Source organism: Priestia sp. YIM B13486 (assembly GCF_042787865.1).
GTDB classification, from domain to species: domain Bacteria; phylum Bacillota; class Bacilli; order Bacillales; family Bacillaceae_H; genus Priestia; species Priestia megaterium.
The window spans coordinates 1-115,343 of sequence record NZ_JBHZOZ010000004.1 but is presented as its reverse complement, the minus strand read 5'-3'; the positions used below and the strand labels follow the sequence as shown (position 1 = coordinate 115,343).

Genomic DNA, 115,343 nt, shown 5'->3' with positions numbered 1-115,343 from the left:
CTAAAGCGTTTAGGTCCGCTCATAAGGACATAAATAATTAATCCATTCCATCTTTTTCCTATTATATCGAATGTTTTCCACACTTTTGGACATAAATCATCAAAATCATTCATTGATGTCACCTGCTTTATTGTATATAGGATATTAAAAGTAACCACTGTAATGTTATTATATACTAACATTTGGATAATGAAAAGGCTATCTTTTTTTATTTTCAAAACTTTCAGTAGCTTGGAAACGCTGTATTGTAAAGTATTCAAAAAAAGTCACAAAATCGACATATTATTGTTGACGTATCAAGAAAAAAGGTCTAAGATTGGTTACATAAAGTTACCTAGTTAAATAAAAGGTACTTTAAATTTACAATTACATCAAGAGTTTGAGAAAGAAGGTTAGTATCAAATGGATATCCTTTTGGCTATTCTTCCTGCGATTTTCTGGGGAAGTATTGTCCTGTTCAACGTTAAATTGGGCGGAGGTCCTTACAGTCAAACGCTTGGGACTACAATTGGTGCGCTGATCTTTTCAGCCGTTATTTACTTCGTAGTTCATCCCGTATTGACGCCGCTTATTTTTATTGTCGGAATCGTTTCAGGATTATTTTGGGCAGTTGGGCAAAGTAATCAGTTGAAAACGATTGATTATATTGGTGTTTCAAAAACCATGCCAATTTCAACTGGTATGCAGCTTGTGACGACATCATTGTTTGGTGTTATCGTATTTCACGAGTGGTCAACAACAACAACCGTTATTTTAGGCGTGTTAGCTCTTATTTTCATTGTTATTGGTATCGTGCTAACATCACTAGAAAGCGAAAAAAACCCAGAGCAATCTGGACAATTCAAAAAAGGGATTATTACCCTTATTATTTCAACAATTGGATACTTAGTGTATGTAGTTGTCGCTCGTTTATTTAATGTAGACGGATGGTCGGCGCTATTCCCACAAGCTATTGGTATGTTAATTGGTGGACTTATACTTACTTATAAACACAAACCGTTTAATAAATACGCAATTCGCAACATTATTCCAGGGCTGATTTGGGCAGCTGGTAACATGTTCTTATTTATTTCTCAACCTAAAGTAGGGGTTGCAACAAGCTTCTCATTATCACAAATGGGAATTGTTATTTCAACGCTTGGCGGTATCTTCTTACTTGGAGAAAAGAAAACAAAGCGTCAGCTTATTTCAATTACGATTGGTATTGTGCTCATCATTTTAGGTGGCGTATTCCTCGGAATGGCTAAAAGTTAACGTTTACGTAAAAGTTAATGATAGTATGTATGAATAAATGAAAACACTAGGAGGATTTTATTATGTATACAGATTTAAAAGATAAAGTAGTTGTAATTACAGGTGGATCAACAGGTTTAGGACGCGCAATGGCTGTTCGTTTCGGTCAAGAAGAAGCAAAAGTTGTTATTAACTATTACAACAATGAAGAAGAAGCTTTAGACGCGAAAAAAGAAGTAGAAGAAGCAGGCGGACAAGCAATCATCGTTCAAGGCGACGTAACAAAAGAAGAAGACGTTATAAATCTTGTTCAAACAGCTATTAAAGAATTTGGTACATTAGACGTTATGATTAATAATGCTGGTGTTGAAAACCCAGTTCCTTCTCATGAGCTATCTCTAGATAACTGGAACAAAGTTATTGATACAAACTTAACAGGTGCATTCTTAGGAAGCCGTGAAGCAATTAAATATTTCGTTGAAAACGACATTAAAGGAAATGTTATCAACATGTCTAGCGTTCACGAAATGATTCCTTGGCCATTATTTGTTCACTATGCAGCAAGTAAAGGCGGTATGAAACTAATGACGGAAACATTGGCTCTTGAATATGCGCCAAAAGGTATCCGCGTAAATAACATTGGACCAGGTGCGATGAACACACCAATTAACGCAGAGAAATTTGCAGATCCAGAACAACGTGCAGACGTAGAAAGCATGATTCCAATGGGTTACATCGGTAAACCAGAAGAAGTAGCAGCAGTTGCAGCATTCTTAGCATCATCACAAGCAAGCTATGTAACAGGTATTACATTATTTGCTGATGGTGGTATGACGAAATACCCTTCTTTCCAAGCAGGAAGAGGCTAATAGTTTTAGAAAAAAGAGACATGGCAAAAGCGCCATGTCTCTTTTTCTATACCTAAGTGAATGCCACCCCGCTTTCGGCGTTGGTGGCATTCGCCTAGGTAAAAACTTTTTGGGAAGAGTTAAGGTAGCTTTTTGTACTTCCCTTATAATTTTATTGTATTATCCAGCCATTTTTTTGTTAGAAGAGGGCTGGTTTTTGTCTTTTAGTTTGCTAAAGATAAAGGCAAGAACTGAGCCTGAGATGTTGTGCCAGACGCTGAAGATGGCGCTTGGGACAGCGGCTAGCGGCGAAAAGTGAGTGGAAGCAATGGTGACGCCGAGTCCTGAGTTTTGCATGCCAACTTCCATTGCCACTGCTTTTTGTTTGGCTAGATCCATTCCGCATAAGCGGGCAAAGAAGAAGCCGATTGTGAAACCAAGAATATTGTGAAGAACAACTACGGTAAAAATGATACCGCCTGTTTTAGCAAGCTGGGCTTGGCTTCCTGCCACAACGGCAGATACAATCAAGACAATCGCGACTACTGAAACAAGGGGAAGAGCTTTGGAACTTGCTTCTGCAGCTTTTCCAAAAAACTTTTTGATTGTAAATCCAAGAGCAAGCGGAATGATGACAACTTGTATAATGGAAATAATAAGAGACATGATATCAATATCGACCCACTTGCTTGCAAATAATAAAATGAGAAGCGGTGTAACAATCGGTGCTAAAATGGTTGAAACAGAAGCGATAGCAACTGCGAGCGCAACGTTTCCTCGAGCCAAAAAGACCATTACGTTTGATGATGTGCCGCTTGGACAGCAGCCTACTAAAATAACGCCCACTGCTATTTCTTTTGGTAAATCTAAACCAATCGCCAAACCGAATGCGAGAAGCGGCATAATGATAAAATGTCCCACCACGCCTAGTGCTACTTCTTTCGGTCTTCGAAACACTTCACTGAAATCAGACGCTGACAGCGTTAATCCCATTCCAAACATGACAATTCCTAAGAGCGGAACGATGTACTTTCCAATCCATACAAAATGCTCTGGGAATGAGTAGGCAATAACGGAAATTAGAATAACCCAAAGCGTAAATGTTTTTCCTGCAAATGTACTGATTTTCTCTATTGTTTTCATCTGTACGATACCTCCTGCGAACTATAAGAAGAAATTATACTATTTATTCAGAAAAATGAAAACAGTATTTTTGTAAAATAGTACAGAATATTTTATCTTTTGGAGATTATTTCAGTTTAAATGCAAGCATTCCTTCATTGAATACACGGAATATGTGGTAATATAAAGAAGTTAGTTTTAGAAAGTCGGAGGAGTTTAGTCATGAAATTTATCTATATTTTGTCTGTACTTCCGTTCGTAGGCATATTAGGTTTTCTCCCTTTTGTTAATCGAGTTACTCCGTTTGTTCTCGGTATGCCGTTCAATATGTTTTGGATGGTGATATGGGTGGTGCTTACGTCCATTATTTTAGGGGTTATGTACAAGCTTGATCCCAGAAATCGGGAAGGGGAAGAAGAATGAATAGTGCACTTATTATTATTTTACTATTTTTAGTGGCAGCTATTTTTCTTGGCATACGATCAACCAAAGGCAAGGATATGAACTTGGAGCAGTGGACGGTAGGCGGACGCGGTTTCGGGGCTGTTTTAGTGTTTGTGCTGATGGCCGGAGAAATCTACACAACGTTTTCGTTTCTAGGCGGAAGCGGATGGGCTTATGGAAAAGGAGCTCCTGCATTTTATGTGTTAATTTATATTAGCTTATCATATGTCTTATCATACTGGCTTCTTCCTGTTATTTGGAAGTATGCAAGAGATCATAAGCTCGTCTCGCAGCCTGATTTTTTTGTAAGCAAATATAAAAGCCCTTACCTTGGTGTGCTTGTAGCTGCTGTAGGAGTGATTGCTGTCATTCCTGTTATTGTTGTGCAGTTAAAAGGATTGGGGATTATTGTATCACAAGCATCATACGGTGCCATTTCAATGCCGGCAGCCATTTGGATGGGAGCTATCAGTTTAACGCTGTATGTTATGATATCCGGTATCCACGGTTCTGCATGGACGGCCGTTATTAAAGACATTATGATGCTTGCTGTGATTGGATTTTTAGGCATTTATTTACCTTTTCATTATTACGGAGGATACGGTCCGATGTTTGAAGCGGTGAATACAGCGAAGCCAGGGTTTTTAAAGTTTCCTGAGCAAGGATTAAGCGTCTCGTGGTTTATTTCGACCGTTATTTTACTAGTACTTGGTTTTTATATGTGGCCGCAGGTTTTTAGTTCAAGCTATACAGCGAAAAATGCAAAGGTATTTCGTAAAAATGCAATCATTAGTCCTCTTTATACGCTGATGCTGCTCTTTGTATTTTTTGTTGGATTTGCAGCTATTTTAAAAGTTCCTGGTTTAAGCGGAGGAGACGTGGATCTTGCGCTATTACGGATCTCAATTCAAACCTTTGATCCTTGGTTTATTGGAATTATAGGAGGAGCGGGGTTGCTGACAGCGCTTGTGCCGGGATCGATGCTGTTAATGAGTGCGTCAACGCTGCTGGCGAAAAACATATACAAACCGTTTGCGCCTCAGGCAAGCGAAGCGCGTATTGCTCGTTTAGCGAAAAGCTTTGTACCGGTTGTGGCTCTCATTTCCGTTTACTTTACCCTAAACGGAGGAACGACGCTGTCAACAATTATTTTAATGGGCTATAGTCTAATGACACAGCTGTTTCCATCTCTGCTTTTCAGCTTGAAGAAAAATAACTTTGTAACGAAACAAGGAGCAGCGTGGGGGATTGTTGCTGGAATTATTGTAGTAGCCTATATTACAATCAGCGGATCTACTATTGGTACGTTATTTCCATCACTGCCTCAGCAAATGAAGGATATCAATGTCGGATTTATTGCGCTGCTTGTCAACTTTATCGTAATGTGGGCAGTCAGTATGTTCACAAAGCACAACGAGGCTGGGACAAAAGTATGTTAGACGAAGTGAAAAACGAACCATTGATCAACACGTTTGATTAGTGGTTCGTTTTTTTTTGTTAGGGTCAACGTTAGACCCTTCTAGCAGTTGATTGGAGGGCAAGACGAAGACTCCTGCGGGAAAAGCGGAACAGGTGAGACCCCGACCCCACAGGAGCGCAAGCGACGAGGAGGCTCAGCGGCCGCCCCCGGAAAGCGAAGTCTTGCGCGGAAATCAACTGCGGTGTCACAAGCGGTTCAGCTCATGTCATTATGTCTCAGCCTCGTTTTTTCTAATCAAACAGTAAAGAGCCAAAGGAATAGGACCATCCTTTGGCTCTTTACGTGGCTTTTAACCGGTAATTTGTAAAATTTCCTACATCAACTGATTTACGCTAAAGCGGGAACTCGGTCGTTATAGTAAATAACTTCCGATAGGATCTTACACCCTTTAATCTCCTGAAACGTCTTTTTCGCCTCTACCTCTGATTCAAATTCAAACATAGTCGGACTTTGGTTTTTCGAGTAAACGGTAATGATCCACATTGTAAAATAAGCTCCCCCTATAAAATAATAGTTTTCCTTTTTAGTGTAGCTATCAGGTGATGTAATAATAATTGAATAGTTGTGATACAGCCTCACATTTTAAAAGGTACTTCTACTATACAACAAAAATTACAAAATAAAACAAGAAAATCTAAAAAACTACAGAGAATAATGAAAGAGAATAAATAACTGTTTATATATGGGCTATATTTATAAATGGAAGTAGGAATGTAAAAAAATATAGAGAAGAGCGATTGTCTTTTAGATTGCTAAACTATATACTTATGTTCAAAAAGTGCAGGAAGTGAACGATGAAAGTTGATACGGTAGTAAAAAAAGATGTTTTACTCATTCTGGTGATGATAGTCGTTGTGCCGCTAGCAGGAGAGCTTAAATATTATCCTTTTCATGATACGTATAGAGTTAGCTTTGCTGTGCCCATTTTTTTCTTTTCACTGCTGCTTTTAAGAAAGGTATCTCCTGTAATACCAGGTATTTTAGTTGCGAGTGCTATAGTGGGCTTTCGGATGTACCTTGACTGGTATAACTACGAATCATTTGATTTTCTGCATTCTTTGCAGATCAGGTGTTCAGCGGGGATTTATTATCTCATTTATGCCATTTCTTTTTCGTGGTTTAAAATTAACGATTTTCATTCAAAGCCTTGGATTATTGGCATATGGAGCATCATCATCGAAACGGTTTCAGGCGGGATGGAATTGCTTTGTATGTATGTAATGGTTCATCATCATATTGTGTTTCCGGAGTTCATGCAGATTTTTATTGTAGGCGTCTTTCGAAGTTTCTTTGTTTTATGCCTATTTAGCATGATCAAACTTTACGAGGGGCAGCTGAGAGAACGACAAATCTCTCAAAAAAATGATCAGCTGCTTGTTGTGCTTTCAAATTTATATGAGGAATCCATTCATTTGAAAAAAACGCTGCAGGACGCTGAGAGAATTACGAAAAAGTCGTATGATTTGTATGAAGAATTACACGAAGCGGATATCCACCAGCTTACTTCACTGCACGATTTTAGCCAAAAAGCATTACAAATTGCAGGGGAAGTACATGATATTAAAAAAGACAACCAGCGGATATCAGCAGGATTGTCCAAGGTCATTACAAAAGAAGAATTTTCTGAGTATATGGAAATCCAAAGTCTGCTTCAAATCGTGATGCGCAGCAACGAAAAATATGCGGCGATGTTAGCAAAAGATATTCATTTTTCATATTCGATTTTAGGAGAGCATCCTCGCTATCACGTGTACTTGTTTTTATCATTAATTAATAACCTAGTAACGAATGCGGTCGAAGCGATTGAAAAAGAAGGCACGATTATTATCGATGTATGTCGAGAAGAAGACCGCATTTTATTGTATGTAAGAGACAGCGGTCCCGGAGTGAAAAAAAGGCATGAACGTCTCATTTTTAAAGCGGGATTTACATCCAAATATGCAAAGGACGGAACGCCTTCTACGGGTCTTGGGCTTGTCTACGTTAAGCAAATGACCGAGCAGCTGGGAGGGAATATTCAATTTGTTAATCTGTCTCCAAGCCCCGGTGTTCAATTTGCTATAGATTTACCTATTTCTACGTTAATGGGGGATAAGGACTAATATGCGATTTTATATCATAGATGATGACGAAGTCTTTCGTTCAATGTTAGCCGAAATTATTGAAGATAACGATCTAGGGGAGGTTATAGGACAAGGAGAAGACGGGATCGTGTTAAACGATCAAGTTTCTTTATTGCAGCAGATCGATATTTTATTTATTGATTTATTAATGCCGGTTCAAGATGGAATCGAAACCGTGCGCAAAATAAAGGATAGTTTTAAAGGGAAAATTATTATGATGTCACAGGTAGAAACGAAAGATTTGATTGGAAAAGCCTACTCGCTTGGCATTGAATACTATATCACGAAGCCGCTTAATCGTATGGAAGTACTCATGGTCATTCAAAAAGTAATTGAACGAATTCATGTTCAACAATCAATGGAGAAAATTCAAGAATCGTTAAATACCGTACTTAATGTAGGAAATCAGCAAAAAACGCCTTCTTTTGGTAAAAAAGAAAGCGATCCGGTAGAAGCGTGCAGGTTTCTTTTAAGAGAACTTGGGATTTTAGGAGAAAGCGGAAGTAAAGATTTGATTGAAATCATCAATTACTTGCATCAAACGGAAAAAAGCACGATGTATGAACAGCATTTTCCTTCTCTCAAAGAAATTTTTGAGAAAATTACCGTGAGAAAGCTTGGTTCATCTTTTTCAGAAGACGTGCTGCAAAAAGAAATGAAAGCAGCCGAGCAGCGAGTAAGAAGAGCTATTTATCAGTCTTTAAATCATTTGACCTCTCTTGGTATGGTTGACTTCTTTAATCCTAAATTTGAAAATTATGCTTCTAAGTTTTTCGATTTTTCAATGGTGCATCAGCGCATGAGAGATATAGAAAAAGGCACGGGAAAAAGCAGCACTCCGAGTCGTATAAACGTAAAAAAATTTATTCAAATGCTCTATTATGAAGTCAAACAAACGCTGTAGTAAAAAAACTACAGCGTTTTCATTTTGTAATTTTCTAAAAACTTTTTGTTAGTTTCAGTAGGTTTTTGTTAGATTTTGTGATGCCTATGATAATGTAATCTTATGAATAAAAGAACTACTTAATAAACAGTTCTTAATTGAATTGTATCTGTTGAATACATTAAGTGCAAATAAACAGCTTTGAGCTGTTAGAAAAAAGAAGGAAGGTGCAAAGATATGTTCAAAAAGCTTGGATTAGCAGGACAAATTCTAATTGGTTTGATTGCAGGTATTATTGTAGGGGCTATTTTTTACGGAAATCCTAAAGCAGTTGAAGTGCTGCAGCCAATTGGAGACGTATTCATTCATTTAATTAAAATGATCGTGGTGCCGATTGTTATATCTAGTATCATTGTGGGCGTTGCGGGTGTTGGTGATATTAAGAAGCTTGGTAAATTAGGCGGAAAAACAATTCTTTACTTTGAAATCATTACAACGGTTGCGATTGTTGTAGGCTTATTAGCAGCTAACTTGCTTCACCCTGGTACTGGTGTGGACCGCAGCGGTCTTGAAAAATCAGATATCAGCAGCTACACATCAACGGCAGAAGCTACAGAGCAAAAAGGATTTGTAGAAACATTTGTTCACATCGTTCCAACGAATGTATTTGAGTCAATTGCTGCAGGCGACATGCTGCCAATTATTTTCTTCTCGGTCCTATTTGGACTTGGAATTGCATCAATCGGTGAAAAAGGCAAGCCGGTTTTAAGATTCTTTGAAGGTACGGCAGAAGCGATGTTTTGGGTAACGAATTTAGTTATGAAGTTTGCACCGTTTGGCGTATTTGCATTAATCGGTGTAACCGTATCAAAATTTGGACTAGCGTCTCTGATTCCGCTTAGTAAGCTTGTAATTGTTGCTTACGGCACAATGATTTTCTTTGTGTTAGTTGTGCTAGGACTTGTAGCTAAATGGGCTGGCGTTAACATCTTCCACTTATTAAAAGTGCTAAAAGATGAATTGCTATTAGCATTTTCAACTGCAAGTTCAGAAACAGTATTGCCGCGTATTATTGCGAAAATGGAAAAGTTCGGATGTCCTAAAGCAATTACATCTTTTGTTATTCCGACGGGATATTCGTTTAACTTAGACGGATCTACTCTTTATCAAGCGCTTGCTGCGATTTTTATCGCGCAAATGTACGGTATTGATATGAGCATCACACAGCAAATTTCACTGATATTAATTTTAATGGTTACATCTAAAGGAATTGCAGGAGTTCCGGGCGTATCGTTTGTTGTACTGCTTGCAACGCTTGGATCTGTAGGACTTCCGGTAGAAGGGCTTGCATTTATCGCTGGAATCGATCGTTTGTTAGATATGGGACGTACAGCGGTAAACGTAATTGGAAACTCACTTGGTGCGATTGTCATTTCGAAGTGGGAAGGGCAATTTAACGATAAAGACAAGGAAGCTTATATTAACGAAGTAACAAAAAAAGTATCGTAACAACAAAGAGTCTGGTACAAAAGCATTGTAGTTGAAGAAAGATCCGAACGATTATTCGTTCGGATCTTTTTTATATTGATGTAGATTTTATCTGTGCAGTTGCTTCTAGTTGTTGATTGGAGAACAAGGCGAAGAGCTCCCGCGGAAAGCGAAATTTGGTATGGAAATCAACGGCCGTGCAACAAGTGATCCATACCAGCTCATTTATCCAATTTATCCGGCTTTAGATGGGATTTATTTAGTTATGTCTCAATCTTTTTTCGGTTGAATTTGCTTTGGGAAATTGGGAATAGTAACTAAAAAAGATGAAAAACAAATGATTGATACAAGGAGGTCTCAACATGGGAAGAGCAAATAATCACAAATCATCACATAACAACAAAGGGTCACTGCCTCAAACACCAAAAGAGTTAAAAATTGCTCCGGATCAAGCAAATGAAGAATTTTCACGTGAATTAGCGCAGCATCACGATGCTAAAGCGAAACAGGACCTAATTTTGAAACAGCAAAAAGAAAAGTAAAAGAGGTTGGACAAAAGTGTTTTAATTGAAGGGAAATCCGAACGATGAATGGAGATTCTTGATGGAGAATCCAACTCGTTCGGATTTTTTTGTGATGATGATAAACGTAGGTTTCGGGTATGTAGTTGCTTCTAGCGGTTGACTGGAGGGCAATACGAAGACTCCCGCGGATAGCGAATTCTTGTACGGGAATCAGCCGCGGTGTAACAAGTAATTTATACCCGATCATTTATCTCATTTGTTCGTTTTTAGTTGAGTTGGTTTCGGTATGTCTCAATTTTTTCTATATATACCAGAAGATAAAAATACCTCAGTAACCATTTTGTAACATTATTTAATCATAGCGTAATAGTTTTTGAGGCTTTTTTCATTATAATTAAACCGAACATATTAAAAATAAGTTCTATAGAAACGTAACGTTCGGTTACATAATGGAGGAGAAAAATGAAAAAAGCCATCATTGGGTCTATAACGGCAGCGGCAGTCTTATTTAGCGGAGCCAGTCCGTTTATTGCACCTGCTCAAACAGTAGAAGCAGCGTCATATTCATACAAGGACACGGCTATTGCTACTGGTAAAAAATTAATGGGTGTTCCTTACAAATGGGGAGGCACAACAACAAAAGGTTTTGACTGCTCGGGATTTATTCAATACATTTTCAAAAAGGCTGGAAAAACACTTCCGCGCACAACGGAACAAATGTATCGAGTAGGGACAAGCGTTTCAAAAGCAAAGCTTCAAAAAGGAGATTTAGTTTTCTTTCAAACGTATAAAAAAGGTCCTTCACATGTAGGCGTGTACTTAGGAAATAATCAGTTTCTTCAAGCTTCTACGTCTAAAGGCGTGACGATTACATCTCTTAGCAACAGCTACTGGAAAGCACGTTATATTGGTGCAAAACGGATTTAACCATCCGTCATTTTTTTGGAAAACAACACTACATTATGTAGTGTTGTTTTTTGTTTGCATATACATAACATATTGCCAATATTATTTTTAACGTTTTATACAAAAAAATCCATATTCTATGAGATAATAACGCTAACACATTTTGTACTTTAACATAAGGAATATCCCACTCTATTCGAAAGTTTGGTGAGCGAAGATGAAGCGCTTAGTATGGAGTTATGGAATAGGTATTGTTGCAATAGTAGCAGTACTCTCATTTTTCTTTATGATGAAAGGTCAAACAGAGAAAGCCGTCGTTAGCGGAAATGTACCAAAAGCTCATGCGCAGGGAGAAAGAGTGAAGCAGCCCATCTCACAGTTCCAAGCAGTACAGCCTCATGAAGCAGGTAATGAAGTGAAAAATGTAAAAAACAACATGCCTGAAAAAGCGGATCCTCCTTCTTTTTTAGTCTACATTGACCCTGGTCATCAATCTCAGGCTAACCTGGAGAAAGAGCCAATCGGACCGGGATCAGCAGAAACAAAAATAAAGGTTTCCGGAGGCACATCAGGCGTAGTGACCAAGAAGCCGGAATACAAGCTGACGTTGGAAGCTTCTATGATATTAAAACAGCTGCTCGAAGAAAAAGGCATAACCGTAAAGCTTACTCGGAGTTCTGATAATGTAGATATCAGCAACCGGGAACGAGCGGAGCTTGCGAATAATTCAAAAGCTGATCTGCACGTACGTATACATGCAGATGGTTCTGAAAATGCTTCTGTAAAAGGATTTTCTGTGCTTACTCCTGCAGAAGATAATTCCTATACAAAGTCTATTTATCAAAGCAGCCTGCAGGCATCTCAAGCTATTCTGACAGAGGTGAAAAAAGATCAGTTTGTCGAAGCAGACGGCATTCGCTATCGCAGTGATCTTTCAGGATTTAACTGGTCGACTGTACCTGTAACGCTAGTTGAACTGGGATATATGACGAATCCAGAAGAAGACCGGAACCTGTCTGATCAGGCTTACCTTATAAAGCTGATGAATCATATTGCAGATGGTATAGCGGCATATGAAGAAATGAAAAAATAAAAGGTGAAAAGACCTATAAAAGCGTGTGACTAAATCAATTGATTTATGTCACACGCTTTTTTTGTCATTCATATGATATAAAGAAGCGTTTTTTCGACAAAAAAATGGACGAGCAGAAAAGAAAACTAGGTAAAATGCTTTAATTTTTATAAAACTGTGTCGATATAACGAGTGATATGAAAATGCGTTAGACAGTACATGAAAATGGGGGAACAAGATGAGAAAGTTAACGGCATTTGCTTTAGTACTAAGCGTACTGCTGTTTCAATTCACGCCGCTTGCTAGCGTGAAAGCTGAAACGGTAGAACCAGTTGTGTCTGTAAAATTAGTAAACTATTTAGGAGATCATCATGCAATTACAATTAAGCCGTCTTATTTATACACTATTAAAAACTCGGATTTGGTCTTAAAGGCAAATACAGAGTATACGGTAACAGCAACAACTCAAGGTGTCACTCTAAAACAAGGAAGCACTGTATTAGGTGATTTTACAAGCTTTGAAATTACACCGTCTCTTTATAAAAATCCCATATCTATTAACGGCAGACAGTACTTAGGGGACGTTGCGTTTACAAATGAAAAAGGAACGTACGTCAGACCTGTTAATACGCTTCCGATTGAAGACTATTTAAAAGGCGTTGTGCCAAATGAAGTCTATACATCTTGGAATCTGCAAGCCTTAAAAACTCAGGCAGTAGCAGCGAGAACATACGCAATGAGCTATGCAGGAAAAGTAATCAATGACACGGTAAGCTATCAAGTATACGGTGGCTATACGTGGTACGACAGCACAAACAAAGCAGTAGATGAGACATTTGGACAAGTAGTCACATACAACAATAAATTAATCAACGCCGTTTTCTCATCAAGCAACGGTGGGAGAACCGAATCAAACAGCAATGCTTGGGGAGGAACTCAGCTTTCTTATTTCCCGGTGAAAGAAGATCCATACGATAAGCAGACGCCGTGGACGTTAGCTATTCAAAAAGCGCAAATTGATTTAACAGGAAAAGATTTAGCTAACTATAGCGCTTGGTGGAATACGGTTTCTGAAAAAGATAAAACCGTTACGGATAATTTGAAGTCATGGCTAGTAGCCAATAAGCATCCTGGTAAAACGATTAAAATTACGTCTATTCCAAAGGTGAGTTTTTATGCTCCTTCATCAGGAGGCCGTGTGACTAAAGGTGCGATTACAGTGGACTACCTCGTTAAAGGAGATATAGACAGTTCGCAAAAACTAGTGGTTCATCATTTGGAATTAACGGATTTAACATCGACGAAGCTAAAGTCGATGTTAAACAGCCGTGTGATGCTTAGTCTGCTTGTAACGGAAACAAATGAAACAAGCACATCAACAACTTTTAATGGTAAAGGAAATGGACACGGTGTTGGAATGAGTCAATACGGTGCTCAAAAAATGGCAAGCGTAGGAAAAGACTATCGTGAAATTTTAGATTTTTATTATCCAACAACTACTCTTTTAAGTTTTTATACAACTAAATATCCGCGAAAAGAGCAGGAGCAAGAACCACCGAAAGATACGGTTGCGCCTGATGCACCTTCAGTTAATGCACTAGGAGACAACGAAACATCGCTTACGGGCGTGACAGAACCAAATGCTTCTGTTATTGCAAAAGTGGAAAATGAAGTAATTGGAACGGGTCTTGCTGACGAAGCTGGAAAATTTGCAATTACGATTGCCAAGCAGGCAGCAGATACAAAAGTATCGGTAACGTCTAAAGATGCAGCTGAAAATGAAAGCACGGCCACAGTAGTGACCGTAACGGATCAAACGCCGCCTTCTGTTCCAATTGTAAATGAAGTAAGTGACCAAGATACGACCGTAACAGGCGTAACAGAAGCAAACGCCGCCGTGACGGTAAAAGCAGGCGATGCAACGTTCTCTGCAGTAGCGGATGGGAACGGTACATTTACTGTTTCAATTCCAGTACAAATAGGTGGAACAACAATAGCGGTAAGTGCAAAAGATAAAGCAGGGAACGAAAGTCAAGCTCCTTCTTTTGCGGTTAAATCTACGTTAAAAGCACCGCTTGCACCAAAAGTAAATGCAGTAAGTGATCAAGACACAACGATCAAAGGAACGGCTGAAGCAAATGCGACAGTCATCGTTAAAAACGGAAGTCTTCAGCTTGCAGCAGGCAACGCAGATGCCAAAGGAAATTACAGCATTTCAATTGCGAAACAAAAAGCAGGAAGCACACTGTCTGTAACGGCTCAAAATGCAGGTGGAACAAGTTCAGCCACTGCGGTAACCGTACAGGATAAAACGGCACCAGCTGCGCCAAAAGTAAACGCAGTAAGTGATCAAGATACAAAAGTTACAGGTACAGCAGAAGCAAATGCGACGGTTACTGTAAAAGTGGGAACAACAACTGTGGGAATGGCTAAAGCAGGTGCAAACGGAGCGTTTTCTGTTGCCATTTCTCTGCAAAAAGCGAATACAAAGCTAAGCGTACAAGCAAAAGATGCAGCAGGAAATAACAGCTCTGAATCGACTGTAATCATTACAGCAAAGCAAAAAGCTCCGGTAAAACCGACAGTTAATGAAGTGAGTGATCGAAGTACAGCCGTTACGGGTACAGCAGAAGCAAATGCGACGGTTATCATTAAAAACGGAAGTCTTCAGCTTGCAGCTGGTAAAGCGGATGCTAAAGGAACATACAGCATCTCGATCGCAAAACAAAAAGCAGGAAGCAAACTGTCTGTAACGGCTGGAAACACAGCGGGGGTAAGTCCAGCTGTAACCGTAACCGTGCAGGATAAAACAGCACCCGTTACACCAAAAGTAAACGCTGTAAGCAATCAAGATACAGTCGTAACGGGAAGCACAGAAGCCGGCGCAGAAGTGCATGTGAAAATTGACAAAAAAGTAATTGGCAAAGGAAATGCAAAATCGGATGGAACGTTCAGCATCACCATTCCAAAGCAGCCTGCTTCTACAAAATTAGCTGTTATTGCAAAAGATGCAGCCAATAACTACAGCTCCAACACGTTTGTAACGGTCAGTGCCGCGCAGACAAAACCAGCGCTTCCAACCGTTAATACGCTTACTGAAAAAAGTACAGCGGTAACGGGAACAGGAGAAAAAAATGCGTCTATTTATATTAAAGTAGGCGGAAAAATTATTGCGAGTGGAAAAATTGATGGAAACGGCAAGTTCAGCGTAAAAATTCCTGCTCAAAAAGCAGGAACAGAAGTGACGGCCGTGCTGCAAAATAAAGTAGGATACAGCCCGTATAAAATTGTAAAAGTACAAGACACAACGCCGCCGGCACCTCCGGCGGTGAATGCCGTTACGTCTTTGTCCACCTTTATCTCTGGAAAAACAGAAGCAAATGCCGTAATTACGATTAAAAGCGGTACAAAGCTGATCGCATCGGGTAAAGCAGATAGCAAAGGGCAGTTTAAAGTAACTATTCCAAAACAAAAAGCAGGCGTAAAGCTGGCTGTGACGGCAAAAGATGCCGCTGGAAATACAAGTTCAGCAACGAACGTAAGTGTTAAATAGAAAGAGGCTGGGACAAAAGTATTTTAGTTAAAGTTAAACACGAACTATCTATCGAAAACTGATGGATAGTTCGTGTTTTTTTATGATTATCGTGAATGTAGGCATCATGTAGGTAAGTGCTTCTAGCGGTTGATTGGAGGGCAAGGCGAAGACTCCTGCGGGAAAAGCGGAAGGGATGAGACCCAGCAGGAGCGCAAGCGACGAGGAGGCTCAGCGCCCGCCCGCGGAAAGCGAAGCCTTGGACGGAAATCAACAGCGGTGGAAAAAGCAGTCCAGATTATTTATCCGAGTTGTTTATCGTTAGATTGGATTTATTTCGTGATGTCTCATCTCTTTTAGCGGTTTTTAAGTAAAATAGGAGGTTACTAAAAAGTTACCTTAGAACTTTGAAGTGCCTAACTTACTTTAAAGTGGGTTCTATCTTTTTCTTTTTTTCTGTTTCATAATAACAAATGTAAAGAAATTAGCAGGGGGTTTTTTATAATGAGTAATCATTTGCAAGATACAGTAACACTTCACAACGGAGTCAAAATGCCTTGGCTTGGACTAGGTGTATTTAAAGTAGAAGAAGGGCCTGAATTAGTGAACGCGGTGAAAACAGCTATCGTCAAAGGCTATCGCAGCATTGATACGGCAGCTATTTATGGAAATGAAGAAGGTGTAGGAGAAGGAATTCGCCAAGGTCTGAAAGAAGCAGGTCTTTCACGCGAAGATATTTTTGTTACATCAAAAGTTTGGAACGCAGATTTAGGCTATGAAGAGACGCTGGCTGCTTACGAAACAAGCTTACAAAAGCTTGGCTTAGAATATTTAGATCTATACTTAATTCACTGGCCGGTAGAAGGTAAGTATAAAGCAGCGTGGAAAGCATTAGAAACGCTTTATAAAGAAGAAAAAGTAAGAGCTGTGGGCGTAAGTAATTTTCAAATTCATCATTTAGAAGACTTAATGAAAGATACAGACGTTAAGCCTGTTATTAACCAAGTGGAGTATCATCCTCGTTTGACGCAAAAAGAGCTGCATGCTTTTTGTCAAAAGCACGATATTCAGCTAGAAGCATGGTCTCCGCTTATGCAAGGAGAATTGCTAGATAACGATGTGTTAAAAGGAATTGCTGAAAAACACGGTAAATCAGTTGCTCAAATTATTCTGCGATGGGATCTGCAAAACGGAGTTGTAACGATTCCAAAATCGACAAAAGAACATCGTATTGTTGAAAATTCATCGTTATTTGATTTTGAATTGGATGCTGAAGACGTAAGTAAAATTAATGAATTAAACCAAAATCACCGAGTAGGTCCAGATCCGGACAACTTTGATTTTTAATAGAAGAACTAAGAGGCTGGGAGAAAAGTATTTTAGCCCAAGTGAAAGACGAACCATTGATCAACTAGTTTGATGAGTGGTTCGTTTTTTTGTTATGGTGAATACAGCTTCATCTGTTTTGTCCCTTCTAGCAGTTGATTGAAGGGCAAGGAGAAGACTTTTGCGGGAAAAGTGGTTCAGCTCATGTATCTCATTTGTTCGTCTTTAGGCTGGATTTATTTAGTTATGTCCCGGCCTCTTTTTATGCATTATTACATAAATTTAACATTTTCTTCACAGTAAGCTAAAGGACGGGCCGTATGATAAAGAAAGGTCGTGAAAGCTAGAGAAATCATTTCATTTTTAAGTGTAAAATAGGCGGTGTAACGATGACAAAACAAGCTTACTCTCACATACAATGTAAAAAAACATCAATGATTGATTTATTGCTGGATGCAGGGGTTTATAAAAAAGGAAACAAGCAGCTATATGAGCTTACGCTTCAAGAGCTAGAAACAGAGTACGAAGCTATTTCACAACAGCGCATATCCCCATGAAATTTTGATACATTGCTAGAATTTGTTACAATAGAGGAAAGGATAGGAGTTGATTTATATCGAAAAGCACCCGACAGACTCGCAGCCCATCCGTATGGATATCCTCGATTCTATATTTGCTAAAATGGTATTAAATAAGGCTATCCGAGATTTTAGAAGAGATCAAATTTTACGTGAAGTCGATCAAACATTAGAAGAAAGAAACAAAGAAAAATTTTTTCAATTAATTGAAGAATTAAAATCAATTTCGTAAAGGGCATTCGCGCGATAGAATTTGATTTTATCATTTTAGCATATAAAAACAGGTAAGAAGCGGCATGCTTAGTTACCTGTTTTTTTGTTGTCTTATTGTAAACGAAGGCCCTACATAAGAAATGAACCTTATCACTGAACAGACAAAAAGAGCAAGTCTAATGTACTCACTCTTTTCAGAAAGGTATGGGTGTTACTGAGAAAATGAATGTCACTCTCTAAATGTTGCGTGTGGGGTTTAGAAAGTTCTATGCAACTGCATATTTTCTAATTCATTCGCTCTATGTATTGTTAAAGTAACAATATAACCATATCTTATCACATGAAGGAAATTCGATTCAATATATTTATTGATTTTCTTTTTAAATTGTTCTAAATAATTAGTGAATGTAAAAAAATGTTTTTGTTGGGTGAATGTGTATCTATAAAAAAACAATAAAAAAACGCAGTGAGTTTTTATGAGAGACATTTGTTTATTTCTGACGGACTGTAAGCTTCAAAAGAGTACAATCCGTCCTGTAAATCAGTATTAAGAAAAAATGAGCTGAACCCAGTAGAATAGGAGGAAAAGCGTAACGATGGTGGTAAGCGGGATAACGATAAGTGATACTTTTAAATAATCTTTCCATTTTACCTTGATATGATTTTCTTTTAAAATATGCATCCAAATAAGAGAAGCCAGTGTTCCAATCGGCAATAAAAGCGAGCCCATATCACTTCCAATAATATTAGCAAGGTAAATAGTTTTAAGAGTAATAGGATCGAGCCCCATTTCAGTCAAGGTAATGGTTCCGACCATTAAAGCAGGGTGATTGTTAAACAAGTTAGAGAGAATGGAAACAAGTCCTCCCATGATAAAGCTTGCTTCAAAAAGCCCTCGATTCACAATTGGTTCGCAAATTTTTACAAGTAGATCTGTCAATCCTACGTTATGCAATCCGTAAATAATAACGTACATTGAAAATGCAAAAACGAAAATGTGCCACGGCGTTTTCTTTAAAATATCAATCGGGTTTGTACGTAAGTGATACCATCTCCAAATAAGTAAGATCAGTGAGCCTAGTACAGCAACCAATTCGATTGGTATGCCGAAATAAGAGGCGACAAATAGGAGACAGCGCATAACAAACACAAATAATAAAACTTTCAGCATAAATTGTGTGCGTTTACGTTTTGTTTCAACAGAAATGCTTCCTTTTAAGGGGTGAAACTGTTTCGTAAAGAAACTCTCTTCTATATCTTTTGAAGCATGCGGCAGTTTTTTTGGCAAATGGCGTTTTACGACCGTATACATGAGCCAAGACATAAATAATAAACCAAGTGTCGCCGGTACAAACATCATCGCCGTGTGCATATAAAGCGACATATGAACAATTTTTAAGGCAATCAAATTGACAATATTACTTACACCTATAGGCGCGCTGGAAGCGGTAGCAATAAGCGCTCCACTTAAAAGGTAGGGGATCTGCTGGTGGGGTTTTAGCTGAAGGTTTTTCAAAAGTAGAATTAAAATTGGAGTGGTAATTAAAATACTGCCGTCATTATTAAATAGTAAAGTCATTAAAAAGCAAAGCAGTTGAATGTACCAATATAATCGGTACCCTGAGCCTTTGGATAAACTCACTAGCCGTGCAGCTGCCCAGTGGAAGAATCCGAAACTTTCTAATATGACGGCCATGACAATGGTGGCAATAATGGTGATAGAAGCGCCGCTTATCTTTCCGAAAATATCAACAATGTCTGATTTGGATACAATCCCTGTAAGCAGGATAATGGCTGCTCCTATGGATGCCGGCCATGCTTCATTGATGCCGTTTGGCCTCCAAAAAATGACGAGCATTGTCATTGTAAACACGAAAATGGCAATTCCAATTTCAATATTCATCAGTATGCTCCTTTCTTCTAAAATTTGTAATGAATATACCCTTGCATGTCCCTTACACTCTATTTATATTCATTTATTACTAGAAGGATTGTGCATAAGACCATTTTTGCTAATATGTTTCTTTATCTTGCCAAGGCACGTGTCATATCGGGAGAGACGCCTATGAAAAAGAGGCTGGGACATAACTAAATCTATCCAATCTAAAGAAAAATCAATTGGATAAAGGAGCTGGTAGGCATTGCTTTTTAAAGTGCTGTTGATTTCCATGCCAGCCTTTGCTTTCTGCTTGTCCCGCAGGAGTCTTCGTCTTGTACAGATAGAAGCCGCTATATATATGAAACCTACGCTCACCATATCAATAAAAAAATCCGAACCATTCATCGTTCGGATTTTCCTTCAAATAACATACTTTTGTTCCAGCCTGTTTAAGATTAGCAAGTATAGACTTTTTCGTGTAAAGTTAGCGCTTTTATCTGATCGTGATCAGGTTCGTAGCCGATGCCTGGTGTATCAGGCACGGAAATAATACCGTTGTCGACCGTGATTTCCGGATGAACGATATCACGCGGCCAGTATTTAGAGGATGCGGCCGTATCTCCGGGAAGCGTAAAATTGGCAAGTGTGGTAATGGCAATATTATGTGCTCGTCCAATACCTGATTCCAGCATGCCGCCGCACCATACGGGCACACCGTAAGTTTGACAAAGGTCATGAATTTTTTTTGCTTCTGTCAGTCCGCCTACTCGTCCAATTTTAATGTTAATAATTTGTGTGCTTCCAAGTTTAATAGCTTTTCGAACGTCTTCAGCTGAATGAATGCTTTCATCTAAGCAAATGGGCGTGCGCATGCGGATCTGCAGTTCAGCGTGATCAATTAAATCATCATGAGCCAACGGCTGTTCAATCATCATTAAATCAAACTCATCAAGCTGAGCAAGGTGGTCAGCATCTGCAAGCGTATAAGCAGAGTTCGCATCAACCATCAGCGGAATAGAAGGGAACTCGTTTCGAACCGCGCGCGTCAAGTTAAGATCCCAGCTTGGCTTAATTTTAATTTTGATCCGCTTATATCCTTCATTCAAGCCGGCGTCAATTTTGCGAAGCGTTTCGTCAATCGTAGGCTGAATGCCAACGCTAAGACCAACTTCAATTTGACTTTTACTGCCTCCTAACGCTTTAGATAGAGAGAGGTTTTGCCTGCGCGCATACAAATCCCAAACTGCGCCTTCTAACGCCGCTTTTGCCATATAATTGCCTCGGATATGAGCAAAGCGTTCAGATATTTCGTCAGGATGCTTAATTTCTTTCTGTTGAAGCAAGGGAATTAAAAAATCCTCCATAATGTGCCAGTTTGTTTTGAGCGTTTCTTCTTTATAAAAAGGATCGGCGCACGCTACGGATTCAGCCCAGCCGGATCGTCCGTCTTCGTCTTGAATTTCTACTAAAATAAAGTCTCGATCCACTTCTTTTCCAAGACTTGTGGTAAACGGATGAAGTAAATCCATTTTTAAATGCCGTAAAATGACGTGTTTTATCTTCATTTTTGTACCTCTTTTTTCGTTAAAATATAAAAATGAACGGGTGCGCTGCTTTCTGGATACTTCATGAAGTCTTTTACTTGGAATCCTTTTGCAAAACACGTTTGAAATACGCGTCTTGTACGCATACGCCAGTCTAATGCCAGAGAAGGAGAGACTTCTTTCATTTGCTGAAACGCAGATGGAATAGCTACAGACACGATGTCATGATTCAACCATCTTTCATCAATATCTGTAACAGAAGGAAACCCTTGATCCGTTAACGTCCATTGAATGAGCGATGCGTCCATTATTTGATCTGGCGTATAAAGAGGCTGAGCTCGTTTTGTATCTTCTGTGGATGCCCATTCCACAACGAATCGATCAGAAGGCAAGTCAGCATTTAACGGATCGTTCATGTCTCCGTAGCAGTTTTCAATATAGGTAGAACAAACGGCTCCAAGCTTTCCAATATTTAAATACCCGTTGGCGCTTTCTAGAGGATCATACGTCCAGCTGATATATGAATAACCCTTTTTTTTACTTTCTTGTTTCTGCGCATGCTTAAGCTTGGCACCGATACCCATGCTGCGATAGGCAGGGTCAACTGCTAATATATGAGAACATAAGTAGACGCACGTTCCGTCAAACCCGGGAAAACTATATTGAAAGCCAATCAGCTTTTCATTTAGAAACGCACCGAGAACAAGACCTCCATTTTTAACAGCGGTCAAGGTTTGATGGACAGGCGTGGCTTCTTCTTCTCCCCAGACGCGGCTTTCTAATGCGCGTACCTCTTCTAGTTCAGTGGTTGTTGTAAGTGAACGAATCGTTAAGGCTTCAGTCATTTGTTTACTTCCTTTCTATTATCTATTCTAAAAAGATGCCTTGCTCGGCATAGAGTTTTTCCAAGTGTTCTTGTCGTTTTCCAGCCGTTTTTTCATCTCTTTTTTGCATGCTGCTAATGACAACTTGAGATAGGGCAAGAAGCGATAAAATATGTTCGGTTGTTCCGGCTAAAAGCGTGATATCAGCGATTTGGCCTACCGGAGACAAACGGCGGTCTGTAATGGCAATTACTTTCGCTCCTTGTTTTTTAGCCTGCTGGGCTACTTCGAGCGCTTCTTTTGTATAGCGCGGCAGTGAAAATACAACAACAGCAGATTCACTAGTAAGATTGCATAGCGTTTCAAGCAAAAATCCTGTTGGAAAAGATAAAAGAACATGATTGCGAAGCTGATTCATTTTATAATACAGCCAGTAAGCCGCCGTATGAGATTCACGGAAACCTGCAATATACACTTGATCACTTTTGATAAGCGCATCTACAGCTTGAGATAATTCTTTTTCGTCAACAGGGGAAAGCCATTCACTAAAAGGTTTCTTTTCTTCCGCTGCAGAATCAGCTGCAGGCTTGCTAGCTGATTCTTTTGATTCGGCAGAAGAAAGCCATTCTTTTCGCATTAGCTCCTGCAAATCGGAAAAACCATTTAACCCCAGTGCGTAAGCTAGACGAATAACGGTTGTTTCACTGACACCTGCTTCTTTGCCAATTTGCCCAGCCGTGTACAGCGAGCCTTTTTCCGTAAAATTAACGAGAAACTCAGCTACTTTTTTTTGACCGCGAGAAAGGTCAGGGAATTTATGTTTAATTAATTCTTGAAATGATTGCTTCATATAGCCTCCTAGAAAAGAAGTTATAACTTCATAAAAATATATTAATGCATTTTTAACTTCATTTCAATTGCTGTTTCAAAATAAAAAGAAGTCCTTGTGATATAATAAATTGATTATTCAAAAATAAATGCCGTATTCAAAAACGAATTGTGTTTTATTCAAAAATGAATAGAAAGCAGGGAGCATACATGAATTCAGAATGGAATGAAAATCAGTGGATCCTTCATTCATTAAAAGATGATTTGCTTGTGACGGATGAAAAAGGCATCATTGTCCGAATACATGAAGGAACGGGAAACATTTACGATGTAAAAGCTGAAAAACTGCTGGGAAAGTCTGTTTATGAACTTGAAAAACAAGGGCTTTTTACACCAATCGTCACGCCAATTGTGCTTGAAACAAAGAAGAAAATTACGCTTGTACAAACAACTAAACAAGGCAAGCAAGTGCTCGTTACAGGCATTCCTGTCAAAGATGAAAAAGGAGAGATTAAAAGAATCGTCAGCTATTCTCATGATGTGACGGAGCTTATGGAAATGAAAACATATCTTGATGCGATGGAAGGCGAAATGCAGCGTGTAAAGAGCGAGCTTATGCTGCTAAGAAACCAAAACCTATCAACTGAAGGAATTGTATGCAACAGCGAAAAGATGCAGCAGGTTCTTCGTACGGCTGTTCACGTTTCGAATGTAGACGTAAATATTTTACTTTTAGGGCAGTCAGGAGTAGGAAAAACGCACTTAGCCAAGCTGATACATAACAAAAGTACAAGAAGCAAAGGGCCGTTTATTGAAGTGAACTGCGGGGCGATTCCAGATCATTTATTTGAAGCTGAACTGTTTGGCTACGAAGCGGGTGCTTTCACCGGTGCATCTAAAAATGGAAAAGTGGGACTGGTCGAATTAGCAGATGGAGGTACGCTTTTTTTAGATGAAGTCGGAGAACTGTCACCGGCGCATCAAGTAAAAATCTTAAAGCTCATTCAAGAAAAACAGTTTTATTCCGTTGGAGGAAGAAAGCCTAAAACCGTGGACTTTCGCTTAATTGCAGCGACGAACAAAGATTTGGAAAAAGCCGTTGCTGAAAAAGAGTTTCGAGAAGATTTATACTTTCGTTTAAGCGTCGTACCGATTACCATTCCATCTTTGAACGAGCGCCCCGAAGATATTTTTCCGCTGCTCACACATTTTGCCGAGCAGTTTGAAAAGAAATACAACCGAAAAAGAACGTTTGATAACGCGGTTATTCACGCACTGCTTGCACATGAGTGGAAAGGAAACGTACGAGAGTTAATTAATGTGATTGAACACGCCGTGGTTGTGTCTTCACAAACGCTGATTACAATGGAGCATTTGCCGCATTCTCTGCATAGAAAAAAACGGATTCAGCACGTTGAAGAACATGGGGAAATGAAGCTTAATGACGCATTAAACGAGCTGGAAAAAGAGATATTAGTAAAAGCAAAAAAACAGTACAAAACGACAACAGAAATAGGGGAAGCGCTTGGAATCAGTCAGCCTTCAGTTGTTAGAAAATTAAAAAAACATTCCGTTTTTTAACGTATTTGGCACGCTCTTTGCATGTAAAACAAGTACAAATACATTACTTGATAGATTGCGAGGAGGAAGTCATATGACGCAGGCATCACTTACACAGTTAATGAACAGTCTACCGGATTTACTAGCACCAAGCATGGCGAAAGATCATCCTAATTTACCGGTGGTAAAAGCAGAGGGCTGCTACTACTACGGAGCGGACGGAAAAACGTATTTAGATTTCACGTCAGGTATTGCAACAGCGAATACAGGTCATCGTCACCCTAAAGTTGTACAAGCGATTAAAGAAAGCGTTGATCACCTTATGCACGGCCCGTCAGGTGTGATTATGTACAAATCCATTTTACAGCTGGCGGAAGAATTAAAAACAGTATTGCCAAGAGGCCTGGACTGCTTTTTCTTTGCTAACAGCGGAACTGAAGCAATAGAAGGAGCGTTAAAACTGGCAAAGTACGTTACGCAAAGACCTTATACGGTTTCGTTTATGGGCTGCTTTCACGGCCGTTCTCTCGGAGCGCTCAGCGTGACGACATCAAAAAGCAAATACCGGAAATTTCTTCAGCCATCGGGCTTAACGTATCAAGTACCTTATGCAGATGTGACTCAGTGTCCAAAAGGAGAAGATCCGGAAATCTACTGCGTAGAAAAGCTGGAAAGAGATTTTGCCACTTTGTTTAAGCATCAAGTAACGCCGGAAGAAGTAGCGTGCATGATTGTAGAGCCGGTTCTTGGAGAAGGAGGCTACGTGATTCCTCCGAAAGCGTGGCTCCAAAAAATAAGAGAAGTGTGTGACAGACATGGCATTCTGCTTATTTTTGACGAAGTGCAAACAGGATTCGGACGCACCGGCGAGTGGTTTGCAGCTCAAACGTTTGACGTGACGCCTGATATTATGGCAATCGCAAAAGGCATAGCATCAGGACTTCCGTTAAGTGCTACCGTAGCTTCCAAACAGCTAATGGAAAAGTGGCCGATTGGTACACACGGAACCACTTTTGGAGGCAATCCCATTGCTTGTTCAGCAGCGCTTGCGACGTTGGACGTATTAAAAGAAGAAAAGCTGATTGAAAATTCAAAAGCAATGGGGAAATATGCAGCGGATCAGCTTCAGCATTTAAAAGCGAAGCATGAAGTTATCGGAAGTATTCGTTCAGTAGGACTAATGATTGGAATTGAAATTATTAATCCAAAAACAAAGCAAGGTGACGGAAATCTTCTTCTTGAGATTCTAGACAAATGTTTGGAAAAAGGGGTGCTGTTTTACCTTTGCGGAAATAGCGGAGAAGTGATTCGAATGATTCCTCCTTTAACGATTACAAAAGAAGAAATTGATGCCGGGCTTCGGGTATTAGACGAAGCATTGACAGAAATCACAAGTCTTCACGTGATCTAAAGCTTTAGGAAGCTCTTTGTTTCAATGAAAAATAGATTGACCCATAATAAGGAGGAATCTGTTATGAACGGACTGGATATGACGGTTATGTTTGTCTATTTTGGCGTATTGGTTGTAGCTGGTATTATTGGCTCGTTAAAAGCAAAGTCATCAGAAGATTTTATTTTAGCCGGACGAAACTTAGGGATGTTCATGTATTTAGGGTGTTTGTCAGCCGTTATTTTAGGCGGGGCGTCGACGATTGGAACGGCTCAGCTTGGCTATGAGCACGGGCTGTCTGGCATTTGGTTTGTGACGATGATTGGACTTGGAATCATTACGCTTGGCACGATTTTCATTAAGCGGATTTCGTCGTTGAAAGTGACAACTATCAGTGAACTGCTAGGAAAAAGATATAACGCTCAAGCGCAAATTATCAGCGCCGTTGTTGCCGCTATTTATACACTCATGGTATCAGTCACTCAAGTGATTGGAATGGGAACGATCATTCATGCGCTGCTTGGATGGAACATGACGGCCTCGATGTTAATTGGGGGTTCGATTGTTCTGTTCTATACGATTTTAGGCGGAATGTGGAGCGTAACGGTCACTGATATTATTCAATTTGTTGTGATGACGGTGGCAATTTTTGGATTTATGCTTCCAATGAGCGTATCAGAAGCAGGAGGTTTCAAAGCCCTTGCCGGAGATTTACCATCATCTTATTTTGATTTTTCATCCATTGGATACGGTCAAATCTTTCAGTATTTCCTCTTGTATACGCTTGGTATGGCAGTATCTCAAGATATTTGGCAGCGGGTATTTACGGCGCGAACAGAAAAAATCGCCCGAAACGGCTCCATTTTTGCAGGTGTGTATAGCATTGCCTACGCGATTGCGGGAAGCGTAATTGGAATGTGTGCGTATTTGCTGCTGCCAAACGCAGAAAGCAGTCAAAGCATATTTGCGACGCTTGCAGTTCAAATCCTGCCTCAAGGGTTATTAGGTCTCGTACTAGCGGGAGTTTGTTCGGCGCTGATGTCAACTGCTTCAGGAACGCTGCTTGCGTCTTCTACGCTGATTAGTAATGATATTATTAAAAAAGTGTGGCTTAAAAATATTTCAGAGAAAAATTATTTAATTTTAACACGCGTAAATACGCTTATTGTTGGCGTGCTTGCTATTATTTTTGCTCTTTGGATTCAAGACGTGCTTGTCGCTTTAGACGTTGCGTATGCCATTTTATCAGGAGCAATTTTTGTTCCGTTTGTTGTGTCGCTGTTTTGGAAAGACATTCATCCAAAAGCAGGGGTTTCAGCTATTGTTGTCAGTACACTAGTAGTACTTGGAGGTCTATTGATTGAGGGACTTTCTTCTACCACGCCAATCCTATACGGAATTTCAAGCAGCATTATTATAATGGCTGGATTTGCGGTTATGGCTCGAAACAAAGAACTGTCTGACCAAGAGCCGGTAAGCGAAGATGTAAAATAAGAAAAGAACGGCTTCTCCTTTACGGTGAGAAGCTTTTTATATTCCTGCTTATTATTTTAGCCAGTAATCGTACATACTAATAGATATTCCCAAAGAAAAGAGTGTTACAAATGGAACGAACACTGCTAAAAGGGCTAACTGTGTTGTGTGCAGTTCTTTTTCCTTTTGTTGTAAAAAAACCGAGATTTAAAGAAATGCTGATTGTCTTTTTTGCAAAAGGGATTTTGGCCACGCTTATTGATGCTTATGCTGTAAACACGAATCGAATCAAATATCCTGTTCGGCCGTATCCTCGCATTTTTTCAACTAATATTTTATATGATCTGCTGTTTTTTCCTTTGCTAAGTATGGTTTGGGTTAGACAATCTTATGAAGACAAGCTTCCTGCAATCTTACTAAAAAGCTTGATGTGGAGCGTTCCGATGAGTATCAGCCAGTGGTATTTAGAGAGAAATAGCAATCTGTTTAAATGGAAAAAGTGGACCATCTTTCATACATTTGCAAGTGTTAGTTTTACATTGCTGACAATCAGGGGGTTAGCTGGCCTTGTCAAAAAAGCAGATAAAAAGCTATAGCTCAGCTTTTTATCTGCTTTTTTATGCACAAATCTAGACAACATCTATCAAGCAGGAGTAAACTAAATGCTCAGATTATACAGATAAGGAGATTGTCAAATGAAAAGCAGAACGTCCGTAATGGTTAGTATTGTGCTGGCAATGCTAGTGGCTTCGCTTGATTCAACGATTATGAATACGACGATGCCCGTTATTGCAAAAGAGCTTGGAAGATTTGATTTGTACGCGTGGTCGTTTGCTTCGTACATGATTGCAAGTACGATTTTATCTCCAGTAGCGGGAAGATTATCGGATTTATTTGGCCGCAAAAAAGTATTTGGGTTTGGAATTATTGCTTTTTTAATTGGTTCGATGCTTTGCGGCGTGGCGAATACGATGATTCAGCTTGTTCTTTTCCGTGCGGTTCAAGGAATAGGAGCCGGATTTATGGTGGCGTTTCCCGCTATTATTGCCGGAGACTTATTTCCCGTAGAGAAACGTGGGAAAATTCAAGCGCTGTTTACAACGATGTGGGGATTATCAGCTGTGTTGGCTCCGCTTTTAGGCGCTTTTTTTGTGGACTATTTAACGTGGAGATGGATTTTCTTTATTAATTTACCCGTATGTATTGTCTCATTTCTGACGTTAATGCCATATCAAGAAAGCTATGAGCCGAAAAGAGCGAAAGTCGATTACATCGGTGCCATTTTGTTTGGAGCGGGCGTTACGTCACTGCTGCTCGTTACGGTAGTGGAACAGAACCAAGTTGTGTATACAGTCGCGGGACTTATTTTATTAGTTATTTTTTATTTGCATGAACGAAAACATGCTTCTCCGATTGTCCCGATGTCTATGTTCCAAAACAAAACGCTGTCATGGATTAATATCAATGCGTTTATTGGAACGGTGGCTTTATTCGGTACGTCGAGCTATATTCCGTTATTTTTACAGCGAGTGGCGCATCTGTCACTGTTTATGAGCGGAGTTGCGCTGTTAGGAACAGCGGTCGGATGGATGTCTGTGTCCGTGCCTGCGGGTAAATGGATTTTAAAACACGGCTACAGAAAGCTTTTGTTAATCGGAAATGTGCTGCTGGTTGGATCAGGAACGCTGCTGCTGATGCTAAATGAAAGTCATGGTTTCTTTTATGTGTTTTGCGTCATGATTGTGCAAGGACTATCGTTTGGTCTGCTTTCTACGGTTGGAGTCATTGGTGTGCAGCAATTAGTAGGAGGACATGAAAGAGGTATTTCTACGTCGTTTTTTATGTTTTGCAGAAACATGGGAACAGCAATCGGCGTTACCATTATGGGTGCTTTGCTGACTTCAGGCGGAAGCTTTATGGCAGGCATTCATCACTTGTTTTTATTTGGCTTTGCAGGAAGCATCGTGGCTTTATTAACGTCGTTAAAAATTCAAAACGATACAGAAGCAAAGCACAATCGAGCTGCTAGTTAAGGGGATTTATGCTAAATATGTTTATTTCATAAAAAAACGGGAAGAAACCAAATAAGGTCATAGAATTGCCTGAAAAATCGTAGGAATATTCTTCTTCTTCTTTCACTTACTACATGTGGGACGCCGGGTATCGGCGTCTTTTTTTTGTGCTGTAAAGAGACTGATTATATAACCAAAAGCATATACATAAACGATTTTGTTCAAACAATGGGACTTTTCACAAAAATAAGTCTTTAAATGGTAAGGAACATTAGGTATAATTTAGTAGTTATTTAGCATATTTTAGAAATGTTTGACTGAGTTCGTACGAAAAAGTGAAAGGGGAAATTTCATGTCATGGCTCACCAAATGGTCGTTTAAAAACAAAGCGGCTATCACCATTATGTCTATTTTAATTTTAGCTTTAGGCGTCATTAGTTATTTTACACTTCCGATGGAATTCCTGCCGACCGCTGATCAGCCTCAAGTGTCAGTAGTAGTTATGGGGCAAGGAACGGATGCAGATTCCATGGAAAAACAAGTTACGTCACCAATTGAAGAAGCGGTAGCCGGTATTAAAGGAAAAAGCAACGTGTATTCCACAACAGGAGACGGATATTCTAAAATCGATATTTTATTTGAATCCAAAACGGATATGAAAGAAGCAAAAACAAACGTCCAAGAAGCGCTGTCTTCCGTGCAGCTTCCAGCCAATGTATCAAAACCTAATGTTATTCAATTAAATACCTCTATGATTCCCATCGCAGATATTTCACTTACATTTAAAGAAGGGTTAACAAGAGACAACCTAGACCTTGCAGAGAAAAAACTAATTCCTAAATATAAAGACATCAAAGGCATTGCTAGCGTTCAAACATATGGAACGGCTGATTCCTATGTGTCTATTAAAGTTGATAATAAAAAATTGTCCGAAAAGAACGTGACCATTGATAAAGTCATCAGCGTGTTAGAAGGAAAAAACACGTCGCTTGCAGTTGGAGAAAAAGTCATTAATAACAAGTCGAGCAATATTAACGTAACAGGCAAAATTGACAGCTTGGATAAAGTGAAAAAGCTTCCGGTTGCACCGAATGTAACACTAGGAGACCTTGCAAAAGTAGAGGTGAAAAAGCCTGAAGGCGTCGTGACGCATATTAACGGAAAAGATGCACTTTTACTTATTGTTACAAAAGACAGTCACTCAAACGCCGTTAGCATTACAAAAGAAGTAAAAAAACTGTCTGAACAAATCAGCAAAGATTATAAAAATGTAAATGCTTCTGTATTTTTTGCCACAGGAGACAGCGTGCAAAACTCTGTTCATTCAATGATGAAAGAAGTGTTGCTAGGCGCATTTTTTGCGACCGTTGTAATCATGCTGTTTTTACGTAGTGTACGCTCTACGTTTATCACAATTGTATCCATTCCTTTATCGCTTTGCTTTACGCTTTTCCTATTATCCAAATCAGGTGTCACGCTTAATATTTTAACGCTTGGAGGAGTAGCGGTAGCGATTGGAAGATTGGTAGATGATAGCATCGTTGTTATTGAAAACATCTTTCGAAAAATGCAAAAAGAAGAATTTTCGCTTGGCTTGATTATTGATGCGACAAAAGAAGTAGGCTCTGCTATTACCGCTTCTACGCTAACGACAGTGGCCGTCTTTTTACCAATCGGCCTTGTAAATGGAGGTCTTCAAGACTTTATGCTTCCGTTTGCTCTAACGCTGACGTATTCGCTGCTATCTTCATTAATTGTGGCGCTTACCGTTGTACCGTTAATGAGCGCCGGATTATTAAAAAATGAAAAACTTCGCAAGCACAAACAGCCGGTTCGTTTTACAAAGGTTATTACGTGGTCGCTTAATCATAAATGGGTTGTGCTGCTGCTTTCGCTGCTTTTATTTGTCGGATCTATTGGTGCCTACACGATGATGCCTAAAGGAGCGGTGGATAACTCTTCATCTGACTTTGTAGGCACGACGTTAAGCTATCCAAATAATACGCCAATTAAAACCGTAGAAGAAAAATCACTGCAGCTTGAACGCTATATTTTAGCTCAAAAAGAAGTGAAAGATGTATATATGCAGCTTGGTAATACAGACGAAGGAGCAAAGTGGGGAGACGTTGGGTCGCCTACTGAAGCTACGTATACGATTATAGTAAAAGACAGTGAAAACATTGATTCGCTGATGAAACGAATTGAAAATCAAAAGAAACTCTATGACGGAGGGGATCTTAGCGTAAGTGCTGCTTCACTAATGGGAGCGTCTACTACTTCGATTACCGTTGATGTAATTGGAAATGACATGAACAAGTTAGAAAAGACGGCAAGCAGCATTAAGAAAGAAATTAGCGATATAAAAGGAGTAGACAAAGTTTCTACCAACCAAGATGAAAAGAAAACCATTTACTCTTTAGACGTAGATCCAACAAAAGCGAACACTCAGCAAGTAGCGCAGCAGCTTGGCGTTATGCTGAATAAAACGCCGATTGGAGCGATAGATTTAGAAGGCAAACAAGCGAACGTATTTCTTGAATCTGTCCTAAATCCAACATCACCAAAAGAGTTAAAAGATATTTCTATTATGACAGAGGCAGGACCGTCACCTGTTTCAAAGGTGGCTTCACTAACGCAATCTGAAAAGCCAACAAATCAGTTTCATAAAAATGGAGACCCGTATATTCAAGTGACAGCGGATGTCAATCCAGAAAAGCTTTCAGAGATTAATAAAGAGATTCAAACAACGATTTTTGGAGACGGTAAGAATAAAGGACTATCGATTTCAAAAGATGTTGACGTTGTAATCGGCGGAGCAAGCACGCAGCAAGGAGAAGATTTCTCTGACTTGTTCATTACGATGCTCGTGTCAATTGGTATTGTGTTCTTAATTATGGTGATTACGTTTAAAACGATTCGCACGCCGTTTGCGATTTTATTTTCACTTCCGCTTGCTGCAATCGGTGCCGTGTTAGGTTTATTAATCAGCCGTATTCCAGTAGATATAACGGCTTTACTTGGAGCATTAATGCTGATTGGTATCGTTGTGACCAATGCAATTGTACTTCTAGACCGCGTGAAGCAAAATGAAAAGAAAATGATTATGCGCGATGCCATTGTCGAAGCAGCCGCTACGCGTATGCGTCCAATTGTCATGACGTCCGCTGCTACGATTTGTGCAATGCTGCCGCTTTTATTTAAACAAAGCGAAAGCGGAAGCCTTGTTTCTCAAAGTCTTGCAGTCGTTGTAATCGGAGGATTAGCCGTTGCGACTCTTCTTACGCTTGTAGTCATTCCGGTTGTATATGAACTGCTTCATTTCAGAAAATCAAAAAAGCAAAGAATACAGCAAAAACAGCAGGAAGACGTAACGCCGCTATAATGTTTAAAAGGAGCTAGGACATAAGTATATAAGTTGAAGGAAGATCCGAACGATGAATCGTTCGGATTTTTTCATTGATGATAGGGTGAACGTAGGTTTCATGTCTCTAGTTGCTTCTAGCTGGTGATTGGAGGGCAAGACGAAGACTCCTGCGGGAAAAGCGGAAGGGGTGAGACCCCGCAGGAGCGCAAGCGACGAGGAGGCTCACCGACCGCCCGCGGAAAGCGTAGTCTTGCATGGAAATCACCAGCGGTTCAGCTCATTCCTCCCATTCCTTCCATTTATTCATCTTTAGATGGAATTGATTTGGTTACATTCCAGCTTCTTTTTTATGAAACCTTTTGGCTAGTCAAACGTATAGTTATACAAAGAGATGGAGGGATAATATGTTTGCAATAAAGGAGCAGTGTTCCGTTTGTCAAAAAGAAATTCAGCCGAATGAAGAAGTATGGATGCGAATGAAGTATCCAAGTAAAAGAGGCATGACCGAAATTAAAGCTTTTCTACATCAAGAAGCGCAGTTTGTATGCATGGACTGCTTTGAAAAAACAAAAAAATGAGTCAAATGCAGATGTTCTCTTTTTAAAATATTGACATATTATATCTTGTAATTTAACATTTAGATAATTATCTAAATACTTAAATTTGATGGAGATGAACTTCAATTGAATGAAACGTTTAAAGCTTTAGCGGATCCCACTCGCAGAAAGATTTTAGAGCTGCTGAAAGAGCGGGATTTAACCGCAGGAGAAATTTTCGAGTATTTTAATATGACCAAACCAAGCATCTCAAATCATTTAAAAATCTTGAAGCAAGCGGACCTCGTTCAAGATGAAAAAAGAGGGCAGTTTGTGATTTATTCGTTAAATACAACCGTTTTTCAAGATTTAATCGGCTGGTTTTTCAGCTTTCAGAAAGGAGAGAGTTAAATGAAAAAGCACGTATTTCCTTTAAGTATTACCGTTTTAACACTAGTTGCATGGCTGGTTGCACTGCCGCATCTTCCAGCTGAGATGCCCATTCACTGGGGAGCAAATGGAGAAGCAGATGGATTTGCAACGAAGATAAACGCAATGATCTTAACAGTAGGCATCATGGTACTTATTTATTTTATCATCGCATTTGTTCCGCGAATTGACCCGCGTAAAGAAAATTATAAGTACTTTTCAAAAACGTATAACATCCTGTTAAATGCCGTACTGCTATTATTCTTTTTTGTAAATATGAGCACTATTTTACAGGGGCTTGGCTATAATGTGCCGATGTCGTACATTGCTCCAATTATGGCTGGACTCGTTTTTATCATTATCGGAAACTACTTGCAGCGCGTGCGCTCGAACTATTTTATGGGGATTCGTACACCGTGGACATTGAGCAATGAAACCGTATGGAAAAAGACGCATCGTTTATCTGGAAAAATCTTTTTTATCGGCGGACTGCTAATTCTTATTAGCGCTTTTTTACCTGATGGATACAAGTCAGTTATCATGTGGGGCAGTATCGTTCTGTGCGTGGCGATTCCTTACCTGTATTCGTATTTGGCGTATAAAAAAGAAATGAATATGTAGGCATACCAAAAAATCCGGTGAACATACCGGATTTTTTTATGGATAATATACCAGCCGTAACGCCACCGTTCGTGTCACGCCGGCTGTTGGGAATAAATACAGCATAAAGTATGAAACGCGTTTCAGGTCAAGAGCTGCTATAGAAAAACTTACATTTGCTTACGATCGCTTGCTTCAGGCGGCTTTTCAATCCAACCGTTTTTAATCATTACTTCGCTGCAGCGCCCGGCTACTTTTAAGTCTCGTAAAATACATGCTTCACAGTGCCCGACAATATCAAGCCTCATGCTGGTAGTCATTGCCGTTGCGTAATAGGTAATGGCTACTTTAAACATTGCGCCTGCGTGAAACGTCATCAGCTTTTCTGAAAAAGGCGCGTGCGTAGACGTTGTGATTTCATTATCCAAAAGCGGAGGAGTATGAAGGTTTTCTTCGTGCATAATGGAAGAATAAAGCTCAATATGCTTGTGTGCTACATCAAGCCCTGCCTCCATTACTTTCCGTACATCTTTTCGTTTGCTGACTTGTTTAAACGCAATTAAAAGCGCTTTGGTTGCCATGCTTTTGCGTAAATTAAAATAAATATTTCCAGCTTCATTTGCGTTTAAAAGACGCTGCTTCTCTACAAAATCAAGAGCGTAAGTCAACTCTGTAATCGACTCTTGCTTTTTCGGGGTTAAAAAATAAGGAGCTGGCACATAAAGATTTTGTGCTAAAAGCAGGTCGAGCGATCGATTGTAGATTTCCATGGCATCTAAATTGCACTGATGATAATAATCTCGAAGATCTCGGCGAACTGACACGCTAAATGAAATACCGTACCCTGACAAGCCGTGAATCGTCATGTCGTGAAGATACTTCAGCCAAAAAGAGTCTGTAAAAAGCGGAGGTGCGTGCAAGTCCACATCTTCATCTGTAAATCCTTTCGGCAGCGGAAAATGTTCAGCATGAAAAATGGCAGTAAGCAGCTCAATATGCTTTTTTGATAACTCTAGCGAAAAGGCAAACAGCGACCGAATCTCGGCATCCGTTACCGTTGCAAGGACGTGTTTCGCTACACAGATCGCCAGCGTATCCTGGTGATACTGCGTGCATAGACTCGTTATTTCAGTTGAAGTCAAACGCTTGCTTTCTGCGTTCAATTGGCTTTCCTCCTATCTATAAAAATGGTACGTATCTATGAAAAAACAGATAAGTATAGTGTGGACAAGGGTGTGTTAAATTATTCCATGAGCAAAACGCTTATTAGTGAAGAGTTAACAAAGGTGCTCGCTGATTGTTAAGTAGAATATAAGAAGGAAGTTTGTTCTTGATTAAGATCAATATCCGATTGAACACGACATTTGCACTAATTAGTGGATATTTATCGAAAAATGTTCTTTATTGAGGTTTACTTTTTGGTATTTGTTCTCTATAATAGTCATTACTTGGTGATTATTTAGTAAAAAAGAATTAAAAACAAAGTTTGATTAGATATATATGACAAATGACAGGGTGTAGTGGTTATTATTGTTCTTAATAAAGAACAGAGAAGTCGTGAGAGGAGAAAATATGAGTGCAATAGCTGGAATTTATCATTTTAGTAACAATCCCGTATCTCACGAAGAGGTAGCTAACGTTCTTCAAGCTTTATCCAAATATCCAGCTGATGACATACAGGTATGGAAAAAGGGAAATGTTTCACTTTTGAGTCATACACAGTGGATAACGTCAGAATCTGTTGGAGAAAAATTACCTTATTATGACTATGAGAAGCAATTAGCTATTACCGCAGATGCGATTATTGATAATCGTGAAGAATTGGTAGATCAGTTGCAAATCAAGGATATCTATAAAACGAAAATTACAGATAGTGAATTGATTTTGCTTGCTTATCATAAATGGGGAGAGGAAGCGCCCAAATTTCTGGTGGGAGACTTTGCTTTTGTAATTTGGGATGAGAAAAAGCAAAAGTTATTTGGAGCAAGGGATTTTTCAGGAAACAGAACTCTATATTTTTTCAAAAATGCTACAAGCATGGCTTTTTGCACCGCTATTAATCCGTTATTTTCATTACCTTATATAAAAAAATCTTTAAATGAAGAGTGGCTTGCAGAATTTTTAGCCATTCCAATAACATTTGAGTCAACGGATGCTGCTTCAACTGTTTATAAAGAAATTCAACAAATACCGCCTTCCCATACAATAACCGTTTATCATAATCGGATTGAAGTGAAGAGATATTGTATATTACGCGAAGAAAAGAAGCTGAATCTAAAATCAAACGAAGAATACGAAGAAGCATTTCGCGACGTTTTTCAACAAGCCGTGGATTCTAAGCTAAGAACGCGATTGCAGGTCGGCGCTCACTTAAGCGGAGGGTTGGATTCAGGATCAGTAGCTGGTTTTGCTTCTAAATCTCTTTATAAAGAAAACAAAAAATTACATACATTTAGCTATATCCCAATAAATGAATTTGAAGACTGGTCACCTAAAAGCAGAGTAGCAAATGAAAAGCCTTTTATCAAATCAACTGTTAATTACATAGGTAATATAGAAGATAATTACTTTGATTTTGAAGAAAAAAGTCCTTTTTCCGAAATTGATGAATGGCTTGAAATATTAGAAACACCTTACAAGTTCTTTGAAAACAGCTTTTGGCTTAAAGGTATTTATGAACAAGCCTCTAAAAAAGGGGTAGGAGTTTTACTAAATGGGCAGAGGGGAAATTGGACAATTTCCTGGGGGCCTGCACTAGACTATCAGGCACAGCTTTTAAAGAAGGGAAATCTAGCTAAATTCTTGCGAGAGCTGCGTTTGTACAGCAGGAATTTAGGAGTTGGAAGATCGCGTGTTCTTCCCGTAGTAGCCAAAAAAGCTTTTCCAAGATTGCATTCTCTCATCTCATCAGAGCAAGGAACGCCCTATCCCCCTATTATTAATCCTGATTTTGCCCAGAGATTTGATGTATATGCCAGATTAAAAGAACATGACATAAATACGAACGGACTGCTTACTAAAAGTGCTTATGAAATAAAGAAAACTCAATTTTTACAGCCGTATTATTGGAGTATTAACGGTACATATACAACAAAACTTTCTTTACATCATTCTTTATGGGATCGTGATCCGACAAACGATTTAAGAGTTATTCGCTTTTGCCTGTCGGTTCCTGAAACGCAGTTTGTTCAAAACGGTCAAGATAGATCTCTGATTAGAAGAGCAACTAAGAATGTTCTTCCAGATGATATAAGACTTAATCAAAGAACAAGAGGCTTGCAAGGAGCAGATGGCATTCAACGTATGATACCAGAATGGAATCTGTTTATAAATGAAATGGAAAAGGTAATAAACTCTGATTTTATAGCTGAATATTTTGATATGAACTTAATAAAGGCCGCTTTGGCAAATTTAAGGGACAATCCTAAGCCGGAATCTGTATTCAGCACTGACTTTAAGCTGTTAATGCGAAGCTTAATAGTATATCGATTTATGAATAAGTTTCTTTGAAAGGGGGTGAAACTATGAAAAAAGAGTGGAAGAAGCCAGTACTAGAAGTACTTGATGTAAATATGACTATGGCCGGCCCAGGAACTAGTATTCCTGATGCGGTACAGCCAGATCCAGACGAAACAGTTCACTACAGCTAATTTGAATAAATGATTATAGACAACAATTGCCCTTATACACATTGAGTTGTATGAGGGCTTTTCAAAAAATTAATAACATCTGGAGTGAAATCAATGATTAGTATCAAAAAAAAATATACTTACGATGCTTTTGGGCTAAATATTTTGAGTGAGCTGTCTTTGCCAGAATTAAATAGTCCAGTTTTTCCAGGTGATCATATAGACGTTTCTATTAAACTTTCAGACTTATCAATAGACAAAATTGAATTAGATCAAAAAAACGGTTTTACGGTCCGCAGCCATTACGTAGCGTTTGAAGTTCCTAGTCTAGCCGTTTTTTCTATAAAGAACGGAAAAGAAATTGTAGTAGCACCTCTTAATGACTTTGATGAAGCTAAGGCGAGGCTATATATACTGGGAACTTGTATGGGAGTCATTTTAATGCAGCAGCAAACCTTGCCTCTCCACGGCAGTGCGATAGCTATAAATGGAAGAGCTTATGCTATCGTTGGCAATTCTGGAGCCGGAAAGTCTACCTTGGCGTCAGCTTTTATTCAGAAAGGATATAAGCTCATAAGCGATGATGTAATTCCTGTTACGTTTTCAGATGAGCGTATTCCGATGGTTCAACCAACATATCCTCAGCAGAAGCTATGGGAAGAAAGCTTAAATGAGTTCGGATTGAATGCCAGAAAATATCAGCCTTTATTTGAAAGAGAAACAAAATATTCAGTGCCCGTAAAAGACAGTTTTTATAATCAACCAATTCCTTTAGCGGGAATCTTTGAGCTTGTAAAAGGGAGCGGGGAATCTGTAGAAATTCGCCAAACAAATGGATTAGAAAGCTTTCGGATTTTACTTCACCATACGTTTCGGGGTTCACTTCTGCAGAGGCTGGGATTAAAAGAGTGGCATTTTATTTATTCTTCAGAGATTCTTAAAAGCGTAAATACGTTTCAAGTAACGCGATCTTCTTCGAACTTTACGCCGTATGAGTCGGTATCTAAAATACTAAATATAGTGAAAGAAGGGAATTTAATTGATTAAATCAGACCAAATCCTGCCTAAGCATGTTGTTATACAGAGTGAGGGAAATATCGTAAGTGATATGGGAAATGAGAAAGTTATGCTAAATATTGAAAACGGTAAGTACTACAACCTAGGTGAAATTGGAGGAGACATCTGGGAAAGTATTAGTAAACCCACACAAGTAAACGAATTAGTGAATCATATTCTAAAAAAGTACGATGTTCAAACGGATAAATGTGAAGAAGAAGTTATTTCATTTTTAGATAACATGTATCAAGAAAATTTGATTGAGCTGGTTATGGAAGACTAAATTTTTATGTGTATTTTATATGAACAATATTGGAGTAGCTGTAATGAAATTGATAAAAAAAGCTAAAAATTTTTTATGCTTAGATACTAGTCAAAAGCTTTTGTTAATAGAAGCCTTTTATTATCTTGCTTACGGAAGAATCCTTAAAGCATTGCCATTTTCAAAGGTTACACCTATGTTAGGTGAGCGTATGAAAGAGAGCAGCATGGATGAAGATAGCTATGAAACTAAAACGTTAAGGCATATTTCAAAAGCTATCTATCAAATGAGCAGATATACTTTTTGGGAAAGTCAATGTCTCGTAAAAGCCTTCGCAGGTATGAAGATGCTAGAAAGGCGTCGTATTGAAAGTACGCTGTATTTGGGTACAGGAAAAGATGAAAACGGGAATTTTATTGCACATGCCTGGCTGCGAAGCGGCTCAACATACGTAACAGGATCAGAGGGAATGGAAAGGTTTACAGTCGTAGGGAACTTCTCTAAAACCTTAAATAATAAAGGAAAGCGAAAGGAAAAACGATGATAGACAAACAATCAATAATTGATACAAGTCAGTCCAAAGAGCTTCATTTTTTATTAACGCTGTTAAGAGAAGAGAACACATCTGAAGAAATCATACCTTTAAAAGAGTTTGATTGGAATCATTTTCTTGAGCTAGTAAAACATCATCGAGTTTGTCCTTTAATTTATATAAGGTTAAAAGATACGCCTGATGCTGTTCCATCGCACGTTATAGAAGTGCTGCTTCAAGAATATAAAAAAAATACCTTTAAGATGCTTCAGTTGAGTGGAGAAATGGAAGCACTAGATAAAGTGTTTAATGAAAATAATATTGAAACGTTGTTTTTAAAAGGGCCACCAGTCGCTTACGACCTGTTCAAAAATATTTCTCTTAGAATGTCTAAAGATTTAGATATTCTAGTGAGAGAGGAAGAACTCGAAAAAGTAGAAAGTATTCTTTTCAGTCTAGGCTATGAAAAGGAAGAAATACCAACTGTGTTAAATGAGATAAAATGGCGCCATCACCACATTGCCTATTATCATCCGGAAAAAAAGATTCAAGTTGAAGTCCATTGGCGGCTGCATCCTCGTTCAATGAAAAGAACGAAGTTTGAGGAACTTTGGAATGGAAAAAGAGAAAGTCAATTAACCAAGCACCCTATATCTTTTATGGGTACAGAGGACTTGCTGCTGTATTTAATTTCTCATGGGGCTCGTCACGGCTGGTTTCGTCTGCGTTGGTTAAAAGATATCGATCAAATGGTAAGGAACAAAGATATCAACTATGTACGTTTTAGGGCACTGGCAATCAAACATCAGCAGAAGCACTTAGTAGGGCAGGCGTTTCAATTAGCTACTCTACTTTTTCAAACGCCGGTACATGAAGAGCTTCAGGATATTGTAAATACAAGGAGAGTTCATCGATTAGCGGAAAAAGCAATTCCTTATATAAAGGAAATGGTTCAATTACATGTGCATCCTCAGCCAAAAAATCTAGAAAAGTCCTATAAAAACTATTTATTCTCGATAAAAACTAAACGACAAAAATGTAAATTTTTCATTATTTCATTTTATCCCAACCCTCTAGACGAACGAACCTTTAGGCTGCCGAAAAATTTGTATTTTTTATATTTCTTACTAAGACCATTTTTGTGGTCGTGGAGAAAACTAAAGAAGCCAGTGTTGTTTTAAACTTTTCTTGCCAAATGGTTAGCATATAAGAACTACGCGCGGGTGGGGTTAATAAGCCATAGGTCAAACCGATAGGAGGCAGGAGAACGTATATTGGAACCGTTATTATATTATATAAAGAAATTGCATTCTTCCACAGGGAAAATTATCTATTTTAATGTTTTTGGAATGGCGGTCGTTAGTTTAATGGAGGGATTTGGTATCTTGCTAATTATCCCGTTGTTAAGCATTGGAGGAGTGATAGAGACAAATGCTGCATCTAGCAAGCTCAGTCAGCTGTTCAACTTTCTTACCATATTGCCGCCGTCTCTGTATTTACCATTAATCTTGTGCATTTATGTGGTAATTATTGTTGGACAAAATCTCCTTCAGAGAAGCTTATCTATTCGAGACGTTAAAGTTAGAGAAAAATTCAGCAGGGACTTAAGAATTGAAATTTACAGCTTGCTTCTTCATTCGAAGTGGGCGTTATTTTTAAGAAAACGAAAATCAACGCTTATTAATCTATTAACTGCGGAGCTGGCACGTGTTATAGGCGGGATTAACTTTTTTCTTCAGCTATTGTCTAATACTATTTTTATGATTATACAATTAGCTATTGCACTCTGGTTGTCTGTTAAAATGACTCTTTTCATTGTGCTGTTCGGCTTAATACTAGGGTATCTTTCAAGAAAGTTCGTACAAAGATCTAGAAACTTAGGGAGCAGAACATCGCAATTAGGAGAAGACTATATGGCTGGAATAACAGACCAGCTTAATGGTATTAAAGATATTAAAAGTAATAAATTGGAATATAGCTATATTGATTGGCTGCGTTCTTTAACTTCTAGAATGAATGCAGAACAAATTGAATATGTAAAACTTAAGTCAAGCTCTCAGCTAGTATATAAAATGAGTGCCGCTATTCTAGTTACAGTATTTATATTTATATCCGTAAAAGCTTTTCACGCTCGGGGCGAGCAGCTTTTGTTAATTATTCTTATCTTTTCTCGACTATGGCCAAGGTTTATTACTATTCAGTCAAACTTTGAACAAATAGCAGCGACTCTTCCTGCTTGCCAGGCTGTTACGAAGCTCATAGAGGACTGCTCTAAAGAACAAGAGTTTAAGCATAAGCAAGCAGATGCACTTTCACTAGTTGCAAAGCCGCAAATAGAGTGTAAAGATGTTTATTTTAGCTACAAAAAAGACAGTCATACTTATGTTTTAAAAGATATTAACTTGACTATTCCTCATAATGAAATGACAGCTATTGTAGGTCCTTCTGGAGCCGGGAAAAGTACGCTTATTGACCTATTAATGGGGCTAAACTCTCCTGAAAGGGGCGAGGTGCTTGTAAATGGTCATCCGCTTAAAGATGAACTTCTACTGTCTTTAAGACAATCCATCAGCTATGTACCCCAAGACTCGTTCTTATTTAACACTAGTGTGAGAGAGAATTTACTGACGGTGAATGAACAGGCTAGTGAAAGAGAATTATGGGAAGCATTAGAATTTGCGATGGCAGATCAGTTTGTAAAAAACTTGCCTCAGGGTCTAGATACTGTTATCGGAGATAGAGGAATGAAGATATCCGGCGGGGAACGTCAAAGGCTTGTTTTGGCAAGGGCTATTCTAAAAAAACCAGCTCTTTTAATTTTAGATGAGGCTACAAGCGCCTTAGATACTAACAATGAGAATAAAATCAAAGAGTCAATTGACCGCTTAAAAGGAAAAGTAACGATTGTTGTTGTAGCTCACAGGTTGTCTACTATACAAGCTGCCGATCAGGTTCTTGTGTTAAAAGAAGGAAAAGTGATTCAAAAAGGGAGCTTTGATCAACTGGCTTATGAAGAAGAAGGTGCGTTTCATAAATTATTAGAAGGACAATTTCAAACTGTCCAATAAAGGTAAGCCATCTTCATTCACCAGCATAATCCATATGACTTTTAACTCACAATAAAATAAAGGCGCAATATTATTACAAGTTTCACTTACAACTATTAATGGTGTTCCTTAAGCTAAATCTACATTTTAATAAGGAGAGTGCTTAATAATAATGATTGGTCGTCGTGTGAAAGAAATAAGAATGCAAAAAAAGCTGTCGCTTTCACAGCTTGCAGAACGTGCTGAAATTGCTAAATCTTACTTAAGCAATATCGAACGTGATATTTGTATCAATCCAACAATTGATGTAGTTGAAAAGCTGGCTAAGGCCCTTAAAGTGCACCCCACTGTTCTTTTAAGCTGGGAAATAAAAGAGCTGGGTTCTGGCATGGGCGATTCTTTCAGCTGTATAAAAAGCCATATCAGTACTTTAGACAGCTTACAGCTTAAAGAACTAAGGGATTCCATTGATATCGTCGTCTGGAAAAGAGAAAAAGTCCCTTTAAGTGACTTAGGCAATTTAATATAAATGTGTTGAAAAGAGGATAGTTTCACAGTACCTTCGCATTTTTAAAAAAAGTTAATTTTACGAAAAGACAAATTTTATACATTGATATTTTTGAGAAAACAGATAGAATATTATAAGAATATAAAATTATTCTATCTGTGTAAATAAAAGTTTTTATATTGAATTATTTTACATATTGTTTTTTGAGAGTAACCAACCGATACGGTTGGTTTTTTGCATAAGATGATTATTTTGTGAAAATTAGAATAAATATACCGATATACAAAAGAATTTATTGTATATTTAAAAATATAAGAGCGTTTTGGTACCAATGGGAGGCCAGCACTTGTGTCTATAAAGAAAAAAATATCTCTGTTTTTTACTTTGCTGGTATTGTGTATTTTACTAGCAAATAACACACTGCATTATATTAGGTCTAAAAATAGATTAATAGATTTTAATCAAAAAGAAATTACTCTGGTAACGGAAGAAATTGCATATGAAGTAGAAAATTCTAAAAACAGCGCGTTGTATATGGAAGATAGAATGGCACAAGAGTTAAGAACAGCTTCAATTGCTATACAACGTTCTCTTCCTTCTAAATATCAGGATGTAAGTAACGAGCAGCTTACAGAGCTAGCAAAGCAGCTTAGAGTATCTCATATTACATTATTAGCTCCTAGGGGAGATGACATTATTGGTGTGAGGTCCTCGGATTCAAAAGAAATCAATATATCTACTAAAGAATGGGGATATTGGTACACGTCTTTTCAAGAGCTTCTGGCTAATAGACCGGTCACTACAAAAAAAGGTGTGGTCCTGCCTAACTTTTGGAGCGGTCCAATTGAAGTAGCTTCTAGCAACCCAAAGCATGTTGATAAATGGGGATACTATTATGATGGTTCCACTAATTATATTATTAATCCTTATTTTCGTGATAAGAATGTAATAGATATCGAAAAACAATTTGGCCCTACTAATGTTATGAATCGTTTTACGAAAAGTTTAGATGGTGTTCTTGAATTAACAGTGTTTAATCCTAATAATTTTGGGAAACAAAATCAAAGCGTCTATTTAAATGGAAATAGATATGTGAAAATGAAAGATCAGCCAATTTGGTATGGAACATATACATATCAAAATACGAATCGCGATAAAGCATTCATTAAAAATGCCTTGAAAACGGGGATGTCACAAAGCTATATTTCAGAAATCAACAAGAAAAAAGTACTGAAAACATTTGTACCAATCAAGGAAGAAAAATCTGCTTCCTACGTAATAGGGGTCGTCTATGATTATGATTTGATTGAAACGGAGCTTCATGATGAATTAGTGAAGCATCTGCTTTTGTCTCTGCCTTTTATCATCCTTGTACTGATCATCAGCATTATTTTTTCTACGTCTATTACACGCCCTATTAAAAATTTGGTGGAGCACGTGAATTATATTGCGAAAGGGAATTTCGGTGAAATATCGACTGTAAGAAGAAGGGATGAACTAGGGGGGCTTATCGAAAATATTAATCATTTATCACATTTCTTGAAAACCTATTTAGATGATTTGAAAAGCAGTCAAGAAGAAAGTGAATTTCATGCGTATCACGATTTTTTAACAGGACTGCCTAATAGAAGGTATTTCAAAGAAGAACTCAATAAGCGTTTAATGGAATCTGAGCAAAAATCAATTAAACATGTAGCCGTACTGTTTATGGATATAGACCGGTTTAAAGACATTAATGATACGTTGGGACATTCAAAAGGCGACCAGCTGATACAGCTTGTAGCTAATAGAATTAAAGCCTGCCTGCCTCCATACAATAGCTTTCTGACAAGGCAGGGGGGAGATGAATTTGTAGTTTTATTCAGTGATTTTCCACCTGTAGAGGTTGAAAAGCTTGCTCGGAAAATTATTTTAGATGTTCAGCAGCCTTGCTATATCGAAAGTGATGAAATAGTTGTAAGTATAAGCAGCGGTTTAAGTTTTTATCCGGAGCATTCTACAAATCTGGATACACTCATTACGTATGCTGACATGGCCATGTATGCTTCTAAGAGGCAGGGAGGCAACAAAGTCATGATTTACCATGAGCTATTAAATGAAAAGCAAACTGAAAAAATGCAGATTGAAAAACGTTTGCGCAAAGCTATTCAGAAAGAGGCTATTGAGGTATACTACCAGCCGAAAGTGGATGCTAGACACAATGCTATAATAGGAGTAGAAGCTCTTGTGCGCTGGCATGATGAAGAGCTTGGTTTTGTTTCGCCTGAGGTATTTATTGGTATAGCAGAAGAGGCGGGTTTAATTCATTCGTTATGGGAAAGTGTGATGAATATAGCCTGCTGTCAAATCAGCAAGTGGAATAAAATGTTCAATCAAGAATTAACACTGGCTATGAATTTTTCACCACGCCAATTTCAAGATTCATCTTTATTAGTTCACGAGGTCAAAGCTGCTCTCTCTTCGTATAAACTTAACCCAGAAAGTTTTGAAATGGAGATCACTGAAGGTACACTGCTTATTAATACACAAGAAACAATTAAGGCTTTACATGAACTAAAAGAATATGGTATATCAATTTCTATCGATGATTTTGGTACAGGTTATTCTTCGTTGAGTTATTTGAAAAATTTACCTATAGATTGTTTAAAAATTGATCGATCCTTTATTATGGATATGAACGAAGATGACAGCAACCGTAAAATTATACAAGCAATTATCAGCTTATCTCAAAGCTTAAATTTAAATGTAATTGCAGAAGGCGTCGAGCTAGAATATCAAAAAGATTTTCTGCTTGAAAATGGCTGTGTGCATATGCAAGGATACTTATTTAGTCGACCGCTATGCGCAGCAGGCTTTGAATCGCTTTTTTGTAGTGGCGATGACCAAAGCATCGACTAAGATAAAAAAGTAACTGAAAAGGGAAGAGGAAATAGAAACATGACACTTAGTACACAAAATTTAATTGCTCAAAAATTTTTAGAAACAGTAGGCACGAATTCAACTGAAATAGATAAAAAAATAGGTCAAGCTGACACATTTATGAATGCGGTAAAAGAACTAATCGATTTATGCGGAGATAATCCGGAAAGAGACGGCCTTGAAGAGACGCCGTACCGCGTGTTAAAGGCATTTTTAGAATACACGGAAGGCTACCGAGAAGATCCGAAAGCTCATTTGGAAAAAACATTCGATGTGAATCACAACGAACTGGTGTTGATACGAGATATCGAGTTTCATTCAATGTGTGAACATCACTTTGCGCCGTTCTTTGGCGTTGCTCACGTTGGGTATATACCGGATAAAAAAATTACAGGTCTTTCTAAAATCGCTCGTACGGTAGAAGGATATGCAAAAAGATTTCAAGTTCAAGAACGTTTAACAAATGAAATTGCGGATGCAATCGAAGAAATTTTAGACCCTAAAGGAGTGATGGTGATTATTGAAGCGAAGCATATGTGCATGTGCGGAAGAGGAATTAAAAAATCTTCAGCTTCTACAGCCACTTCATCTGTTCGAGGAACATTTATGGAAAAACCAGAGGTTAGAGGAGAATTTTTATCTCTTTTACAGCGACAAATGTAGTGATAGAAGCTGAGAAGTAGAAGCGAGGTAAGTTGTATGCGACACGTTGATGTACTAATCATTGGTGGAGGACCGGCCGGCATTTCAGCTGCTATATGGTGCAAGAGACTGGGGATTGACTGTTTGCTTCTTGAAGAACAGTCACAATTAGGAGGCCAGCTGTTTAACATCTTTAATGAAATTATTGACTACCCTGGAATGCGTACAAAGAACGGAATAGAAATGCAGCGTGAAATGGTGAAACACTTTGTTGAGATGGACTGCCTATATGAAGTAAATACAAAAGTACTTTTCATTGATGAACGTTCCAAAACTGTGAAAGTTAAGAAGCAAGCTAAAAAACAGGAAATCTGCTATACGTATCTCATTTTAGCCACGGGTTCTAGTCAGCGAAAGCTGGGAGTACCCGGTGAGCAGCAAATGATTGATCGAGGAGAAGTATACTCTGCTTCAGCAGACGGCGAACGGTTAAAGGGTAAAACAGTTGCTATTATCGGCGGAGGAGACCGCGCTTTTGAAGGAGCACATCTTTTATCATCAAAAGCAAGAGAAGTATATCTTATTCACCGTTCTACGCGTTTTAAAGCAAGAGAGCAGTATGTTGAAAGGGTTATTTCTAACCCTTGTATTAAAGTCATGACTGATACCGAGGTGACAGCAATCCATGGGGATCGTCATGTTACATCCATTGATTTAGAGAGTAAGAACAAAGAATATAAGAACTTGTTAGTAGATGCGATTCTAATCAGGCTGGGCGTAGCACCTAACGTTGAGCTCATTAAAGGAAAAGTAGCTACGGCACAAAATGGGCTTATTGTTACTGACGACGTGCATCAAAGCAGTAATCCATTTATTTATGCAATCGGAGATGCGTGTACGACTCCTTTATTTTCAAGTATCAGCTCCTCAGCTGGCCAAGGAACAATCGTAGCCAAGCATATATCAAGTCTATTAACTGAGGCTTAATAAATTAAAAAGCATCTATCAGCTTGATAGATGCTTTTTTACGTACCGTAATAAAAAAAACACAAGAGAACAATATTTATAGGCAAACAAATTATTAGGAAAAAAGGGATGTACTTTTGAGGCACAATACTTATTTTTTTAATTAGAATATACTCGGTGGTGGCATTAAAAAGAAACATGATCGAAGATAGTAACACATAAGGCCCTACGTCTTGCTGAAATGAACGAGTAAAAAGAGGTGAGAAAAGCAGTAAAAAGGTAGCGATTTGAAAAGAACCTCTAGAAAATAGGTAATGTTTTTTAGCAATGTAATTCAAGTTATCCCTCCTTATATGTGTTATTTTACCAAATAAAAAAATAGAAATGAAGCACATAAAGGTATTTGATCATAAAGCTGATAAGGAGGTAAATAAAATCTATTAACTTATTAACCAAGAATATAGACTATAGAAAATTAGCTTATCCGCTACATACACTAGATATAAGCTGATTTTCCAACATTTCTATCATGCCTGAAAGGGTTTCCTAAGCGTCCAAATTTGATAAAGCATGTATAGTGACTGGTAAATAGTCGGATATGTTAGTAATACCCAGCCGTCATATTCATAAGACCTTAGACCCTAAGTTTTTTGTCCCAGCCTTTCACCTGGTTTGTCCTTGTCTTTACAAGGATCAAATTGTTTCTTTTAAAGAACATAAATGCCCGAAAAATAAACTTTATAATGAATGTTATTTTATATTTTACCATATAAATAGGCTTTTTTTACCTAAAAACATACAATGATAATCGCCTGATTTTTTGTTTGACTTGGGTTTTTAAGACTATAAGTGAATTAGTTTTCTTAGGATTGTCTAAATGGAAGAGTAATAGGGATATAAAGATTTTCAATTACTAGTAAATAACATAAATTACATTTAATTCTCTTATTGATAAACTTAGCTAGGTATGATTAACTATAAAAGTTAAGTAAAAAATTTGAAATATAGGGCGAAATTATAATTATTTTTATGGTTGAAGCTTCCTATTAAAACAAAAGCTAGTCGAAATAAGGAGGAAACAATCGAAATGGTGCTTAGTATTATTTTAATCTGTTTGTTTCTAGTCTTTGCTTATGGAGCATGGGAACAGGTTAAACATCAAAAAAATATCGATTCTATTCCGGTAAGAATAAATATTAACGGCATTCGCGGAAAATCAACAGTTACTAGATTAATAACTGGAATCGTAACAGAGGCTGGATACAAAACTATAGGAAAGACTACAGGAACTTCAGCTAGAATGATTTATTGGTTTACAGATGAAGAGAAGCCAATTGTCAGACGACCTGAAGGGCCGAATATAGGAGAGCAAAGACGCGTCGTAAACGAGGCAGCAAAACTCGAGACTGAGGCATTAGTCAGTGAATGTATGGCGGTGAATCCTGATTATCAAATTACTTTTCAAGAAAAAATGCTTCAAGCAAATATTGGAGTTATTGTAAATGTATTAGAAGATCATATGGATGTTATGGGACCAACACTGGACGAAGTGGCAGAAGCTTTTCTACCAACGATTCCTTACAAAGGGCATTTAATTACGATAGATGGTCCGTATCTTGAGTATTTTAAAACAGCAGCTGCAAAAAGAAGAACAAAGGTAATTGTGGCAGATAATTCAAAAGTTACAGATGAGTTCTTAAGAAAATTTGATTATATGGTATTTCCAGATAATGCATCGCTTGCGTTAGCGGTAGCAGAAGCGTTAGATATTCCAGAAGAAGTTGCATTTCGAGGAATGCTGAATGCTCATCCAGATCCTGGTGCAATGAGAATTACCCAGTTTGGAGATCCGAAAGCACCTGCGTTTTTGGTGAACGGATTTGCTGCAAACGATGCTGCTTCAACATTGAGAATTTGGGAAAGAGTAGGAGAAGTTGGATATTCAGTAGATTCGCCGATTGTAATCATGAACTGCCGCCCCGATCGTGTAGATCGTACAGAGCAGTTTGCTCGGGATGTTTTACCATATATTAATACGGACATTTTAGTGCTGATTGGGGAAACAACGAGTCCTATAATGGATGCTTATAATGAAGGAATGATTCCGGCAAAAGAAATTTGGAATCTTGAAGGTCATAGTACAGAAGAGATAGTCGATAAACTAAGACCTGAGTTACATAATCGAATGATTTACGGAGTAGGAAATATTCACGGTGCTGCTGAGCCGTTAATTGAAGCAATGAAGAATTATGAACATATTGAGGAAGTTGTCTAGGAGGAAAGTGCATGTTTGGCTCGGATTTATATGTAGCGTTGGTATTAGGGGTTATTTTAAGTTTAATTTTTACAGAAAAAACAGGTATTATTCCTGCAGGGCTAGTTGTTCCAGGTTATATTGGCTTAATTTTTGATCAGCCGGTTTTTTTAGTTATGGTATTAATTATTAGTCTATTAACCTATGTCATTGTAAAACACGGAATTGGAAGGTTTGTGATTTTGTACGGTCGCCGAAAATTTGCTGCCATGTTAGTAGTGGGAATTTCACTGAAACTAATATTCGATTATTTCTATCCTGTTATGCCTTTTGAAATCTATGAGTTTCGCGGTATAGGGATCATTGTTCCTGGCTTAATTGCAAATACGATTCAAAAGCAAGGGTTGGCAATGACGATGGGAAGCACGCTTTTAATCAGCGGTGCTACATTCAGCTTAATGTTTGTATACAACTTTTTTATTTAGGGTGATTTGATGGATAGGAAATTGGATTTTAAAGAAAAGTTACTAAAATTTATAAAATCAACAAAAAAGAATACAGATAAACATGTATGGATTACACTGGCCATTTTGGTAGTTTTCATGTACGGAGCTATTTGGATCAGTAAGCCAAGTGAAGCAGTAGAAAACAATACCAAAGATGATTCATTAGTAACAGCAACAATGGTTGGAGACATTATGCTCGGACGCAATGTTGAAAAGGTAACAAATCGTCAGGGACAAGACTATCTATTTCGTGATGTAGAATCTTATTTTAAAAACTCAGATTACTCTACGGCAAACTTTGATCATCCAGTAACAGCGAATGACGAATATCCAGCGCAAGATAAACCCATTGTACTACGAACTGATGAGCAGTCTGTAAAGACCTTGAAGAATCTTAATCTTTCCGTCTTGAATGCAGCAAACAGTCATTCTATGGATTACCTTGAGCAAGGATTAAATGATACGGTGAAGGCATTTAACCAGTCTAAAATGGACTTTGTAGGAATGGGGAGAAATCTCGAAGAAGCTAGCAACATTAACTATCAAACGGTTAATGGAATTAAAATAGCTACCCTAGGCTTTACGGATACATATACTGCTTATTCAGCTGCGAATGACAATGATCCGGGAATTCTTCCTGCTAAACCAGAAATCTTTATTCCGCTTATTCAAGAAGCAAAAGAAAAAGCTAATTTAGTTGTCGTGCATGCGCACTGGGGAGAAGAGTACGACACAACGCCTTCTCCTAGACAAAAAGGATTAGCAAAAGCAATGGCAGATGCGGGAGCTGATATTATCATAGGGCACCATCCGCACGTGCTGCAGCCGATTGATACGTACAAAAATACTGTGATTTTTTACAGCTTAGGAAATTTTGTATTTGATCAAGGGTGGTCAGCATCACGAGAAAGTGCGCTCGTGCAGTATAAGTTGAAAAAGGATGGAACAGCTAGATTTGAAGTTACGCCCTTACTCATTAAAGAAGCTACGCCTACGCTTTTAAGTAAGTGGGACGCGTATTACAAAGAAAAAATCTTTAAACGTTTGACTAAAACTTCTTCAAGTGCTCTTGCTATCAAAGAGGAAAACAACAAGTTAGTCTTTACGGTCGACCACTCTAGAGTAGTAAAAAAGGGGTTAGCTGAATAAATGAAGCGAAAATGGATTTACTGGTTGATATTCCTCATAGCTATTGCAGCTGGAGGGTATGCTGTTTTACAGCAATTTAATAGTCAAACAGATAATAAACTATATAAAAAAATTAATAAATTCGAGTCTAGCCAAGCAATTAAGAATGGCTCTGGTGAGTATGGCGTAAGTTCTTCAAATTCAATTGCTGTTGAAGTTGGAACAGACGTTTTAGAAAATGGAGGTAACGCAGTAGATGCTGCTATTGCCGTTTCATATGCTTTAGGTGTTGTAGAGCCTTACGGATCAGGTATTGGAGGAGGAGGAGGGATGCTCATTCTTCCTGGCAATCAATTAGACAAGCCTACCTTCTTTGATTACCGAGAAACAAGTCCAATTTCAACTGAAGGTTCTGAAAAAAAGATAGGTGTCCCTGGATTTGTAAAAGGAATGGAAGCTATTCATGAAAAATACGGAAGCAAAAACATGGACCAATTAATCGCCCCAGCTATTAAGCTAGCTAACGATGGTTTTCCAGTTGGTCAGCAGCTTTCAGAGCGTCTAAAAGGTGCGCAGTACCGCCTATCAGAAGCGGAAATTCCTAATTTCTTCCCTAGAAACAAGCCGATTGAAGAAGGTAAAACGCTCAAGCAGCCTGAACTTGCCGAAACGCTTGAGCTCATTAAAGAAAAAGGTTCAGACGTCTTCTATAATGGCGAACTTGCCGAAGAAATGGCAGAGGACGTGCCAGGAATACAAAAAGAAGATTTAGAAAAGTATTCTGTGAAAGAAAGAGAACCTGTTCACGGAGAATTTGCCGGCTATGATGTTATTTCTGCGCCTCCTCCATTTTCTGGGATTACGCTGATACAATCCTTGCAAATGGCTGAAATGCTAAATATTCAAAAGACAGAACAAGATACGGCGCTTTTTACACATGTTACTTCTGAAATTACAAATAGAGCTAATAGTGATCGTGTCGCCCATATTGGAGACCCAGCTTTTTCTGATATAGATGACGAAGCGCTAACGACAAAAGAATATTCAAGGAAGCTTGCACAAGATCTTTCGTTAAATAAGCTATCCGATAAGTATAAGCTTAAAGGCGATGAACTTGAAGAAGAACATATTAGTACGACGCATTTTGTTGTAACAGATAAAGAAGGAACGGTTGTATCCGTTACAAATACACTCAGCAACTTTTTTGGTTCAGGAGAAAATGTAGAAGGGTTTTTCCTTAACAACAATTTGAATAACTTTAATAACACAAAGACCTCTCTTAATTATTACGAGCCTGATAAGCGTTCACGAACGTTTACGGCACCTACTATTCTTAAAAAAGATGACGAGGTTATCGGGATTGGAACGCCTGGAGGAAGCAGAATACCTATGATGCTTACGGAAGTTTTGGTTCGCCACCTTTTATTTAAGGATTCTTTACAGGATGCAATTGATGCACCAAGGTTTTCAATAGAAAATAACCATCTGTATACCGAATTTCAATATCCTACGAGTGTAAGAGAAGAACTAGAAGGAATGGGATATGACGTGAAGGAGAAGAGCTCTGCTATTTACTACGGCGGTATACAAGCGATTGTTATTAATCAAAAAAACAATCGTATTTACGGAGCAGCAGACCCTAGAAGACAAGGAACTTGGAAAGTTAAATAATTATGTATTCAAAGGAGAGTACCATGACTATTGTAAGAAATCTTATGAAAATATTTGTTCCTATTATTATCGTGGCAGGATTCTTTTTTATTATGTCTAACTTCAAACATACACAAACATTAAGCAGTGCTGAAGAAAAAAGAATTAAAGAATACGCAAGCCTTATGCAGCAGGCTAAAGCTAAAGAAGAAGATAAAACTCAAATTCTATCGCTTAGCAGTGTAGCTGCTCTTGGCAAGGGTTCAGCAGGAGAAGAAGTTAAAACAGTTCAAAAATCTTTAGGTCTTAATCCAGACGGTTACTTTGGTTTAGAAACAGAACAAGCGGTAAAAGAGTTTCAAGTGAAGAACGGTTATACGGCAGATGGAGTAGTAGGACCTCAAACGTGGGATGCGCTAGTAAATACGAGTAAAGATACTGCGGCATCTACTAGTAATAGCTTATAACATTTATATAAAAAAGCGAGCTTTCTTAGGAAAGCTCGCTTTTTTATTAACGTAGTAATTGAAGTACGCCTTGTGGCTGCTGGTTAGCTTGACTTAGCATAGCTTGAGAAGCTTGAGATAGAATTGAATTCTTTGTTTGTTCCATCATTTCTTTCGCCATCGTGCGAACATTTGCTTTCACAAATGACTAGACTATATCTTCACCCTCTAAAAAAGCAGGGGCCGGGCACTTCGGATATTAATATACGGAACGGCATATTGAATACCTACGGATTTCATCGTCATAGCACACATTGCCTTAGACGGTTTATCCTAGTCGTTGAACTGTCTCCAGAGTTTCCTCACAGGAGCTTAGCTGCTGATTGCCCAATCTTTTCTTTTTTAAAACCGTTACGTCTGTCGTTTCCAACTACGCTGTGGTAAGAAAAGCTCTCAGGGGTTTCCAGCAATTCACCCGGTTATACTCACTAGCCGTTACCAGCTAGGACGACTGTGCTTTTTGCTGCTTACGCTGCTAAAGCATAATCTACGTCGCGAATTCTTGATTCAGACGCTGTTAGGTTTTCAGATGATGTACTTAGGTTATTAATAGTATGATCCAAACGGTTTTGAGTGGCACCTAGTCCAGAACGCTGCTCTGACACTTGGTTAATAGCACCATCAATAATAGCTAATTGATCATCAAAAGATGTAGTAGCAAAATCTTTGACGTTAATGCTATTAACAAAAGCATCCGCTGCACCGTCTGAATCAGTATCTGCTCCTAAAGCTCCAGCACTCATATCTCCAATTTTTAAATTTACCTGCTGTCCTGCGTTCGCGCCAACTTGCAGCGTAATATCCAAGCTACCATCCAACAGGTTTCGACCATTAAATTGTGCTCGATCAGAAATTCCTTTGCTGTCAGTTTCTCCACCGATTTCTTCAATTAATGAGCCGATTTCATCTTGAATAGCATCTAGATCTTCAGTTTTGTTTGTACCATTACCTGCTTGAACTACTAATTCACGCATACGCTGAAGAATATCATGTGTTTCATTTAAAGCACCTTCTGCAGTTTGAATTAACGAAACACCATCTTGCGCGTTGCGAGAAGCTTGATCTAGCCCGCGAATTTGTCCACGCATTTTCTCTGAGATAGCTAATCCAGCTGCATCATCAGAAGCACTGTTAATACGCTGACCTGAAGATAACTTCTCCATTGATTTTGCCTGAGCGTTATTCGCATTGTTAAACTGACGGTACGTGTTTAAAGCTGTAATATTGTGATTAATTCTCATTTTCCTTACCTCCGTATAATGGTTTTACTTCTTGGTTTACATCCTTGTATACAAGAAGTGTCCCGTTTTAAAACGGGATAAAAGTAATTGAACATCCTTGGAAAATATGTTCATACTATATATCGACTGAGAGAGAAGGTTGTTTATAGCTTTTATTAATTTATTTAATGAAAAATTTGTATGTATATAAAAAGAAAAACCAGCTCTCTACATGAGCTGGTTTTTTAGTATTAATGAGTAGCGCCGCCTGAAACTAAAATATCATCTTCCGTTACAATTGTAGTTTTGATGATAGAAAGCAGTCCCTTCACAATCGAATCCAGCGCCATACTTGCTTTCCCTGGATGATGCACAGCTTGTTCAGGAAGATAAGGAATATGCACAAACCCGCCTTTAATTGAGCAGTTTTGAATCATGTTCATCAGCCCGTAAAATACGTGGTTACAGACAAACGTTCCAGCAGTTTGAGAAACGCTGCTTGGAATGCCTGCTTGGCGCAGGTTTTCGACAGCGGCTTTGATGGGCAGTGTCGAAAAATATGCTGCAGGTCCATTTACGATAATAGGGCGATCAATGGGCTGCTGGCCGATGTTGTCAGGAATCCGCGCGTCGTCCACATTAATAGCAACGCGTTCGACCGTAATTCCTTCTCGGCCGCCTGCTTGTCCAACGCAAATTACGATAGAAGGGCTGATGTCTTCTATATACGTATGAAGCTTTGCAATTGATTCGCCAAACACAGTAGGAAGAGGCTTAGCGATAATGTGATAGTCTTCGACAGCTACGCCGTCTAAGGCTTTGACAGCTTCTAAAGACGGGTTAATACTTTCACCTTCAAACGGTTCAAAGCCGGTTAGTAATACAGTTGTCATTCTACTAGTCTCCTTTAAAAGTGATATACAAGGTAGTACATTAATAGTGTATTAACAACAAAAACGGATAGCGCAATCGGCACTTGAGCTTTAATTACGGCATTTTTGTCTTTTAATTCAAGCAGCATGGCAGGTACGATATTAAAGTTAGCTGCCATTGGCGTTAACAGCGTGCCGCAGTAGCCAGCAAACATGCCAAGAGCTGCCATAATGGCTGGGTTTCCTCCGTGCATATGTACAATCAGCGGAAGACCAATACCTCCCGTAATAACGGCAAACGCCGCGAAGGCATTTCCCATTACAATTGTAAATAGCAGCATTCCTAGACAATAAGCCAGCACAGCAACAAACGCATAGTTAGTTGGCAAAATATCACTTACAATATCTGAAACGACTGTTCCAACGCCTGACTTTGAAAAGATGCCGCCAAGCGCAGCAAGCATTTGCGGTAAAATAACCGCCCAGCCTACTGCTTGAAGCAAGCGGCTTCCTTCTTTAACAGGTACGTCCATTTTTGCTTTGGTGACGCCCATTGAAGCGATAAACGCAATAACAGCTGCGATTGCTAATGAAATTAACGTGACTTTTTCTGGGTCAATTAATGCCCAGTTTCCAAACTTGATCTTGCCAAAAAGAAGGGTACCGATAATCGTAAAAATAGGAATAAATAAAGCCGGTAAAAAGATTTTGTTTTTTAATCGCTGCGCGTGAGCCGTTCGTTCTTCAGCAGGTGTTTCAGCTTCATTAGACTTAGTTACTCGGTTAAATGAAGCAAGCAGCACCATGATAATGACCAAACATCCTATATAAAAAGGCGGAATCACGTTGCCAAATAAAAACGTAACGGAAAACAGCGCCCAAAATAGGGAAGATCCTAAACGGTTAGGATGGTTGTGGTCGCGTGCAATTCGAATCGCGATAAAAGCGACAATAATACCGAGTAAGTAGTAAATTGTATCGAGCGTCAAGATGCTTTTCATTTAGCTTGCCTCCGTCTTTGAAGATGATGTTGGTTTGTGCTTCGTCATTTTTTTATGAATACGTCGGTCTAGCTGAAGGAAACGAAGGGCACTGATCAGCAGCGCTGCGATGGCTGTTGGAATACCCCAAAGCGCCATATCCCAGACGTCAACGTGAATGCCTACGGAGTCGAAGAATCCTTTCATTAAAAGAATTCCACCCGTAGCGATAAAGATATCTTCGCCGAAAAACCAGCCCGTATTTTCAGCTGCCGCGGCATGAGCGCGAATATCTTCTTTTACTTTAGGCGGAAGCTCTCCGTATTTTGCACGAGCAGCGCCTTCAGACATAGGTGCGACTAACGGACGCACAGACTGAGCATGTCCTCCAATATTTAATCCAACTGCGGCTGAGATTTCACGGATAAAAAGATATATAAGTAAAACATTTCCAGAAGAAGCGTTTTTCGCTTTTTTAATCAGTACTTCCGCTTGTTCTTTTAACCCGTATTTTTCTAACACGCCAAAGATAGGAAGAGTAAGTAAAATAGCCATAGACATATAGCGGTTATCTACAAAAAATTGGCCGAACATTGTAATTACTTCATGAAGTGACAAACCTGACACAAGGCCAGTCACGATGCCTGCAACAGTTACTACAAGCAGCGTGTTTAAACGAAATAAAAATCCCGCTGCCACTAGCAAAACCCCGATTAATTTCAACATGAAAAATCCCCCTTAAGTATGTATAAATCGTGCTGTAAATTCACCTCCAATGCTTTTCTAAAAAAACAAAGACGTCTTGAGTATAAACAATTCTGAAAATTAAAACAAGATACTTGAGGCATAAAATAGTTTGATTAGTGAAATAAGTGTAAAAGAAAAAAGCTTTGGAATTTTATATTCCAAAGCTTTTTTAAACCCAATACCTGGGATACTGCCGGTCTTGAAATAAATTATTATACACGGTAGAAATCAGCACCACCACACAAGCACAAAGTATAATAACCCCTAAAAATCCCCAACCCGCTCCTGTGTTAATCGCTACAATCGCACTAGCCGCCGCGGGAGGATGAACGGTTTTGGTAAGAATCATTAAAATAAGAACAAAAGCCAGCACAATGGCGATAGTGATTAGACTTCGATGAAATAAACTCCAAATAATAAGTGCTGAAACCGTTGCGAGCAAGTGCCCTCCAAGCACGTGACGAGGCTGTGATAAAGGCCCTTTATGAGCACCGAAGACAAGTACGCAGGTTGCGCCAATTGGAGCGAGTGCCATTGGATAACCCAGCGCTAGTGCAATCGCGCTGCTGATGATAATCGCAATTAAGCCTCCAATAGAAGAAACGACCGCGTCTCTATAATTGATTTTCGCTTCTTCTTTTAATTCTCCTTTCATCTTTTTCGTATAAGAGCTTAGGTAAGACAGAAAGGGGCTTTTTGTTTGTGAAAAACTTTTTTCAAATTCCATTTCTTATTTCCTTTCCCTTGTGTAAGTAAAAGTTGTTTGTCAAGTTGTATGTCAGAACCTCTGCTATATTAAGTTAGTTTATAAGAAAAGAAGGATTACTGGAAGAGGAAAAATATCTTTTTTTATTGGAAATACTTTTTATGAACGAAAAAAGGCGGGATAAGGGGGAAAAGGGTATCTATGTGCAGTAAGTGCAGGAGAGATGTATAATAAACCTAGAGGTGACTAATTATGTATCTAGTAGACTACCATCATCACACAAATAATTCATTTGACTCACAGGCAGTTATGAAAGAAGTGTGCGAGCAGGCTGTAAAAAACGGCATAAACGAAATTTGTTTTACCGAACACTTTTCATTAAATCCATTAGCACCAACATACGGTCATATGGATTTTGATAAATATGAACGAGAACTAGCGGAATGCAGAGATCAGTTTCAAGATCAGCTAGTGATTAAAAAAGGAATTGAAGTTTGTGAGCCGCACTATTTAAAAGAAAAATATCAAAAAACAATGAAGCAGGAGAACTTTGATTTTATTTTAGGATCAGTTCATAACATTAATAACATCAAGCTACGTAAACATTTGGAGCTGAACGATAAAGAAGCAATTTACCGCGCTTATTTTAACGAAATGTATAAGCTAGTAAGCGAAGCGGATATTGATGTCTTGGCTCATTTAGATTTAATGAAGCGCTATGCGTTTGAGCAATACGGGATATATGACTTTGATCAATTTAAAGATATTCTTACGGATATTTTGAAAAAAGCAATTGATCGCAATATCGGAATTGAAATTAACACTTCAGGCATAAGAGGGAAGCTGGGAGAAGCGCTGCCTGCTCTTGAAGTCGTTGGACTGTACCGCGATTTAGGAGGAGAAATCTTAACGGTTGGATCTGATTCACACTTTGCCGAAACTGTCGGAGCGCATATGAAAGATGCAATTGAGATGGCGAAACAGTGCGGATTTACGGAGATTTATACGTTTGACCAGCGTCAGCCAAAAGGAATAAAAATATAAGTGATAGTAAAAGCACGCTTCAATATAAAAGAAGCGTGCTTTTACTATTGGTTGTTCTTATTCGTTAATAAGAATTCTCGGACGTCTTCTATTTTTAATCCGAGTTCATGAGCGGCTTTTATTAGATCAATCCATTCCTGATCTACTGCTAATTTTTTATCTGTGTTCATCACTATTCATCCACCCTTGTCAGGGAACCCAGCCATCTTAGCATGTTGTAAACATTACCTTAGACCTGAAGCTTTGCGTCACTGCTTTTCAGCAGCTTTGCCTTTATCTGAATAAATTTTTTTAATAACTATTATTATTTTAGTGGAAAACTAGCAGAAATGGTGTCGAAATAGGTCGAGGTTTTAAAAAAACATTTTACATCCATCTTTATATCCTAAAACGGGTGGATAGTAAAATGATTGAACTAGAAAACGAATGTTTTTGTTGATTCACAAGTTGTTATTCATACGCAGTGTTCAAAATAAAAGAAAGAAACACAATAAGGAGAGATGAACATGAACTAGGTAAATACCTACAAGGCGTGGAGAGGCTTGGGAGACCTACAGCCACAATTAAAAGCAAAGCTGCAGCAGAAGGTATTTAAACGAATAGAGATCCATAAAACCATAAAAAAATGAACCCTTTCTATCGGGGTTCATTTTTTTATGGAAGAACTATACTTGTTTCTTTCGGCTCTTCTGTGCTTTGTTTTACTTTTATATAGAAGAAATAAAAACAAAGCCCCTCCAAATGAGTCAATAAGTACATCTACAATTCGGCCGTCTCGGCCAATAATAAAAGCTTGGTGAACCTCGTCCAAAAAAGCAAAGCACGCAAGCAAAAGTCCTGCTTTTACATAGCGCCCAGGCTTTTCTTTTAAGTTCCAATAAATTAAAACAGCTAATATACCAAAAAAGGAAATATGAGCAATTTTACGAAGGATAAACTCTAGATTAAATCCGTAGCTGTAGGAAGTATAAAACTCACTGCCCGGTTTTAAAATAGACCAAAGCGTAGCGTTATGGTCCCAAACAGAAGAATTACTCCAGCTGCTTGGATCTGTGACCTGTAAATGAGGTGTGTGGGAAAAATGAGCGATGCTAAGCATCATTAAGATAACAGCGATTTTTTTTATCATGATGACATTTCCTTTATTTTACTTGATTGTATTAGCTTAAGGAAAAAAAGAGAAAAAAGCAAGAAATTTAAGTATTGATAACAAAATTTTTAAACGGCCCAGCATAAAAGAAGCAAAATTCAGTTAATTTTGTTTACTTTCTTGAACAAACTTCTTTATCTCCTCAATGGACAAGCCCATTTCATAGGCTTGTTTCATGAGTAAAATCCACTCTTTCTCTAAATCTACTTTTTCTTTTAATTTGTCAGTCATGATTATTCCTCCCCGGACCTTAAGGAGTAAAGCTGTCGTGGTTGAAAAAGCTCTCGATACTAGCCTTACTTACTTTTATTAACAATTATACAAACAATCGATTTTACTTTGCAAATATTATACAGAATATAGTTATAAAGGATTATTTATAAATGAGTAGAAATAGGCAAAAAGAAGTTAATCTGAGTAGTGTAGCGCAGTGTTTTTTACTTAATGCCCAGAATCCTTAACCGCCTGCAGATTTTTTTTGAAGGACAGGTACTGATAGAATTCGATAAAATCCTCCTTGGTCATGCCTTGACCTATAGCTTTATTTAACAGCTCCATCCATTCTTCTGTAACATAAGGAGTAGCTTCTACATGTTCATTTGTTTCATCAATTAAATAATCAACGCTTGTGCCCAAAGAAGCAGCAATTTTATGAAGCATCTGCAGGGAAGGGTTTGAATTTGAACCCTTTTCAATTTGTGAAAGGTAGGATTTTGATATTTGTGCTTTCTCCGCCAGTCTAGTAATAGAATAACGTTTTTGCAGTCTCATTTCTTTAATGCGATCACCGATCACGTGAAAACCTCTCCTTTATATGTAGCATCTGTTGTTCATTATAAAGGATTTTTTTATGTTTTCAATATAAAAATGTTAAAAAAAAACGTTAAAATCACCTTTTCGTTCTTTTTTAAGAACAAAAAGGTGTTTGTCTCTAATTTTTATGTCTAGTCATTATCTTCTTTACTGGAATTTTTAAGTGCTTATTTATATAGAGAAAACATATGATAAATCGGTTTTATTTTGTTCTTGTAAGGAACTTTAATTGGCACAATAGGAAGAAATATATTCCAATAGAAGGTTGTCTATAGAAAAGGAGAGATCCATAAAAAAATTTAACTCCATTAAAGCTTTAAATACTTTGTATACGAAAATTAAATTAGTGAAAATAGAAAAATTGCTACCCAATAAAGAAGGTCAAAAGGAAGAAGCACGCACAGTTTTAAATAAAGTGACTTCGTTTTTTCTATTTCCCCGATAAATGTAATGTTCAACTTAAAATCCATTGTAGCTTGAAACCTCATCCGAAAAGCAAAATTTGAATGATTATAAAAAGCAAGCTTAAGTGTGCATCTACTAAGTAATTTGTACTTTTTCTAAGAAGAGAAGTACAAATTTATGTTTTATAGCTCATCAAATTTTTTATAGATAGTTTTAATTATAATGTTTATAGAAGTAGCTTTTGCGAAAGTGGTGTATACTTTTATATATTAATAAGTGTAGAAAAAAACTTTTATAAATATAACTAAAAAGTGGTGCTAAAAGTAATATTTAACTAGAAGTAACCCTCCAGGTCTATCATTACGTAACATCAGTCTACAGTATTATTGCTTCATTCTAATTCTTTTTTATAACCCAGTATAGGAGTCTAATAGCTGAAAATTTAATAGTATATTAATTAAATTCTCTTTCTACCAAAAACAGATTGATAATAAAGGTCATTTGATATAAATTATTTAGTAATGAAGTAAATTACTGGATTCTAGGAAGGCGGATTTATAATATGAACAAAAAACGTAGTAAGGAATTTTTCTTATTATATTTCATTTTAGCAAGCTATATGGTTTCATTTGATGTGTTTATGGTTGTGAAATTAGGAGGATTTTCATTTAGATTTTCTCAAATATTGTTGGCAATTCCCATTCTTTTTTTTGTAATCAATCTATTAATACGAGGCAAATTTAAACCTTTCTTAGGTTATGTACCACTACTGTTATGGTTCTTTTTTATAGCTTTATTTATTCCTAATACAACCTATCTAGTTAGGAATATAAATTATGCTGTTTGGATGTTGTTTAATATTATGTTGATATTCTCCTTTGTTCATTACGTCAATTCGAAAGAAAGGGTTATTAAATTAATTAAAATTTATTTATACTCTTTTCTATTTGTAGGAAGCTGGGGTATTATGCAATTTCTATTATCACTTGCTGGAATAAAGCCCTTTCTAGCAACTCAATGGTGGCCAAATGGAATTGTTCGTGTAAATGGATTCTCTTATGAACCATCTTATTTTGCAACATATATGTTAATAGGTTGGTCTTTAGTTCTCTATCTACAGATAAAAAAATCTACTTTGTTATCTAAAAGAATGCTGAATTTAATAGTTTGTGTCACGACACTTTCTATTGTGTTAAGTTCCTCACGTATGGGAATAGTAATATGTCTTTTATGGATGATGGGATATTTAGTTATATTTACAAGGTATCTATTAAAAAGTCAAGTACATTTGGGTTACTTAAAACCTGTTCTTATTTTTGGAATAGGTATTTCTTTAGCAGCTTCACTAGTATTATTGGACAATAGCGGGAAATTTGATTTTCTACTAGCGGGAACTGGGCTACATGGAACCGCTAGTCACTCTTTAGACGATAGAAGTACAGGCTTTGAAGATACTATCAGCGTATTTGAAGAAAACCCTTTGGTCGGTCGCAGCTTAGGGGGGATTGCTCCTGCGATTGGAGGTCTTCATAATGTTTTAGTAACGAATCAAGAACAAGCAAAGCCATTTGAAGGCTTATCAACTTTTGCAGAAGTATTAGCAGCTAGTGGTATAATAGGTTTTTTACCATTCATCCTGTACATCATAATACTAATTATTTCACCGTTGAAGCTCTCGAGAAAAGTTAGAGATAAGGAAACAAGCAAAATTTTGATAGGAATGACAGTTTCGTTAATTGCAGAATTAATAATATTACAGTTTAATCAAAATATATCAAGACTATATCTTTGGTACCATATAGGACTATTATCAGCAACATATAATGTATACCAGAAGGAGTATATTATATTTAAAAAGCAAACCTATGTTAAACCTGAATCGAATGACCAGTTGGCGATGTGAGTTTGAGTATATTATTGAGGTGAGAATAATTAAGAAGAAATATTTAATCTTTATAGTCTTTCCTTGTTTAATTAGTTTGTTTTTATTAGTGCAGTGTAATAAAAAGACAGATGTCCCAAATAATAAAAAAAATGAATCTCTAGAACTAACGAGTAATTTAGGAATTAATGTGCATGGATCAATAACGGAAAATGATATCAAAATGATAAAGGAAGCTGGATTTCATTGGGTAAGGCTAGATTTAACTTGGGCCAATATTGAAACTGAAAAAGGTGTCTATGACTTCGAAAAGGGTGGTTATGATAAAATACACGATATATTAATAAAAAATGGTATCCATCCTTATTATATTCTTGATTACTCCAATCCCATTTATGAACAGGAAAAGTCTATCGTAACCGAAACCGGAAGAGAAGCATTTAAAAACTTTGTGAAAGCAACTATTCACAGGTACAAAGACAATGGAGCTGTATGGGAAATTTGGAATGAACCAAATAGTTCGGACTTTTGGAGGCCACAACCTAGTTACGAAGAATATTTTCTTTTAGTTGAAGAAGTAGCCCCTGTAATTAAGAAAGAGGACAAATCAAGTATTGTAGTAGCTCCTGCTCTTAACGGAATTAATGAAGATTCTCTACATTGGTTAGAAGCAACTTTTAAAAGAGGTATATTAAGGCATATTGATGCTGTTTCTGTTCACCCGTATCGCCAACACCATCCCGAAACCGTAGTGAATGATTATGCAAAAGTGGAGCAACTTATAAAAGAGTATTCTCCAAGGGACATTCCTGTAATCTCAGGAGAATGGGGTTATTCTATGGAGCATACAGAAAACAGACGTGAGGGTGAATTAAAACAGGCTAGTTATGCTACAAGAGTAATGTTAATTAATTCTTGGAGAAATATACCTGTTAGTATATGGTATAATTTTAGGAATGACGGAAATAATCTAAATAATAGTAGTAACAACTTTGGAACTTTATGGAGTGACAATGAACCTAAATTAACTTATAGGGCGATTAAAAATCTCTCCTCAATATTAAAAGGTTATCATTATACTAAAAAAATAGAGAATGGTCAGCCAAATGATTATATTTTTAAATTATCTAACAAAAAAGGGAAAGAAATTTTGGTTTTTTGGACATCAGATACAGACCATTATGTAAATATAAATATGACTTCGGGGAAAGGACAGTTAATATCTATGTTAGGAGAAAGACAAGATATTCAATGGAATCAAAAGCAGATTTCTTTAAAACTTACTTCTAGCCCTCATTATCTTATAATAAATAAATAAATAAATAAAACACCTGTTTAAAAACAGGTGTTTTATTTATTTATTATATAAGCTTGGCACAAACCTATCGTATAAGGAATACAATAATTATATAAGTTAACTAGTGGGTTTATATCACTAAATAAACTAATGGAGTGTGGTGATGAAATATGTTAAAAGCTTTTTATTATAAATGTCTAAAAACTCTAGAAAGTAAAATTAATAAGCTATCAGGCAGATACTTCTTTGAAGGTAAAAGAGATGATTCACAAATTAAAGTAAATACGTCTAAAATAATGGAGAACGAAATTACACAAACGTTACAGTTAGATACGTTGATTGACCCTCGTATGGCTGGGGAAAAAGATGATACTGGTAGAATAAAGAGAGCTATATGGAAGGCTACTAGTTTAAAGACTGAATTTAAATTACCAGTAGGAAAATATATTGTGTCTGATACTTTATTTTCAAATAATGATGAAATTAAGGAAATGAAATTTACTGGTGCTGCAGAAGAAGGGGTAATAATTAAAACAAGACTTACGGGCACCACGCCCTTGTTCTCCTTTAGGAATAATCAAGGAATATTTAATGGTATAACATTAGAAAACGTAACAATTGAACCAGATCAAGGATATGAATATGGTGGCACAGCCCTTTATTTAGATGGACAATGCTATGGACAGTTTAGAAATATCAACATTACAAAGTTAAACTACGGAATCTGGTTGCATAATAATACTACAGGTTCCTTTACAGAAAGTAATAAATTTGATCAAATTAACATTAGAAATTGTACCGAATCCATTCGTATTGAACAGGGAAATGGAAATGATAGCTTCCATGGAAATGATTTTGAGGGAGTACATTTAAATATTTACAATGGACAAATAGGGATAAATCATGTTTCGGGATATTTGTATAATGCAAGACTGAACTTCTTCATGTGGGGACATGGACGAGATAGCATCTATATAAATGCCGATGGAAATGCTGAACGTAATGTAGGAAATATAACGTATGAATCTTTTTTTGAGCCTGCTCAAATTAAAGGTTTCGGGAAGTTTTGGTACAGTGGTTTTCTACAAGGGATTGGAGGGCTAGTCAACAACACTGTTAATAGGGATGATGGGCAAGAAGTTTTTGCTTGTAATAACTATTGGAAAATAAGAAAGTATGGAGAGACAGATTTCAATACTGCAGCATTACAAGAAAAAAATCAGAAATATAATGGTTCAGATGGTTTTTTTTACCGATTTTATAAAAATAATGTTGAATCTGTGGTGTTAAACACGTATAGTGGATCAAATGAAAATGGATTTTATTTGGGGAGTACAGATTATAAGAAAAGTGTTGAAAGTGGTAGCGTAGGCTTGTTCCTATCAAGCTTAGGTCATACTATAAAATCCTTTTTTCAAAATGGTTTATCCATTAAGACTGCAGACAACCAAATAGCTATTACTTTCAAAGATGGAAGGTTTACAGGAAATCCTGGAAAAAGTCAAATTATTCCAGTTGCGGCTAAAGAAGATGAAAAACAGACTTTTACATTCATAGGATACAGCAACAGAGACATTTTTTATCTAGCGAGTTTGAGAATATCAGGATCGAATTTCGAACTTAGAAAAACATATATAGTAAATCATGATGGATTCGGAAAACAGGGAAGTTTGACGCCACTGAGCTCACACCTAAATCTACCAGCACAGGGGGTAAGTGTAGACTCTGTTATTGTGGATGTAAACGGTAATGTAGTAGTAACTTTAACAACTAATAGAAATTTAACTATTGATTTTAAAGCAATGGGAATAGGAGCATTTTAATAGATATATATGATGAGTAATTCCTATAGTCATAAGTTCTTCTTATAGGTTTTTAAAACCACATATATGATGAGCATCAGAACAATGAGACTAAAATATTTGTTGATTGATGAACCTATTAATTTTATAATTTATAAATATTGGATAAAATTATAGAATTAATGGGGGATAATATTGAGGCATAATAAAAAAGACATATTTAAGTTAGATTTTTGGATGTTCTTTGTAAAACATTCACTTAACCTTTATGCAGAAAGTGCAAACACAAAAGCCAAACAAAAACTTTTGGGTGCACATAAGGGGGGAGGGGAAATATATACTTCTGCGTCTATCCGTCAACATAGTCAAATTTTTGTAGGGAAAGAGGTTCTAGTTGGTCCAGGATGCACACTATGGCCTGGAACTGGTAAAATTATTCTAAAAGATAATATTTTACTCGGTCCAGGAGTTCAAATTTTTGGGTCTAATCATCAAGTCAAGAAAGGTGAAATTATCAGGACTCAAGCATATACTGCAGGTGATGTTATAATAGAGTCTGATTGTTGGGTGGGTGCTAATAGTACTATTAATGCAGGGGTGACTTTAGGGGAAGGGACAGTTGTTGCATCAGGTTCAGTAGTAACTAAAGATACAGAACCTTATTCAATTGTGGCAGGAGTTCCAGCTAAATTAATATCTAGACGATAACTGTACTGATTAATAACAAAATTGGGAAAATATTAATCTAAAATAATACATTTAAAAGTGTGTTAGAAATTATCTTTAAAAAGATATTGTTAATTGTTTGATTATTTTCATTAATTAAACATATAGATAACCTTAGTTCTCAGTAAAATGAATATGTAAATAAAAGGAAGAGGGCTGATGGCTATTCTCTTCCTTTTGTTTTAAAAAGGCATATACATATAAAGACATAAAAATTTAATATTCATTATAGAAATGAATAGAAATGAATTGAAAAAGATAGTTTTTTGCATATCAGATTAAATAGTGGGATTACTTATAGTAAAATAAATTTAGTTCAAATTTCATAAATGATTAAGAAATTTAAAATGCAATAAGTAATTAGTTTTATAGATATCTTATGAGTAAAGAAATTAAATAGATCTAATATTATTAAATTGTATACTTACAAGTAACACAATAAAAAACTATTTTAAAAAACATTTAGATTTAATATTATTCGGAAAAACTAAAGTTAGCAAAAAAGGTAATTACAACGTGTTTAATGATAATGAATAAAAATGTAAACGCTTTTCTTCTATTATAATGTAAACGGATTCTTAATAAGAATTTAACAAAATTTTGAAGAAATTTTCTGTGCGTAAGTATTTGAAAATGATTGCTTAGGTTTTTTGTGATAAAACAATTAGTGACAAAAAAACTACTTTTTAGAGAAATAATGCGGCATTTCAGGAATAAATTTATAATTAATGCAAAATTCTTCAAAAATATATATAATTCTTCTTTTTTTTATGCTAATATTATTCTTGCATTTGGAAACAGCTTTATAGGTATAATGTATTGTATATATTATACTGTTTTTTATACTTAATTATTACTTAAGTTACAACATATAGTTAAAATTTGATTGTCAATATCTATACTTTTTACTTACACGGTAATATCTCCTCAACCGTTATCAAGGGAGGTACTCGGCTGCACTGTGGGTAGAAATACCTTAGACGCACTAGTTGTCAAAAGTGTGGTGTGAGGGTGGGTTAGATGCCCAATTTAATTAATGTAAATACTTAGGAAAGGGCTATTCTTGTAGAAATAGCTCTTTCCTAAGTATTTATGAAATATTAAGTTAACTAAGGGGGAATAGATTAGATGACGAAAGTAAGAAGAGCTATTATTCCGGTTGCTAGGTTGGATACAAGGTTTGTTCCAGTGACTAAGGCATTGCCAAAAGAAATGCTTCCAATTGTTGATAACCTAACGAGTCAATACATAGTAAATGAAGTTATTCTATCTAGTGTTGCAGATATCATTATTGAAACGAAAGAAGATAACGATGCAATTGAAGCCGCCCCTAAATTAGAACGCAACTTATTTGAAGGAATAAAATTCCGAATATTCAATAAAGAATATTTGTCGCAAGTTGAAGTACATTACAGTTACCAAAAAGAGCCTAAAAGACTACGACATACGATAGGGTGTACATGTAAATTTATTGTGAATGATTTTTATGCTGAGTTATTAGAAGCCGATACTCTACAAGCAGAAACTCCAAAAATTCGTCAATTGCTAAGCGGTTATGAAGCAACATTATCATCAGTCAGTATGGATCGAGCAGTTAATCATCATAGAGTGCGACACTATGGAATTGCAAATTCAAGTTCAACAAGTGGTTACGGTTGTAAGGTTGATACGTTTATTAAAAAACTTGTTTCGAGTAAAAATCTTTCTAATCTAGTAACTATGAGCTGTCATATGCTTAAAATGAAAATTATGAATTTTACAGGAGGTAAAGAAGTAGAAACAGGTGGAGAAATTCAATTCACACTTGCAATGCAAAAACTAAATGAAGCCCAGCATATATTTGCTTATGATTCTAAAGGCGAACACTATGACACAGGTGAAAAGCTAGGGTGTATTAAAACTATTTTTGAATTTAAATTTAAAAATAACGAATTGAGACAGCTGATAGTAGATTGTTTAACACAAATATTAAATAAAGAAAGTGCATGGGCGAAATAATATGAGAAAAAATAATTCTAAAAGTAAAACATCGTATGATCAAAAAAAGATTAGTTTGACTTATGCTAAAAAAGTTAACGAAACGTATGTATCTTTTTATTTATTTACTAAAAGAGTGATTGATATTTTAGGAGCATTTATTGGACTAATGTTAACATTACCTATTTTTGTATTGATTAGTGTTCTATACTTATTTGGGGAGAACAAAGGGCCTGTCTTTTTTGGTCAGAGTCGAATAGGACGAGATGGTAAGGTATTTAAAATGTATAAATTTCGTTCTATGATTGTAAATGCCGAAATGGTTTTGAAGAATGATAAAGAACTGTATAAAAAATATTTAGAAAATAGCTATAAATTAGAACCAGAAGAAGATCCTAGAATCACTAAGATAGGCAGCTTTTTACGTAAAACTAGTTTAGATGAGCTTCCTCAATTAATAAACGTTTTAAAAGGTGATATGAGTTTAGTGGGTCCAAGACCAGTAATTCAAGAAGAGTTGAAAGAATATAATAATAGACTTGAAGAATTTCTTAATGTGAAGCCTGGAGTTACTGGATATTGGCAAATATGTGGCCGAAGCGATGTTGGTTACCCAGAACGTGCAGATTTAGAATTTTATTATATTGAACATAGAGGGGCTAAATTAGATTTTACAATAATAATTAAAACGGTTGTTTTAGTTTTGAATAGAAAAGGAGCTTATTAAGCTATTTTTTATTTTAAAGTTAGATGAGAAGAACATAATTCTTTAAGCTAATGTTTAAGAATTATGTTCTTTTTTATGTGTTAGTAAATTAATGGAAGTAGTTGGTGGATGCGCATGAAAAAAATTCTTTTTGTTAGTCATACTTTTATGGGGGGACCTTTTGTAGTTGGATCTCATCACCTTGCTCGTGCTTTTTCAGAATTAGGTCATAAGGTTATTCACTTAAGTACGCCTGTAACTCCGATTCATCATTTGAAAAAAGATTATATTACTAAGATGAAGATAGCTCGATCAAATGAGATAAATCAAATAAATGAAAACTTAATAGATTATATTCCTTTTTCTATAGGACTTCCGTGGTCTATGATGAGGCCTATTTATAATAATTTAAATATTAATTTTTCAGTGCTATTTTTAAAGAGTAATATACAAAAAGTAATTAAAAGCTTTTTTGATACTTTAGAAATAGATTATCTAATTATTGATCAGCCAACAATGGTAGGTATAGAAAATCTGGTCACTGCAAAGAAAGTAATTTATCGTGCTACAGATTTATATGCAGAAATGATGAATGATACTAGTATTTTAAACGCTGAAAAAAATATAATTAAAAAAGTTGATGGTTTAATTGGTACTTCCAAGCCGGTATTAAATCATATAACAGCTATGAATGAAGAGCTACCCTCGCTTTTAGTCGAAAATGGGGTGAATTTTAAACATTTCTCTGAAGAGCGAGAAATGCCACACTTATATCAGAACTTTATAGGTAAACGAGCAATTTACGCAGGAGCGATAGATGAACGGTTAGATTTGAATGCTATTATAGATTTAGCTAAAAGTAATCCAGATGTTCATACAATTGTAATTGGCCCTCTAAATGACGAGACTATTAAAGAGCAATATAAAAATATAAAAAATTTACATTTTTTAGGTTCTGTAGATTATAATGACCTACCAGCATATTTACAGCATGCGGATGTTGCACTTTTACCTCTATCAAACCATAAAGCTAATAATGGAAGAAGCCCAATGAAATTGTATGAGTACTTAGCTGCAGGACTTCCGGTAGTAACTAAAAAAACAGATGAATTAGTTAATAGAGATGAAAAAAATATTTATTTCTATGATGATATTAATAAAACCGTTCGCGAAGTTATATCCTTAAATTTACAAAAGGATGATGTGAAAGAGAATATAGGTAAATATGGGTGGGAGCACAAAGCAAAGCTAGTCTATGAATTTGCTGAAAACTTATAATGAAAATTCCAAAAGTAAAAGTTAGTCTTAAATATATTTAGGGCGCGCAGTGCACATTATTCTTAACAGTACTAACTAATAAATAAAAATTCGTTAGGGGTTTATTTTGAAAATAAAATTAAGGAAGAATTTATTATGAAGAAATTAATAGTTGACGCGAGAATGATAGACAGTTCAGGTATAGGTACATATATAGAGAATGTATTATCGAGAATAATAAACAACAAATTGAGTTTTAAGATTATATTATTGGGAGAGAAAGAAAAACTAGCTCATAAGTTTCCAGAAGTAGAAATAATAGAATGTAGTAGTTCTATTTATGGAGTAAAAGAACAGTTAGATTTTATAAAAAAAACACCTAAAGAGTATGATTTGTTTTGGTCACCACACTATAACATTCCATTTTTTTCTAGAAAAAAGTTACTAGTTACTATACATGACTTTTTTCATCTAGATATGCCTGAATTTGTGCAAGGTTTTGAGAAAAAGTTATATGCACGTTTAATGTTCAACAGGGTTTCTAAACGAGCAAGCGAAATTATAACAGTATCTAACTTTAGTAAAAAGCAGTCAGCAGTACATCTAGGGAAAAATAATAATGTCAATGTTATATACAATGGTGTAGATCAAAAATGGTTTGAATTAGAAAAAGATAAGAATAAAGAAAAAAGTTATATTTTATTTGTAGGAAATGTTAAGCCACATAAAAACCTAAAAAATCTAATTAAAGCGTATGAACTTGTAAAAAACGATATAGTTGAAGATTTAGTAATTGTAGGAAAAAAAGAAGGGTTTATAACAGGTGATTCTTACATATCTAGCTTAAATAGCGATTTACTAAAGAGAATTACTTTTACTGGTTATGTAAGCGATGTGGAACTAAAAGATTGGGTATGTAATGCAAAAGCTCTTGTATTTCCTTCTATATATGAGGGTTTTGGACTGCCACCCTTAGAGGCCATGGCTTGTGGAACTCCTGTTATTACTTCTGATGCTGCATCTCTTCCTGAAGTGTGTAAAGATGCATCTGTATATTTCGACCCATATAACATCGAAGACATTGCAGAAAAGCTTAGAAGTACATTGAATAATGAAGAGTTATTAACGCTCTTGTCTACAAAAGGAAAAAAGCAGGCAACTAAGTTCACATGGGAAGACAGCGTAAATAAACATGTAGAAGTTATTGAGCGACTATTAAAATAAAAGAGCAAACTTAGATGAAGAAGGAAGAAAAATCAATGAATATATGTATTGTTAATGCTGGTTTTGGTCTAGGCGGTGTTGAAAGGGTTGCAATAGAGCTAGCTAATTCATTTCAGCGACAAGGAAACAATGTTTCGTTGGTCGATTTCTCTGGGAAAAATACTTTTTTCTACGAAACAGACACAAATATAAACACGCCTCATGTAATTAACAGTAGGAAACTACACAGAAAAATAATAAAAAGAGCATTGTACTTTAAATATCGTTTAGATAAGAAAACTATTAAGCTAATGGATATCTATAAAGAACAAGCAAAAGACTTAATTAAATATTTGAAAGAGCATACTCCAGACGTGCTTGTAATGTGTCAAGATGTATTGACAGGTTTAATACCTCTGTTAAAAAAGGAAGTAGAAGGCTTAAAAGTTGTTGCATGGCAACACAATAGTTATGAAGTTTACATCAATAGATATTGCAAAGAGTTCTTATCTGATTACATGTTAGGAGTTAAAGCAGCAGATTTAGTTGTATGTTTAACAGCAGATGATTTAGAAAAATTCAAAAAAATAAATGTGAATTCTTGTTATATTTATAATCCATTAACTATTTCAGGGGCTAAAATTAGTAATTTAACTAATAAGAGTATTGTTTTTGTAGGACGTCTAGCGATGCAGCAAAAAGGTTTGGATTACTTAATACCTATTGCTAAGAATATTCCTCCTGACTGGAAAATACTTGTGGGTGGAGAAGGCACTGATAAAGATAAATTTAAAAATTTAATCGATATTAATAACTTACAAGATAAAATTATATTAAGAGGATCTTTAAAAGCAGAAGAATTAATTAATTTTTACTCTGAGGGTTCAATATTTATTTCTACTTCAAGGTGGGAAGGTTTTGGGTTAGTGGTAACAGAGGCTATGGCATGTGGTTTACCTGTAATAAGCTTTGATAATTTAGGGCCAAAAGAAATTTTAGAGAATGGTGAGTATGGAATACTAGTCGAAGACTATGACATAAATAAAATTATATTAAATATAAACGATCTAATTAAGGATAAGGAAAAGAGAGAGAAATTTCAAAATAAAAGTATAAAAAGAGCTAAAGATTTTAGTATAGAGGTTATTCTAGAAGAATGGAATGAAAAATTAAGTTCACTATAGCTTGTAGAGAAAAATAAAAAATATTAGCAACTGAGGTGACTAATAGAAACTATTCTATTAATACAATGAACAATTTCATAAAAAAACTTTTAGGTTTTTCAGTAGGGCCTGTAGCGGGTGCTTTTATTACATTTATTACAATTCCTTTAACGACATACTTTATAGATCCAAACGAATATGGAAAAGCAAGTATGTTTTCTTTATTCCAAATGATTTTTGGTACTCTTTTTTATTTCGGTCTTGATCAAGCATATACAAGAGAATATCATTCTTCTTCTAAAAAATTAAACTTATTTCAAAATGCTCTTCTCATTCCATTGGCAATGGCGTTTATGTTATTAATCATTATAATGATTTTTCCTTCCATAACATCAAAGGTACTGTTTAATAGCTCTGAACTAAAAATTACGTCGATTCTATTTGGAGTAATGGTTGTTTCTATGGTAATCGAGAGATTTATATTGATTTCGCTTCGAATGGAAGAGAAAGCTCTTGAATATTCTTTGGTTAGTATCTTTACGAAATTAGCTATTTTATTACTTACCTTGATGTTTGTAATTTTTATTAGAAGAGATTTTTTAGCAGTAGTGTATTCGGCAGCAATTGGTCAAATTGTTGCTGACTTGTACTTAGTAATTCGATATAGATACCTTTTTTCATACAAAGAGTTTTCATTGGATAAAAAACTCCTAAAGAGAATGCTTTGGTTTGGATTACCTATAATATTAGCTTCTTCTTTATCTAACTTGTTAAACTCCTTAGATCGATTATCTTTACGAACTTGGAGTGACTTTTATCAAATAGGAATTTTCACAGCAACTTTAAAAATTGCTGCTTCCTTGGCTGTTGTACAGCTCAGTTTTACAAGCTTTTGGGTTCCTACAGCTTATAGATGGTATGAAGAGGGTAAAGATATCAAATATTTTAAAATTGTTAGTGATTCTATTTTACTTTTAATGTCAATACTATTCGTTATAATTTTAGTCTTTAAAGATTTAATTGTTTACCTATTGTCTCCTGAATATGCAGATGCAAAATTTCTTGTAGCTTTTCTATGTTTACAACCAATTTTATATACAGTGAGTGAAACGACTTGTCTAGGAATCGTTTTTTCTAGAAAAAGTTATCTTGGTATTTGGGTAGGGCTAATTGCTATAATACCCAATATTATAGTTAATATAATTCTGGTTCCGAAATTTGGTGCTGTGGGAGCAGCAATTGCAACATCAATATCATATATATTCTTTTTTATCGCGAGAACTTATTTTTCTAATAAGAATGGAATGAGATTCTCAGTTACTAAGCATTATATAGTAATATCTTTACTATTGGTGGGTGCGTTTCTCAACCTTGCCTCAGTAAGTTGGATATTTATAGCTAACATATTGCTTTTAATCTTATTGTCAGTATTCCAAATTTCAACTTTAAAGCAAATCTGGACGATTTACAAAAAAAAGGATTTAAAAGGTTTACGCTTAACACAAAATGTATAGAACAGTAAAGAAAATTGAAGTAAGCATCTATTTGTATAGTAGATAATATGTAAGAGGATGAGTTGATAACTATCCTCTTTTTTGCACGAATTACAAAAAATTATTGAGCTTAATAGTATGGGAATTTGAAAAAAATGAATTTTTAAAGCTTAAAGGAGCTGTTTAAATTGCTTAATATTGCAGTAGCGGGAACGGGATATGTAGGGTTAGTCACAGGCGTATGTATGGCGGAAGTTGGACATAAAGTAACTTGTGTTGATCATATCCAAGATAAAATTGACATTTTAAACAAAGGAATCTCCCCTATATTTGAACCTGGACTTGATGAATTAATAGTGAAAAATTTAAAATCAAAAGATTTATGTTTTACGACTGATTTCGCAAGCACGTATGCTCAAGCTGATGTCATTTTTATAGGGGTAGGAACACCTGAGAATGAAGATGGTTCAGCAAATTTAAATTACGTTTATACCGTTGCACGCCAAATTGCAGAAACAGTTCAAAGGAATTGCCTTATAGTCGTAAAGTCTACTGTACCTATTGGTACTAATGAGAAAGTAGAGGCAATCATTAAAGAGTACCTAATTCATGATGTTGAAGTAGAAGTTGCATCTAACCCAGAATTTTTGGCTCAAGGTACAGCTGTTAGAGACACTTTAAATGCTTCTCGTATAGTTATTGGAGCAGAGAGTGATTGTGCTAAAGAAACATTGGTAGATATATATAAACCATTTAATCAGCCTATTTTGACTATGAGTCGTCGAAGCGCAGAAATGGTGAAATATGCTTCGAATGATTTTTTAGCTTTAAAGATATCTTTTGTAAATGATATTGCTAACTTGTGTGAAGTTGTCGGTGCAAATATAGAGGAAGTTACTTCTGCCATGAGTTATGATGAGCGAATTGGTAATAAGTTCTTAAATCCTGGCATTGGATATGGGGGTTCTTGTTTCCCTAAGGATACCAAAGCTCTACATTGGTTGTCTGAAGAAGAAGGCTATGTTCTTCGTACAGTTAAAGCTGCAATTGAAGTAAATGAAAAACAGAAATTTAAGCTTATTAAAATGGCAAGACAGGATTTTACAACCTTTAAAAACGTAAAAGTAGCCGTACTTGGTCTTACTTTTAAGCCTGGAACAGATGATTTGCGTGAAGCACCTTCTATCCCTAATATTCGCTTACTGTTAAATGAAGGTGCTGAGGTACATGTATATGATCCAGTAGGAATGGAGAATTTCAAAAAGTTATATCCAACTGAAATACAGTACGAACAAAATATTATGGATACGTTAAAAGACGCAGATTTATGTTTTGTATTTACAGAGTGGGCTGAGATAAAAGATATGGATGTCAATTTATTTCAAAATTATATGAAATCCCCTTTTATTTATGATGGTAGAAATTGCTTTGATTTAGTTCAGGTAAAGGAAGCAGGAATTAATTATCGTTCAATTGGTCGTCCAAGTATAAATGAATACAAAGTAAAAAAAGAAGTTAGTGTTTAATTTGAAGAATGTAACCTTAATTATTTGTACATGTAGAGGTTATATCCTTTGTGATTAATTGTAAATAAATAATAATAGAGGAGTATTTTGATGGAAATGAAAGTTGCAATAATTCATGACTGGCTGGTTGGATACGCTGGAGGTGAAAAGGTATTAGAAGAAATATTGAAAATATATCCTAATGCTGATTTATTTAGCCTTGTTGATTACATGCCAGATAATCAACGAGACTTTATTATGAATAAAAAAGTGAATACGTCATTTATTCAAAAATTACCTATGGCTAAGAAAAAATATAGAAGTTACCTCCCCCTCATGCCTCTGGCAATTGAGCAGCTAGATGTATCTAATTACGATGTAATTATTTCTAGTTCACATGCAGTCGCTAAAGGAGTTATTACTGGACCTGATCAGCTACATATCTCATATATTCATTCTCCAATTAGATATGCATGGGATTTACAGCATCAATATCTAGAAGAAGCTGGGCTAAATAAAGGCTTGAAGGGTATGCTAGCGAAATATATGTTACACAAAATCCGAAATTGGGACTATCGTACATCAAATGGTGTGGATTATTTCTTATCGAATTCAGATTTTATTGGAAAGCGTATTTGGAAAGTTTACAGACGTGAATCGGCTACAGTTTATCCTCCGGTCGATGTTTCTTCTTTTACTTTAGGAGAGACAAAAGAAGATTTTTATTTAACTGCTTCTCGAATGGTTCCTTATAAAAAGATTAACATTATCGTAGAAGCATTCAGTAAAATGCCTAATAAAAAATTAGTTGTTATTGGTACTGGACCTGATTTTGAAAAAATTAAAGCTAAAGCTGGCTCAAATGTTCAGATGCTTGGTTACCAATCCTTTGAAGTACTGAAAGATCATATGCAGAGAGCCAAAGCTTTTGTCTTTGCCGCCGAAGAAGATTTTGGTATTACACCAGTGGAAGCGCAAGCTTGTGGTACACCTGTTATCACCTATGGAAAAGGCGGAGCTTTAGAAACGGTTAACGGTTTTGGTGAGTGTGAAAACCCCACTGGCTTGTTTTTTACAGAGCAAACTCCCGAATCTATAATAAAAGCTGTCCAAAAATACGAAGAGATAGAACATTTATTTTCACCTAAGGATTGCCGTGATAACTCGTTACGCTTCTCTCCAGAACGCTTTAGAGAAGAAATTCGAAGTTTTGTAGAAGAGCAAGTGGCTGAAAGAAAAGAAAAAAAACTGGTGAAAGCAGGGGTGTAATAGAATGAAGTTAGTATTATTATCAGGTGGTTCCGGAAAACGTTTATGGCCATTATCAAATGATTCCCGTTCAAAACAATTTTTAAAAGTATTAGAAGATAAAGATCAATATCTACAATCTATGGTGCAACGTGTTTGGACTCAAATTAGCAACGTAGGTTTAGCTGATTCAACAGTTATTGCCACTGGGAAATCACAAGAAGATATGATTAAAAGCCAGCTTGATAATCAAGCTGGCTTAATTATTGAGCCATGCAGAAGAGATACATTTCCTGCTATTGCCCTAGCTGCTTCCTATGTCTACAGTGTACAAAAAGCAGACCTAGATGAGGTAGTAGCTATTCTACCAGTAGATCCGTATGTAGATGATCAATTTTTCACTAGAGTTCAAGACTTAGAAGAGGTTGTGCAGAATAGTGATGCTCAGTTAGCTTTAATTGGTGTTACGCCGACCTATCCATCGTCTAAATACGGGTATATTGTTCCTACTGCTGAAAAAAGTAGCGGTGAATATCGTAGAGTAAGCCGATTTACAGAAAAACCTTCTGAAGAGCAAGCTGCTTCTTTAATCGAAGACGGTGCTTTATGGAACTGTGGTGTGTTTGCGTTTAAGCTTGGATATGTTATATCAATTTTAGAAGAAAAAGGAATATCTACTGATTACGAAGAACTGTTAAAGCAATATGAGACACTTCCTAAAATTAGCTTTGACTACGAAGTTGTTGAAAGAACTAAAGATATCGTTGTTCTTCCATATGATGGATATTGGAAGGATCTAGGTACTTGGAATACGTTAACTGAAGAAATGGCAACATCTCAAATCGGAAAAGGTGTTATAAGTGCAGACAGCGAAAATGTTCACTTAATTAACGAGTTAGATATTCCAGTAACGGTATTAGGAGGCTCTAACTTGATTGTAGCAGCGAGCCCTGATGGGATTTTAGTATCAGATAAAGAGGCTAGTCCACGAATTAAAGAGTTAGTCGGAGAATTTGAAAACCGTCCCATGTATGAAGAAAGAAGATGGGGATGGTACCGTGTACTTGACTATACGAAGCTAGAAGAAGGAAAAGAAGTTTTGACAAAGCGTATCGGCATCGATGAAGGTAAAAACTTAAGCTATCAGCTGCATGACCACCGAGATGAAGTGTGGACGATTATTAAAGGTGAAGGTGAATTTGTTTTAAATGATAAGGTTCGTCCAATTAAAACAGGGGATGTTATCCAGATTCAAGCTGGAGATAAGCATGCAGTCAAAGCTATTACGGATTTAGAAATTATTGAAGTGCAAACGGGCTCTCAATTAATTGAAGAAGATATTGTAAGGCTGTTTATGTCTTGGGAAGAGATTGAGGATCATGTACTAAGTACAAGAAAGGCTTAGTAATATCTGAAGAGTAGGATTATTCCTACTCTTTTTGATTTTATGACTGGTTTATTATGTAATTTTAGAGGAGATGTACAAAAGTTGAAACAGCCTATTTTTCTAAAACCACTATTTCAAGAGCGTATTTGGGGAGGAGAAAAACTGAATAATACTTATGGATACCAGATTCCTTCATCACAAACAGGTGAATGTTGGGCGATTTCTGCTCATCCAAATGGTCAAAGCGTTGTGGCATCAGGTTATTTAGCAGAAAAAACCTTAGGAGAGCTATGGGAAAAACAGCCAGAACTGTTTGGACACTTTGATAGTGATCGTTTTCCACTCTTAACTAAGATTTTAGACGCAAATGATGACCTATCGGTACAGGTTCATCCAAATGATGAATATGCAGGTGAATTTGAGAACGGAGAGCTTGGCAAAACCGAATGCTGGTACATTATTGATTGTGATGAAAATGCAGAGATGATTTACGGTCATCATGCTCAATCCAAAAAAGAGTTTATTCAATTAATTGAAGAAGGAAATTGGAATGGCTTATTGCAAAGAGTAAAAATTAAGCCCGGTGACTTCTTCTATGTACCTAGTGGAACTTTACATGCTTTATGTAAAGGTACACTTGTACTAGAAACGCAGCAAAGCTCTGACACTACATATCGCGTCTATGATTATAATCGTCCGGGACAAGACGGGCAGCCTCGGGAGCTTCATTTAAATAAAGCAATTGAAGTAACGACTGTTCCTCATACTGCAGCAAAAGTAGAGCCAGCAGTCGCGCAAACTTCTGGAGGCAGTATTACAACGTTTGTTGAGGAAGATTATTTTACCGTATACAAGTGGGATATTAAAAATTCTTTGTCACTAACCCAAGAAGCGTATTTTACATTAGCGAGTGTTATCAGTGGTGAAGGTGAAATAATTTCTGAAGATACGGAATACTCAATTAAGTCAGGAGATCACTTCATTATTCCAAACCAAATGCAGTCTTTCACCATTAGAGGTAATGTTCAATTAATAGCGTCACATCCAAATAGTAAAGGAGGTCGTCAACGTGACATGGAAAGCACAGCTAGACAAGTGGCTAACGTTTGATGATTTAAACACAGAATTAAAAGATGAATTACTAACAGTGAAAGAAAACTCAAAAAAAGCAGAAGATGCTTTCTATAAAAATTTAGAGTTTGGAACAGGTGGAATGCGAGGAGAGCTTGGTCCTGGGACGAATCGTTTGAACATCTATATGGTTCGTAAGGCAACAGAAGGGTTAGCGTCTTATATAGAAGAAAATGGGGAAGAAGCTAAAAAGCGTGGAGTTGTTGTGGCATATGATTCTCGCCATAAATCCCCTGAATTTGCACTAGAAGTAGCAAAAGTATTAGGACAACATGGTATTAGGACATATATTTTTAATGAATTGCGCCCAACGCCTGAGTTATCTTTTGCTGTTCGTTATTTAGCTGCTTTTGCTGGCATTGTCATTACAGCAAGCCATAATCCTCCTGAATATAATGGATACAAAGTGTATGGAGAAGATGGTGGACAGCTTCCTCCAGCTGCTGCTGACACTATTATTTCATATGTGAACGCAGTGGAAAATGAGTTAACGATTCCTGTTCAAGAAGAGCAGGAACTTCTTCAGAACGATTTATTAACTTACATCGGCGAAGAAGTAGATGCTGCTTATAATGAACAACTGCAGACAATCCAGTTAAATCGTGAAATTGTTGAAGAAGTAGGGAAAGACTTAAAAATTGTCTTTACACCTTTACACGGCACAGCTAATAAACCTGTTCGTGATGGGTTAAAAGCATTTGGTTTTACGAATGTGACAGTTGTAAAAGAGCAAGAGCTTCCCGATGCTAATTTTTCAACGGTAACATCACCTAATCCGGAAGAACATGAGGCTTTTGAATTAGCTATCGAGTATGGCAAAGAAATTGATGCTGATATTCTTATGGGAACAGATCCTGATGCAGATCGATTGGGTGTAGCTGTAAAGAACGAAAAAGGTGAATATGTAGTACTTACAGGAAATCAGATGGGAGCTTTAATGCTTCATTATTTATTAAAACAAAAGAAACAACAAGGTATCTTACCGACAAATGGAATTGTCGTAAAAACCATTGTGACATCTGAAATTGGTCGTACTATCGCTTCGAGTTTTGGTTTACCGACGATTGATACATTGACAGGGTTTAAATTTATTGGAGAAAAAATTAACGAATTTGAACAAACAAAAAAATATCAATTTCAATTCGGATATGAAGAAAGCTATGGTTATTTAATTGGAGATTTTGTGCGTGATAAAGATGCTGTTCAGTCAGCAGTTTTTGCAGCTGAAGTTGCAGCATATTATAAAGCACAAGGGAAATCATTATACGAAGGTTTAGTAGAAATTTTTGAAACGTATGGCTTTTATAAAGAATCGCTGAAGTCACTAACATTAAAAGGAAAAGATGGCTCAGAACAGATTGCTAGTATTTTAACTGAGTTTCGTCTTAACCCTCCAACACAAGTTGCGGGTTTAAGAGTAGCTACTGTTGAGGATTACCTTATTAGTGAAAGAACAAACATGTTCGATCAAAATGTTGAAGCCATTCAGCTACCAAAGTCAAATGTACTTAAATACCATTTAGAAGATGGCTCTTGGTTTACAATTCGCCCTTCCGGAACGGAGCCAAAGGCAAAATTCTATTTTGGTGTAAAGAAAGATTCATTAAACGAAAGTGAAAAGTCTCTAAGAATATTAGAAGAAAAAGTAATGGAAAGTGTAAACAATCTTTTATCGACACCGATATAAAAAAAACAAGTAGTAAAATAATGACTATATTGACGAAAGCATATAGTAATTGTATATTTTGTCAAGTATAATGAAAAGTATGTCTATGTTACTACAAGCTATTACGTTCGGAGGTCAATCATGGAAGAAACAATTAGTTTGCGAGACTTGTTTCAAGTATTGCGTAAGCGTTTATGGCTTATTGCATTAATAGCAATTATCGCAGCAACCATTAGTGCAGTTATTAGCTTTTTTGTATTAACACCCGTATATCAAACAAGTACACAGATTCTTGTAAATCAGGCTAAGTCAGAGCAGCAGTTGTATAATGCGGGGGCTGTGCAAACGAATGTTCAATTAATTAGCACGTACAATGATATTATCAAAAGTCCTGCTATTTTAGATACAGTTATTGAGGAGCTAAAATTAGATGGCTCAGCTAAATCTTTAAGTGGACAAATCCAAGTAACTAGCGCTGAAAATTCGCAGGTTGCTCTAATTACTGTTCAAGACACAAATGCGAAGCGAGCAACAGAGATTGCTAATACGACAGCATCTGTTTTTCAACAAAAAGTGCCTAAGATTATGAATATGAATATTGATAATGTTAGTATTCTATCCAAGGCGGATCTTGCAGCAAGTAAAAGCCCTGTCAAACCCCAGCCTGTCTTAAATATTGCAATTGCCTTGGTGGTAGGTTTAATGGTAGGTATCGGATTATCGTTCTTATTAGAGTACTTAGATAATACCGTTAAAACAGAGCAAGATATTGAAAATATTCTGGAGCTTCCAGTAATGGGCGTCATTACAAATATTAAGGATGTACCTAAAGCAACAAACGTACAGCGTCCTGATGTAAAAGCTCGCGTACCGCAAAGAGGTGAGACATTTGGCTCGTAAAGAAAACAAAAATGACAAGATGCTGACATTGAAGCGGCGACTTCTTGCACATAACAGTCCAAAAGATCCGGTTGCTGAACAGTATCGTACAATTCGTACGAATATTCAATTTTCAGGTGTAGATCAAGATATTAAGTCTCTGCTTTTAACTTCAAGTGGGACAGCTGAAGGGAAATCAACAACAGCTTCAAATTTAGCATCTGTTTATGCTCAGCAGGGCTTAAAGGTATTGTTAGTTGATGCAGATTTACGCAAGCCGACGGCTCATTACACATTCCGTTTAGAAAACCACAGTGGTCTTACAAACGTTCTAACCAGACAGTCTAGTTTGGGACAAGCGGTTCAGGGGACAGAAGTTAGTGATTTGTATGTTTTAACAAGTGGCCCTGTTCCACCAAATCCGTCTGAGCTTCTTGCCTCTTCTCAAATGGAAGAGCTGTTGAAAGAAATGAAGCAGCAGTTTGATATGATTATTTTTGATACGCCTCCTATTTTGGCAGTTGCGGACGCTCAAATTTTAGCTAATCAAGTAGATGCTTCTATTTTAGTAGTAAGCAGTGGGAAAACAGAAAAAGAAGCGGCTGTAAAAGCAAAAGAATTGCTAGTTCATGCAAAGTCAAAGCTGCTTGGCGCAGTGTTAAATAACCGTAAAGCAGACAGTGGAAACTACTATTATTATTATGGAAGTAACTAATTTTTTAAGTGAATTTTAGATTTTGCTTAGCCTATATGCAATAAGACCTCGGAACGTAATCGTTTCGAGGTCTTATTTATATATGAATCTAGCATATAGTTTTTTATGAATATGAAGAATTTAACAAAAAACACATAGAAATAAAGAAAAAAATATGCTACTATAACACTACTTTAATTAGGTCTTAAGGTAGGGTATTGGAAAGGAGGATCATAGATGATTGATTTGCATTGTCACATTCTATCGGGTATAGATGATGGCGCCTTAAATGAAGAAATTAGTTTAAAAATGGCCCAAAAAGCCGTTTCAGAAGGTATTCATACAATCGTAGCTACACCTCATCATCAGAATGGTCGCTATCTTAACGAGAAAAAAGATATCGTACAATATGTTCAGAAATTAAATGAACTATTGAAGCAGGAAAAGATTCCATTAACGATTTTACCTGGACAGGAAATACGGCTTTACGGTGAAATCCTTGATGATTATCAAGCAGATAAAATTTTGACGCTTAACGATACGGGGAAATATTTATTTATAGAATTTCCATCAAGTCAGGTGCCGCACTATGCAGAGCAATTGTTGTTTGATATTCAATCAAAAGGGCTGATTCCAATTATTGTGCATCCCGAAAGGAATAGCCGTTTGCTCGCAGAGCCTGACCTTTTGTATAAATTTATTACTAACGGAGCGCTTGCTCAAGTAACAGCTGGAAGCGTGACGGGGCGTTTTGGGAAAAAAATTAAAAAGTTTTCTCATCAGCTAATTCAATCAAATCTCGTACACTTTGTATCCTCTGATGCTCATAACCTTGAAGGCCGCTCGTTTTATATGAGGGAAGCTTTAGAAGCTATAGAAAGTGAGCATGGACAGGATACAGTATATACGTTTCTAGAAAATGCTCAGTATGTGATACAGGGTCAAATGTGCTACAAAGAGCCTCCGGAGATTATTAAAAAGAAAAAGTTTTTAGGCATTTTTTAAAGTGATTTATTCATATTAAACTACGTATTTAAAAGGAGAAATGAACATGCAAAAAGTTAAAAAGGCCATTATTCCAGCAGCAGGATTAGGAACTCGTTTTTTACCAGCAACAAAAGCAATGCCAAAAGAGATGCTTCCAATCGTCGATAAGCCAACGATTCAATATATTATTGAAGAGGCAATTGAATCAGGCATTGAAGATATTATTATTGTAACAGGTAAAGGCAAACGTGCGATTGAAGATCATTTTGACAATGCACCTGAGCTAGAGCAAAACTTAGCTGAAAAAGGAAAGTTTGAACTGCTAGAGAAAGTTCGTCAGTCTTCAAACGTAGAAATTCACTACATTCGCCAAAAAGATCCAAAAGGGTTAGGGCACGCAGTGTGGTGTGCGCGTAACTTTATTGGCAACGAGCCTTTCGCGGTATTGCTAGGAGATGATATTGTACAAGCAGAAACGCCTGGATTACGTCAGTTAATGGATGAATACGAACAAACATTATCATCTGTTATTGGTGTTCAAACTGTTGCTGATAATGAAACGCACCGCTATGGTATTGTTGACCCAACTTCAAGTAAGGGCCGCCGTTACCAGGTTAATTCGTTTGTTGAAAAACCAGCACCAGGAACGGCCCCTTCTAATCTCGCTATTATGGGACGCTATGTATTTACACCGGAAATCTTTAAGTTCTTAGAAGAGCAAGAAGTAGGAGCAGGCGGCGAAATTCAGTTAACAGATGCGATTCAAAAGCTAAATGAAATTCAGCGCGTATTTGCCTATGATTTTGAAGGAAAGCGTTATGATGTAGGAGAAAAGTTAGGCTTTATTCAAACATCTTTGGAATTTGCTCTTCAACACGAAGATTTACGTGAAAATCTCCTTGTATTTATGGAAGAATTGTTAAAACAAGAGAAAGTACGCGTATAACATTCATTTTCAATAAAAAAAGTGATGAAGTTTTCTTCATCACTTTTTTTATTAGTTAATATTTAAATGCTGTTTTAATTTGCTAGAAAGAGCTTGGCGAGTAGCATCTGATACTGCATAGTAGTAAATGCCATTGATTTTTTCACCTTTTCCATCGACTTGAAGCTGTTCCACGTTATGACGTGCATCCTTGTAGTTAGACTGAATTTGTTTCATGTCATCAAATGTAAGGTTTGTTCTAACGTTTGTTCCAATTGTATCTAGAATTGTGCCGTAGTTAGCAAGAGATTGAACGCTTGCTCCTTCTTCAATAACTCCTTCAATAATTTGACGCTGACGCATTTGACGTCCAAAGTCTCCTCGAGGATCTTGTTTACGCATACGTGAATAAGCAAGGGCCTCTTTTCCATCAAGCGTAAGGTTTCCTTTTTTAAAGCTGTATCCGTCATAATCAAAGTTCAGGTCGTTGTTAACTGTAACTCCTCCCACTGCATCTACGATGTCTTTAAAGCTTTCCATGTTAACCTGTACGTAATAATCTACGGGCACGTCTAAGAATTTCTCCACCGTATTAACAGCCATATCTACGCCTCCAAATGCATAGGCGTGGTTAATTTTGTCCGTGGTGCCTTTTCCTACAATTTCTGTACGCGTATCACGAGGGATACTAACCATTTTCATTGATTGATCTTTTGGATTTACGGTCATTAAGATTAACGAATCTGAACGGCCGCGATCTCCAGCGCGCTGATCTACTCCTAGAAGCAGGATGGAGATCGGATCACGCTTACTAAATGACACTTTTTCTGAGCGTTTCTCTGAAACATCACGGTTTAACGGCTCATGGGTTTGTGTAAAAGTCTTTTCAACTGAATGCCAAATGCTGTAGGCATAAGCACCTACACCGAGAATTAGTACTAAAATAATGGCCATAGTAATTTTTAAAGCGCGTTTTTTCTTTGGCTTTCTTCTTTTACGTCGTCGAGTTTGAGGCTCTGTCATAATCGGTTTCTCTTCCTTTGCTTAATATATTGATAAAATAAATGAATTACTTATGTACTTCATTAATTCTTATCTGTTTTTTATACATAACAGTAAGCCTATAAAAATATGACATATTGACTTATTTTTATCCACTTATTCTCAAATTATATTATAATAAAAGCAAAAAAGAAAGATATAGTAGAGGAGACAATTTATGAAAATATGGGTCAATATTCTAGCTTTGGTTGTGCTTGTAGCATCTTTAGTAGCAGGTAAAATATATTGGAATCACCAAGCTTCTGAGCAATCGGCGGTAAGGCCAATCAAGATAGAAAATTCTAGTTATGCAGAAGGTGAAGAAGCTTCGTGGAAACAGTATACGCAAAACCTTCCGAAATCGGTGATAGCAAAAATAGAGCAAGCAGAAAAAACGAAAAAACCTATGAAGCTAGTGATTGTAGCCTCTGCTCCTAAAGAGAAGGTACAGAAAACCTGGGGAACTTTACTGAAGGAAAACCTGAAAAGCACTTACGGTGAAGATTTAATGGATACACAAGTATATGAATATACAGACATGACGACGTTGAAATTTATAAACAACGGGACTTATAAACAAATTTTGGATGAAAAGCCAGACGTTTTATTATTTGAGCCGTTCCTATTAAATGATAACGGAGTAGTAGGTATCGATAATACGCTAGAAAATATTAACGTCATTATAAGCCGTTTAAAAAATCAGAACAGTGAGCTAGTTACGATTCTACAGCCATCCGCACCAGTATATAAGGCAGAAAACTACCCAAATGACGTAAAGGCACTAGAGAAATTTTCTAAAGAAAACGGATATGAATATCTTAATCATTGGACAGCTTGGCCTGACTATCGTTCCAAAGATATTTTAACGTTTTTAGCGGAAACGCCTGGCCAACCTAATGACGGTGGAGAAAAACGATGGGCTAAGTATTTGGAAACGTATTTTACCAATACACCATCAGAATTATAAGAATAAGCAGATTGCCCCTCTCGGTTAATCTGCTTATTTTTTATAGGTATAATGAACTAAAAATGACGATATTATGCATTTTAAGACGAAAATATAGCTTTTAAGACTTCAAACATGCACATAAGAAGGTGTCTTCCTGTATATGGAAAAGTTCATTCGTTCCTTATGTTATAATATAATTTATGGAATATTACCCATGAATTGAGACATAGAAAGAGGAGACAAACAAATGATTGACTTACATACATACATTTTGCCGGAGATGGAAAATGGACCTAAGAGCCACGATGAACTTTTGCAGATGGCAGATGCATTAGTGAAGCAAGGAATAACAAAAGTGGTTGCGACGCCTAAATATGAAGGACCTGCTTCAAGCTGCACATCAGCGGTAGAGTTTGCAAATGAATACCTGCGAAAAGCTTCTATTTCACTAACCATTTTACCTGGACAAAAAGTAACTGCCACCAATCATATGACTTTGTTTAATCAAGATTTCTATAAGATGACTATAAATGAAAATGAAAAGTATATGTTTTTGGAGATTCCGCAAGATATGGAAATTGAAGTAGTAGAAAATATTGCATATGAGCTGCAGTTAAAGGGAGTCGTGCCGGTTTTAAATGAGCCTGAACGCCATCCGTTATTTATAGATAATCCTACAAACTTGTACAAGCTCGTAAAAAATGGAGCAGTCGTTCAGCTGTCTGCACAAAGTGTGCTGGGCGGCAACGGGAGTAAAGCTAAAAAAGCCGCTTATCAGTTCATTGATCACGGATTAGCACACGTTATTGCATCTGGCGTGAATCGTGAAAATTACCAGCAGTACGGCCTGCAAAAAGCTTATTCTGCCGTGTCCAAAAAATACGGCAACAGTAAGCTCTATCATTTCATGGAAAATGCTGAAGCCATTGCGAGTGGGAAGGCTGTTTATAAACAAGAGCCTGAACGCATCAAAAAAACAAAATTCCTAGGAATCTTTTAAACTTTCCCTTTGTACCCTGATTAACTTCTGTTTAATCAGGGTATTTGCATACAAAGACCTATTTAAATCCCTTCTTTTATCATCATTATTTGGAGTTATTTTACAAATTTTGTTTGCGTTTTCACAAAGAGTAATAGTAAAATATTGTTAGTTAAGTAGATGACAGGAAAGTACGCGGTTTTCCGGGGTTCGTGGTGGTAAATGTCGAGAAGAATACATAGTTTCGTATTTAAAATCGTCGTAGAATAGAGCTATACAAAACGCAGGGAGGGAAATAAAGTGATTGATATTCATACGTACATATTGCCTAATATCGATAGCGGACCTGAGGAAGTAGACGGCTTTTTGAAGATGGCACGCTCCTTAGCGGATCAAGGCGTTCAGTCCGTTGTGGCTACGCCGCTTTATGATAGCGATCAAGAGTTTATGAAACACCATTTATTTCTCTATGTGAACGCAGCTAATGAATGGCTTACAAATTCATATATTCCTCTTCAAGTATTACCAGGTCAGCTTGTCCCTTTATCACCTCAGCTTCTGCGAAACTATGAGCGGAATCAGCTTCTTACACTTAATCACACCGATAAATATTTGTTTCTTTCACTGCCTGAATACGATATCTCACCTTATTTTGAAAAGATACTGTCTGATCTTCTAACAAAAGGCATTGTGCCTATTCTTCGTTCACCAGAATGTCATCCAATTTTCCGAGATCATCCCGAGCGTTTGTATGAGCTTGTTAAAAAAGGCGTACTCGTTCAGCTAAGCGCGGCTAGTATTCTTGGTTTAAATGGAAAAAAAGAAAGAAAAGCGGCGTGTACATTTATTAAATACCGCTTAGCCCACGTGATTGCCTCTGGCGTTCATGCTCGCAATTACCACGACTATTCACTTTCAAAAGCGTATGATTACATTTCCGATATGTACGGTGCTTCAGAACTTTATTTTTTTATTGAAAATGCAGAAGCGATTATCGATGGTCGTCCGGTGCATCAATTAGACCCTGAGCCGATGAAAAAATTTAGTTTATTTAAATTATTTAGCTGAAAACAAGGGACTTTTCCATAAAAACGGGAAAGTCCCTTGTTTTGTCTTTCTTTCATTGTGGTATGGAATAGAAACAAAGTTAAAGAAAGGAAGGCTGAATATGATAAAAACTACAGCTGGAAAAGCAGCTATGTCCGTGTTAAAAGAATGGAATATCGATCACATTTTCGGTATGCCGGGAGATTCAATCAATCATTTTATGGACAACTTGCGCAGTGAAAAAGATGAAATTGAATTTATTCAAGTCCGTCACGAGGAAGTAGGTGCACTGGCGGCATCTTCTTACGCTAAGATCACAGGCAAAATCGGCGTATGTCTGTCGATTGGAGGGCCGGGTGCAATTCATTTGTTAAACGGCTTATACGATGCCAAAGCAGACGGTGCACCGGTGCTAGTGCTAGCCGGACAGGTGCCTCGTGCGAAGCTTGGCAATGAATCGTTTCAAGAAGTGAACTTAGAACGGGTTTTTGACGATGTGTCGGTATTTAATCACCGAGTGGACTCACCTGAATCGTTTCCGCATCTGCTTCAGCAAGCGATTCGAACGGCTTACGCTAAAAAAGGCGTCGCCGTATTAGTTATTCCAGATGATATTCCGTCTTCAACGATTAAAATTGATGAAAAAACGCCAATTGCTAATGTATCAAAATCCATTTCTCACAGTGACCCTGAAGATGTAGCCAAGGCACTTTTAGCCATTAAATACGCAAAAAAACCGGTTATTTTAGCAGGAACAGGCGCAAAGCACGCCAAGCTTGAGTTAGCACAGTTTGCAGAAAAAATTGCGGCGCCGATTATCTTTACGCTTCCGGGTAAAGGAATACTGCCTGATCATCATCCTTATAACCTAGGGCAGCTCGGGCAAATTGGGACAAAGCCGGCGTATGAAGCAATGGAAGAAACCGACTTATTGATTATGGTGGGCACGTCGTTTCCGTACCGTGAGTTTTTACCAGACGGCGTTGAAGCGATTCAGCTGGACTCTGACGCCACACAAATTGGCAGACGCTATCCTGTATCGATTGGATTAGTCGGAGACTCTAAAACGACGCTTTCGCAGCTTGCGCATAATTTAGATTACCAAGAAAACCGCCGTTTCTTAGAAGAGTGTCAAGTCAATATGGAAAACTGGTGGAAACACGTAGAAAAAGAAGAAAATGAAGTGAGTACGCCAATCAAGCCGCAGCAAGTCATTCCTAAGCTTCAAAAAATCGTTGATGATGATGCGATTGTATCTGTTGATGTCGGGAACGTGACGGTGTGGATGGCGAGACATTTCCGCATGACGAATCAAAAATTTGTCATTTCAAGCTGGCTGGCAACGATGGGCTGCGGACTTCCGGCTGCGATTGCAGGAAAGCTTGCCCATCCTGAAAAACAATCGGTAGCCGTATGCGGTGACGGAGGCTTTACGATGGTCATGCAAGATTTTGTGACGGCTGTGAAGTACAAGCTGCCGATCGTTGTAGTCGTCCTTAATAACAGTGAAATCGGCATGATTAAATACGAACAAGCCATTCAAGGCCACTTGGATTATCAAACGCAGCTTGGTGAAATGAACTTTGCGAAGTTCGCTGAATCATGCGGAGGGATTGGCTATCGTGTTGAAAAATACGAGGAGTTGGAAACCGCTTTTGAAAAAGCAGCGCTTGCGACTGTTCCTGTTGTGATTGATGTGGTTGTCGCGGATGAACCGCCGCTTCCAGGCAAAATTTCATTTGGACAAGCAGCCAATTATTCGAAGCACATCATGAAAAAGTTTTTCAAAGAACACGAGCTTGAAATGCCGCCGCTTCGTAAAGGACTAAGCAGAATGCTTTAATCAGTGACTCTCCGTACAGGAGAGTCTTTTTAGGAGGGATATTATGGGAGTGTTTGAAATCATTTTACTTATTTTTGGCGGGGTAATGATGCTTGTGATTATAGTGCCGGTTATTATCGCTATTATTCTTTGGATGAAAGATGAAAAACAAGAAGAGCATTCGGTTTTGAGAAACTATCCGCTGCTCGGGAAGATGCGCTATATTTTTGAGAAAATGGGGCCTGAACTGCGTCAGTATTTATTTTTAAATAATAACGAAGGCAAGCCGTTTTCTAGAAATCAATATGAACAAACCGTTAAGTCAGGTAAATACCTTAACCGAATGATGGGGTTTGGCTCAGAGCGTGATTTTAACGAACCGGGCTATTATATTCGAAACGCGGTGTTTCCAAAGCAGCGCGATGAAATGAAAGCGGATAATACGACAAAAATTAAAACAAAAGTATATAAAATGGACGCCGATAACTTATTCAGCCGAAGAGAGCACCGCGAAGTAAAAGAAGCGGATCCATTTTATTTGCGAGATGAAGATGCGGTCGTTATAGGTCCTTCATGCAAAAAGCCGTTTGTTGTAAAAGGATTAATCGGTCAATCAGGCATGAGCTTTGGTGCGCTTGGTGACCATGCGATTACCGCTTTATCCCTAGGGTTAGGACGAGCAGGCGGCACGTGGATGAACACGGGAGAAGGCGGACTGTCACCGTATCATTTAAAAGGAAACGTTGATATTATTTTTCAAATTGGTCCAGGGCTTTTTGGCGTTCGGACAAAAGAAGGCGAATTTTCATGGGAAGAATTTAAAAAGAAAAGTGAAATGGAACAAATCAAAGCGTTTGAAATCAAGCTCGCCCAAGGAGCTAAAACGCGAGGCGGTCACGTAGATGGTTCAAAAGTAACGGAAGAAATCGCTGAAATCCGCAACTTGAAGCCAGGAGAATCGGTAGACAGCCCAAACCGTTTTAAAGAGTTTGCGTCATATCCTGAAATGTTTCAGTTTATTGAAAAACTTCGAGATGTAGGCGGCAAGCCAGTAGGCATTAAAATGGTTGTCGGAAACACAAACGATCTTGAAGAAATGGCGGCGTATATGAAAGAGACGGGAAGCGGTCCTGACTTTATTACGATTGACGGAGCAGAAGGAGGAACAGGGGCATCGTTTCAAGAATTAGCAGACGGAGCGGGCGTACCTCTGTTTTCAGGACTTCCTTTTGTGGATGAACTGCTTAAAAAGTATGGCGTTCGTGATGAAGTGAAGCTTTTTGCATCGGGCAAGCTGTTAACAGCTGATAAAGTTGCAACGGCTTTATCGCTGGGTGCCGACTGCGTTAATATTGCCAGAGGCTTTATGTTTTCTGTTGGCTGTATTCAAGCGCAGGTTTGTCACAATAACCGTTGTCCAGTAGGCGTAGCTACAACAGATCCAAAGCTGCAAAAAGCGCTTATTATTGAAGAAAAATCATACCGCGTGTGCAACTACGTGCTGTCACTTCGTGAAGGATTGTTTAATTTAGCCGCAGCAGCCGGTATTGATTCGCCAACGAAGTTTTCAAGGAAACACGTGGTGTTCAAAAACAGCAGCGGACAGTTAGCTGACATTTCTACAAAGGAAAAGATGTACGTATAAAAAAGCTGCCGATTGGCAGCTTTTTTATTGTCTTCTCTGAAGCAAGTGCAGGCAAAACTCTAAGTCTTTTTGAAGATGCTCTTGCATTAACGCTTCGGCTTTTTCAGCATTGCGTTCTTTAATAGCTTTATAAATGTCTTCGTGTTCGTCAATTAAAAACGGGCGGTTGTAAAACACCACGGTATGACGGAATAAGTAAATGATGGACTGCATGCGGTCGATGATATTAATCATTACGTCATTGTTGCTTGCGTTCACAATAATAGCGTGAAAACGTTCATTCGCGCTCATAATTTCTTCAAACGAGCCGTTTCTTCCGATGTCTACGCATTCCTTTAATTCTTCTAATTCGTTATCAGACAAAAAAGTCGCGGCAGCTTTAGAAGCTGAGCCTTCTAGCAGCATTCGCACTTCAAACAAGTTGCGTAAGTCTTTTTCTGTCGGCGACACCACTTTTTTTCGAACGATCAGTCCCTCATATTCTAACCGCCTGATGGAATCACGAATCGGCGTTCGGCTAAATCCAAGCTCGCTCGCTAATTTTTCTTCGACGATTTTTGTACCGCCTTCAAGCTCACCATTTAAAATTTTATCTCGAATCATCTCATAAGAAGGATGATGAGACGAACGAGAACCTTGATTTCTTAACATACTCTACTTCACCTCTAGCATTCGACACGAGGAAATCTCGTCTCTTTCTCTCTTTATTTTTGATCATTTTGTACGCGTATACCCAAATCATACTATAACTTGTGAAAAGGTGGGACGGAAAGTTTCGCTTTTAGAAATAATTTCTATTTGAAAAAAGCCTAGACAAATAAATAAAATGCGAATATGATGAGTGTATACAAAATTATCAGAAATGTATACAAAAAATATTTTAACGTATACATTATTTTTTAAAATGTATTTGAAAACGTATACAACAAGGGGAGGAAACGAAAATGACAAAACGCGTTGGATTTATTGGACTTGGAATTATGGGAAAACCGATGACACTCAATTTATTAAAAGCAGGTTTTGAGGTAACGGTTTACGATATTAATAAAGCAGCAGTAGAAGAAGTAAAAGCAGCAGGAGGATTTGGAGCAGAAAGCCTTGCTGAAGTTGCAGTGAACAGCGACGTGATGATCACGATGCTTCCGGCTTCACATCATGTAAAAAGCGTGGTTCTTGGAGAAGAAGGGTTAATTCATAGCACAAAAGAAGGAAGCGTTATCATTGATATGAGTTCAATTTCGCCTGTAGCATCAAAAGAAATTGCGGCTGAACTTGCACAAAAAGGAATTCACATGCTAGACGCTCCGGTTAGCGGAGGAGAGCCAAAAGCAATTGACGGCACGCTTGCGATTATGGTCGGAGGAAATGAACACATCTTTGAAAGCGTTTCACCTATCCTTCATGCGATGGGAACGGAAGTAACGCTTGTTGGAGACAATGGAAGCGGCGTAACGGCTAAGCTTGCAAATCAAGTCATTGTGAACTTAAACATCGCAGCGATGTCTGAAGCACTTGTATTAGCAGCCAAAGCAGGCATTGACGTTGAAAAAATGTATCAAGCGATTCGCGGCGGATTAGCAGGAAGCGCTGTATTAGATGCAAAAGTACCGCTTATTTTAGACCGCAACTTCGTAGCAGGCGGACGCATTGATATTAACTTAAAAGATATGACAAACGTGATGGAAACGGCTCATGACATTGGCGTACCGCTTCCGCTTTCAAGTCAGCTTGTGGAAATTTTCCATGCGTTAAAAGTAGACGGAAAAGCAAGCGATGATCATGGCGGAATTGTACAGTACTATGAAAAATTAGCAAACGTTGAAGTGAAAAAGAAGGTGGAAGCATGATTAAACAACATGAAAAACGTCTTGTAAGCGATGTGTTTAAAGACATTCCAGCGGTTGATGAAGCACTTGTACAGAAAATGCTAGACGCAGAGCTTCTGACGTTTAATCAAAAAATCATTGTGCTAGATGATGATCCAACGGGTGTTCAAACCGTTAACGGCATTTCGGTCTATACAGACTGGAGCAAAGACAGCATCAAGCAAGGGTTTTTAGAAGAAAATTCAATGTTTTTTATTCTAACAAATTCACGTGGATTTACCGCTTCTGAAACGGAAAAAGCCCACGCGGACATTGCCGCTGTTATTACAGAAGTAGCGGCTGAAGTAGATAAAGAGTTTTTAATTATCAGCAGAGGTGATTCGACTCTTCGCGGTCACTATCCGCTAGAAACAGAAGTGTTAAAGAAAACGGTTGAACAGCATTCCAATCAAGTGCTTGACGGCGAAGTTATCTTTCCTTTCTTTAAAGAAGGCGGACGATTCACAGTTGATAACATTCACTACGTGCAAGATGAAGACTACTTAGTGCCGGCAGGAGAAACGGAGTTTGCAAAAGACCGTACGTTTGGCTACAGTAAGTCTCATTTAGGCGAGTGGGTAGAAGAAAAGTCAGAAGGGAAATTTAAAGCAAGTCATACGACATATATTTCGCTCGGGAGCATTCGTGCACTTGATTTAGTGACGATTACAAATCAGTTAATGGAAGTGAAAGACTTTAACAAAGTGATCGTGAACGCAGTGGATTATGTAGACGTGAAAGTTGTGACGATTGCGCTTCTTCGCGCGATGAAGCTTGGAAAGCACTTTATGTATCGCAGCGCTGCGGCTCTAACAAAAGTGATGGGCGGCGTGAGCGACAAAGATCTTTTAACAAAAGAAGAGCTCATTAAAGAAAAGTCGTCAAACGGCGGATTAATTATGGTTGGTTCGCATGTTAAAAAAACGACAGAGCAGTTAGAAGAATTGAAGAAATGCAGCTTCATTGAATTTATTGAATTTGACTGTCATCTTGTCTTAGAACCTGAAAAGTTTGAAGAAGAAGTGAATCGTATTATCAATGAAGCAGAGCAGCTTATTTCACAAGGTCAAACGGTAGCTGTGTATACAAGACGCGAGCGCTTAGATCTTGGCGAAGGCAAAAAAGAAGAAGAGCTTAAATTATCGGTAAAAATTTCAGATGCGGTTACAAGCATTGTTCGCCGCTTAAACGTTCGTCCAAACTTTATCGTTGCAAAAGGCGGCATTACGTCAAGTGATATTGGCGTAAACGGCTTATCCGTAAAGCGTGCGACGGTTGCTGGACAAATCAAGCCGGGCATTCCGGTATGGGTAACGGGAGAAGAAAGTAAGTTTCCGGGCATTGCGTACATCATTTTCCCTGGAAATGTCGGAGCCAAAACAACGCTTCGTGAAACGGTTGAATTACTAAGTAAATAGGAAGAAGTGAACGTACAAGGTGCGTTCACTTTAGAAATTATTTGAAAGCGTATACATTATTTGGATGTACGTACATGAAAAATGGTCACACTAAGGGGATGAACATATGAATTCAGTATTCGGATTAAGTCATGAAGCAAGTCTTTTGCTGTATGCGATTGTATCGATTGTTGGACTTATCTTTTTAATTGCCAAATTTAAAACAAATCCGTTCGTAGCGCTAATTCTCGCGGCTTTGTTTATGGGTCTTATTTCAGGAATGAAGCTGCCTGATATCGTAACGGCTTTTCAAGAAGGAGTAGCGAGCGTCTTAGGATTTATCGCGATTGTTCTTGGTCTTGGAACGATGTTAGGTAAAATGATGGCAGAGTCAGGCGGAGCCGAGCGTATTGCCCGCACGTTAATTAAAGTATTCGGTGAAAAGAACGTACACTGGGCAATGATGGTTGTAGCCGTTATTTGCGGTATCCCGGTCTTTTTCCAAGTTGGTGTTGTGTTATTAATTCCGCTTGTGTTTGTAATTGCCAAGCATACGGGTACGTCACTTATTAAAATCGGTTTATCATTAATTGCCGGTTTAGCCGTTGTTCACAGTTTGGTACCTCCGCATCCGGCAGCGATGCTAGCGGTGGATATCTTTAAAGCAGATTTAGGTAAAACAATTTTGTATTCATTAGTTGTGGCATTTCCAGCTGCAGCCGTAGCGGGTCCTATTTATGGATCGTTCATTTCACGCCGTGTTCACGTAGAGCCAACGGGTGAAATCATGGAGCAGTTCACAGAGTCGAAGCATAAAGATCTTCCTGGCTTCGGAATTACGTTATTCACGATTTTACTACCGGTCCTATTAATGCTTTTAGCAACGATCACTGGGTTCGTTTATCCAGAAACAAGTACGATTCGCTACGTAACAAACTTTATCGGAAGTCCAATCGTAGCGCTGTTAATTTCGCTAGTATTTGCTTTCTATTCGTTCGGTTTTGCAAGAGGATACAACAAAGATGATTTATTAAAATTCACAAATGAATGTCTTGGACCGGTTGCTTCGATTATTTTAATCATCGGTGCAGGAGGCGGTTTTAATAAAATTTTAACAGCAAGCGGTGTAGGTGACGCGATTGCAGGATTTGCTCAAGATGCACATCTTTCTCCTATCGTGCTAGCGTTTGTGATTGCAGGGTTAATTCGTGCAGCAGTTGGTTCAGCAACAGTAGCAATGACAACAGCAGCAGGTATTGTAGCACCAATTGCAGCAACCATGCCAAACGTAAGCCCAGAGCTATTGGTGCTAGCAACAGGCGCGGGTTCTGTAATGTTATCACACGTAAATGATTCTGGCTTCTGGTTAATTAAAGAATTCTTCAATATGTCAGTGGCTCAAACGTTAAAAACGTGGACAGTGATGGAAACGATTCTATCATTTGCAGCGTTTGCAATGGTTCTTATTTTAGACATTTTTATTTAAAAGAAAAGCGCTGGCTTCAGCGCTTTTGTTCTTATCTACAATGAAATACAAAAAAATTTCAAATAATGAGAAAAAAATACTAGATTTTCCTTATTTCGATAGTATAGAATAGTGATAAAGTAGCAAAAGGGGGTAGATGTATGACAAATAATGAAAATTATCGAATTAGTTTGACAACAAAAGCACTGGTTCCCGTGAATGATCCTATTTACCGCACGAAGGTGCTAGATGAAACAGGAGAATATATGATAAGCAAGACATGTAAACAACTATTAGAAGAAGCATGTATTCGAGAATTAAGTACGTTCAAAGGTTCCATCGCTGCCGTTCGAAAAATGTTTCCGTACAAACAGCTTACGCCTCTTGTCATTAGTCGTTCACAAGCCATTATTGCGTTTCCTACATCTTCGCCCAATGACTACAGCTGCGCTTGGATTTTTTCCTCTCATGTTCATACTTCACATACGCTTGCTTCAGTTAGTTCAAATTCTACGGTTATTTACTTCAAAGACGACACGTTCATTACTGTCAAACTTTCCTATTACAGTTTAGAAAAAAAGTTAGCGAGAGCAGCAGTTATTCGAAACTATTGCTTAGAAAGTCAGCTTTTTTTTTCTTAATCTGTTCGTTTTATCAAACGAACTTGTTTACATAAGGTCAATATTTTGGTCCCGGTGTGTTGAGAGGAAGCTTAAACAAGCTTCCCCTATCTTACTTTTTATTCTTGAAGAAGCAGGACCTTTAGTTTTTTACGGGCTGTCTTTCCCCAGTTCTTAACGGCTCCTGTTGATACGTGATATTTGTATGCAATTTCTTTATAAGAATATCCTTCAAGCAAGTATTCTATTACATAGATTTTTTCTCTAGGGGTGAGATGTTCGATATATTGGTTAATTGTATCAGCTTCTAACGGAATAATAGGAGCAGGGTCTTCATTTAACGCAAGTAAATCATATTCAGCAGGAGTTTCTCGTTCTTCACGCAATGCATTTCCTTTTAAATAGGAAAGGATAGTACCGCGCACGGTTGTGTAAGCATAAGCGGAAAAAGAACCCTTGCTTTCATCAAATTTTTGGTAAGCTCTCCACAAACCAATTAAAGCAACTTGATAATATTCATCGAAGTCTTTGTAAATATGAAATCTTTTAATCATCGACACAATTAATGGATGAAAGGATGAAGCGATTTGATCAAATGAGCTTTTTTGCATATAGCATTCCTTTTTCAAAAACGCGTTTTTGCTGTATTCCGCCGGTATCTCTACTGTATAAGGGACAGGTCATATACGCGAATGAGCGTACATTATGTTTTCTTTTTAAGAAACGTGACGTAATTTCCCCAGAAACTTCACGTTTCGCTAGGAAATATGCGAAGTATACGTGTATTTGTAGAGATTTTACGTACGAAAGGTCCCCCATTCCAAATTCTACTAATCTATAATTATTTCTATATCTATTATCGATGTAGCAACTCTACCATCACGGAAGAGCAGTGATGGTAGAGTTGCTAGACCTAAGCGGCAGTCACCCTCCCTTGCGGGTTTGCGCCTGCCGCATAGGTGAACCTTCTAGGGTACATTCAGTGAAGTATTTTCTTGTTGTCTATTTATGTATTCTATTGAATGTGAGTTTGGTGGAGAGAATATAGTTGTTTTTAAAAAGGGGTAAAGGGGAGATTGAATGAAGGCGATGGTTGGGGTAAATGTGGCAGCGGCTGTTTTGTGCGGTGCGGTGATGTATGCGGGGACGCAGCACTGGCAGGAGCAAACGGAAGCGCAGGCAAGTGAAGTAAAAACTGCTGTTGTACATAAAGAAAAACAGTTTTCCGATGTATCTGCTTATACAAAAAATCTTCCAGACTTTATCACAAAGCAAATCCAGTCATCTATCGCAAATAAAAAGCCTCTGACTCTTGTAATTGCCACATCCGCAAAGGAAGCAGGGTGGCCTCAGCAGTTAAAGAAAGAGCTAGAAGCTACATATGGAAGTGATGTATTCACTGTTAAAACACTTTCATACGGCAGCCAAACAACTGGTGAGCTTTTATCCTCACATATTGTGAATCAAATTAATCAACTTCAGCCAAATATTATTTTATTTGAAGCACCTCTTAAAAATGATTATCAGAAGCTTACGTTAGACGATACGCTTAAAAATACAGAGACACTGATTCATCAGCTTAAAGACTTGAAAAAAACTCTGATGCTTCAACCGTCTCAGCCGTACATTTCCCAGACGGAGTCCTATGAAGAAGGGGTAGAAGCTATTCGGGGAGTGGCAGAAGAAAATTGGGTTCACTATTTAAATCATTCGCTTATTTGGCCGTTTCATTTAGGAGAGTATATCAATAAAAACGATGGGAGATTAACAAAGAAAGGAGGTGAAGTATGGGGAGCCTATTTAGTAAATTGGTTCACCGATAAAGAAAAAATAGATTGAATTGTAAGTTATCAGACGTCTTCCCGAACTATTGCCAGACAAAAATAATTGAATGAAGCCCTCTAAGCCAGGATAAGAGAACTTCATTCAAGCTCTTACGTTATCTTACTTTTTTTAAATGTCGGTTTGCTCTGCTTTTATAATAATAAGAGCCGGTGCTTGGGCATTTATAAAGCGTAATACCAAAAAACTGCAAAGGTGTTTTAATTCGTTTTAAAGAATAAGATAAGGGCATTATGGTCCTCCTAAATAAAATGGATTAATATTACAAAATTTGAGTTAATTATACAAAAAAATCCTCGGTTGGTAAACCTTAATAAAGAACAAAATCAAAAAATGTTCTTTATCAGAAACAAAAAAGCGATTTTTCTCTAGAATAATGTCTGTTTTACTGACATAATAGTTTAGGGAGTTTAGTATAATTTTATTACATTAACGTAAAAAAATAGGTATGAGGGTTATATTGCAACAGAATTTGATTTATAATTAGAAAGGTTGAAAGAAGGGATAAAATGGATATTAATGAAAAAAATGATATGTTGCTTCCTCCAGAATGGATGGCCCTTGTTAAGGAAGCAATGGATTCAAATATAACGAAGAATGAGTTTGAAGAGTTTCTTAAACAAAAATCTCTAGAAAATAAAAGTATAGGTAGCAGCAAAAAAACCATTAGAACCTAAGTTCTAATGGTTTTTTTATTATCGTGCTTTATTTTGTTGTAAAAAATCCTTAATTTCTTTGCTAGATAAGCCCAGCTGTTTTGCTTCGTAAATAAGTTGTAGCCATTCTTTATCTAGTTCGTTATCAAATACTTTGTTCAGCTTTTCCATCAAGTCTGCTCCTTTAGTAAAGGAAACTCAGCCATCATAGTGTAAAAACCGTAGATCTGTAGTTTTGCGTCCTAACTTTTCAATTAGTTTGCCTTTTTCTGTAAGAATATAATTTAAATTATATTCTACTATACTTAGTCTGTAAAAACATGTAAAAAATAAGTTTTTGAGACTAAGTTTCCGTTATTTTAAGCATCTTCAAAAGCATTCTATTCCCTATGAGAGACTTTTCGTATAAATATTTTTTCTTTATATTCCAACATTGTAATCGCATACATAAAACTTATATGTTAGATAACCTAACACATAAGTTTAATGATTCAGAAAATTCATATACCTTAAATGTATCTTTAAAGATGCATAGAAAATATATCTTTGAAACAAGCAGGTATAGACGCCAGGGGAGGAATGGAAGATGCAAAAAAAGAAACTCGTATTGATTGGAAATGGAATGGCTGGAGTTCGAGCGATTGAAGAAGTATTGAAGGTTTCAAACGAAGCATTTGAGATTACGATTTTCGGAAGCGAGCCGCATCCGAACTATAATCGTATTTTACTATCAAAAGTGCTGCAAGGAAATACGAATGTTGAAGACATTACGCTAAACGATTGGAACTGGTATCAAGAAAACAATATTACATTATATACGGGCAAAACGGTTACTAGTATCGATTCAGTAAAAAAAGAAGTAGCGACAAACAGTGGCAGAGTAGAATCATATGATGGATTAATTTTAGCAACGGGTTCTCTTCCTTTTATTCTTCCGATTCCAGGATCAGATAAAAAAGGAGTTACGGCTTTTCGAGATATAAAAGAAACGGAAGATATACGGGGACGCAGCACTGGCAAGAGCAAACGGAAGCGCAGGCAAGTGAAGTAAAAACTGCTGTTGTACATAAAGAAAATAATTTTCTGATGTATCTGCTTATACAAAAAATCTTCCAGACTTTATCACAAAGCAAATCGAGTCATCTATTGCAAATAAAAAGCCTCTTACTCTTGTAATTGCCACATCCGCGAAGGAAGCGGGGTGGCCTCAACAGTTAAAAAAAGAGCTAGCAGCTACATATGGAAGTGATGTATTTACGATCAAAACCCTTTCATACGGCAGTCAAACAACTGATGAGCTTTTATCCTCACATATTGCCGATCAAATTGATCAACTTCAGCCAAACATTATTCTTTTTGAAGCACCTCTTAAAAATGACTATCAGCACCTTACGCTAGATGATACGCTTGAAAATACAGACAAGCTGATTTATCAGCTCAAAGACTTGAAAAAAACCCTTATGATTCAGCCGTCACAGCCATATATTTCACAAACGGAGTCCTATGAAGAAGGGGTAGAAGCAATCAGGGGAGTGTCTGAAGCAAACTGGGTATATTATATGAATCACTCGCTCATTTGGCCGTTTCATTTAGGAGAGTATATAAATAAAGACAGCGGTAATTTAACGAGAAAAGGAAATGAAGTGTGGGGAGAGTACGTTGTGAATTGGTTTACGGGAAAATAAAAAGGCAAGCCCTATTATATGTGGAATAGGGCTTGTCTTTTTATAGTTTTTAGAACGAAACTCTAAAATTATTAATCATTTTTAATAGGAGTGATTTTTATCATAGCTCAGGTTATTTATTCTTGCTAAATTAATGTTGTGAAAAACATCACAAAATAAAATGCAAAGAATGATCTCAATTAAAACGTAATTAGACCATTTATTTTTTTTACTTGCTGTTAAAGCAATGGAATCGCATACATAACATAAATGTGTTAGATAACCTAACATATAAGTTGAATGATTCAGAAAATTCATATATCTTAAATATATCTTTAAAGATGCATAGAAAATATATCTTTGAAACAAGCAGGTATAGACGCCAGGGGAGGAATGGAAGATGCAAAAAAAGAAACTCGTATTGATTGGAAATGGAATGGCTGGAGTTCGAGCGATTGAAGAAGTATTGAAGGTTTCAAACGAAGCGTTTGAAATTACGATTTTCGGAAGCGAGCCGCATCCGAACTATAATCGTATTTTACTATCAAAAGTGCTGCAAGGAGATACGAATGTTGAAGACATTACGTTAAACGATTGGAACTGGTATCAAGAAAACAATATTACATTATATACGAACGAAACGGTTACGAGTATCGATTCAGTAAAAAAAGAAGTAGCGACAAACAGTGGGAGAGTAGAATCGTATGATGAGTTAATTTTAGCAACGGGCTCTCTTCCTTTTATTCTTCCGATTCCAGGATCTGATAAAAAAGGAGTGACGGCTTTTCGAGATATAAAAGACACGGATGAAATGCTGCAGGCTTCTCAGCAGTATAAAAAAGCAGCGGTTATTGGAGGCGGACTGCTTGGATTAGAAGCAGCGCGCGGACTGTTAAATCTGGGGATGGACGTATCTGTGATTCACTTAGCTCCGTATTTAATGGAACGTCAGCTTGATCCAACAGCGGGCAAATTGCTTCAAAACGAATTAGAAAAACAAGGTATGAAGTTTTTGCTTGAAAAACAAACGGCGGAAATCGTCGGCGATGAGCGAGTTGAAGGATTATCTTTTAAAGACGGGACGTTTTTAGAAGCTGATTTAGTCGTGATGGCCGTTGGAATTAAGCCAAATGTTCAGCTTGCAAAAGAAGCGGGACTTAACGTAAATCGAGGAATTGTTGTGAATGACTTTATGCAAACGGATATTTCAAACATCTACGCGGTTGGAGAATGTGCAGAGCATAGAGGAATGGTATACGGACTGGTGGCACCTCTGTATGAACAAGGAAAAGCATTAGCAAAAGCGATTTGCGGTGCAGAAAAAGTGCCTTATGAAGGATCGGTTTTATCAACACAGCTAAAAGTATCAGGTGTTGAAGTGTTCTCAGCAGGAGACTTCACGGAAGATGAAGAGAAAAAAGCGATCAAAGTGTTCGATGAACAAGACGGCATTTATAAAAAGCTTGTTTTACGAGGCAATCAAATCGTAGGAGCCGTTCTTTTTGGAGACAGCAGTGACGGAAATCGACTGTTTTCAATGATACAAAAGCAAGAAGATGTATCCGATGTCGCAAAAGTTTCGATTTTACAGCCATCTGGCGGTAACGCCGGTGAAAGCTTAGTAGCAAGCATGAGCGCGGATGATATTATTTGCGGCTGTAACGGCGTAACAAAAGGTACGATTGTGGAAGCTATTCAAAAGCAAGGATGCTCATCGGTTGATGAAATCAAAGCTTGTACAAGTGCCTCTCGCTCCTGCGGAGGATGTAAGCCGCTTGTAGCGGAAGTGCTTCAGCATACTCTTGGCGCTGACTTTGACGCGGCGATTCAAAAAGAAGCGATTTGCGGCTGTACGACTCTTTCACGAGATGAAGTTGTCGAAGAAATCAAAGCAAAAGGCCTTTCGCATACGCGTGAAGTGATGAATGTACTTGGCTGGAATAATGAAGAAGGCTGTTCGAAATGCCGTCCGGCGCTAAACTATTATTTAGGTATGGTGAATCCAACCGGATACATTGATGAACGCGAATCACGATTTGTGAATGAACGCATGCATGCAAATATTCAAAAAGACGGCACGTATTCTGTTGTTCCTCGCATGTACGGAGGCGTCACAAATGCAGAAGATTTACGAAAAATTGCAGATGTTGTTGATAAATATGAAATTCCGCTCGTAAAAGTGACGGGTGGTCAGCGTCTTGATTTGTTTGGTGTTAAAAAAGAAGATTTGCCTAGCGTATGGGAAGAGTTAGATATGCCTTCTGGCTACGCGTACGGCAAGTCGCTGCGGACGGTGAAAACATGCGTCGGGGAACAGTTTTGCCGTTTTGGCACGCAGGATTCAATGGGCGTTGGAATTGCGCTTGAGAAAAAATTTGAAGGACTATGGACGCCTCATAAAGTGAAAATGGCTGTATCTGCTTGTCCGAGAAGCTGTGCTGAGTCAGGTATTAAAGATATTGGCTTTATTGGAATTGACGGCGGCTGGGAAATTTACGTGGGCGGAAATGGAGGTACGCATCTTCGCGGCGGAGATTTATTGTATAAAGTAAAAACAGACGAAGAATTGATGGACATCACAGGAGCTTATTTGCAGTATTACCGAGAAACGGCTAATTACTTAGAGCGTACGTCTGCATGGATTGAGCGCATGGGACTTTCGCACATTCAGTCCGTGCTTGATGACGCTGAGACGAGAAGAGAGCTGAATATGCGTATGGACGAAGCGTTATCTACGTACCGTGATCCTTGGAAAGAAATCGTCGAAAGCAAAAAGACGAAAAAAGAGCTATTCGAAACAGTTGTCACATCATAAAGGTGGGGGGAAATAAAGATGGTGAATAAAAACATTACAAAAGTATGCGTAGGGTCGATTCATGATTTTCCGGTAAGCCTAGGAAAAACAGTGAAAGTAAACGGAAAAGAAATTGCGGTGTTTAAGCTATCAAGCGGAAAAATACGGGCAATTGAAAATCGCTGTCCGCATAAAGGCGGGGTGTTAAGTGAAGGAATCGTGAGCGGCGACTCGGTGTTCTGTCCGATGCATGACTGGAAAATTTGCTTGCATGACGGTAACGTGCAAGAGCCTGACAGCGGATGTGTCGACACGTACGAAGCGGCTGTTGAAGGAGATTTGCTGTATCTTTTAATTGAAGAATAAGTAACGTGGCGCGTTGATTTTCAACGCGCCACAAAAATTCAAGGGAACAAACTAAAAGGAGCGAAGCAAAAATGAGAACAGGAAAAGTGTACATTGTAGGAGCCGGACCAGGAGATCCAGATTTACTAACGATAAAAGCAGCCAAATGTTTAGAAAAAGCAGATGTTATTTTATACGACCGATTAGTGAACCCTGTTCTTCTTCAGTATGCAAAAGAAGGAGCTGAACTCGTCTACTGCGGGAAAAAGCCTGGTGATCACTGCGTTTCTCAAGATGATATTCATGATTTGCTTGTATTCTACGCAAGAAAAGGAAACACCGTCGTGCGGTTAAAAGGCGGAGATCCGTTTATTTTCGGAAGAGGCGGTGAAGAAGCAGAAGTGCTCGCTCAGCATACAATTCCATTTGAAATCGTTCCGGGTATTACAGCGGGAATTGCGGCACCGGCGTATGCTGGAATTCCTGTGACGCATCGTGAGCTGAGCCGTTCGTTTGCCGTTGTGACGGGACACTGCTTGAGCGGCAAGCCGGAAAGTATTCGCTGGGAGCATTTAGCAAAAGGAGTTGATACGCTTGCGATTTATATGGGCGTTAAAAACTTGCCATATATTTGCCGTCAGCTTTTAGACGCCGGAAAAAGCGCGGATACGCCGGCCGCGCTTATTGAACAAGGTACGTCTATTTATCAGCGCACGGTTACAGGCACGCTTGGCACAATTGTAGACACGGCTGCTGAACAGCAAGTGAGTAATCCCGCGATGATTGTGATTGGTGAAGTGGTGAAGCAAGCTTCTGCTCTTTCTTGGTTTTTGGAAAAAACAGAAGAAAAAGTATGCGTCTAAGATGAATAAAAGGAGGAAACACTTTTGTTTAAGAATTCACTGCAGTCAATGAATGAGTTAGCCCGTGAAAAGACGAAGCTTGTGAATGATCATTTGCCGAGTTATTTGCTGTTAGCTGTGCTAGCGGGTGCTTACGTAGGACTTGGCGTTATATTAGCTCTATCGGTAGGAGCACCTTTGGCCTCTGCTTCTTTACCGGTCGTTTCTCTTGTGATGGGGTTATCTTTTGCTGTTGCTCTTCTGCTTGTCGTATTTGCAGGAGCTGAATTGTTTACGGGGAATCATATGGTTTATACAGTCAGTACGCTATCGGGAGTCACGACATGGAAAGATACGTTCAAAAACTGGACGTGGTGTTTTATCGGAAATGCGATAGGTGCGTTTGGGCTTTGTTTGTTAATTACCGGAACCGGTTTGTTTAAAGGAATTGAACCGAACCATTTACTTATGACGCTGGCAGCTAAAAAAATGAATTTGCCGGTCAGTGAATTATTTTTTCGCGGCATTCTTTGCAACTGGCTTGTTTGCCTGGCAATTTGGACGGCTGCGCGCACTAAAAGCGATGCGGCAAAGATCATGCTCATTTTTTGGATGCTGTTTGCATTTGTTGCATCAGGATACGAGCACAGCGTGGCAAATATGACGTTTCTTGGTCTAGCTTTATTGCTTCCGCATCCTGATGCGATTTCGGCTGCTGGACTATTTCATAATTTAATTCCCGTTACACTCGGAAACATCGTAGGGGGAGGTCTGTTTGTGGGAAGCATTTACTGGTTCGTGAACGCTAGGCAGCTGAAGGAAAACGCAAAACAGCCGGCTGCTCTCTCAGCGGACTTGGATTCTGCTAAACTGTCTAAATAGCAAAAAACCGCTCTTTGTACCATGTAGTCTGCTTTTAAAAGCTATCATCACGGTATTTTAGAGCGGTTTCTTCTATATAATATAAACTGCTTAAAGCGTATTCACATCTATACGTATCGAACAAGCAGTATCGTTCTTCATTTTATAAAAACAGGATGTCTGTGAGAATTGAATCGGACAGATTCTGTTGAAATGAATGTGTGAGGGTGCAGGTATCATCGAAGAGGCAGAGGGCATCTTAGAATTTTAATGTTGTTTGGCATTTTATGCTCTTTTTGAGCGTCCTTAAAGCAGTTGTACATTGCTTTGCTGCCTGAATGATTAGCGGAGTGAATCGTAATTCGATCGGCATATAAATGATGCTTTACCATAAAATGCACGAGCATTAATCCATTCCGTGTCTTACTCAGTAAATCGTGATCGAGTGATAAATGTTCAACATCGAATGATCTTAGCAGATCAATACATTCATCAATCGTTTCGGCTAAAACATGACCGTCAGGGCATTTGCGATAGTCGTCTAGAAAAACATTGATTTTCATGACTGATTCTCCCTTCCTTGCCTTGTATTTAGTGTAACATACATAATGTCATATACCTACCTAAGTCTATTCGACACATTTTAAGCCATTCCTTCTTAAATAGGGGTAAAAACGCGAATTTTTATCATTATTTGCATATTCACGGCGAATAAACAGGAAATAAGAGAAGAGATGTCGAACGAAAAATGAATAAATAAACAGTTTAAACTGGAAATTAACTTTTTTTATTCCGCGACCTTTGTGTAAGAAAGTCATTTCAATCTCAGGTTTGATAAGGGATGGAACGGAATTAACCAATAAAACATTGTGAGAAAAAAACGATAATTTGTGATTTTTTTAAAATAAATTGGAAATTTCTCTTTACGAAAAAGATGTTTGGGACGTATAATTTGATTTAAGGATTTTTTGGAACATAGTATGACAATATGACAAAAAGAAAAGTAAGGTGAATAGAATGGGTAAGTTATTTAGTATCGGTGAAGTATTAATTGATATGATTCCAGCTCAAAAAGGTCTTCAATTGAAAGAAGTGGAATCGTTTACGCGTGTGCCAGGCGGAGCGCCGGCAAACGTTGCAGCAGTTGTTGCTACATACGGTAATGAGTCAGCGCTTATTACAAAAGTTGGAGAAGATGCGTTTGGAGACTTTCTAGTAGATACGCTTCGTGAAGTAGGAGTAGGTACTGATATGGTCTATCGTACAGAAGAAGCAAACACAGCTTTAGCTTTCGTTTCCCTGCGTGAAGACGGAGAAAGAGATTTCAGCTTCTATCGTAATCCTTCAGCAGATTTATTACTAACAGAAGACGAAATTAACTCTGATTGGTTTGCAAGCAACGATGTTCTTCACTTCTGTTCGGTTGATTTAGTTGAAAGCCCTATGAAATACGCTCATATGAAAGCGATTAAAAGCATGAAAGAAAAAGGCGGCGTTATCAGCTTTGATCCAAATGTACGTCTTCCGCTGTGGAAAGACCATGAGCTATGCCGTCAAACGATTTTAGAATTTATTCCTCAAGCGCACATTGTCAAAATTTCAGACGACGAGCTATCGTTTATCACAGGCATTGAAGATGAACAGCAAGCGATTCAGTCTCTATTTACAGGTGATGTTCAAGTAGTTGTGTTCACAAAAGGTGCAGAAGGCGCAACGCTTTATACAAAACAAGCTGTCTATGAATCAAACGGTTACAAAGTAGCAGTTGTTGATACAACAGGTGCAGGAGATGCGTTTATTGGCGGATTCCTTTATCAGCTATTAAGCCGCGATGTGTCACAAGAAAACTTAACGGCTATTCTTGACTCTGACCACGATGCTATTTTACGTTTTGCAAATGCAAGCGGTGCCTTAACGACAACTGGAAAAGGTGCGATCAGCTCAATTCCAGCCAAAGAAGTAGTAGAGCAATTTTGCAAGCCTGTAGCTAACTAAAATGAAAAGGCTTTATCTCTTCTTATTTTCAATCAGCAGAGGCGCTAGTTTCTGCTGATTGCAGATCACATAAGAGGGAGAAGCAAACTGCGGAGTAAGAAGAAAAAATTTTTTTCTGTTTTTAAAAAATAATCAAAAAAATTTCTAGCTAAATAATAAATGTTCGTGTTAGTATAATACGAGCAGCAAGAAATAGCAGTTTTACCACTATTTATGAAAACGTTATATATTTATCGATGTAGAAAGTTTGACAGGACTAAAGAGCAGTCCTATCAAACCTTCTAGACCTAAGCGGATGCTGCCCCCCTTGCGGGGGAGGCTCATCCGCATAAGTGGACCTTTGGGGGAATATTCGAGGGAGTATGAGTGCTTGGCTTTTGCCCTTGATGAGAGAAAAGCAGCAGGTCGTTACATACGATGTACATAGATTAGAAATAGGAAAGTAGGTTAAGAGAAAGATGGATATTTTGCTAGGTGTTCTTCCTTCCGTTGCGTGGGGAAGCATGATTTTAGTTAGTATGAAGATGGGCGGTGGACCTTACAGTCAAACGCTGGGAACAATTATTGGAGCTTTGATTCTTTCATTTGTTCAGTTTATGATTGTGCAGCCGGTGTTAACGCCAACGCTCGTTATTGTCGGAATTGTTTCAGGTTTGTTCTGGTCAGTAGGTCAAAGCAATCAGTTTAAAAGTGTTCCATACCTTGGTGTTTCAAAGTCAATGCCGATTTCAACGGGTATGCAATTAGTATCAACAGCTCTTTTTGGTGTTATTGTATTTAAAGAATGGTCAACGCTTCAAACGATTGTGCTTGGATCTATTGCGATTCTTTTAATACTAGCAGGCGTGGTGCTTTCTTCATTAGACGGTAAAAAAGAAGGAGCACAAGGGGCTCCGGGACAAACGAAAAAAGGAGTTATCACTCTTATCATTTCAAGTCTTGGGTTCTTAGTTTACGTAGTTATCGCACGTATCTTCAACGTAGACGCATGGGCAGCTTTATTCCCGCAAGCAATCGGTATGTTAATTGGCGGTTTAATCATTACATACAAACATAAGCCATTTAACAAATATACGATTCGTAATATCTTACCAGGTCTAATCTGGGCATCTGGAAACATGTTCTTATTCTTATCTCAATCAAGACTAGGCGTAGCAACAAGCTTTTCATTATCGCAAATGGGTATCGTTATTTCAATTTTTGGCGGTATTGTCTTCTTGGGAGAAAAGAAAACAAAGCGTCAATTATTCTATGTATCTCTTGCGAGTGTACTGATTATTTCAGGCGGTATCTGTATCGGCCTCGCAAAAGCACACGCTTAATTTATCGATGTAGAAAAACCCCCATGGCTAGAGTGCAGCCATGGGGGTTTTTTTAGACCTAAGGTTAAAATCTTAGTCAAAACCTACCTACCCATAGTGCTCTGCGGAATTTCAAGGCTGCGTGTTTATGTTGGGGTTTCTCGTTCTTAAGACTGATAATTTTTCATTCTTTGTTAGGAAGCTGTTTGGTGTGTGATGGCTTATAGTAGTAGAAAAGGATGTAGGGAAGGCTATGATTAAGAGTATTTATGAGACGCATGTGCAGGTGCGGAATTTGGAGAATTCGATTGAGTTTTATAGACGTCTTGGGCTGACGTTTGTTCATAAAATTGAAGAGAGGCGCTGTGCTTTTTTCTTTGTTGGGGAACAAAAGCAGATGCTTGGACTTTGGGAAACCGATGAAAAAGAGTTGAAAAGAAGTCATTTTGCTTTTGGTATTGAAGCAGCAGATATTCATGAAGCGTTAACGTGGCTGCGTTCAAAAGGCATTGAACCGGAAAAGACGTCGTTTGGAAAGCCTCAAACAGAGCCGATTGTTCATACGTGGATGCCAGCGGCTTGCGTGTATTTTAATGACCCTGACGGTAACAGTTTGGAGTTAATTACGCTTTTAAATAATGAGCCTGTCGTATCTAAGGATTTTCCATATTTAAGTGAATGGAACAAGAAACAGCAGTGAAAACTGCTGTTTTTTTGTGTATCATAAACATAAGTTTGACATAATAATAAACATATAATATATTTGTTTATAAATTAATAAACAAATAAGAAAGGTGTCTATTTATATGGTAAACGATTTGTTTTGGGAATCATCTTTTGAAGATATGAAGAAAGGGTACGGGGAAAGCGAAGATCACTACCACTGCTTACTATGCGGTGAAAGCATTGAAAAAGGCATTATTTATCCGGTGGAAGGTGTTTTTTATGAAGCAAAACGCTATATGAAGCTTCATGTAGAACAGCAGCACGGGTCTGTATTCCATCATTTAATAGAGCTTGATAAAGAGGTAACGGGTCTGTCTGATCATCAAAAAAATTTAGTGAAGTTTTTTAAAGAAGGAAAAAGCGATAGTGATATTCAAAAAGAAATGGGAATTGGCAGTTCATCGACCATTCGAAATCACCGCTTTACTTTAAAGAAAAAAGAGCGTCAGGCAAAAGTGTTTTTAACGCTGATGGAACTGTTAAACGACGGTCAAGAAGAGAAGACGGCACCCGTAACAAATACGGCGCCTAGAAGAAGTCAGCGCTACAGCGTCAGTGATGAAGAGCGTGAAAAAATTTTAGCGAAGAATTTTCCGCAAGGCTTGAACGGACCTCTTCGCACCTTTCACTTGCAAGAAAAACACCGTCTGGTTGTTCTTGAAGAATTAAGCGGACATTTTGATTTTGGTAGCACGTATACCGAAAAAGAAGTGAACGATATGTTAACACCTTTTTATGATGACTACGCCGTGCTGCGTCGCTATTTAATTGAGTACGGTTTCTTAGAGCGCAGCGCAGACGGAAGCAGCTACTGGAGAAAAGGAGAGACAGGGATGAATATGGACTCAAAAGACTATAAAAAGCAAATGAAGCAGCTAGCGAAAGAAGTAAAAACAGAAGGCGGCGTGTATCAAATAAAAAACCTTCAAAACGATAAGATTTACATTGGCTCTACGCCTAACATCAAAACGTTAAACGGCGTAAAGTTCACGTTAAAGACGAACACTCATCAAAATAAAGAGCTTCAAAACGAGTGGAATACGTACGGAGCGGATGCTTTTTCAATTGAGATGCTGGAAACGATTAAAAGAGAAGAAGAAAAAGCACTTTCAAAAAAGGATTTGCTGAAACTGGAAGCGAAATGGTTAGAGAAGCTGCAGCCTTACGGCGAAAAAGGCTATCATTCGCCGAAAGCTGATACAAAGGAGAAATAGGTGTGAAGAATCAAGATGTTAAAAGTGAAGCAGTGGAATCAGAAAAATCCGTCAGTAAGCTGATGCTTGTGTTTTTGATTCCACTCATGTTAAGTAACGCCATGCAGTCAGTTGGGCAGCTGGCGGGAAGTATTATTGTCGGAAGAGCGCTTGGAGTTGATGCGTTAGCCGCTATTTCCGCTTTTTTTCCTCTGTTTTTTCTGCTCGTGTCGTTTTCGATTGGAATTGGTTCAGGAAGTTCCATTTTAATCGGGCAAGCGTACGGGGCACAAAACGAAAAACGAGTCAAAGAAATTATCGGTACCACGCTCACGTTTACCTTTTTAGTCGGAATTGTGCTTGCTGTTTTGGGAAGCATATTTGCTCCGGATATTCTTCGGATTATGGGAACGCCGGCTAATATTATTGACGTAACGGTTCACTATGCGCGCATTTTGTTTGTGGCAATTCCTGTTTTGTTTTTATACTTTGTTTATACGACGTTTATGCGCGGAACCGGAGACTCTAAAACGCCTTTTTACTTTTTAGTTGTGAGTACGGTCTTAAACATCAGTTTCCTGCCGATTTTAATTTTTGGATGGATCGGAGTGCCAAAGCTTGGAGTGTACGGCGCTGCGTATGCAACGGTGTTTTCAACTGTATTAACGTTCATTATTATGATTATCTATTTACGCAAGAAAAATCATCCGTTAAAGTTTGACTCATCTATTTCATTAAAAATGGACGGAACGCTTTTAAAGCTGCTTATGCGTTTAGGGATTCCAGCGAGTATCAATATGATTTTAGTTTCTCTTTCTGAAATTGCGGTTATTACGTTTGTAAATGGATTTGGCTCAGACGCTACAGCAGCGTACGGAGCGGTGAACCAAGTGGCAAGCTATGTACAAATGCCGGCAATCAGCTTAGGAATTGCGGTTTCTATTTTTGCGGCGCAGTCGATTGGCGCCAATAAATTTGAGCGTTTAAAAGAAGTTATCCGCTCTGGAATTATGCTGAATTACGTTATTGGCAGCGTATTGATTTTACTTATTTATCTCTTTTCTAATCAAATTTTAGCTCTGTTTTTAACAAGTCAGCATACGCTCCATATTGCCGAAGAGCTGTTAGTGATAACACTTTGGAGCTATTTGATTTTCGGTCATGCGCAAATTATTACCGCTACGATGCGAGCAAGCGGTACGGTGCTTTGGCCTACGGTATTTAGCATTATGGCTATTTGGTGTGTAGAAGTGCCCGTAGCCTACGTGTTATCCCAGTTTACATCTCTTGCGATCAAAGGGATTTGGATTGGATATCCAGCGGCGTTTGTGGTCAGCTTAATCCTGCAGTACAGCTATTATCAATTTGTATGGAAGAAAAAGAAAATTGAACGTCTTGTCGGATAAAAAACGAGTGGAAACGCTCGTTTTTTATTTTTCCTAATTAAAACACCCTTAGCTAAAAGTTTTAATAGGATAGTGCATATAACTTTTTGATGAAAAGAGGGTATGACACTATGAGTAAATCTGGATTTGTGCCGGATAATTCAAATATCAAAAAAAGCTCAGGAACGCCTAATCTGTCAGTGAATTATAAGCAAAATGTCCTGTTCAAACGAAACGATCAAAATATAGCGTATCAACTAACCTCAACTCAGCTGCCTGCAATGCTCGGAGGTGCTTTTGTTGATTTATATATGACGAAAGGGCATATGAGAGAACCGCACTGGCACCCAAACGCGTGGGAATTAGATATCGTCGTTTCAGGTGAAGTGCAGGTATCTATTTTAGACCCTGATACAAGCAGCATGCACAATTATCGGATAAAAGAAGGGGAAGTTGTTTTTATACCGATGGGCTGGTGGCATTGGATTGAGCCCTTATCGGAAGAAGCGCATCTTCATCTCTTTTTTAACAATGATCAATTCGAATCTACAGAAGGATCCGACGTGCTGCGCTTAACGCCTCCGATCGTGTTTCAAAAAGCATACGGAGTAAGCGCAAGCGAAGTAGCAGAAGCCGTTGCTCCGATTACGGATACGGTTGTGATTGGACCGCCTAATGAACATTCTTTTTATCAAAAGAGCTATCTCAAAGATGAACGAGATGAACAAATTGTGGTTAAAATAAATGAAAAAGTAGTGCCTGCTGAAAATAAGTAGCATAAAAAACCATTGAGCCTATGGGGACTGACCCCATAGAGTGAGACAAATAAAAAAACACCTTTAAGTAAAAAACGGGTATGTAGTACCTAACAATAACTTGGAGGTGTTTTTTCTATGGGAAAAAGAGTTAGCTATCCAGTAGAAGTGAAATTAAAAGCAATTGAAATGAGATTGGCAGGAATACCAATCAAAGAAGTTATGGAAACTTTACAGATCCGCAACTATACACAGCTCAAAACATGGATGAGGTGGCATAGAAATGGAGAATCCTATCGCCTGGCACAGCCCGTTGGGCAAACATACACTCCTCGAAAAGGAGCTCATTCTCAAGATACTCCATCAAAGTTAGAAGCTGAAAATCGATATTTAAAGCAACAGATTGAAGTCTTAAAAAAGTACAAAGAGTTGGAAAGGGAGTGGTACCAGAAGTTGTATTGAACTTAGTAGAA

Annotated in this window: 110 protein-coding genes, 2 pseudogenes and 3 riboswitches (1 of these 115 running past the window's edge); of the genes and pseudogenes, 87 read left to right on the top strand and 25 right to left on the bottom strand. The window is 37.6% G+C overall.

Annotated elements, in window-relative coordinates; all coding sequences use genetic code 11:
- Positions 1 to 113, bottom strand: the beginning of a protein-coding gene (locus ACFX4G_RS12595) for a winged helix-turn-helix transcriptional regulator (protein WP_057239017.1). 202 nt of this gene lie to the left of the window's left edge; only the first 113 of its 315 coding nucleotides appear in the window; it begins with the start codon at positions 111 to 113; the stop codon falls past the left edge of the window.
- Positions 114 to 402: 289 nt separating this feature from the next.
- Here ACFX4G_RS12595 and ACFX4G_RS12590 point away from each other — a divergent pair, with 289 nt between their 5' ends.
- Together ACFX4G_RS12590 and gdh are read left to right on the top strand one after the other, a co-directional pair.
- On the top strand, positions 403 to 1,254 hold the full coding sequence (locus tag ACFX4G_RS12590) for a GRP family sugar transporter (RefSeq protein WP_014461263.1): 852 nt from the start codon (positions 403 to 405) through the stop codon (positions 1,252 to 1,254).
- Between the two features lie 62 nt (positions 1,255 to 1,316).
- Positions 1,317 to 2,102: a glucose 1-dehydrogenase gene (gene gdh, locus ACFX4G_RS12585; protein ID WP_097824161.1), complete on the top strand. Its 786-nt coding sequence runs from the start codon at positions 1,317 to 1,319 to the stop codon at positions 2,100 to 2,102.
- A gap of 159 nt (positions 2,103 to 2,261) precedes the next feature.
- Here the strand turns inward: gdh and ACFX4G_RS12580 are convergent, their stop codons facing one another.
- A complete protein-coding gene (locus ACFX4G_RS12580) occupies positions 2,262 to 3,224 on the bottom strand; it encodes a bile acid:sodium symporter family protein (RefSeq protein WP_377575108.1) in 963 nt (320 codons plus the stop codon).
- Between the two features lie 201 nt (positions 3,225 to 3,425).
- Between ACFX4G_RS12580 and ACFX4G_RS12575 the strand changes: the two genes are divergently transcribed.
- The 3 genes from ACFX4G_RS12575 to ACFX4G_RS12565 all read left to right on the top strand — a co-directional run bounded on the left by ACFX4G_RS12575 (position 3,426) and on the right by ACFX4G_RS12565 (position 5,434).
- Positions 3,426 to 3,626, top strand: a complete 201-nt coding sequence (locus ACFX4G_RS12575; protein WP_013055761.1) for a DUF3311 domain-containing protein — start codon at positions 3,426 to 3,428, stop codon at positions 3,624 to 3,626.
- On the top strand, positions 3,623 to 5,086 hold the full coding sequence (locus tag ACFX4G_RS12570) for a sodium:solute symporter family protein (protein WP_377575105.1): 1,464 nt from the start codon (positions 3,623 to 3,625) through the stop codon (positions 5,084 to 5,086). Before ACFX4G_RS12575 ends, ACFX4G_RS12570 begins: the two co-directional genes overlap by 4 nt.
- An 87-nt stretch (positions 5,087 to 5,173) precedes the next feature.
- Entirely contained in the window at positions 5,174 to 5,434 is a 261-nt protein-coding gene (locus tag ACFX4G_RS12565; RefSeq protein ID WP_377575102.1) for a hypothetical protein, read from the top strand.
- Positions 5,435 to 5,454: 20 nt separating this feature from the next.
- On the opposite strand, the gene ACFX4G_RS12560 is transcribed toward ACFX4G_RS12565, so the two are convergent.
- Positions 5,455 to 5,610 carry a hypothetical protein gene (locus tag ACFX4G_RS12560; RefSeq protein ID WP_013055763.1) on the bottom strand — a complete coding sequence of 52 codons (156 nt, stop codon included), beginning with the start codon at positions 5,608 to 5,610 and terminating at the stop codon, positions 5,455 to 5,457.
- Positions 5,611 to 5,921: 311 nt separating this feature from the next.
- Between ACFX4G_RS12560 and ACFX4G_RS12555 the strand changes: the two genes are divergently transcribed.
- The 12 genes from ACFX4G_RS12555 (at position 5,922) to ACFX4G_RS12500 (ending at position 17,791) form a co-directional block, all read left to right on the top strand.
- Positions 5,922 to 7,229 (top strand): sensor histidine kinase, encoded by a 1,308-nt coding sequence (locus tag ACFX4G_RS12555; protein WP_377575099.1) that lies wholly within the window; start codon positions 5,922 to 5,924, stop codon positions 7,227 to 7,229.
- 1 nt (position 7,230) lies between these two features.
- The gene (locus ACFX4G_RS12550) at positions 7,231 to 8,154 is read left to right on the top strand and encodes a response regulator (RefSeq protein ID WP_377575096.1); all 924 of its coding nucleotides are present in this window, start codon (positions 7,231 to 7,233) and stop codon (positions 8,152 to 8,154) included.
- 216 nt (positions 8,155 to 8,370) lie between these two features.
- Complete coding sequence (locus ACFX4G_RS12545; protein ID WP_028407730.1) at positions 8,371 to 9,642, top strand: cation:dicarboxylate symporter family transporter; 1,272 nt, start codon at positions 8,371 to 8,373, stop codon at positions 9,640 to 9,642.
- A 112-nt stretch (positions 9,643 to 9,754) separates the two neighbouring features.
- Positions 9,755 to 9,910: a hypothetical protein gene (locus ACFX4G_RS12540; protein ID WP_377575093.1), complete on the top strand. Its 156-nt coding sequence runs from the start codon at positions 9,755 to 9,757 to the stop codon at positions 9,908 to 9,910.
- Between the two features lie 73 nt (positions 9,911 to 9,983).
- Complete coding sequence (locus tag ACFX4G_RS12535) at positions 9,984 to 10,163, top strand: YfhD family protein (protein ID WP_013055768.1); 180 nt, start codon at positions 9,984 to 9,986, stop codon at positions 10,161 to 10,163.
- Positions 10,164 to 10,607: 444 nt separating this feature from the next.
- Positions 10,608 to 11,072 (top strand): C40 family peptidase, encoded by a 465-nt coding sequence (locus ACFX4G_RS12530; RefSeq protein ID WP_016766438.1) that lies wholly within the window; start codon positions 10,608 to 10,610, stop codon positions 11,070 to 11,072.
- Positions 11,073 to 11,268: 196 nt separating this feature from the next.
- Positions 11,269 to 12,144 carry an N-acetylmuramoyl-L-alanine amidase family protein gene (locus ACFX4G_RS12525; protein ID WP_377575090.1) on the top strand — a complete coding sequence of 292 codons (876 nt, stop codon included), beginning with the start codon at positions 11,269 to 11,271 and terminating at the stop codon, positions 12,142 to 12,144.
- 217 nt (positions 12,145 to 12,361) lie between these two features.
- A complete protein-coding gene (locus ACFX4G_RS12520) occupies positions 12,362 to 15,676 on the top strand; it encodes an Ig-like domain-containing protein (RefSeq protein ID WP_377575087.1) in 3,315 nt (1,104 codons plus the stop codon).
- Positions 15,677 to 15,805: 129 nt separating this feature from the next.
- A complete protein-coding gene (locus ACFX4G_RS12515; RefSeq protein WP_377575084.1) occupies positions 15,806 to 16,015 on the top strand; it encodes a hypothetical protein in 210 nt (69 codons plus the stop codon).
- 144 nt (positions 16,016 to 16,159) lie between these two features.
- Positions 16,160 to 17,002, top strand: a complete 843-nt coding sequence (locus ACFX4G_RS12510) for an aldo/keto reductase (RefSeq protein WP_080781630.1) — start codon at positions 16,160 to 16,162, stop codon at positions 17,000 to 17,002.
- Positions 17,003 to 17,370: 368 nt separating this feature from the next.
- Positions 17,371 to 17,538 carry a Fur-regulated basic protein FbpA gene (locus ACFX4G_RS12505; RefSeq protein WP_075421395.1) on the top strand — a complete coding sequence of 56 codons (168 nt, stop codon included), beginning with the start codon at positions 17,371 to 17,373 and terminating at the stop codon, positions 17,536 to 17,538.
- Positions 17,539 to 17,587: 49 nt separating this feature from the next.
- Positions 17,588 to 17,791 (top strand): IDEAL domain-containing protein, encoded by a 204-nt coding sequence (locus ACFX4G_RS12500; protein ID WP_016766443.1) that lies wholly within the window; start codon positions 17,588 to 17,590, stop codon positions 17,789 to 17,791.
- 528 nt (positions 17,792 to 18,319) lie between these two features.
- Here ACFX4G_RS12500 and ACFX4G_RS12495 read toward each other — a convergent pair.
- From ACFX4G_RS12495 to ACFX4G_RS12475, 5 genes are all read right to left on the bottom strand, one after another.
- Positions 18,320 to 19,675, bottom strand: a complete 1,356-nt coding sequence (locus tag ACFX4G_RS12495; protein WP_025749607.1) for an arsenic transporter — start codon at positions 19,673 to 19,675, stop codon at positions 18,320 to 18,322.
- A gap of 69 nt (positions 19,676 to 19,744) precedes the next feature.
- Positions 19,745 to 20,056: a hypothetical protein gene (locus tag ACFX4G_RS12490; RefSeq protein WP_097824154.1), complete on the bottom strand. Its 312-nt coding sequence runs from the start codon at positions 20,054 to 20,056 to the stop codon at positions 19,745 to 19,747.
- A 50-nt stretch (positions 20,057 to 20,106) separates the two neighbouring features.
- A complete protein-coding gene (gene menC / locus ACFX4G_RS12485; protein ID WP_097824153.1) occupies positions 20,107 to 21,216 on the bottom strand; it encodes an o-succinylbenzoate synthase in 1,110 nt (369 codons plus the stop codon).
- A complete protein-coding gene (locus tag ACFX4G_RS12480; protein ID WP_377575079.1) occupies positions 21,213 to 22,040 on the bottom strand; it encodes a GNAT family N-acetyltransferase in 828 nt (275 codons plus the stop codon). The genes menC and ACFX4G_RS12480 overlap by 4 nt, the downstream gene beginning before the upstream one ends.
- Before the next feature lie 22 nt (positions 22,041 to 22,062).
- Positions 22,063 to 22,869 carry a MurR/RpiR family transcriptional regulator gene (locus tag ACFX4G_RS12475; RefSeq protein ID WP_097824151.1) on the bottom strand — a complete coding sequence of 269 codons (807 nt, stop codon included), beginning with the start codon at positions 22,867 to 22,869 and terminating at the stop codon, positions 22,063 to 22,065.
- A gap of 188 nt (positions 22,870 to 23,057) precedes the next feature.
- Between ACFX4G_RS12475 and ACFX4G_RS12470 the strand changes: the two genes are divergently transcribed.
- The 10 genes from ACFX4G_RS12470 to ACFX4G_RS12425 all read left to right on the top strand — a co-directional run bounded on the left by ACFX4G_RS12470 (position 23,058) and on the right by ACFX4G_RS12425 (position 34,232).
- On the top strand, positions 23,058 to 24,428 hold the full coding sequence (locus tag ACFX4G_RS12470; protein WP_228540963.1) for a sigma-54 interaction domain-containing protein: 1,371 nt from the start codon (positions 23,058 to 23,060) through the stop codon (positions 24,426 to 24,428).
- A gap of 73 nt (positions 24,429 to 24,501) precedes the next feature.
- Complete coding sequence (locus ACFX4G_RS12465; RefSeq protein WP_057274446.1) at positions 24,502 to 25,818, top strand: aspartate aminotransferase family protein; 1,317 nt, start codon at positions 24,502 to 24,504, stop codon at positions 25,816 to 25,818.
- Between the two features lie 63 nt (positions 25,819 to 25,881).
- Positions 25,882 to 27,291 carry a sodium:solute symporter family protein gene (locus tag ACFX4G_RS12460; RefSeq protein WP_026106757.1) on the top strand — a complete coding sequence of 470 codons (1,410 nt, stop codon included), beginning with the start codon at positions 25,882 to 25,884 and terminating at the stop codon, positions 27,289 to 27,291.
- Positions 27,292 to 27,401: 110 nt separating this feature from the next.
- The gene (locus ACFX4G_RS12455) at positions 27,402 to 27,866 is read left to right on the top strand and encodes a CBO0543 family protein (protein ID WP_162213732.1); all 465 of its coding nucleotides are present in this window, start codon (positions 27,402 to 27,404) and stop codon (positions 27,864 to 27,866) included.
- Positions 27,867 to 27,965: 99 nt separating this feature from the next.
- Positions 27,966 to 29,303: an MFS transporter gene (locus ACFX4G_RS12450; protein WP_098321960.1), complete on the top strand. Its 1,338-nt coding sequence runs from the start codon at positions 27,966 to 27,968 to the stop codon at positions 29,301 to 29,303.
- 331 nt (positions 29,304 to 29,634) lie between these two features.
- On the top strand, positions 29,635 to 32,664 hold the full coding sequence (locus tag ACFX4G_RS12445; protein WP_377575074.1) for an efflux RND transporter permease subunit: 3,030 nt from the start codon (positions 29,635 to 29,637) through the stop codon (positions 32,662 to 32,664).
- Between the two features lie 123 nt (positions 32,665 to 32,787).
- The gene (locus tag ACFX4G_RS12440; RefSeq protein WP_377575071.1) at positions 32,788 to 33,063 is read left to right on the top strand and encodes a hypothetical protein; all 276 of its coding nucleotides are present in this window, start codon (positions 32,788 to 32,790) and stop codon (positions 33,061 to 33,063) included.
- A complete protein-coding gene (locus tag ACFX4G_RS12435) occupies positions 33,051 to 33,224 on the top strand; it encodes a Fe3+ hydroxamate ABC transporter substrate-binding protein (RefSeq protein ID WP_097824148.1) in 174 nt (57 codons plus the stop codon). The genes ACFX4G_RS12440 and ACFX4G_RS12435 overlap by 13 nt, the downstream gene beginning before the upstream one ends.
- A 105-nt stretch (positions 33,225 to 33,329) precedes the next feature.
- Positions 33,330 to 33,593 carry an autorepressor SdpR family transcription factor gene (locus tag ACFX4G_RS12430; RefSeq protein WP_377575068.1) on the top strand — a complete coding sequence of 88 codons (264 nt, stop codon included), beginning with the start codon at positions 33,330 to 33,332 and terminating at the stop codon, positions 33,591 to 33,593.
- Positions 33,594 to 34,232 carry an SdpI family protein gene (locus ACFX4G_RS12425; protein WP_377575065.1) on the top strand — a complete coding sequence of 213 codons (639 nt, stop codon included), beginning with the start codon at positions 33,594 to 33,596 and terminating at the stop codon, positions 34,230 to 34,232. It begins immediately after the preceding gene.
- Positions 34,233 to 34,381: 149 nt separating this feature from the next.
- Here the strand turns inward: ACFX4G_RS12425 and ACFX4G_RS12420 are convergent, their stop codons facing one another.
- Positions 34,382 to 35,374: a DUF3231 family protein gene (locus ACFX4G_RS12420; protein ID WP_377575062.1), complete on the bottom strand. Its 993-nt coding sequence runs from the start codon at positions 35,372 to 35,374 to the stop codon at positions 34,382 to 34,384.
- A 409-nt stretch (positions 35,375 to 35,783) separates the two neighbouring features.
- Here ACFX4G_RS12420 and ACFX4G_RS12415 point away from each other — a divergent pair, with 409 nt between their 5' ends.
- From ACFX4G_RS12415 to ACFX4G_RS12340, 16 genes are all read left to right on the top strand, one after another.
- A complete protein-coding gene (locus ACFX4G_RS12415) occupies positions 35,784 to 37,721 on the top strand; it encodes an asparagine synthase-related protein (RefSeq protein ID WP_377575059.1) in 1,938 nt (645 codons plus the stop codon).
- A 14-nt stretch (positions 37,722 to 37,735) separates the two neighbouring features.
- Positions 37,736 to 37,861 (top strand): paeninodin family lasso peptide, encoded by a 126-nt coding sequence (locus tag ACFX4G_RS12410; protein WP_014461234.1) that lies wholly within the window; start codon positions 37,736 to 37,738, stop codon positions 37,859 to 37,861.
- 93 nt (positions 37,862 to 37,954) lie between these two features.
- Positions 37,955 to 38,887 (top strand): phosphoenolpyruvate carboxykinase (ATP), encoded by a 933-nt coding sequence (locus ACFX4G_RS12405; RefSeq protein ID WP_377575056.1) that lies wholly within the window; start codon positions 37,955 to 37,957, stop codon positions 38,885 to 38,887.
- Positions 38,880 to 39,179, top strand: coding sequence for a lasso peptide biosynthesis PqqD family chaperone (locus ACFX4G_RS12400; RefSeq protein WP_377575053.1), 300 nt, complete (start codon positions 38,880 to 38,882; stop codon positions 39,177 to 39,179). The genes ACFX4G_RS12405 and ACFX4G_RS12400 overlap by 8 nt, the downstream gene beginning before the upstream one ends.
- A 43-nt stretch (positions 39,180 to 39,222) precedes the next feature.
- Positions 39,223 to 39,702: a lasso peptide biosynthesis B2 protein gene (locus tag ACFX4G_RS12395; RefSeq protein ID WP_251439201.1), complete on the top strand. Its 480-nt coding sequence runs from the start codon at positions 39,223 to 39,225 to the stop codon at positions 39,700 to 39,702.
- Positions 39,699 to 40,871 (top strand): nucleotidyltransferase domain-containing protein, encoded by a 1,173-nt coding sequence (locus ACFX4G_RS12390; protein ID WP_377575049.1) that lies wholly within the window; start codon positions 39,699 to 39,701, stop codon positions 40,869 to 40,871. Before ACFX4G_RS12395 ends, ACFX4G_RS12390 begins: the two co-directional genes overlap by 4 nt.
- 93 nt (positions 40,872 to 40,964) lie before the next feature.
- Positions 40,965 to 42,758: an ABC transporter ATP-binding protein gene (locus ACFX4G_RS12385; RefSeq protein WP_377575045.1), complete on the top strand. Its 1,794-nt coding sequence runs from the start codon at positions 40,965 to 40,967 to the stop codon at positions 42,756 to 42,758.
- A gap of 151 nt (positions 42,759 to 42,909) precedes the next feature.
- Positions 42,910 to 43,266: a helix-turn-helix domain-containing protein gene (locus ACFX4G_RS12380; RefSeq protein ID WP_102813691.1), complete on the top strand. Its 357-nt coding sequence runs from the start codon at positions 42,910 to 42,912 to the stop codon at positions 43,264 to 43,266.
- 327 nt (positions 43,267 to 43,593) lie between these two features.
- Entirely contained in the window at positions 43,594 to 46,143 is a 2,550-nt protein-coding gene (locus ACFX4G_RS12375) for an EAL domain-containing protein (RefSeq protein ID WP_377575040.1), read from the top strand.
- Between the two features lie 39 nt (positions 46,144 to 46,182).
- Positions 46,183 to 46,827, top strand: a complete 645-nt coding sequence (gene folE / locus ACFX4G_RS12370) for a GTP cyclohydrolase I FolE (protein WP_377575037.1) — start codon at positions 46,183 to 46,185, stop codon at positions 46,825 to 46,827.
- Between the two features lie 36 nt (positions 46,828 to 46,863).
- Positions 46,864 to 47,793 carry an NAD(P)/FAD-dependent oxidoreductase gene (locus ACFX4G_RS12365; protein WP_098548401.1) on the top strand — a complete coding sequence of 310 codons (930 nt, stop codon included), beginning with the start codon at positions 46,864 to 46,866 and terminating at the stop codon, positions 47,791 to 47,793.
- Between the two features lie 582 nt (positions 47,794 to 48,375).
- A riboswitch (cyclic di-GMP riboswitch) is annotated at positions 48,376 to 48,459 on the bottom strand.
- Positions 48,460 to 48,859: 400 nt separating this feature from the next.
- Positions 48,860 to 50,047: a poly-gamma-glutamate synthase PgsB gene (gene pgsB, locus ACFX4G_RS12360; RefSeq protein WP_377575034.1), complete on the top strand. Its 1,188-nt coding sequence runs from the start codon at positions 48,860 to 48,862 to the stop codon at positions 50,045 to 50,047.
- 11 nt (positions 50,048 to 50,058) lie between these two features.
- Positions 50,059 to 50,511, top strand: a complete 453-nt coding sequence (gene pgsC, locus ACFX4G_RS12355) for a poly-gamma-glutamate biosynthesis protein PgsC (RefSeq protein ID WP_014461220.1) — start codon at positions 50,059 to 50,061, stop codon at positions 50,509 to 50,511.
- A 9-nt stretch (positions 50,512 to 50,520) separates the two neighbouring features.
- The gene (locus ACFX4G_RS12350; RefSeq protein ID WP_377575030.1) at positions 50,521 to 51,681 is read left to right on the top strand and encodes a CapA family protein; all 1,161 of its coding nucleotides are present in this window, start codon (positions 50,521 to 50,523) and stop codon (positions 51,679 to 51,681) included.
- A complete protein-coding gene (gene ggt, locus ACFX4G_RS12345) occupies positions 51,682 to 53,331 on the top strand; it encodes a gamma-glutamyltransferase (RefSeq protein ID WP_377575027.1) in 1,650 nt (549 codons plus the stop codon).
- 23 nt (positions 53,332 to 53,354) lie between these two features.
- Entirely contained in the window at positions 53,355 to 53,777 is a 423-nt protein-coding gene (locus ACFX4G_RS12340) for a peptidoglycan-binding protein (protein ID WP_047751495.1), read from the top strand.
- 46 nt (positions 53,778 to 53,823) lie between these two features.
- Here ACFX4G_RS12340 and ACFX4G_RS12335 read toward each other — a convergent pair.
- The 6 genes and pseudogenes from ACFX4G_RS12335 to ACFX4G_RS12310 all read right to left on the bottom strand — a co-directional run.
- Positions 53,824 to 53,937: pseudogene (locus tag ACFX4G_RS12335) on the bottom strand (flagellin); the annotation flags it as partial.
- A gap of 346 nt (positions 53,938 to 54,283) precedes the next feature.
- Positions 54,284 to 55,057 (bottom strand): flagellin N-terminal helical domain-containing protein, encoded by a 774-nt coding sequence (locus ACFX4G_RS12330; RefSeq protein WP_063248191.1) that lies wholly within the window; start codon positions 55,055 to 55,057, stop codon positions 54,284 to 54,286.
- Positions 55,058 to 55,287: 230 nt separating this feature from the next.
- Complete coding sequence (gene pcp / locus ACFX4G_RS12325) at positions 55,288 to 55,929, bottom strand: pyroglutamyl-peptidase I (protein ID WP_014461214.1); 642 nt, start codon at positions 55,927 to 55,929, stop codon at positions 55,288 to 55,290.
- Positions 55,930 to 55,943: 14 nt separating this feature from the next.
- Complete coding sequence (locus tag ACFX4G_RS12320) at positions 55,944 to 56,909, bottom strand: DUF979 domain-containing protein (protein ID WP_377575020.1); 966 nt, start codon at positions 56,907 to 56,909, stop codon at positions 55,944 to 55,946.
- Positions 56,910 to 57,614, bottom strand: coding sequence for a DUF969 domain-containing protein (locus tag ACFX4G_RS12315; RefSeq protein ID WP_377575017.1), 705 nt, complete (start codon positions 57,612 to 57,614; stop codon positions 56,910 to 56,912).
- 190 nt (positions 57,615 to 57,804) lie between these two features.
- On the bottom strand, positions 57,805 to 58,362 hold the full coding sequence (locus ACFX4G_RS12310; protein WP_316911467.1) for an HPP family protein: 558 nt from the start codon (positions 58,360 to 58,362) through the stop codon (positions 57,805 to 57,807).
- A 231-nt stretch (positions 58,363 to 58,593) separates the two neighbouring features.
- Here ACFX4G_RS12310 and ACFX4G_RS12305 point away from each other — a divergent pair, with 231 nt between their 5' ends.
- Complete coding sequence (locus tag ACFX4G_RS12305; RefSeq protein WP_377575014.1) at positions 58,594 to 59,385, top strand: histidinol-phosphatase HisJ family protein; 792 nt, start codon at positions 58,594 to 58,596, stop codon at positions 59,383 to 59,385.
- A 44-nt stretch (positions 59,386 to 59,429) separates the two neighbouring features.
- On the opposite strand, the gene ACFX4G_RS12300 is transcribed toward ACFX4G_RS12305, so the two are convergent.
- The 4 genes from ACFX4G_RS12300 to ACFX4G_RS12285 form a co-directional block, all read right to left on the bottom strand.
- Positions 59,430 to 59,555, bottom strand: a complete 126-nt coding sequence (locus ACFX4G_RS12300; RefSeq protein ID WP_102055986.1) for an anti-repressor SinI family protein — start codon at positions 59,553 to 59,555, stop codon at positions 59,430 to 59,432.
- Between the two features lie 19 nt (positions 59,556 to 59,574).
- A riboswitch (cyclic di-GMP riboswitch) is annotated at positions 59,575 to 59,667 on the bottom strand.
- A 364-nt stretch (positions 59,668 to 60,031) separates the two neighbouring features.
- On the bottom strand, positions 60,032 to 60,514 hold the full coding sequence (locus ACFX4G_RS12295; RefSeq protein ID WP_154973378.1) for a VanZ family protein: 483 nt from the start codon (positions 60,512 to 60,514) through the stop codon (positions 60,032 to 60,034).
- Positions 60,515 to 60,637: 123 nt separating this feature from the next.
- Complete coding sequence (gene sinI, locus ACFX4G_RS12290; RefSeq protein ID WP_377575010.1) at positions 60,638 to 60,766, bottom strand: DNA-binding anti-repressor SinI; 129 nt, start codon at positions 60,764 to 60,766, stop codon at positions 60,638 to 60,640.
- A gap of 210 nt (positions 60,767 to 60,976) precedes the next feature.
- Positions 60,977 to 61,330 (bottom strand): helix-turn-helix domain-containing protein, encoded by a 354-nt coding sequence (locus ACFX4G_RS12285; RefSeq protein ID WP_374734351.1) that lies wholly within the window; start codon positions 61,328 to 61,330, stop codon positions 60,977 to 60,979.
- Between the two features lie 985 nt (positions 61,331 to 62,315).
- Here ACFX4G_RS12285 and ACFX4G_RS12280 point away from each other — a divergent pair.
- From ACFX4G_RS12280 to galU, 19 genes are all read left to right on the top strand, one after another.
- A complete protein-coding gene (locus tag ACFX4G_RS12280; protein WP_377575005.1) occupies positions 62,316 to 63,656 on the top strand; it encodes a hypothetical protein in 1,341 nt (446 codons plus the stop codon).
- Positions 63,619 to 64,953, top strand: a complete 1,335-nt coding sequence (locus tag ACFX4G_RS12275) for a cellulase family glycosylhydrolase (protein ID WP_377575002.1) — start codon at positions 63,619 to 63,621, stop codon at positions 64,951 to 64,953. Before ACFX4G_RS12280 ends, ACFX4G_RS12275 begins: the two co-directional genes overlap by 38 nt.
- A gap of 149 nt (positions 64,954 to 65,102) precedes the next feature.
- Positions 65,103 to 66,755, top strand: coding sequence for a hypothetical protein (locus ACFX4G_RS12270; protein WP_377574999.1), 1,653 nt, complete (start codon positions 65,103 to 65,105; stop codon positions 66,753 to 66,755).
- Positions 66,756 to 66,929: 174 nt separating this feature from the next.
- Positions 66,930 to 67,442, top strand: a complete 513-nt coding sequence (locus ACFX4G_RS12265; RefSeq protein WP_377574996.1) for an acyltransferase — start codon at positions 66,930 to 66,932, stop codon at positions 67,440 to 67,442.
- A gap of 1,146 nt (positions 67,443 to 68,588) precedes the next feature.
- Entirely contained in the window at positions 68,589 to 69,458 is an 870-nt protein-coding gene (locus ACFX4G_RS12260; RefSeq protein WP_377574993.1) for a sugar phosphate nucleotidyltransferase, read from the top strand.
- A 1-nt stretch (position 69,459) separates the two neighbouring features.
- Positions 69,460 to 70,164: a sugar transferase gene (locus ACFX4G_RS12255; protein ID WP_377574990.1), complete on the top strand. Its 705-nt coding sequence runs from the start codon at positions 69,460 to 69,462 to the stop codon at positions 70,162 to 70,164.
- A gap of 114 nt (positions 70,165 to 70,278) precedes the next feature.
- On the top strand, positions 70,279 to 71,421 hold the full coding sequence (locus ACFX4G_RS12250; protein WP_377574987.1) for a glycosyltransferase: 1,143 nt from the start codon (positions 70,279 to 70,281) through the stop codon (positions 71,419 to 71,421).
- A gap of 135 nt (positions 71,422 to 71,556) precedes the next feature.
- Positions 71,557 to 72,624: a glycosyltransferase family 4 protein gene (locus ACFX4G_RS12245; RefSeq protein ID WP_377574984.1), complete on the top strand. Its 1,068-nt coding sequence runs from the start codon at positions 71,557 to 71,559 to the stop codon at positions 72,622 to 72,624.
- A 14-nt stretch (positions 72,625 to 72,638) separates the two neighbouring features.
- Positions 72,639 to 73,787: a glycosyltransferase family 4 protein gene (locus ACFX4G_RS12240; protein WP_377574981.1), complete on the top strand. Its 1,149-nt coding sequence runs from the start codon at positions 72,639 to 72,641 to the stop codon at positions 73,785 to 73,787.
- 35 nt (positions 73,788 to 73,822) lie between these two features.
- Entirely contained in the window at positions 73,823 to 75,280 is a 1,458-nt protein-coding gene (locus ACFX4G_RS12235; RefSeq protein WP_377574978.1) for a lipopolysaccharide biosynthesis protein, read from the top strand.
- 167 nt (positions 75,281 to 75,447) lie between these two features.
- Positions 75,448 to 76,785 (top strand): UDP-glucose dehydrogenase family protein, encoded by a 1,338-nt coding sequence (locus tag ACFX4G_RS12230; protein WP_377574975.1) that lies wholly within the window; start codon positions 75,448 to 75,450, stop codon positions 76,783 to 76,785.
- Between the two features lie 96 nt (positions 76,786 to 76,881).
- Entirely contained in the window at positions 76,882 to 78,033 is a 1,152-nt protein-coding gene (locus ACFX4G_RS12225; RefSeq protein ID WP_377575436.1) for a glycosyltransferase family 4 protein, read from the top strand.
- A 4-nt stretch (positions 78,034 to 78,037) separates the two neighbouring features.
- The gene (locus tag ACFX4G_RS12220; protein WP_377574972.1) at positions 78,038 to 79,417 is read left to right on the top strand and encodes a sugar phosphate nucleotidyltransferase; all 1,380 of its coding nucleotides are present in this window, start codon (positions 78,038 to 78,040) and stop codon (positions 79,415 to 79,417) included.
- An 84-nt stretch (positions 79,418 to 79,501) separates the two neighbouring features.
- The gene (gene manA / locus ACFX4G_RS12215) at positions 79,502 to 80,509 is read left to right on the top strand and encodes a mannose-6-phosphate isomerase, class I (protein WP_377574969.1); all 1,008 of its coding nucleotides are present in this window, start codon (positions 79,502 to 79,504) and stop codon (positions 80,507 to 80,509) included.
- Positions 80,469 to 82,217, top strand: coding sequence for a phospho-sugar mutase (locus tag ACFX4G_RS12210; RefSeq protein WP_377574966.1), 1,749 nt, complete (start codon positions 80,469 to 80,471; stop codon positions 82,215 to 82,217). Before manA ends, ACFX4G_RS12210 begins: the two co-directional genes overlap by 41 nt.
- Before the next feature lie 120 nt (positions 82,218 to 82,337).
- A complete protein-coding gene (locus ACFX4G_RS12205) occupies positions 82,338 to 83,096 on the top strand; it encodes a YveK family protein (protein WP_377574963.1) in 759 nt (252 codons plus the stop codon).
- A 19-nt stretch (positions 83,097 to 83,115) separates the two neighbouring features.
- Positions 83,116 to 83,790 carry a CpsD/CapB family tyrosine-protein kinase gene (locus ACFX4G_RS12200; protein WP_377575433.1) on the top strand — a complete coding sequence of 225 codons (675 nt, stop codon included), beginning with the start codon at positions 83,116 to 83,118 and terminating at the stop codon, positions 83,788 to 83,790.
- Positions 83,791 to 84,006: 216 nt separating this feature from the next.
- Entirely contained in the window at positions 84,007 to 84,774 is a 768-nt protein-coding gene (locus ACFX4G_RS12195; RefSeq protein WP_377574960.1) for a tyrosine-protein phosphatase, read from the top strand.
- Positions 84,775 to 84,820: 46 nt separating this feature from the next.
- Positions 84,821 to 85,702 (top strand): UTP--glucose-1-phosphate uridylyltransferase GalU, encoded by an 882-nt coding sequence (gene galU / locus ACFX4G_RS12190; RefSeq protein ID WP_029325012.1) that lies wholly within the window; start codon positions 84,821 to 84,823, stop codon positions 85,700 to 85,702.
- Between the two features lie 51 nt (positions 85,703 to 85,753).
- On the opposite strand, the gene tagU is transcribed toward galU, so the two are convergent.
- Positions 85,754 to 86,704 (bottom strand): polyisoprenyl-teichoic acid--peptidoglycan teichoic acid transferase TagU, encoded by a 951-nt coding sequence (tagU, locus tag ACFX4G_RS12185; protein WP_078081563.1) that lies wholly within the window; start codon positions 86,702 to 86,704, stop codon positions 85,754 to 85,756.
- A 196-nt stretch (positions 86,705 to 86,900) separates the two neighbouring features.
- Here tagU and ACFX4G_RS12180 point away from each other — a divergent pair, with 196 nt between their 5' ends.
- The 5 genes from ACFX4G_RS12180 to ACFX4G_RS12160 all read left to right on the top strand — a co-directional run bounded on the left by ACFX4G_RS12180 (position 86,901) and on the right by ACFX4G_RS12160 (position 93,164).
- Positions 86,901 to 87,689, top strand: a complete 789-nt coding sequence (locus ACFX4G_RS12180) for an SGNH/GDSL hydrolase family protein (RefSeq protein WP_029325014.1) — start codon at positions 86,901 to 86,903, stop codon at positions 87,687 to 87,689.
- 229 nt (positions 87,690 to 87,918) lie between these two features.
- Positions 87,919 to 88,671 carry a tyrosine-protein phosphatase gene (locus ACFX4G_RS12175; RefSeq protein ID WP_377574954.1) on the top strand — a complete coding sequence of 251 codons (753 nt, stop codon included), beginning with the start codon at positions 87,919 to 87,921 and terminating at the stop codon, positions 88,669 to 88,671.
- A 279-nt stretch (positions 88,672 to 88,950) separates the two neighbouring features.
- A complete protein-coding gene (locus ACFX4G_RS12170) occupies positions 88,951 to 89,718 on the top strand; it encodes a tyrosine-protein phosphatase (protein WP_377574951.1) in 768 nt (255 codons plus the stop codon).
- A gap of 100 nt (positions 89,719 to 89,818) precedes the next feature.
- On the top strand, positions 89,819 to 91,540 hold the full coding sequence (locus ACFX4G_RS12165) for a pyruvate oxidase (protein ID WP_064471433.1): 1,722 nt from the start codon (positions 89,819 to 89,821) through the stop codon (positions 91,538 to 91,540).
- 43 nt (positions 91,541 to 91,583) lie between these two features.
- On the top strand, positions 91,584 to 93,164 hold the full coding sequence (locus ACFX4G_RS12160) for an FMN-binding glutamate synthase family protein (protein ID WP_377574946.1): 1,581 nt from the start codon (positions 91,584 to 91,586) through the stop codon (positions 93,162 to 93,164).
- A 24-nt stretch (positions 93,165 to 93,188) separates the two neighbouring features.
- Here ACFX4G_RS12160 and ACFX4G_RS12155 read toward each other — a convergent pair whose 3' ends face one another.
- Positions 93,189 to 93,815 (bottom strand): GntR family transcriptional regulator, encoded by a 627-nt coding sequence (locus tag ACFX4G_RS12155; RefSeq protein WP_075422293.1) that lies wholly within the window; start codon positions 93,813 to 93,815, stop codon positions 93,189 to 93,191.
- A 293-nt stretch (positions 93,816 to 94,108) separates the two neighbouring features.
- Between ACFX4G_RS12155 and garR the strand changes: the two genes are divergently transcribed.
- The 4 genes from garR to ACFX4G_RS12135 all read left to right on the top strand — a co-directional run bounded on the left by garR (position 94,109) and on the right by ACFX4G_RS12135 (position 98,532).
- Positions 94,109 to 95,011 carry a 2-hydroxy-3-oxopropionate reductase gene (garR, locus tag ACFX4G_RS12150; protein WP_098287366.1) on the top strand — a complete coding sequence of 301 codons (903 nt, stop codon included), beginning with the start codon at positions 94,109 to 94,111 and terminating at the stop codon, positions 95,009 to 95,011.
- Positions 95,008 to 96,447 (top strand): four-carbon acid sugar kinase family protein, encoded by a 1,440-nt coding sequence (locus tag ACFX4G_RS12145; protein WP_377574941.1) that lies wholly within the window; start codon positions 95,008 to 95,010, stop codon positions 96,445 to 96,447. Before garR ends, ACFX4G_RS12145 begins: the two co-directional genes overlap by 4 nt.
- A 106-nt stretch (positions 96,448 to 96,553) precedes the next feature.
- Positions 96,554 to 97,912, top strand: coding sequence for a GntT/GntP/DsdX family permease (locus ACFX4G_RS12140; RefSeq protein WP_034271198.1), 1,359 nt, complete (start codon positions 96,554 to 96,556; stop codon positions 97,910 to 97,912).
- 140 nt (positions 97,913 to 98,052) lie between these two features.
- On the top strand, positions 98,053 to 98,532 hold the full coding sequence (locus ACFX4G_RS12135; RefSeq protein ID WP_162213795.1) for a competence protein ComK: 480 nt from the start codon (positions 98,053 to 98,055) through the stop codon (positions 98,530 to 98,532).
- Positions 98,533 to 98,630: 98 nt separating this feature from the next.
- Here the strand turns inward: ACFX4G_RS12135 and ACFX4G_RS12130 are convergent, their stop codons facing one another.
- Positions 98,631 to 99,122: a sigma-70 family RNA polymerase sigma factor gene (locus ACFX4G_RS12130; RefSeq protein WP_377574937.1), complete on the bottom strand. Its 492-nt coding sequence runs from the start codon at positions 99,120 to 99,122 to the stop codon at positions 98,631 to 98,633.
- A gap of 469 nt (positions 99,123 to 99,591) precedes the next feature.
- Between ACFX4G_RS12130 and ACFX4G_RS12125 the strand changes: the two genes are divergently transcribed.
- Complete coding sequence (locus tag ACFX4G_RS12125; RefSeq protein ID WP_377574934.1) at positions 99,592 to 100,350, top strand: SGNH/GDSL hydrolase family protein; 759 nt, start codon at positions 99,592 to 99,594, stop codon at positions 100,348 to 100,350.
- A 100-nt stretch (positions 100,351 to 100,450) separates the two neighbouring features.
- On the opposite strand, the gene ACFX4G_RS12120 is transcribed toward ACFX4G_RS12125, so the two are convergent.
- Positions 100,451 to 100,585, bottom strand: coding sequence for a hypothetical protein (locus ACFX4G_RS12120; RefSeq protein WP_328125783.1), 135 nt, complete (start codon positions 100,583 to 100,585; stop codon positions 100,451 to 100,453).
- A 277-nt stretch (positions 100,586 to 100,862) separates the two neighbouring features.
- Here ACFX4G_RS12120 and ACFX4G_RS12115 point away from each other — a divergent pair, with 277 nt between their 5' ends.
- A complete protein-coding gene (locus tag ACFX4G_RS12115) occupies positions 100,863 to 101,030 on the top strand; it encodes an anti-repressor SinI family protein (RefSeq protein WP_377574929.1) in 168 nt (55 codons plus the stop codon).
- Positions 101,031 to 101,048: 18 nt separating this feature from the next.
- On the opposite strand, the gene ACFX4G_RS12110 is transcribed toward ACFX4G_RS12115, so the two are convergent.
- Positions 101,049 to 101,180 carry an anti-repressor SinI family protein gene (locus tag ACFX4G_RS12110; protein WP_063247617.1) on the bottom strand — a complete coding sequence of 44 codons (132 nt, stop codon included), beginning with the start codon at positions 101,178 to 101,180 and terminating at the stop codon, positions 101,049 to 101,051.
- Between the two features lie 18 nt (positions 101,181 to 101,198).
- Positions 101,199 to 101,283: riboswitch (cyclic di-GMP riboswitch) on the bottom strand.
- A 312-nt stretch (positions 101,284 to 101,595) separates the two neighbouring features.
- On the opposite strand from ACFX4G_RS12110, the pseudogene ACFX4G_RS12105 reads away from it, so the two are divergent.
- From ACFX4G_RS12105 to ACFX4G_RS12080, 6 genes and pseudogenes are all read left to right on the top strand, one after another.
- Positions 101,596 to 102,009, top strand: a pseudogene (locus ACFX4G_RS12105) (FAD-dependent oxidoreductase); the annotation flags it as partial.
- Between the two features lie 460 nt (positions 102,010 to 102,469).
- A complete protein-coding gene (locus tag ACFX4G_RS12100; protein WP_377574926.1) occupies positions 102,470 to 102,694 on the top strand; it encodes a hypothetical protein in 225 nt (74 codons plus the stop codon).
- Between the two features lie 379 nt (positions 102,695 to 103,073).
- Positions 103,074 to 105,488, top strand: a complete 2,415-nt coding sequence (gene nirB / locus ACFX4G_RS12095; RefSeq protein WP_377574923.1) for a nitrite reductase large subunit NirB — start codon at positions 103,074 to 103,076, stop codon at positions 105,486 to 105,488.
- Positions 105,489 to 105,506: 18 nt separating this feature from the next.
- Entirely contained in the window at positions 105,507 to 105,833 is a 327-nt protein-coding gene (gene nirD / locus ACFX4G_RS12090; protein ID WP_264387927.1) for a nitrite reductase small subunit NirD, read from the top strand.
- Positions 105,834 to 105,904: 71 nt separating this feature from the next.
- Positions 105,905 to 106,675, top strand: coding sequence for a uroporphyrinogen-III C-methyltransferase (gene cobA / locus ACFX4G_RS12085; RefSeq protein ID WP_377574919.1), 771 nt, complete (start codon positions 105,905 to 105,907; stop codon positions 106,673 to 106,675).
- Positions 106,676 to 106,699: 24 nt separating this feature from the next.
- On the top strand, positions 106,700 to 107,536 hold the full coding sequence (locus tag ACFX4G_RS12080) for a formate/nitrite transporter family protein (protein WP_377574916.1): 837 nt from the start codon (positions 106,700 to 106,702) through the stop codon (positions 107,534 to 107,536).
- Positions 107,537 to 107,751: 215 nt separating this feature from the next.
- Here ACFX4G_RS12080 and ACFX4G_RS12075 read toward each other — a convergent pair whose 3' ends face one another.
- Positions 107,752 to 108,078 carry a cyclic-phosphate processing receiver domain-containing protein gene (locus ACFX4G_RS12075; protein ID WP_025749520.1) on the bottom strand — a complete coding sequence of 109 codons (327 nt, stop codon included), beginning with the start codon at positions 108,076 to 108,078 and terminating at the stop codon, positions 107,752 to 107,754.
- A gap of 454 nt (positions 108,079 to 108,532) precedes the next feature.
- On the opposite strand from ACFX4G_RS12075, the gene ACFX4G_RS12070 reads away from it, so the two are divergent.
- From ACFX4G_RS12070 to ACFX4G_RS12040, 7 genes are all read left to right on the top strand, one after another.
- Positions 108,533 to 109,510, top strand: coding sequence for a carbohydrate kinase family protein (locus ACFX4G_RS12070; protein ID WP_377574913.1), 978 nt, complete (start codon positions 108,533 to 108,535; stop codon positions 109,508 to 109,510).
- Positions 109,511 to 109,968: 458 nt separating this feature from the next.
- Positions 109,969 to 110,832, top strand: a complete 864-nt coding sequence (locus ACFX4G_RS12065) for a GRP family sugar transporter (protein WP_013055866.1) — start codon at positions 109,969 to 109,971, stop codon at positions 110,830 to 110,832.
- A 232-nt stretch (positions 110,833 to 111,064) separates the two neighbouring features.
- The gene (locus ACFX4G_RS12060; RefSeq protein ID WP_377574910.1) at positions 111,065 to 111,511 is read left to right on the top strand and encodes a VOC family protein; all 447 of its coding nucleotides are present in this window, start codon (positions 111,065 to 111,067) and stop codon (positions 111,509 to 111,511) included.
- A gap of 106 nt (positions 111,512 to 111,617) precedes the next feature.
- Positions 111,618 to 112,751 (top strand): DUF2087 domain-containing protein, encoded by a 1,134-nt coding sequence (locus tag ACFX4G_RS12055; protein WP_377574907.1) that lies wholly within the window; start codon positions 111,618 to 111,620, stop codon positions 112,749 to 112,751.
- Between the two features lie 62 nt (positions 112,752 to 112,813).
- Positions 112,814 to 114,136 carry an MATE family efflux transporter gene (locus ACFX4G_RS12050; RefSeq protein WP_237074788.1) on the top strand — a complete coding sequence of 441 codons (1,323 nt, stop codon included), beginning with the start codon at positions 112,814 to 112,816 and terminating at the stop codon, positions 114,134 to 114,136.
- A 110-nt stretch (positions 114,137 to 114,246) separates the two neighbouring features.
- Positions 114,247 to 114,891: a cupin domain-containing protein gene (locus ACFX4G_RS12045; RefSeq protein ID WP_377574904.1), complete on the top strand. Its 645-nt coding sequence runs from the start codon at positions 114,247 to 114,249 to the stop codon at positions 114,889 to 114,891.
- Between the two features lie 117 nt (positions 114,892 to 115,008).
- Positions 115,009 to 115,332: a hypothetical protein gene (locus ACFX4G_RS12040; RefSeq protein ID WP_025751423.1), complete on the top strand. Its 324-nt coding sequence runs from the start codon at positions 115,009 to 115,011 to the stop codon at positions 115,330 to 115,332.
- The last annotated feature ends 11 nt before the right edge of the window (positions 115,333 to 115,343 follow it).

Coding starts and splice junctions, on each gene's coding strand:
- ACFX4G_RS12550 (WP_377575096.1), top strand. CDS start 7,231: ATGCGATTTTATATCATAGATGATGACGAAGTCTTTCGTTCAATGTTA.
- ACFX4G_RS12115 (WP_377574929.1), top strand. CDS start 100,863: ATGGATATTAATGAAAAAAATGATATGTTGCTTCCTCCAGAATGGATG.
- ACFX4G_RS12145 (WP_377574941.1), top strand. CDS start 95,008: ATGATTAAACAACATGAAAAACGTCTTGTAAGCGATGTGTTTAAAGAC.
- ACFX4G_RS12065 (WP_013055866.1), top strand. CDS start 109,969: ATGGATATTTTGCTAGGTGTTCTTCCTTCCGTTGCGTGGGGAAGCATG.
- ACFX4G_RS12180 (WP_029325014.1), top strand. CDS start 86,901: ATGAAAATATGGGTCAATATTCTAGCTTTGGTTGTGCTTGTAGCATCT.
- cobA (WP_377574919.1), top strand. CDS start 105,905: ATGAGAACAGGAAAAGTGTACATTGTAGGAGCCGGACCAGGAGATCCA.
- ACFX4G_RS12140 (WP_034271198.1), top strand. CDS start 96,554: ATGAATTCAGTATTCGGATTAAGTCATGAAGCAAGTCTTTTGCTGTAT.
- ACFX4G_RS12475 (WP_097824151.1), bottom strand. CDS start 22,869: ATGAAGCAATCATTTCAAGAATTAATTAAACATAAATTCCCTGACCTT.
- ACFX4G_RS12545 (WP_028407730.1), top strand. CDS start 8,371: ATGTTCAAAAAGCTTGGATTAGCAGGACAAATTCTAATTGGTTTGATT.
- ACFX4G_RS12055 (WP_377574907.1), top strand. CDS start 111,618: ATGGTAAACGATTTGTTTTGGGAATCATCTTTTGAAGATATGAAGAAA.
- nirB (WP_377574923.1), top strand. CDS start 103,074: ATGCAAAAAAAGAAACTCGTATTGATTGGAAATGGAATGGCTGGAGTT.
- ACFX4G_RS12315 (WP_377575017.1), bottom strand. CDS start 57,614: ATGTTGAAATTAATCGGGGTTTTGCTAGTGGCAGCGGGATTTTTATTT.
- ACFX4G_RS12435 (WP_097824148.1), top strand. CDS start 33,051: ATGTTTGCAATAAAGGAGCAGTGTTCCGTTTGTCAAAAAGAAATTCAG.
- ACFX4G_RS12460 (WP_026106757.1), top strand. CDS start 25,882: ATGAACGGACTGGATATGACGGTTATGTTTGTCTATTTTGGCGTATTG.
- ACFX4G_RS12260 (WP_377574993.1), top strand. CDS start 68,589: ATGACGAAAGTAAGAAGAGCTATTATTCCGGTTGCTAGGTTGGATACA.
- ACFX4G_RS12100 (WP_377574926.1), top strand. CDS start 102,470: ATGATTCAGCCGTCACAGCCATATATTTCACAAACGGAGTCCTATGAA.
- ACFX4G_RS12350 (WP_377575030.1), top strand. CDS start 50,521: ATGGATAGGAAATTGGATTTTAAAGAAAAGTTACTAAAATTTATAAAA.
- ACFX4G_RS12240 (WP_377574981.1), top strand. CDS start 72,639: ATGAAGAAGGAAGAAAAATCAATGAATATATGTATTGTTAATGCTGGT.
- gdh (WP_097824161.1), top strand. CDS start 1,317: ATGTATACAGATTTAAAAGATAAAGTAGTTGTAATTACAGGTGGATCA.
- ACFX4G_RS12110 (WP_063247617.1), bottom strand. CDS start 101,180: ATGGAAAAGCTGAACAAAGTATTTGATAACGAACTAGATAAAGAATGG.
- ACFX4G_RS12520 (WP_377575087.1), top strand. CDS start 12,362: ATGAGAAAGTTAACGGCATTTGCTTTAGTACTAAGCGTACTGCTGTTT.
- ACFX4G_RS12495 (WP_025749607.1), bottom strand. CDS start 19,675: ATGAATATTGAAATTGGAATTGCCATTTTCGTGTTTACAATGACAATG.
- ACFX4G_RS12445 (WP_377575074.1), top strand. CDS start 29,635: ATGTCATGGCTCACCAAATGGTCGTTTAAAAACAAAGCGGCTATCACC.
- nirD (WP_264387927.1), top strand. CDS start 105,507: ATGGTGAATAAAAACATTACAAAAGTATGCGTAGGGTCGATTCATGAT.
- pcp (WP_014461214.1), bottom strand. CDS start 55,929: ATGACAACTGTATTACTAACCGGCTTTGAACCGTTTGAAGGTGAAAGT.
- ACFX4G_RS12320 (WP_377575020.1), bottom strand. CDS start 56,909: ATGAAAAGCATCTTGACGCTCGATACAATTTACTACTTACTCGGTATT.
- ACFX4G_RS12255 (WP_377574990.1), top strand. CDS start 69,460: ATGAGAAAAAATAATTCTAAAAGTAAAACATCGTATGATCAAAAAAAG.
- ACFX4G_RS12280 (WP_377575005.1), top strand. CDS start 62,316: ATGAACAAAAAACGTAGTAAGGAATTTTTCTTATTATATTTCATTTTA.
- ACFX4G_RS12450 (WP_098321960.1), top strand. CDS start 27,966: ATGAAAAGCAGAACGTCCGTAATGGTTAGTATTGTGCTGGCAATGCTA.
- ACFX4G_RS12120 (WP_328125783.1), bottom strand. CDS start 100,585: ATGCCCTTATCTTATTCTTTAAAACGAATTAAAACACCTTTGCAGTTT.
- ACFX4G_RS12555 (WP_377575099.1), top strand. CDS start 5,922: ATGAAAGTTGATACGGTAGTAAAAAAAGATGTTTTACTCATTCTGGTG.
- ACFX4G_RS12300 (WP_102055986.1), bottom strand. CDS start 59,555: ATGAACACAGATAAAAAATTAGCAGTAGATCAGGAATGGATTGATCTA.
- ACFX4G_RS12130 (WP_377574937.1), bottom strand. CDS start 99,122: ATGCAAAAAAGCTCATTTGATCAAATCGCTTCATCCTTTCATCCATTA.
- ACFX4G_RS12305 (WP_377575014.1), top strand. CDS start 58,594: ATGTATCTAGTAGACTACCATCATCACACAAATAATTCATTTGACTCA.
- pgsC (WP_014461220.1), top strand. CDS start 50,059: ATGTTTGGCTCGGATTTATATGTAGCGTTGGTATTAGGGGTTATTTTA.
- ACFX4G_RS12510 (WP_080781630.1), top strand. CDS start 16,160: ATGAGTAATCATTTGCAAGATACAGTAACACTTCACAACGGAGTCAAA.
- ACFX4G_RS12135 (WP_162213795.1), top strand. CDS start 98,053: ATGACAAATAATGAAAATTATCGAATTAGTTTGACAACAAAAGCACTG.
- ACFX4G_RS12275 (WP_377575002.1), top strand. CDS start 63,619: ATGTTAAACCTGAATCGAATGACCAGTTGGCGATGTGAGTTTGAGTAT.
- ACFX4G_RS12310 (WP_316911467.1), bottom strand. CDS start 58,362: ATGGAATTTGAAAAAAGTTTTTCACAAACAAAAAGCCCCTTTCTGTCT.
- ACFX4G_RS12390 (WP_377575049.1), top strand. CDS start 39,699: ATGATAGACAAACAATCAATAATTGATACAAGTCAGTCCAAAGAGCTT.
- ACFX4G_RS12570 (WP_377575105.1), top strand. CDS start 3,623: ATGAATAGTGCACTTATTATTATTTTACTATTTTTAGTGGCAGCTATT.
- ACFX4G_RS12225 (WP_377575436.1), top strand. CDS start 76,882: ATGAAAGTTGCAATAATTCATGACTGGCTGGTTGGATACGCTGGAGGT.
- sinI (WP_377575010.1), bottom strand. CDS start 60,766: ATGACTGACAAATTAAAAGAAAAAGTAGATTTAGAGAAAGAGTGGATT.
- ACFX4G_RS12425 (WP_377575065.1), top strand. CDS start 33,594: ATGAAAAAGCACGTATTTCCTTTAAGTATTACCGTTTTAACACTAGTT.
- ACFX4G_RS12470 (WP_228540963.1), top strand. CDS start 23,058: ATGAATTCAGAATGGAATGAAAATCAGTGGATCCTTCATTCATTAAAA.
- ACFX4G_RS12480 (WP_377575079.1), bottom strand. CDS start 22,040: ATGACTGAAGCCTTAACGATTCGTTCACTTACAACAACCACTGAACTA.
- ACFX4G_RS12155 (WP_075422293.1), bottom strand. CDS start 93,815: ATGTTAAGAAATCAAGGTTCTCGTTCGTCTCATCATCCTTCTTATGAG.
- garR (WP_098287366.1), top strand. CDS start 94,109: ATGACAAAACGCGTTGGATTTATTGGACTTGGAATTATGGGAAAACCG.
- ACFX4G_RS12415 (WP_377575059.1), top strand. CDS start 35,784: ATGAGTGCAATAGCTGGAATTTATCATTTTAGTAACAATCCCGTATCT.
- ACFX4G_RS12040 (WP_025751423.1), top strand. CDS start 115,009: ATGGGAAAAAGAGTTAGCTATCCAGTAGAAGTGAAATTAAAAGCAATT.
- ggt (WP_377575027.1), top strand. CDS start 51,682: ATGAAGCGAAAATGGATTTACTGGTTGATATTCCTCATAGCTATTGCA.
- ACFX4G_RS12050 (WP_237074788.1), top strand. CDS start 112,814: ATGCTTGTGTTTTTGATTCCACTCATGTTAAGTAACGCCATGCAGTCA.
- ACFX4G_RS12200 (WP_377575433.1), top strand. CDS start 83,116: ATGCTGACATTGAAGCGGCGACTTCTTGCACATAACAGTCCAAAAGAT.
- ACFX4G_RS12530 (WP_016766438.1), top strand. CDS start 10,608: ATGAAAAAAGCCATCATTGGGTCTATAACGGCAGCGGCAGTCTTATTT.
- ACFX4G_RS12125 (WP_377574934.1), top strand. CDS start 99,592: ATGAAGGCGATGGTTGGGGTAAATGTGGCAGCGGCTGTTTTGTGCGGT.
- ACFX4G_RS12205 (WP_377574963.1), top strand. CDS start 82,338: ATGGAAGAAACAATTAGTTTGCGAGACTTGTTTCAAGTATTGCGTAAG.
- tagU (WP_078081563.1), bottom strand. CDS start 86,704: ATGACAGAGCCTCAAACTCGACGACGTAAAAGAAGAAAGCCAAAGAAA.
- folE (WP_377575037.1), top strand. CDS start 46,183: ATGACACTTAGTACACAAAATTTAATTGCTCAAAAATTTTTAGAAACA.
- ACFX4G_RS12525 (WP_377575090.1), top strand. CDS start 11,269: ATGAAGCGCTTAGTATGGAGTTATGGAATAGGTATTGTTGCAATAGTA.
- ACFX4G_RS12395 (WP_251439201.1), top strand. CDS start 39,223: ATGAAATTGATAAAAAAAGCTAAAAATTTTTTATGCTTAGATACTAGT.
- ACFX4G_RS12535 (WP_013055768.1), top strand. CDS start 9,984: ATGGGAAGAGCAAATAATCACAAATCATCACATAACAACAAAGGGTCA.
- ACFX4G_RS12075 (WP_025749520.1), bottom strand. CDS start 108,078: ATGAAAATCAATGTTTTTCTAGACGACTATCGCAAATGCCCTGACGGT.
- ACFX4G_RS12560 (WP_013055763.1), bottom strand. CDS start 5,610: ATGTGGATCATTACCGTTTACTCGAAAAACCAAAGTCCGACTATGTTT.
- ACFX4G_RS12195 (WP_377574960.1), top strand. CDS start 84,007: ATGATTGATTTGCATTGTCACATTCTATCGGGTATAGATGATGGCGCC.
- ACFX4G_RS12465 (WP_057274446.1), top strand. CDS start 24,502: ATGACGCAGGCATCACTTACACAGTTAATGAACAGTCTACCGGATTTA.
- ACFX4G_RS12070 (WP_377574913.1), top strand. CDS start 108,533: ATGGGTAAGTTATTTAGTATCGGTGAAGTATTAATTGATATGATTCCA.
- pgsB (WP_377575034.1), top strand. CDS start 48,860: ATGGTGCTTAGTATTATTTTAATCTGTTTGTTTCTAGTCTTTGCTTAT.
- ACFX4G_RS12330 (WP_063248191.1), bottom strand. CDS start 55,057: ATGAGAATTAATCACAATATTACAGCTTTAAACACGTACCGTCAGTTT.
- ACFX4G_RS12455 (WP_162213732.1), top strand. CDS start 27,402: ATGGAACGAACACTGCTAAAAGGGCTAACTGTGTTGTGTGCAGTTCTT.
- ACFX4G_RS12160 (WP_377574946.1), top strand. CDS start 91,584: ATGGGAGTGTTTGAAATCATTTTACTTATTTTTGGCGGGGTAATGATG.
- ACFX4G_RS12365 (WP_098548401.1), top strand. CDS start 46,864: ATGCGACACGTTGATGTACTAATCATTGGTGGAGGACCGGCCGGCATT.
- ACFX4G_RS12165 (WP_064471433.1), top strand. CDS start 89,819: ATGATAAAAACTACAGCTGGAAAAGCAGCTATGTCCGTGTTAAAAGAA.
- ACFX4G_RS12580 (WP_377575108.1), bottom strand. CDS start 3,224: ATGAAAACAATAGAGAAAATCAGTACATTTGCAGGAAAAACATTTACG.
- ACFX4G_RS12405 (WP_377575056.1), top strand. CDS start 37,955: ATGATTAGTATCAAAAAAAAATATACTTACGATGCTTTTGGGCTAAAT.
- ACFX4G_RS12505 (WP_075421395.1), top strand. CDS start 17,371: ATGACAAAACAAGCTTACTCTCACATACAATGTAAAAAAACATCAATG.
- ACFX4G_RS12380 (WP_102813691.1), top strand. CDS start 42,910: ATGATTGGTCGTCGTGTGAAAGAAATAAGAATGCAAAAAAAGCTGTCG.
- ACFX4G_RS12175 (WP_377574954.1), top strand. CDS start 87,919: ATGATTGACTTACATACATACATTTTGCCGGAGATGGAAAATGGACCT.
- ACFX4G_RS12410 (WP_014461234.1), top strand. CDS start 37,736: ATGAAAAAAGAGTGGAAGAAGCCAGTACTAGAAGTACTTGATGTAAAT.
- galU (WP_029325012.1), top strand. CDS start 84,821: ATGCAAAAAGTTAAAAAGGCCATTATTCCAGCAGCAGGATTAGGAACT.
- ACFX4G_RS12590 (WP_014461263.1), top strand. CDS start 403: ATGGATATCCTTTTGGCTATTCTTCCTGCGATTTTCTGGGGAAGTATT.
- ACFX4G_RS12245 (WP_377574984.1), top strand. CDS start 71,557: ATGAAGAAATTAATAGTTGACGCGAGAATGATAGACAGTTCAGGTATA.
- ACFX4G_RS12220 (WP_377574972.1), top strand. CDS start 78,038: ATGAAGTTAGTATTATTATCAGGTGGTTCCGGAAAACGTTTATGGCCA.
- ACFX4G_RS12340 (WP_047751495.1), top strand. CDS start 53,355: ATGACTATTGTAAGAAATCTTATGAAAATATTTGTTCCTATTATTATC.
- ACFX4G_RS12575 (WP_013055761.1), top strand. CDS start 3,426: ATGAAATTTATCTATATTTTGTCTGTACTTCCGTTCGTAGGCATATTA.
- menC (WP_097824153.1), bottom strand. CDS start 21,216: ATGAAGATAAAACACGTCATTTTACGGCATTTAAAAATGGATTTACTT.
- ACFX4G_RS12250 (WP_377574987.1), top strand. CDS start 70,279: ATGAAAAAAATTCTTTTTGTTAGTCATACTTTTATGGGGGGACCTTTT.
- ACFX4G_RS12270 (WP_377574999.1), top strand. CDS start 65,103: ATGTTAAAAGCTTTTTATTATAAATGTCTAAAAACTCTAGAAAGTAAA.
- ACFX4G_RS12045 (WP_377574904.1), top strand. CDS start 114,247: ATGAGTAAATCTGGATTTGTGCCGGATAATTCAAATATCAAAAAAAGC.
- ACFX4G_RS12060 (WP_377574910.1), top strand. CDS start 111,065: ATGATTAAGAGTATTTATGAGACGCATGTGCAGGTGCGGAATTTGGAG.
- ACFX4G_RS12295 (WP_154973378.1), bottom strand. CDS start 60,514: ATGATAAAAAAAATCGCTGTTATCTTAATGATGCTTAGCATCGCTCAT.
- ACFX4G_RS12490 (WP_097824154.1), bottom strand. CDS start 20,056: ATGAATGGTTCGGATTTTTTTATTGATATGGTGAGCGTAGGTTTCATA.